Here is a 109,169-nt window from a genome sequence, read left to right as displayed (position 1 = left end):
CGGGTTCGCCTTCTAGTCGTTTCCCGGGCCGCCGGAGGGCGGCCTGGAGCATCGCCCGCCTGGCGTGGATGTAGGGCAAGCTCACGTCCCACCCGGCCACGACCGGCGCGGTCGCGCTCCGTCAAAAGTGGTCTGGGTTGGGGAGGCTGAGCCGCAAGGTGGGGCAGGGTGGCCCCTGAGGGGCCGGTTACAGCCGGTCTGTCTTTTCCGTCCTCTGGCCCGAGCGGGGTTCTGTGAGAGGGCGAGGGTTCGGCGGCACGGAGAATCGCCGAGCGGGCGCGAGATTTTACCCAACGACCTTTTACGACTTCTCTACCTGCGAAGACGGCCGCTGGGAAACTGGCATGCGGCTGGAGGTACGAGCGTTCGGGGGCGATGCGGTGCGTATTGTTCGGCGCGTGATCCCGGTGGCGGCGGCGGTGACCGTCCTGGTCTCGGCGGCAGGCGGGGGAGTCGGGCAGGCGATGCGCCTGGCCGCGTCGCCCACCCCCTGGCCGGAACGCGACGTGACCGAGCTCGCGCAGCCGCAACCCGAGGCCGCCTGGCCTGAGAAACCGGAGCAGGACACGTCCGGATCAGCCGGGTCAGCCGGATCAGCCCGGCCTGACCTAGGAACGGCCGGATCGGCAGGGCAGGAGGAGCTGGGAGCGTCGGAGCTCGGGGCGGTGGGACTGGAGGAGCGGGGTGCTGCCGGGCCGGTGCGGCCGGCGCCTGGGCGGCAGACGCTCGCCTGGTCCGAGTGCGGCGGCGGGCTGCGGTGCGCCACGTTGCCCGTCCCCGCCGACTGGGCCAGGCCGCGTGAGGCCCGAGTGGCCGTCCGGCTCGCCATGATGCCCGCCCAGGACCCGCTGCGGCGGCTCGGCGCGCTGGTGGTCAACACAGGGGCCTCGTCGGTCGTGCGAGAGGTCGCAGCGCGGCCGGACACCGTGGGCGAACTGGCCAGATGGTTCGACGTCGTGCTGGTCGAGGCGCGCGGGGCCGGGGATGGGGGGCACGCGGGGGCGTGCCCCCGACCCCGGCCGGACCCGGCCCGGCTGCAGGTGGCCGAAGGGCGGACGGCCTGGCGCGCGTTCGCCCGGGACAACGCCGCCTACGACCGGGCCTGCCGGGCCGCGCTCGGGCCGTCCTACGCCGGGCTGACGTCCTGGCAGGTCGCCCACGACCTCGACGCCGTACGCGCCGCGCTGGGGGAGTCGCGGCTGCGCTACCTCGGCAACGGCTACGGGAGCGTGTACGGGCAGGCGTACCTGGAGCTGTTCCCCGGCCGGGCCGGGCGGATGTACCTGGAGGGGCTGCCCGACCACACCGAGACCGGACTCGAACGGCGGCTGCTCGCCCACGCCCGTGCCCAGGAGCGGCAGCTCGGGCACTTCCGCGACTGGTGCCGGAACCGTGCCGGCTGCCCGCTCGGCCGTGCGGACGCCGTCCGGGTGTTCGACGGCCTGGTCAGGCGCGCACCGCTGCGGCCTGGTGGCGGCGGGCGTACCGTGAGCGGGCACGAGATCGCCGCGGCCGTCTGGGCGGGCCTCACGCCCGCACGGTGGCCGGCGCTCGCCCACGCCCTCTCCAGAGCCCGGACGGGCGACGCCACGGCCCTGACCGCCCTGCTCCCCGCCGACCCCCCGCAGCCGCCCCCTCCCGCCCCGACGGCAGCCACCCCCGGCACGGTCCAGCCGGCCCCCGCAGGTACGGCGGGAGCACGCCTGAGCGCGGGACAGGCGCCTCTCGGAACGGCCCGCGGCACCGGACAGATGCCTCCCGCAACGGCCGGGGCCCGGCCCCCTGAGGCGCTGCCGGGGTTGGCGGGGGCGATTCCTCGGGGCGGAGCGGCGGTTCCTGGAGCGGCCGCCTCTGGAGCGGTGGCTCCCGGAGCGGCGGCTCCTGGAACGGCGGTTCCTAGTACCACGGCCCCTGGAGTGGCGGTTCCTGGAGCGGTCGCCCCTGGGGTGGCAGGGGGAGGCGTCGTGTCCGATGAGGGGACGGCGGGGGTGGTGGCGCGGCCTGGGGAAGCGGTGCCCGGCGTGGTGGGGGGAGTGGCGTCCGACCTGGGGGAGGTGGGGTCGGCGAGTGCGGAGGGGGTCAGGTGGTGTCGTGACTTCGGGTTGGCCGCGCCTGGTTATCGCAGCTTTCTCCAGGTGGAGGCGCGGCTGCGGAAGGCAGCGCCGCGGGTGGGGTGGCTGAGCGGGCGGGCGGAGGTGGCCAGGTGCCTGGGGGTGGCGCGCTCGCCGGGCTGGGCGCCGCACCCGTTGGCGTCCGGGCTCAAGGTGCCCCCGGTGCTGGTCGGGGTGGGACGGCTGGACAACGAGACCCCGTCCTCAGGGGCGGCCAGGGCGGCCGGGCAGATCCCGGGGGCGAGGGTGCTGTGGCACGGGGACGGGCAGGACGCGTACCTGGCGCAGGGCGTGAGCAGGCTGCGCGCGGCCTGCCTGCGTACGAAGGTGCACGACTACCTGGTCAACGGCGTCCTGCCGAAGCGCGGCACGTTCTGCCCGGGCGAGCTCACGGCGGGCAACGCTCCCTAGCCGGCGGCGCGAGAGGACCGTCCGGGGCGGGGAGGCAGGGGGCGGGAGGGCGTGGAAGTCGGCGGTGGCGGCGGGGACGCAGCCGATAGGGTGCTGGCGTGAAGGTCGAACGGGCGGTGGCGGCGGACGCGGGCGAGATCCTCACCCTGCAGCGGGCGGCGTACGTGAGCGAGGCTCAGCTCTACGGCGACCCCTACATCCCGCCGCTCGTGGAGTCGCTGGAGCAGGTGCGCAAGGCCGTCGAGACCGGCGTCGTGCTCAAGGCCGTGGACGCCGGCCGGATCGTCGGCGCCGTGCGCGGGCAGCTGGCCGGCACCACGTGCCTGGTCGGGCGGCTCGTGGTCGCGCCCGACCGGCAGGGGCAGGGGCTCGGTACGGCCCTGCTCGCGGCGCTGCACGAGCAGGTGCCGGAGGCGGGGGCGTTCGACCTGTTCACGGGGCATCTGTCGGAGGGCAACCTGCGGCTGTACCGGCGGCTCGGCTACCGCGAGACCCGGCGGGAGCGGATGGACGACCATCTCACCCTGATCCACCTGCGCCGCACCCCGACCTGACCGCTTCCCGGGGCACGCCCGGCCTCCGGCCTGTCCGGCGCCCAAGGTCACGGGCGGGATCGCCATCCCGGGGGCGAAGAGCTCACCTCGTGGCCGCTGCGCGGCCTGTCTCGTCCAGCCAGGACGCCATGACGCCCCCTGGCGGGAAGCCGCAGGCCCGATCGGTGAGCAATCGCAGGCGGGCGCCCGCTCCGGGCAGACGATCAAGGCCCTGGACATCACCGGCGACGGCAAACTCCTGACCGGATGACCCCGGCCCGGCGCTGTCAGCCGTTCAGTGATCTCCGGACGGCGGCGTCCACGAGCTGGCGCACCTCCTGCTCGCTGAAGATGTCGGGCAGGGTGAGCCGTTCGACGATGAGCCAGTTAAGGGCGAGGTAGAGCAATACCACCGAGGTCGAGTCGCCGGGCAGGCCCGAGGCGGCGTGGTAGCCGATGTTGGCGTCGATGTCCTCGCGGATGCGCTTGGTGAGCACGGCGCGCAGCTCAGGACGCCGGGTGGACTCCAGCCGCAGTTCGAGCAGCGCCAGGTACCCGGAGTTGAAGGCGGTGACCCGGTCCACCAGCTCGTGCATGAGCTCGGCGTAGCGGGTCTCGTCCTGCACGCCCTCCTGGCCGCGGGCGAGCGTGGCCGCGTCGGGCAGCAACCGTTCATAGATGCGTCCGCCGGCCTGGGTGAACAGGTCGTCGCGGTTGGCGAAGTAGTTGGACGCCGTGCCCGGCGGCACGGCCGCCTCGGCGTCGACGGCCCGGAACGTCAGCCCGCGCGCTCCTTCCCTGGCCAGCACCTCGATCGCCGCGTCGATCAGCGCCTGCCTCCGCTCGGGGTTCTTCCGCACTTGACACCACTCCAGACGTAGTACTACATTCAAACCACTTCACTCATAGTACTACAGCAGGAGTTGCTCCGGATGCGAAAGCTTGTCTACTACATCGGCGTCTCCCTCGACGGCTACATCGCCGGGCCCGGCGCCGAGTTCGACTTCTACCCCGTGTCCGCCCAGATGGCCGACTGGATCAACGCCCGCTATCCCGAGACGCTGCCCACCCACATCCGCAGCCTGGTCGGCCTTGAGGACGTGCCCAACAAGGTGTTCGACACCCTGGTGATGGGCCGCGGCACCTACGAGCCGGCCCTGCAGGTGCCCACCACCAGCCCCTACTCCCACCTGCGCCAGTACGTCGTCTCCAGCACGCTGACGATCGACGACCCCACGGTCCACGTGGAGACGGGCGACCCGATCGAGCTCGTCCGGCGGCTGAAGGCCGAGGACACCGGCATGGACATCTACCTCTGCGGCGGCGGCAAGCTCGCCGGCTCCCTGCTCCCGGAGATCGACGAGCTCATCCTCAAGAGCTATCCCGTGGTGGCGGGGGCGGGCATCCCCATGTTCTCCGGCGGGTTCAGCCCCACCCTGTTCACCCCCACCAGGCGCGAGTCCTTCGACAACGGCGCCCAGGTCACCTGGCTCACCCGCGCCTGACGCACACCCCCAAGGAGAGAAAATATGCATGTCAAGCTTCCCGCCACGATCACCCAGGCCAGGTCCGAGCAGCAGGCCCGCTCTCCGCACCGGCACGAGCAGCCGGCGCGCGACCTCAAGCCCACGGGCCGGGCCAACCCCTCCCGCCGTCCGACCGCCGCCCCACGCCGTGGCGGGTACTGAGCGGGCTGTCGGGATGACCGGGTACGCCGGGATGGGTAGTCTTTTCCGGTGCTGAAGATTGGGCTCACCGGCGGCATCGGCTCCGGCAAGAGCGAGGTGTCCAGGCGGCTGTCGGCCAGGGGCGCCGTCGTCATCGACGCCGACAAGATCGCGCGAGAGGTGGTCGAGCCCGGCACGGTGGGGCTGTCCCGGGTGGTGGCCGCGTTCGGGGAAGAGGTGCTGCACCCCGACGGCTCGCTGAACCGGGAGCGGCTGGGCTCGGTGGTCTTCGCCGACCCCGACCGGCTGGCCGCGCTCAATGCGATCGTGCATCCGCTGGTGGGGGAGCGGGTGGCCGAGCTGCAGGGCCAGGCGGCCGACGACGCGATCGTGGTCTACGACGTGCCGCTGCTCGTGGAGAACAAGCTGGCCCCCATGTACGACGTGGTGATCGTGGTCGACGCGGCCGACGAGGTGCGCATCCGGCGCCTGGCCGACCACCGCGGCATGCCGGAGGCCGACGCCAAGGCCCGCATCGCCGCCCAGGCGAGCCGGGAGGACCGCCTGGCCGCCGCCGACCTGGTGATCCCCAACGAGGGCTCGCTCGACGACCTGGAGGCCCGGGTCGACGAGGTCTGGCACGAGCTCGTACGCCGGGCCGCCCGCGGCTAGCCACCCCCGCGGTCAGAAGGGCGAGTCGAGCGGCACCTGACTGACCTCCGGCAGGTACGGATCCAGCTCTCCCAGCTCGAACCGCGACATCCCGATGACGTGCCAGAACTGGCCGCCCGGCTCGCCGTGCACCTTGTACCGCCCGTCCGGCGCCAGGGCGGCCCAGCCCTCGGGCAGCCCCAGCAGCGTCGCCCGCCGCCGGCCGCCCTCCCAGAGGATCACCACGCCGTCGTCGCCGGCGCTGGCCAGCAGGTCGGACGTGGGGCTGTAGGCCACCGACCACACCCGGCGCGCGTGCCCGGCGAGGGTGTGCAGCAGCTGCCCGGTCGCGGTCTCCCACACCCGTACGGTCATGTCGTCGCCGCCGGTCGCCAGGTGGCGGCCCGTGGCGTCGAAGGCCAGGCTCCACAGCCGGCCGTCGTGCTGGGTGAGCGTGTGCACCAGGCGCGGCTGCCAGGGCTGGCCGGGCCGCAGCTCCCACACCAGCGCGCGGCCGTCGTTGCCGGCGCTGGCCAGGTAGCGGCCGTCGGGGGAGAAGGCCACGGAGTACACCCGGTCGGTGTGGCCCTCCAGCGTCGCCACCCGGCCGCCGGAGGAGACGTGCCACAGGCGGACGAGCTTGTCGTCGCAGCCGGTGGCCACGTAGTCGCCGAGCGGGCTGAAGGCGATCGAGCGCACCCGCCCCCGGTGGTCGACCAGGTCGACGGCCATGCGGCCGGTCGGCCGGTACCAGATCTTGACGCTGTCGTCGTCGTTGGCGGTGGCCAGCATGTTGCCGTCGGGGCTGAACGCCTCGGCCCACACGTGGTCGGTCTCGGCGTGCAGCTCGCGCTCGTAGTCGCCGGTGGTGGCGTTCCAGAAGTGCACGCCGCCGTCGTTGCTGGAGGTGGCCAGCACCGGGCCGGCGGGCGAGAACAGGGCGGAGATCAGCCGGTCGGCGGTGCCGGTGAACTCCCGCAGCCGCCGCCCGGTGCGCGGCTCCCACACCCGGACGACGCCGTCGTTGCCGCTGGTGGCCAGCATCGAGCCGTCGGCGCTGAAGCGCACCGACGAGATCCGCCGGCCGTGGCCGCGCAGCACCCGCTGGCACTGCCCGGACACCGGGTCCCACAGGCGGACGGTGCCGTCGTTGCTGCTGGTGGCCAGCTGCTGGCCGTCGGGACGGAACGCGAACGGCCAGACCGAGCTGCGATGGCCGGTCAGCTCGACGCGCTTGCCGCCGCCCACGGGCTGCAGCCGGACCGTGCCGCCGGAGTCGCCGCTGGCCAGCGTGCGGCCGTCGGGGCTGAAGGTCACCTGGTAGACGGCCGCCGTGTGGGCGGTGTGCACGCCGAGCGGCTCGCCCGACGCCTGCCACAGGCGGACGCTGCCGGCCGTGTCGCCGCTGGCCAGGATCGAGCCGTCGGGGGAGAACGTCAGGCAGTAGACGCTGCCGGCGTGCCCGGCCAGCTCGTGCCGGGGGGACCAGGTGGCGGTGTCCCAGAGGCGGATCGTGCCCGCCTCGTCGCCGGTGGCCAGCAGGGTGCCGTCGGGGCTGTGCACGGCCCGGTAGACGCTGCCGCGGTGGCCGTCGAGGGTCACGGCCGTCTCCCCGGTGGCCAGGTCCCAGACCCGGACGACGCCCGCGGAGTCGCCGGTCACCAGCTGCGAGCGGCCGAAGGAGGCGGTGTAGACCGGCGCGCGGTGGCCCGGCAGCTCGTGGACCAGCCGGCCGGTCGCGGTCTCCCACACCCGGACCACGCCGTCGCCGCCGCCGGCCGCCACCAGCTCGCCCGAGTCGTTGAGGCGTACCGGCCACACGCCGTCGGGATGGCCGGTGAGCGTGTGCAGGCGCCGGCCGGTGAGGGTGTCCCAGAGCTGGACCGTGCCGTCGCTCGCGCCGGTGGCCAGCAGGTCGCCGGCGAAGGTGACGGCGTATACGCGGCCGCGGTGGCCCTGGAGGGTGCGGACCGGGGAGCCGCCGGCGCACAGCAGCACGCCGCCGTCCTCGTTGCCGATGGCGATGGTCGAGCCGTCGGGGCTGTAGGCGATGGGCTCGGGCAGGCGGGAGGTCTGGAAGTGGTAGCCGTACGGGACGCCGATGCCGGCGGGCGCGAACTCCACCTCCACCGGCTGGCCCGGCACCACCGCCGCGCCCCGCAACGGCGGCAGCGTGCCGGTGACGTTGATCAGGGACGCCCGGTGCCAGCGGGCGCCCTCGACCGTGACGTCGCTCAGGTCGACCTGCGCCAGCCGCGCGCCCGACAGGTCGGCCCCGGTCAGGTCGGCGCCGGTCAGCCTGGCGCCGTCGAGCCGGGCGCCGGCCAGGCTGGCGTCGCGCAGGACCGCTCTGGACAGGTTCGTGCCGGCGAGGGTGGCCTCCGACAGGTCGGCGCCGGTCAGGTCGACCTCCTGCAGGTCGCGCGCCGACAGGTCCTCGCCCTTGAGGTTCGCGCCGCGCAGGTCGGCCTTGGCCGGGGTGCGCAGCCTGGCCGCGATCTTGACCGCGTTCGCCCTGGCCACGTCGTCGGGGGGCGGGTCGGCCACCCAGGCGCGCAACGCCCGTACGTCGGCCAGGTCGCACAGGAACTCGACGGTCAGCGCCGACAGCGGCCTGCGGGTCAGCGGGAGGGGGTTGTCGAGGTTCGCGGCGATGTGGCGGGCGATGAGCCATTCCATCACCGAGGCGTGGATGAACCCGAACATGCCCTCCTCGGTGCGTACGAGCAGGCTGCCCGAGCCCATCGCGTGCGCGGCGTGCGCGGGCGAGAGCTGGCCCGAGGCCAGGTCGCTCAGCGTCTCGCCGATCTCGGTCAGCTCGTCGACGCCGAGCAGCGTCTCGCCGCTGTCCCACAGGCGCAGCGCCAGCGCGGTCACCACCCGCCACAGCTCGCCGATCGACAACGCGCCGGGCGAGCCGGGGACGCGGGCCCGCCGCTCCTCGAAGGCCAGCCAGGTGCTGAGGATCTCCTCGTACAGCAGGGCCGGGCTGAGGGTGTGCTGGGCGCCGGCGACCGTGCGCAGACGGTCGGCGTCGAGGTCGGCGATGAAGCTGAGCATGCGCGGGTTCTGGGCCAGGGCCAGCAGGTCCTTGATCTCGCCCATGAGCGACATGCGGGCGCCGGCCTCGTCGCCGTCGTCGAACCGGTTGGCCAGGTAGGAGCGGATCTGGTCGTGCGTGAAGTCCTCCACGCTGAGCACCCGCCGCTGCGGCAGCACGCCCACCATCTCGCCGAGCGAGGTCAGCACCTGGCTGTGCGACTTGAAGTGCTGCGTACGGCTGGCCACCACGATCTTGGCCTTGTCCTCGGCCGCGGCGAGCAGGGTGGCCAGGTGGTCGGCCGCCCGGTCGTAGGTCAGCCGGGTGACCAGCTCGTCGAACCCGTCGAACAGCAGCACGATGCGCCCCTGCCGGAGCAGGTAGCGGAACGCCTTGAGGTCGATGAACTCCTCGCCGTGCCCGGCCAGGTGCGCGGCGACCAGGGCGTCGACCGAATGGGCCTTGTCCAGGGCGCGCAGCTCGATGAAGATCGGCGTCAGGTGCGGCAGCTCGGCCGGGATGCGCCTGGCCAGCTCGCGCAGCGCGAACGTCTTGCCGTGGCCGAAGTCGCCGAGCAGCAGCAGGAACCGGCCGTGGTCGGCGGCCAGCAGCCGCATCAGCTCGTCGGTGAGCCCCTGCCTGATCTGGCTGCCCGGCCGGTCGAGCTCGCGGTAGCGCTGGGGGACGTAGAGGCCCGGCGGGTAGCGGCGGTCGCCGGTGAGCCTCGCGGTCTGCTCGGCGACGTACCCCGACAGGTCGAGCAGGCCCTGGAACTCCAGGAAGCTGCGCACCCGCACGCCCTTGCGCATCAGGTCGTCGCGGAGCGCGCGGGAGGCCGGCGGGCCCTGGTAGATCAGCTCGGCGGCCAGGTCGGCGGCGTGGGCGCGGCGGGCGAACCCGGTCGCGGCGGCCTCGGTCAGCTCGCCGACGTGCGCGCCGATCATGAGCTGCCGGACGAAGCCGTCCTCGGGATGGGTGACCACCAGATGGTCGGGGAAGCGCCGGATCTTGGCCCGCTCGTGCCGGGCCTCGCAGACCTCGGTGATGCGGTCGAGCAGCAGCTCGACGGGGCTGGGCTCGCGCTCCTCGGGCTGGGCGGCGGGCGGCGGGGTGCCGGGGGTCTCGCCGGTGAACGTGGCCCGCACCGCCCGCCAGGCGTGCCGGGCGCGGGCGGGTTTGCCGGTGTCGGGCGTCCAGGTGCGCATGCCGTCGGGGGAGATCTCGATCACCTGGTGGCGGCCGGAGCGCGGGGCCGCGACGGCGGCGAAGCCCGGCCGTGGCTCGGCGGCCGGGACGCCCGCGCCGGACCCGTGGAAGAGCAGGTTGAGCCGGTGGGTGAGCAGCCGGTCGAACGTGGGCGCGTCCCGCAGCGCGGCGGGCGGATGGCCGATCGCGCCCAGCCGCAGCCAGGCGCTCTCCTCGTAGGGGCGCAGCCGCTCGGCGAACCACGCGGCCTGCGCCTCGCCCACCAGCGCGTACGCGTCGCGCTCCAGGTGGCTCATCGCCATCGTCGAGTTGAGCCCCGCCACGACCACCCTCAGGTCGGGCACCTCGAACAACGTCCAGGGCTGGCCGCCGTCGAACACCCGGTCGTCGAGCCCCTGGTAGACCTCGCGGAACAAGCCGGCGAAATGCCGCCACTTGGGCCAGTAGGGCGGCTGCGGGCTCACGTCGTCGGCCTCGCACGTCATGAAGTACGCGCTGGCCGCGGCCTTGGTGACGTCGCGCGGGCCGGGCAGCAGCACCAGCCGGTGGGGCTCCAGCCCGATCAGCAGCCGCAGGTCGGTGACGAACTGCGTGGCCTGCGCGAACTGCCCGAGACTCCCCGACTCGGTCAGGTCGCCGCTGACCACCATGAGGTCGGGACGCGGCATGCCCCGGTCGTACATGGCCGTCAGGTCGGCCCAGATGCGGGCCTGCATGTCCTCCGGCGTGAACGGCTCGCCGGGATCGGGCAGCGCCCGCCCGAACCGCGGCCCGCCGATGTGCAGGACGTTGACCGACTCGCGCCCGCGGTCGTCGCCGCCCGAGGGCGGGAACTTGGGGGCCGTCACCGGGGTGCGGCGGGCCCTGGCCAGATCGGTCGTCGGCGGCAGCGTCGGGACGGCCGGGGGCGGGACGACCCGGCCCGAGGGGAAGGCGGGGGCGGCCGCCGGCTTGGCCCGCCCGGCCAGCGCCTCGCCGACCCGGCCCAGCAGCAGCGCTCTGGCCTGCCCGGAGTCGGTGACGCCGAGCAGGTCGACCCAGGTGATCGTGGACAGCAGGCCCTCCAGGTGCACGTCCTCCAGCCGGATCGTGACGAGCTTGTTGGAGGGGTTGTCGGGGTCGGCGCGCATGGCCGCCTGCCATTCCATGCGCCCGTAGCGCGAGGTGAGGTAGTTGCGCGAGAGCACGGCCACGACGAGCTGCGCCTCGCTGACCCCGCGGTCCATGAAGTCGATGAAGTTGGTGCCGGGCACGAAGTCCCAGGCTTGGATCATGGTCCGGTAGCCGGCCGCCTCCAGCTCCCAGGCGATCCAGGTCGCCCAGGCGGTGTCGGCCGGGGAGTAGCTGACGAAGATCTCGGTCGGCCTGCCGTCACGTGCCATCTGCTCAGTATCCACCGTGGAATCGGTGATTTGGAGTCAGTGTGCGATCATCGTCGAGTGTGGCGGCGTCTGGCTGTGCTCGATCTGATCCGGATCGGGCTGCTTGCTCTCGGTCTGGTCTTCGTGGCGACCGGTCTGCTGCCGTGGCGCGACGCCGTCGAGAGCCTGGAGACGATCGGGCCGCTGCTGATCTTCCTGGTGGCCATCATCGTGCTGGCCGAGCTGACCAAGGAAGCGCAGGTCTTCGACGCCATCGCGGCCAGGATGGCGGTGCTCGGCCGCGGTAACTACACCGCACTTTTCTTTCTTTGTACGGCTTTCGCGTCTTTTGTCACGATATTTCTGAACCTTGACACCACGGCCGTCCTGCTCACCCCCGTCATGCTCGCCCTGGCGCCACGGGCCCGCATCGCCGCCCTGCCGCTGGCGATGACCACCATCTGGCTGGCCAACACCGCCAGCCTGCTGCTGCCGGTCTCCAACCTGACCAACCTGCTCGGCATGGAGAAGCTCGGCCTCGACGCCCAGGGTTTCGCCGCCCGCATGTGGGCCCCGCAGATCGCCTCGATCGCGGTGACGATGGTGTTCCTGTGGGTGTTCTTCTGGCGCCGCGGCGAGCGCCGCGACCTGCGCTACACGCCGCCGGTGCTGGAGCCGGTGGCCGACCGCGTGCTGTTCGGCGCGGCCTCGGCGGGCTGCCTGCTGTTCATCGTCCTGCTGCTGCTCAAGGCGCACGTCGCCGTCGCCGCCACCGCCGCGGCGGTGCTGGTGGTGGCCGCCTTCCTGGTGCGCGACCGGGCCCGGCTGACCTGGAGCCTGATCCCCTGGCAGCTCGTCGTCTTCGTGACGGGGCTGTTCCTGGTGGTGCCCACGCTCAGCGCCCACGGGCTCGACGCGCTGATGACATGGATGATCGGCACGGAGGGCGACCCGTACCGGACGGCCGCGGTGGGCGCGGGCCTGTCCAACGCGATCAACAACCTGCCCGCCTACAAGGCCGTCGAGGCGGTGATCACGGCCGCCGACCAGGACCGCCTGCTGGCCCTGCTCGTTGGCACGAACGTGGGCACGGTGATCACCCCGTGGGCCTCGCTGGCCACGCTCCTGTGGTTCGAGTCGTGCCGCCGCCACGGCGTCGCGGTGCCGCTGCGTCGTTTCCTGCTGACCGGCGCCGGCCTGGCCGTCACCGGGCTGCTGGCCACCGTCTGGGCCCTGGTCACGTTCGGCTGAGCGCCGGGCGTCTCAGCCGGGCAGCAGCGACAGCAGGCCGGGAAGGGCGCGCGGGTGGGCGGCCACGAAGCTGCGGTCGTCGGCCGTGCCGTCGATGCTCTCCTCGAACGGGCCGCCGTCGAGCGCCCTGATCTCGATCCCGGCCTCCTGGGCCAGCAGCGCGCCGGCCGGCAGGTCGACCGCCTCGGCGCGGTAGCCGACGATGCCGTCGATGTCGCCGCGGGCCAGCATCGCCCACGACAGCAGCGGCGCCCACAGTTGCAGCACCCGCCGCGCGCCCACCTCCAGCGCCGTCTTCAGCGCCAGCACGGTGGCGTCGCCCCGGCTCACGCCGTACCCCTGGGTCCAGGCCAGCAGCAGGCCGTGCGGGCTGGCCGTGTACGGCGGCGCCAGCCGCGTCCCCGTGGACGCCACGGCCCCGCGCCCCCGGATCGCCGACCAGGTCTGGGACGTCACCGGATCGTGCACCACGCCCAGCACCGGCCGCCCGGCCCGGCACAACGCCACCCCCACCACGTACGTGGGCAGCCCGATGGCCACGTTGTTGGTGCCGTCGAGCGGGTCGACCAGCCACGTCCACTCGCCGCCCGCCGCGCCGATCAGCCCCGACTCCTCGGCCACGATCGTGTGCGAGGGGAAGGCCGTCAGGATGCGCTCGACCAGCAGCTTCTCCGAGGCCAGGTCGAGATCGGTGACGACGTCGCCGGCGTCGCCCTTGGCCCGGATGCCGACGGCCCCGCGCGTGCCCGCGGCGAGCAGCGCCCCGGCGGCCTGGGCGGCCTCGACGGCCACAGAGCGAGCGTGATCCAGGTCCATCGGGCACCCCTCAGGTCAGGTGGGCGGTGATCAGCCGGACGGCCAGCGCCGTCTCCGCGGCGCTCAGCGGTTCCCGGGGAACGTGGTGGCCGCCCGCTTCGAGCGGGCCGAGCGACAGGTCGCGGCTGCCGGGCCGGCCGCGACCGAGCGCGATCGTGGCCGCCTCGCCGCCCTCCGGGACGACGCTGCTGTGGAAGCGGTCGGCCGACAGGGTGTAGGTGTCGCCGGGGCCGAACAGCTCCACCAGCCCGGTCGCGTGCCGCACGGTGCGGCGGGTGGGCGAGATGCGGTCGCCGTCGGCGCCGCTGACCACCTCGAACACCCGGTGCGTGGCGTCGGACCCCGCGTCGGTGACCACCGCGTGCACGTTGCGCACCTGGCCGTAGAGCACGTGGCTGACCAGGTCCCAGCTGTGGCAGTGGATCTGCGAGGTGGTGCTCTCGGCGTGCTGGAGCGAGTCGGACCACAGGTGGAGGCATACCCCCTCGCCGCCCTCACGCTCCAGCGGCAGGCAGACGAAGCCGAGCGGATGGCGTACGGCCCTCGGGCGCGCGGTTTCCCTCAGCACGCCGAGCGCCCACGACCTGGCCTGTCCGTCGCGGACCCGCTGGAAGACCGACCGATAGCTCATGAGTCGCACTCACGTTCCGTCTCGTCGGAGGGCCGCAGGACGCGCCTCGCCGTAGGGATCGACGGCGCGCAGGGCCTTGCGCGCGATGTCCACGACGTCGCGGCCGTCGTAGGCCTTGGGAAGAGGCACCCCGATGCGACCGAACAGGTCCTGGACCTCCTCGATCGTGGGCTCGTCGCCGAGCGGCGCCTTCTTGTACATGTCCATCGGCACCCGCCGCGCCTGCTCGAAGCTGAGCCGCAGCTCGGTGTCGCAGTTCTCGTAGTAGAACGTGCCGGCCAGCGCGGTCATGGCGCGGTTGGGGTCCTCCACCGTCATGATCAGGCGAGTGGCCGACAGGTCCCAGCGGAACGTCGTCATCGACGACGACAGGCCGACCTCGATGTCGAGCAGGCCGTAACGCTGGCGGTACCAGAAGGCGGCCAGGATCGTCGCGTACGACTCCTTCCTGACCCGGTCGGTCGTCCACGTCTCGCCGGTCGCGTCGGGGGAGTCCGACAGGGAGCGCCGGTAATGGGCGTACGTCTCGCACACCTCGACGTTGGACGGGTCGATCACCTCGACCCGCACCACGAGGTGCCGTTTCTCCCGGCGGGCGGCGGCCACGCACTCGGGCAGGGTGACCGCGCGCAGGTAGGTGCCGGTGCCGCCCTTGAAGCTCCACCGGGTGGTGTCCTTGCGCGCCTCGGCGTGCATCTGGGCGATCTCCTGCTTGCTGCCCAGCACCCTGACGAGCTGCAGCGCGTCGAGGGCCTTGCGGGTGCCGTGGACGAGCGTCTCGATCTCCTCCAGCCGCGACAGCCGGACGGGGAGCTGGGCCAGCGCGCCGGAGGTGATGGTCTCCTCGACCGGGGCCTGACGGGCGCGGTCGCGCAGCAGGGCGGTGGCCACCAGCGCCATGATCACCAGCGTCGCGGCGTTGACGAGCTGCGTCTGCACATCGGTCGGCACCACCTCGTCGGGCATGATGCCGAGCACGCCGATCACGACCGCCAGTAACAGCGCGATGGCGCCGTCGGCGTTCTGGGCCGCCCATGGGGCGACCCGCTTCAGCGCCGCCGTGAACCGTGCCATCGTTCGCCCGCCCGTCCGACGATCAGTCAATCCCTAGGTCATCGTAACGACCGGCGGCATGCGACTTCCAGCGCACGGGAAGGAGGTATCTCCTACCCGGGAATGACATGACATCTCCCCCTGGCAGCTCAGGACCGGGACCTGACCAGGCTCGATACTGGAAGCGCACGGGGGTGGGGATGAAGGGGATCAGGATGTTCGCGGCGGCCGCGCTGGCGCTGGTGCTGGTGGCCGTGCTGGCGTGCCCGGCCCCGCCCGCGGCGGCGTGGGCGGAGGTCCACCGGCCGTCGCTGGCGGAACGGTTCCTGCAGGTCGTGGCCCATCCGGACGACGACCTGCTGTTCATGAGCCCCGACCTGTACGGCGCCGTCCAGTGGCACCGCCCCACGGTGACCGTCTACCTGACCGCAGGCGAGGGCCAGGCCGGCTGGGACGACGACCGCGACCCCGTCGTCTACGCCCGCGACCGCGCGCAGGGCCTGCGGGCCGCGTACGCCTTCCTGGCCGGCACGCCCGACGTCTGGCGGGTCACGACGATCACGGCGGGCGGCTTCCCCGTCCGGCTGGAGGAGCTGGCCGGCACGCCGGCGGTCAGGCTCGCCTTCGTCGGGCTGCCCGACGGCGGCGACCCGCGCGCCGACGGCGGCCGCGACGCGCTGACCAGGCTGTGGCAGGACCGCTCCTGCGTGCGCCCGTTCGGCGCCGGCCCCGAGCCGCGCTGCGTCGGCCGGCAGGACGTGGTCGGCGTGCTGCGCGCGCTCTACGCCCGCTTCCGGCCGACGGTGCTGCGCACGCTCGACCCCGAGCCGCCCGCCCGCCGGGGGTTGTGCGACCACCCCGACCACGTGGCCTCGGCCCGCTTCGCGCTGGCCGCGGCGAGCGGGCTGGGCCTGCGGACGGTCTCCTACCGCGGCTACCCGATGACCGGCTGGGCCCCCAACGTCGCGGGGCCGCTGCGCGAGCTCAAGCGCAAGGTCTTCGGCGTCTACCTGGGCCACGACTACCGCGTCGGGCACACCTGGCGCTACCGGGCCTGGACCGAGCGCATGTACCGGGTCCCCTGAGCCGGGACGCCGCCCGGCCCCGGGGAGCGCCCGGCTAGAACCAGCCGCGGCGGCGGGCCATCTGCTCCAGGCCGTGCTGCAACGCCTGGTCGGCCGCGCCGGGGTGGTCGTCGTAGCGCACGGTGAAGCGGTTGTAGGTGTCGTGGCTGGAGGTCAGGAAGCCGCCGCGCTTGTCGGCCTCCAGGATGACGTCCATCTGCCGCGGCCCGGCGATGAACGTCAGCTCCAGCTCGTTGAAGTGCCGCCGCCACTGGCCGCCCGCGTAGTACTCGATCTCCTGGAAGAACGGCATCGTCGAGCCGTACAGCGTGCCGCGCTCCAGGTCGGCCTTCTTGAAGCCGAAGCCCAGCCGGTCGAGGGCGGCGATGACGTGCTCCTGGGCCGGCAGCGGGCTGACGAACAGCGGGTCGAGGTCGCCCTTGTCGATCGCGCCCGCCAGCGCCAGCTCCGTCTGGACGCCGAGCCGCATGCCGTGCAGCGGGTGGCCGCCGATCGCGCTGATCGGCGTCTCCCACGGCACCATGATCTCGAACGGCTGCTGGTGCTGGGCGCCCGAGGCGAGCTGGAACGTCCCGGCCACCTGCTGGCGCAGGAAGCTGTAGGTCGTCTTGTACTCGTTGTCGCCGCTCTCGACCTCCACCACTGCGGTCAGGTCGAGGTAGATGCCCTCGACCTTGTAGTCGGAGCCGCCGCCGCGGAAGTGCACGACGCCGCGCAGCGGCTCACCGGGACGCACGGTCCTGTCGGTCAGCACCGTGTCGACCTCGACGCCCGCGCCGAAGGCGGCCATCAACTTGCGGAACACCATGGGGTCTCTCCTATGCGGTGGGGGTCTGGCCGTTGGCGGCGGGGTGTCCCGTGCCCGAGATGCGGGGGAGCAGCTGGGCCAGGACGAGGGTGGACAGCGCCGAGTCGGCCTGGCCCTGCTGGGTCCGTACGACCAGCGGCTGGGGGGCGTTCTCGGCGAGCTTGGCGCCCACGTCCAGGCGCCGGCGGGCCAGCTCGTACTGCAGCACGGCCCGGTTGTCGCGGTAGGACTCGGCCAGCCTGCGCAGGGCCTTGGCCTCGTTCTCGGCGGCGGTCAGCTCGGCCCTGCCGCGCGCCTCGATCTCCCACGTCACGCGCTGGGCCTCGGTCTCCTGCTCCTCCAGCATGCGCGCCACGTTCTTGCGCGCGGTGTTGTGGGCGGCCTTGACCTCGACCACGCGGGCGTCGCGAGTCTTCTTGGAGCGCTCGATCTCCATGAGCAGCGTGTCGATGCGGCGCTTGCGGGTCAGCTCCCACTCGCGCTCGTAGGCCGACAGCTCCTTGGCGACCTTCTCCCGGGTGGCCAGGTGCTGCTGGTACTGGTCGGGGAGCTGGACGTCGGGGATGTTGGCGCCGGTGACGCGCACGCCGTACCGGCCGAGCTGGCGGTTGAGCGCCTCCTGCATGTCGCCGACGTCGGAGCCGCGCAGGTCGTAGGCGCGCTCGGTGTTGACCCGCCGGCTGCGCTGCCTGATCGCGTCCTGCACGGCGCTGGAGAGCACGAGGTCGAAGTTGCCCGCGCCGATCGTCCGGACGAACGCCACCGGGTCCACGATGCGGAACTTCAGGAAGAACTCGATCGACTTCAGCGGCACGTTCTCGGCCGTCGGGCAGGCCACGATCGGCGCCGAGTAGGGGATCTCGGTGGAGGTGTCCACGACCGCGTCCACCCGGTCCCACGGCAGCCACAGGTAGTGGCGGCCCGGCGGGAGCGTGCCGGTGATCGCCCCCCAGCGGCTGCGCACGCCGGTGGTGCCCTCCTCGATCTCGATGATCGCCTTGCGCCACATCGTGACCAGCGCCACGACCAGGAAGAACAGCGCGGCCAGCGCGGCGGGCACGGTGAGGTCGGTGAGCGCGGCCATCCCGGCGAAGTACAGGGCCAGCAGGACGAGCGCCATCCAGGCGAAGCCGCGCCGGTCCTTGGGGATCACCACCGGCACGAGCTGGCCCTGCTCGCCGCCGCGCAGCAGCTGGCGGATGTCGGACCAGGAGGCCAGCGACTCCTTGATCTTCGAGAACTCGCGGGTCATCGGACCTCACCCTCGCTCAGGTGGCCGGGCAGCAGGCGCTCGACCGTGCGTTCCAGGTCGTTGTCGGGCTCGGGCGTGGCCTGCGGCTCGCTGACGTCGGCGGCGGCCTTCTTCAGCAAGGGCCGCGATCTCGTCCTCGCGGCCGCTGACGCGGGCGGCGATCTCGTCGAGCCGGCCGCGGATGGCGGCCATGTCCTCGGCGGAGAACAGCGTCGCGCCCTTGCCGCCCACGAGCTGCTGGGCCAGGGCCAGGAAGTCGATGTCGGTCTGCTCGCCCACCTGAACCACCTGCGGCAGCCGGGTGGCCACCGACTCCAGCTTGGTCAGCAGGTCCTGCTGGAAGCGGTAGTCGAGGATCTCGGGGGCCTCGGCGGCCGACAGCGCCCGGATGTCCAGGGCCTGGGCCTCCAGGAGCGCGGCGTTGGCGTTGGCCGTGGACTCGGCCTCGACCAGGCGCTGCCTGGCCTGCGCGGTGGCCTGGTGGCTGGCGCGTTCGAGCGCGGTGTCCATGCGGGCCTGGTAGCCGGCGATCTCGGCCTGGATGGCGCTCAGCGTCTCCTGCAGCCCCGCCAGCTCCTTGACCAGGTCGCCCTCGTTCTGCTCCTTGCGGAGCTGGAGCTCGTACTCGTAGGTGTAGGCCTCCTTGGCCACCCGGACCATCTCGGGGGCGGCCAGGTCCATGCGGTACTCCTGGCTGGACGGCTCGGCGTGGGTGATGTTCACGTCGGTGAGCCGTACGGCGGGCAGGAACTGCTGGTTCAGGTTCTCCAGCATGCCGAGGGTGCTCTCGCCCACCAGGTCGTAGATGTCCTCGGCCCGCTGGGCGTAGATCAGCGAGCGGGTGACCTCGCTGATGGCGTTCTGCAGCTTGGACTGGAAGCCGCTGACCGAGCCGAGCACGAAGATGAACTCGGCCGGGTTCTCGATCCTGAACTGCAGGAACAGGTCGACGCTGGCCTTGACGCCCTGCTGGGTCGGCGCCTCCCTGATGGGGGCGTTGAACGGGTACTCGCGCGTGGTGTTGACGATGTAGCTGACCCGCTTCCACGGGTTGAACAGCGTCACCCGGCCCGGGTCGGCGATGTGCACCAGCTTGCCGAACTTGGTGATCAGCGCCTTGCAGCCCTCGGGGACCATCACCACGCTCCTGCGCCACCACAGGAACGCGGCGGCCAGCACCAGCGTCACCCAGTAGTGCGGGCCGAAGAAGATGTCCGACCCCGGCACGATGCCGCCGAGCGCGCCGATCAGGCCCAGGACGACGAGAACGGTCAGCGGGATGACCACCTTGGCCGTGCTGCCCTTGGGGATCACCACCGGCGAGATGACGTGCATGCCGTTCTCGGCGAAGCTGCGGTTGACGATCTCGCCGGCCTCGTTCAGCGAGGCGGACCTGGCCTCGATCAGCGTGCCGACGGAGGCGCCGCCGTCGCGGGCGGCGGCGAAGTCGTGCGGGTTGAGCGCGAAGCCGGGCGCCTGGCCGGTGAGCTGGCCGGCCTGGTCGGCGACCTGTCCGATCGCCTGGCTCATCGCCTGCCGTATGTCACCTCCGCCGGCGACCGCTTGGGCTATGCCCTGACCTGCCTGGATCAGTGCCTCTCGGGGTCGTGACATCGAACCTTCCTTTTCCGCTACAGGCGAATCTGACCGTATCGGGTATGACTTGCTGTTCGCTTGCAATGTGTCGTCATATGACTGTTACGTCCCATAGCAGGTGTGTTATGGATGGAGCAGGTCTGCTACCTGGAGGGTTGATGAGCGAGACCGTCCACAACCGCATCGCGCTGCTGCGCGCCGAGCGGGGGGTGAGCCGCAGGCAGCTCGCGCAGGCGCTGGGGGTGCACTACCAGACCGTGGGATACCTGGAGCGGGGCGAATACAGCCCGAGTCTTCACCTGGCGTTGCGCATGGCCGGATATTTCGGGGTGCCGGTCGAGGTGGTGTTCTCCACCACGCCGTTCCCCCGGATCGGGCAGCCCACGGCCTGACGGTTTCTGTCGGTGGCGCCGCCTACAGTGGCAGCATGCGTCCGGTCACAGATTTGCAGCGGAAGGTGGCGCCTTTCGAGGTCGTCACCGAGATGACTCCATCCGGCGACCAGCCGACGGCCATCGCCGAGCTGGAGCGCCGCGTCCGGGCCGGGGAGAAGGACAGCGTCCTGCTCGGCGCCACCGGCACCGGCAAGACGGCCACGATCGCCTGGCTGATCGAGCGCCTGCAGCGGCCCGCGCTGGTCATGCAGCCCAACAAGACGCTCGCCGCCCAGTTCGCCAACGAGCTGCGCGAGATGCTGCCCAACAACGCGGTCGAATATTTCGTCTCGTACTACGACTACTACCAGCCCGAGGCGTACGTGCCGCAGAGCGACACGTACATCGAGAAGGACTCCTCGATCAACGACGAGGTCGAGCGGCTGCGCCACTCGGCCACCAACTCGCTGCTCACCCGCCGCGACACCATCGTGGTCGCCTCCGTCTCGTGCATCTACGGCCTGGGCACCCCGCAGGAATACGTCGACCGCATGGCCAGGCTCCGCGTCGGCATGGAGGTCGACCGCGACCAGCTGCTGCGCCGCCTGGTCGACATGCAGTACACGCGCAACGACCTGGCCTTCACCCGGGGCACCTTCCGGGTGCGCGGCGACACGATCGAGATCATCCCGAAGTACGAAGAGCTGGCCGTGCGCATCGAGATGTTCGGCGACGAGATCGAGAAGCTCGCCACCATGCACCCGCTGACCGGCGAGGTCATCACCGAGGACGAAGAGCTCTACATCTTCCCCGCCTCCCACTACATCGCCGGCGAGGAGCGCATGGCGGCGGCCGTGGCCGGCATCGAGGCCGAGCTGGCCGCCCGCCTGTCGGAGCTGGAGCGGCAGGGCAAGCTGCTGGAGGCCCAGCGGCTGCGCATGCGCACCACCTACGACATCGAGATGATGCGCCAGATCGGCACCTGCTCCGGCATCGAGAACTACTCCCGCCACCTCGACGGCCGCGCCGCCGGCACCGCGCCCAACACGCTGCTCGACTACTTCCCCGAAGACTTCCTGCTGGTCCTCGACGAGTCCCACCAGACCGTGCCGCAGATCGGCGCGATGTACGAGGGCGACGCCTCGCGCAAGCGCACGCTGGTCGACCACGGGTTCCGGCTGCCGTCCGCGCTGGACAACCGGCCGCTGAAGTGGGAGGAGTTCCTGGAGCGCATCGGGCAGTCGGTCTACCTGTCGGCCACGCCCGGGCCGTACGAGCTGGGGCGGGTCAAGGGCGACGTCGTCGAGCAGGTCATCCGCCCCACCGGCCTGGTCGACCCCGAGATCGTCGTCAAGCCCACCAAGGGGCAGATCGACGACCTGGTCCACGAGATCCGCGAGCGCGCCGAGCGTGACGAGCGCGTCCTGGTCACCACGCTCACCAAGAAGATGTCCGAAGACTTGACCGACTATCTTCTGGAGCTCGGCATCCGGGTGCGCTACCTGCACAGCGAGGTCGACACGCTGCGCCGCATCGAGCTGCTGCGCGAGCTGCGCACCGGCGAGTTCGACGTGCTGGTCGGCATCAACCTGCTGCGCGAGGGCCTCGACCTGCCCGAGGTGTCGCTGGTGGCCATCCTCGACGCCGACAAGGAGGGTTTCCTGCGCTCGGAGACCTCCCTGATCCAGACCATCGGCCGCGCCGCCCGAAACGTGTCCGGCCAGGTCCACATGTACGCCGACAAGATCACGCCGTCGATGGAGCGGGCCATCGACGAGACCAACCGGCGCCGTGCCAAGCAGATGGCCTACAACGAGGCCAACGGCATCGACCCGCAGCCGCTGCGCAAGAAGATCGCCGACATCCTCGACTCCCTCCAGCGCGAGGACGCCGACACCGACAAGCTGCTCGGCGGCGGCCGCCAGCAGTCGCGCGGCAAGGCCCCGGTGCCCGGCTTCGCCGCCCGCCAGGCGGGCCAGCACGCCAAGGCCATCGCGGGCGAGATGCCGCGGGCGCAGATGGAGTCGCTGATCGAGTCGCTGACCGAGCAGATGCACCAGTCGGCCGCCGACCTTCAGTTCGAGGTGGCCGCGCGGCTGCGCGACGAGATCAAGGAGCTCAAGCGCGAGCTGCGCGACATGCGGGAGGCAGGCGTCAAGTAGGGGCCGGCGGCAGGCGCGAAGCAGGCGGCCCGTAGGGCCTGGCGGGCCGGTGGCGTGCGCCCGGGTGGCGCGTTCCGCGGGTCCCGGGCTTGGCCCGGGGGTCTGACCTGCGGGAATGAAGGCCGGATCCTGGGGCAGCGGTCCAGGTATGAACAAGTCGATCATCGGGGCTCTGGTCGGTGCGGCGCTGCTCGCAGCCGGCTGCGGCGCCGTACGGGAAGTCGGCCAGTTCGCCGTCGAGCCGACGCCGGGCCCCACCATGGGAAGCCCGTCTCCGTCGATGGAAAGCCCGCCAGAAACGGGGACCATGTCCCCCTCGCCGGGCGCCACGTCCATGAAGCCAGGAGCCGGAGAGCTCAAGGACGCCGCCAAGGTCGCGATGGCCGCGGTGCCCGGATCCAAGGTCGTCTCCGTCGAGAGCGAGGAGAACGGCATGGTCTGGGAGGTCAAGGTCGTCGGCTCCGACGGCACCGAACACCAGGTCGACGTGCAGTCCGGCAAGGTCGTCAAGGGGCCGACGGCCGAGCAGATGGACGAGCAGGAGAAGGCCAAGATGCAGACCCGCATCAACGAGGCCAAGCTCGACTACGCCCAGGCCGCCGACAAGGTCGCCGCGGACGTACCGGAGGGACGCGTCACCGAGCTGAAGCTCGACACCGAGAACGGCAAGACCGTCTGGAAGTCGGACGTGATGACCCCGGACGGGACCAAGCACGAGGTGATGGTCGACGCCGCCACCGGTGAGGTCACCAAGAAGAACGAAACCAGCTGACCCAACGGGGGAGCAGGCCACCTCCGGCCATCGGCGGAGGTGGCCGTCCCGCGGCGTCGCCGGGATGTTGCACGGCTCTGGACGCCTTCCCAGCGGGCAAGTGCTCTACGGGTTGTAGAGTAAAGTCTTGATCGCGTTTTCGGCCGCCACCCGCGGCGGTTCGCCGAGCAGCAGAGAGACCTCATCCCCCATGACCACTCCTTTCCAGTGGCTCGCCACCCGGGTCGCCTTCGAACGAGCCGCCCTGCGACGGGCCGCGGGCGCGGCGCTGGCCACCAGCCTGATGGTCATCGTGACCGGCGGGGTCGTCCGGCTGACCGGGTCCGGGCTGGGCTGTGACGGGTGGCCGCGCTGCTCGGAGGCCGGTTTCGCGGCCACGCCCGAGCTCGGCGTGCACGGCGCGATCGAGTTCACCAACCGGGTGTTGTCCGGGGTCGTGTGCGTCGCCGTCGGCTGGCTCATCGTCGTCGCCCGGCTGCAGCGCCGTCCGGTGCCCGAGCTGACCCGGTGGGGGTGGGTGCAGTTCTGGATCGTCGTGCTGAACGCGGTCGTCGGCGGCCTCACCGTGTGGGCGCGGCTGAGCCCGTACCTCGTCGCCGCGCACTTCCTGGCCGCCGTGCTGTTCCTGACCGCCACCACGGTCGTCTGGCACAAGGCCCGCCTGCTCGACCGGCCCGCGCGGCCGCTCTCGGCGCCGGTGGGCCGGCTTCCGGCCGCGCTGGTCGCGTCCGTGGCGCTGCTGGTCGCGGCGGGCACGATCGTCACCGGCGCCGGGCCGCACGCGGGTGACTCCTCCGACGTGCCGCGCATGCCGTTCAACTGGACGGCGATGGTGTGGCTGCACGGGGTCGCCGCCGCGCTCAGCCTCGGCCTGGGCGTCGCCCTGTGGCTCAGGACCCGGCGGGAGCCAGGCTCGGCGGCCCACCTGCGCACCACGCTGTTCCTCGCCGTGCTGCTCGCCCAGGGGCTCGTCGGCCTGACGCAGATCGTGACGGACCTGCCGGAGGTCGTCGTGCTCGCCCACCTGCTCGGCTCGGCGATGGTGTGGGTGGGCGCGGTACGCGTCCTCCTCGACAGCCGGCTCCCGGCAGTGGCGGGGGAGGCACGGCCCCTGCCCGCCCCCGCCCGTACGTAGCCGGTCCGCGCGGACGGGCCCCGGAGTAGGTCCGGGGCCGCGCGCGTTCCGCGCCGGTCACGTCCGGCCGGACTCCTTGCGGAGCAGGTCGGCCAGCGCGTCGGGGTCCGCGGCGGTCACGCCCTTGGCGGCGAACCAGGTGGCCACGTTGCGGGCGTCCCGGTCCAGGTAGGACGGGCCCGCGGGGTGGGCGATCACGTCGACGATCTGCGGCAGGTCGATGATCACCAGCCGCCCCTCGTGCACCAGCAGGTTGTACGGCGACAGGTCCCCGTGCGCCAGCCCTTCCGCGGCCAGCGTCACCATGGCCGCCACGAGCTGCTCCCACAGGTCGTCGAGGCCGTCGGAGACCTGGGCCAGCCGCGGGGCGGCATAGCCGTCGGGGGTGCCGACGAACTCCTCCAGGATCTCCGTCCCGACGATCTGCACCGGGTACGGCACCGGCACCCCCAGCTCCCGGAGCCGGCAGAGCGCCGTGAACTCGGCCACCGCCCACTGCGCGGCGATCACCTGCTTGCCGAAGGCGGTGCGGTTGGCCATGGCCCGGTTCATCCGGCTCTCGCGGGCCCTGCGGCCCTCCAGGTAACCGGCGTCCCGGTGGAACAGGCGGTGCTCGGAGGAGCGGTAACGCTTGGCCGCCAGCAGGCAGACCCGGTCGGTGCCGGGCACGCCCCGCGAGATCAGGTGGACGTCGGCCTCCTTGCCGGTCTTGAGCAGGCCGAGCTCGGTGTCGACGGCGGCCAGCTCGGTGACCAGCCAGCCGGGGTACGGCTTCGGCCCCTTCTCGGTGGGCGTGCTCTGGTCCCAGGTGGACCAGCGGTCGCCCTCGGGCGGCCCGTCATCGGTCTCGGGGGTGCTTTCGAGCCATTCGATGTCGTCGGCGTCGAGTGCGAACTTGCCACGGCGGCGGTGCTGCGAGTGCTTGGGCACGGTGAGATGTCTCCAGTTTCGAGGCCCCACCGGCTCGCCGGACGGATCAGGTCAGCGGACACCTGGTGGGAAGGTCTGAGGTCGCGGAAAACGGCACGCGGGCAACGGTCGTCACGGTCTCAGCCTCCCTTCGTCTCGCTGCGATCGACGCGGATGAGTATGCCGCGTCCGGCACGGCACTCGCAATCGAATAAACGGCGGCCCGATAATCGGGTGCGCCGCCATCTGCCTGGCTTGTACGGTTCCGCCATGCGGCGATGTGAGGTGTGCGGACATCGGGAACCCGCCGGCGCGCCGGACTGCGACCGCTGCGCCGGGCTGGTGGACGAACTGGTCGAGGAGGGCTGGCGGGCCTTCCTGCTCGCCGAGTTCGGCACCGTGGCCCCGCCGGACGAGCAGCTCATCGCCCGCATGGTGGTCGACGAGCCCGACAGGCACCCGTGGCGGGTCGTCGACGCCGCCTACGACCGCCTGACGTGCCCCGAGTGCGGCGGCCGGCTGAGCCGCGGCCCGGCCGGATGCGCCTCCTGCGACCTCGCGAACGGCTTCCGCTACTCGGCCGTCGAGATCGACCGTCCCGGCGTGCCGCCCGGCAACGAGCACGCGCTGCGGGTCAACGTGGCCGTGACGCGCCGCCCGTACGGCATCGCGGCCACGGAGGTGCTGGCGCGCCGGCTCTCGCTGCCCGTGCTGATCGAGGGCCGCCTGCCCACGACGGCCCAGGCCCAGGCCACCAAGGCCCTGGCCCGCAAGGGCGCCACGGAACAGGAGCTGGCCGCCGTGATCTACGCGGACTGGGACAGCTGAGTGTGACGCGCGGCCGGGCGAAGGGCTCGGCAGGGCCCGTCACTGCTGGTCGGCGGCGGGCCGGTCGGCGGAGTCGCGGGCGAGGGCGACGATCCGCTCCAGGGCCGCCGCATGCCGCTGGAAGGCCGACCGTCCCTGGGGGGTGAGCTGCACGTACGTCCGCCGCGCCCGCTTGTCCTGGTCCTTGCGCACGACCACGTATCCGGCGGCGGCCAGCGCGGAGACCTGCTTGGACAGCGCCGAGTCGCTGGTGCCGACCGAGTCCCTGAGGAAGCCGAAGTCCACCCAGTCGGCCGGCGCCAGCAGCGCCACGACCGACAGTCGCGCAGGGACGTGCAGGAACTCGTCGAAGAGCGGATCCATCAGGCGACGCCGCCGTCCTGCCGCACGATCGACCTCATGACGCGGCGGTTGACGGGCGTGGCCGCGACGTACAGCACGGCCGCCGCGACCGCGCCCGCGACCGCCTGCGACGGCAGCCCGTGCGCCGGCAGGTCGAACAGCGCGAAGGCGGCGATCCGGCCGATGCCGAAGGCCACCATGACGCAGGCCAGCAGCACGCCGTGGAACAGGGCCTCGCGGCCGGTGGCCGTCCGCCGGACCGCGGCCCGGTGCTCGCAGACGATGCCCACGCCCGCGTACACGACCACCCCGAGCGCCGCGCCGAGGTAGAACCACGGGCTCGGCAGGTCGACGGACGCGAGCATGACGAAGAGGCCGAGCGCGGAGACGACCACGCGGGGGAGCGCGAAGCTCTGGCGGACGATCTGCTGCCGGGTCCTGGCCTGGAGGCGGTGGATGTCGTCGAGCGAAGTCTGGGCGTCGTGCTGGTTCATGGGCCTTCCCCGAGGTCGACTACTGCTTTCCTGTGAGGAAAGTACCATCTGTTTTCCTCTCGGGAAAGTCGTCGCTGGCCGAACGGCCCGGCGCCGGAGGTGAGACATGCCTCTTTGATCTTCGGCGCCGGCGGAACTAGGGTCGCTGCATGGTCAAGGCCAGAGGTGACAAACCGTGATCGGCCGCGCAAAGCTCGCCCTCGGGCGGCCGCTCGGGCGTGAGGGCCAGGGAATGGTCCACGAGGAGCTCAGCGGCAGGATCAACGGCCGGCCGGGCGTCGCGTACAAGGAGATCGACTACGACGTCCGGCCCGGGCTCGACGTCGCCGTCCTCGCCGCGATGACGCAGTTGACCGGCCGTCTCTCCTCGTCGGACGCCGCCTGGCTGGAGGAGCGCGCGGCCTGGCCCGCCGAACTGGTGGAGGAGAACGGCGCCGTCGTCGGCTTCCTGATGCGGACCGTGCCTCAGCGGTTCTTCCGGGAGACGCCCGGCCCGTCCGGAGCCGTACGCCGGCTGGCGACCCTCGACCGTCTGTTCGGCCAGGAGCAGGAGGACGTCACCGACCGCGACCGCCTGCTGATCCTGGCCGATCTCGCCGACACGCTCGCCCGCCTGCACGCGACGGGCGTCGTCGCCGGCGACCTGTCCCCCAAGAACGTGCTGTTCACGACGGAGCCCCGGCCGGGGTGTTTCCTCATCGGCTGCGACGCGATGGGGCTGGGCGGCGCGCGGGCGCTGCCGCCCGTGGAGCCGCCCTCCGACCGGCGGATCCCCGCCGGGGAGCGGCCGGGGACGCCGCAGGGTGACGCCTACCAGTTCGCGCTGCTGGTCATCCGGGTCTTCGCCCGTGACCCGTCCGCCACCGACGTGTCCGCGTTGGCCGCCGTCCATCCCGGTCTGGCGGAGTTCGCCACGGCCGCGCTCGACCAGCCCCCGTTCGGCCGTCCCATGCCCGCGCAGTGGGCCGCGCGATTACGCGAGGCGGCGCAGCCGGAGCCGGTCTCGCCGCCTGCCCGGCAGGCCGCGGCGGCTCCGGGTTCCGGGCGGTCGAAACTGCTCGGCATCGGGGCCGCGGTGGGGGCCGTCGTGCTGGTGCTGCTCGCGGTGGTCGCGAAGAATGTGATCAAGAACAACGTACGCGAGGCACTGACCGGCCCTTCGACGGTCGTGACCGAGCCCGCCGAGACATCGTCGTCCCCCGCGCCTGCCGACTCTCCCACCCAGGCGGCACCCACCTCGGCCCCGACCGTTGCGCCAACCGTGGCCCCGACCTCGGCCCCGAGCGAGCCGGTGGCCGCCTTCAAAGTCGGCGACTGCCTGTCCGGCCTGCCGGACACACCTGTGGTCGACAGGTGCGAGCAGGGCGCGCCCTACCGGGTGGCCGCCGTCACCACTCCCTCCGGGCTCTGCGACGGCACGACCAACCACCGCTATCTCATCCACGACGACGTGCTGTACTGCCTGGCCTACCAGTTCGGGCGGAACTACTGCTACAAGTGGTCGCACAACGAGGCGTTCGTGGACTTCGCCCGGAAATGCCGAGCGCCGAAGACGTTCACCGTGCGGCGCGTCCTGCGCGGCAACGCCGACAAGGACGCCACCGCCTGCGACGGCGTGACCAGACATTCCTGGACGTGGCCCGTCCCCGCGCTGACCATCTGCGTCGAAAAGTACTGAGCGGCGACCGGCCGGACACCGATGATTTCCAGGCGGCTCCGGTGTCGTACCTGTCGCCGGACGACCCGCGACCACGGAGATGCGCTCATGCGGACGCTGATAGCGACAGTGTTCAACTACTCCCTCGACGGCCTGCTCGCCGATGAGGGCACCGACTTCTGGAAATTCTGCTTCGACCTGCCTGAGAACAGCCGGCCCGACTCCCCGGCCTACCTCGACTTCCTGCGCGGCGCGCACGCGCACGTCATGGGCCGCAACGCCTACGAGGGCATCGCCAAGGGCATGACGACCGCCACCGACCACCCGTTCGCCGACATCCTGACCGCCGGGCGCAAGGTCGTCTTCTCCCGGACCCTGAAGACGGCCGACTGGGCCAACACCACCATCGCCGACGGCGACACGGCGGCAGAGATCGACAAACTCCGGCTGGACGGCGACGGCCACCTCCTGGTCTGGGGCGGTGTCGGCCTCTGGCGGTCGCTCATGCGGCTCGACCTGATCGACGAGTTCCGGCTGAGCGTGTTCCCCTACGTCGCGGGCGAGGGCACCAGGCTGTTCGACGGCTTCCCCAAGTCCTACCGGCTCGACCTGGTCTCCAGCTTCGCCTCCGGCGGCGGCATCATGGAGCTGCAGTACCGCCGGCACCGCTGACCCCCGCCGGGGCCGGAGCCGCGGCTAGGCGAGCGGCCATTCCAGGCCGAGGTCGATGTCCACGTCGAACCCGGCGTCGAGGCGCAGCCGCCCGCGATGGACGCCGGCGGACACGTACGCCCCGGCGTCGCGGCCGAGGCGGAAGGCGTGCACCACCGGCTGGTCGTCCTCGCAGGCCACCCGCCAGTAGTGCTCGATGCCCGCCTCGGCGTACCGGCTGCGGCGATCCCGCTCCCGGGCCCCCGCCGGGACCACCTCGCACACGAGGTGCACCTGATCAGGACGGAAGGACGTAGTGGCCGGGCCGATCGCCGGTCTGCCGGCCACCAGGACGTCCGGCGAGAGCAGCAGGCGCGGCCCGAGGGCCACGGTCATCGACCGGATCACCGCCAGGTGCGCGGGCGGCCTGAGCGACCGCTCGAACAGCCGGGCCGCGAACATGTGGAAGGCGCTCCGGGGTGGCCGCGTCGTGAGGACGCCGTCGATCAGCTCGGCGCGCCGGGGTGCGTCCGGCGGGAGCGCGTCGAGCGGGCCGGTCGTGGTGAAGCGGCGCGACCAGGCGGGCAGGGCTGGGGACATCGGACGGGCACCTTCCAGGCGAGCGCGCGGCGCGCTCATGGTGCCACGTCAGGCGGAGCTCAGGAGTGGTCTTTGCGCTGCTCCATCGAGCGGCGGTAGAGCTCGTCGATCTGGTCCAGCGGGTCCGGGGGACGGCGGCGGGCCTCGATCTCCAGCTCCGTGCGCGAGTACAGCTCGTCGATGCCGGAGGACGCGTGGTGCATCTGGTCGCCCAGCAGGTCGGCGCGGATGCGGGCGCACATGGCGGTCAGCTTGGCCTGGTGCTCGCGCAGCCGGTCGAGGGCGGCGTGGTCGACGTACGGCGAGACGCGGCGCTGCTGGGCGTACATGCCGAGCTGGCCGTCGTGCACGTCGGCCTGGGCCGACAGGTCGGCCAGCAGCCGGGGCAGGTCGCCGAGGCCCCAGCCGCGCTGCTGGGCCTGTTCGACGGCCTGGCGGGTGAGGGCCACCTCGCGGCGCAGGTCGAGGCGGAGGCGTTCGACCTCGGCCGCGTCGCCGGTGCCCATGGCGTTGACGTGCGTGGTCAGCCGGGTGGTGGCCTGCCGGGCCTTCCTGGCCGCCTTCTTGCCCACCTTGACCAGCAGATAGACGCCCACGCCGGTCAGCAGCAGGAGGAACGCCAGGATGGCCAGCACGATGACAAGGAACTCGCTGATCTCCGCCACCTCCCGTGGGTTGTTGCCTAGAAGGATAGTTCGACCCCCAAGGAGTTCAACGCGCGACGGGGATCCGGGGTTCCGGCGACCGGGCCGAGCAAGCCCTTGATCGGGGACGTGGGCGCGTGTTTCAGTGCACATGTTCGGTCGTCTCCGATGAGGGGTGCGCGTGCTCGACGGCAAGGTAGTGATCATCACGGGCGGCGCCCGGGGCATGGGCGCGGCCACGGCGCGCCGGTGCGCGGCGGCCGGGGCGCGGGTCGTGCTCACCGACGTGCTCACCGAGGAGGGGACGGCCACCGCCAAGGACGTCGGGGGCACGTTCGTCCCGCACGACGTCACGGACCCGGAGCAGTGGGCGGCGGTCGTGGCCGCGACCGTCGAGGCGCACGGGCGGCTCGACGGGCTGGTGAACAACGCCGGGATCGTCACCGTGCGGACCATCGAGCAGCAGTCCCTGGCGGAGTTCGAGCGGGTGCTCCAGGTGAACCTGGTCGGCGTGTTCCTCGGGCTGAAGGCCGTGGCCGGGGCCATGCGGGCGGCCGGCGGTGGGGCCGTGGTGAACCTCTCGTCGGTCGCAGGGCTGACCGCGCTGCCCGGCACGGGCGGGTACGGAGCGTCGAAGTGGGGCGTACGCGGGCTGACCAAGATCGCGGCGCTGGAGTTCGGGCGGGACCGCATCAGGGTGAACTCGGTGCATCCCGGGATGATCGTCACCCCGATGACCGCCTCGCTGGGCGCGGTCTCGGGCGAGGGCACGTTCCCGCTGGCCGCCGCCGGGCGATGGGGTGAGCCCGAGGAGGTCGCCGAGGCCATCGCGTTCCTGCTGTCCGACGCGGCCTCCTACGTCACGGGCGCGGAGCTGGCGATCGACGGCGGCTGGACGGCGGGGGAGACGGCCCTGCTCGGCTCCGTCCCGCGCGCGGCCGCCGCCGCGGAGGAGGAGGCCGGAGATGGCCGTTGACGAGCCGACCCGCGCGGTCATCGACCTGATGAGCGAGTTCTTCCCCAAGGGGGAGGGGCCCTGGGACCCGGTGGCGGCGCGCCGCGTGCTGGCCTCGGTCCCGAGCCCCGAGCCGCTGCCCGTGGGCCGGGTGGAGGACCGCGACGCGGCGGGCGTCCCCGTGCGGGTCTACTGGCCGCCGGAGGGCGCCGAGGGGCGGCCGCTGGTCGTGTACTTCCACGGCGGCGGGTTCACCCTGGGGTCGCTGGACAGCCATGACGGCGTCTGCCGCCAGATCTGCGCCGGGTCCGGGGCGGTCGTGGTCGCCGCCGACTACCGGCTCGCGCCCGAGCACCCCTATCCGGCCGCCGTCGAGGACGCCTTCGCCGTCACCCGGTGGGCCCACGAGCACGCGGCCGGGCTCGGCGCCGACCCGGGGGCGCTGGCGGTGGCGGGCGACAGCGCGGGCGGCAACCTCGCCACCGTCACCTGCCTGCGGGCGCGCGAGGAGGGCGGGCCGCCGATCGTGCTGCAGGTGCTGGTCTATCCCGCGACGGACGCCGTCCGCCACTGGCCCTCGTACGACCAGAACGGCGAGGGATATTTCCTGACGACGGCGCACATGCGGTGGTTCTGGGACTGCTACCAGCCCGACCATGGGCGGCGCGGGGAGCCGTACAGCTCGCCCCTGGGCGCGGACGTGAGCGGCCTGCCGCCGGCCCTGGTGATCACGGCAGGGCACGACCCGCTGCGCGACGAGGGCGAGGCGTACGCCCGCCACCTGCGCCACTCCGGGGTCGAGGCGGAGTGCGTCCGGTACGAGGGCCTGTTCCACGGCTTCTTCGGCACGGGCCCGATCCTGCCCGCCGCCGCCGACGCCATGGACCGGGTGTGCGCCGCCATCCGCGCCCTCAAATAAGGGGATATTTCATGCCGTACGCCGAAATTTCGGCAACCATCAGCCTCTTCTACACCGACGACGGCGCCGGCGACCCGCCGCTGCTGCTCGTGCACGGCTGGGGCGCCGACTCCCACCAGTGGTCCTGGCACATCGACGCGCTGGCCGCCCGCCACCGCGTCCTCGCCGTGGACCTGCGCGGCCACGGCTACTCCTCGGTCCCGGAGACCGGCAACACCCCACAGGCGATGGCCGAGGACCTGAACACGCTGCTCGCCCGCCTGGAGGTCCCCGAGGTGGTCGCGGTCGGCCACTCCATGGGCGGCCAGGTCGCCTCGATCCTCGCGGTCGAGCATCCGGGGCGCGTACGGGCGCTGGTCACCCTCGACCCCGGCTACGGCATGGGCCAGGACCTCGCCGCGGGCTTCCCCGGCATGATCGCGGGCCTGCGCGGCGAGCACCCGCACGCCGTCGCCGAGGAGATCGACCGGTGGTGCACCACCTCCGCGACCCCCGCCGTCATCCGGCGCTGGCACAAGCGCCGCCTGTACGGCATGCCCCCGCACGTGCTGGCCGAGGCGTTCGAGGCCATGTTCACCGGCCCAGGGGCCATCGGCGTGCGGCCGGCCAGCGACGAGTACCTGGCCCGCCGGAGCTGCCCGGTGTTGTCGATCTGGGCCGACCCCGGACGCGCGGCCTGGGAGGCCGGGCTGCTCAAGAACCCGGGCTCGAAGGTCGTGTGCTGGGAGGGCTCGGGTCACCGGCTGCACGAGGAGCGCCCGGCGGAGTTCGTGCGCGTGCTGGAGGGCTGGCTCAGGGCGCGTTGACCGGCAGGGCGAGGCGTGGTGAGGCGTGGTGAGGCATGGTGAGGCATGGTGAAGGGCCCGGCAGCGCGGACGCTGCTGCCGGGCCCTCCGTGTGAGCGCGCCACGGGATTTGGGGGCCATGACGCTCACACGTCTATGCGGGCAGTTCCACCCGGACGATCTCGCCCTTGCCGGGAGTGAAGCCCTTGTTCGACACGTAGACCGAACCGTCGGCGGCGACCGCCATGCCCAGCGGCACGGTCAGCGTGCCCGGCTTGAGCAGCTCGGTGCGCGTGCCGTCGGCCTCGATCCGGTAGAGCGACGTACGGGGCTGGTGGTCGGCGGGCACCGGGCCGACCGAGCCGAGCACGAGCAGCCGGCCCGAGGCGTCGAAGGCGACGTCGACGGCGGTGGTGAAGCCCTTGACGGCGGTCGCGGCCTTCCTGCCGGCCAGCCTGAACACCCTGGCCACGCCCTCGGGCTGCGGGAACCCGGCGTGCTCGGCGACGTAGTAGGAGCCGTCGGGGGCGGCCGCGATGCCCATCGGCACGGACTGCATCGGGACCTTGCTGCCCTTGGGGAGCTTGAGCATGGCCGGGGCCGCGACCTTGCGCGCGTGGAACACCGCCCGCAGCGTCACCTTGCCCGACGCGCTGACCTGGAGCACGTCGTTGGCGCCCACGTCCGTGACCAGCGCGCCGCCCTGCGGGGTCGGCACGACCGCGAACGGGTACGAGTCGATCGCGCTGCCCTTGTCCTTCTTGTCGGGGTTGTGCTTGGCCTCGAACGCCAGCAGGTCGCCCATGACGGACGACTTCCCGTCCTTGATCTTCAGCAGCGTGCCGAGGGTGCGGCCCTTGGGGCCGAGGTCGGCCCGCAGCTTGCCGTTGCCGCCCAGGCCGACGGGCACCAGCATGGAGCCGTCCGCGGCGAAGGCGACGTCGTGCGGGCCGGTGCCGAGCCCGTCGGACCCGGCCGAGGGCAGGTCCTTGACCACGGTGGTCAGCGTGCCGTCGGCCAGCTTGGAGATCTTCCCGGTGAGGCCGAGGCACACCTTGCTCGCCTCGCCGCCCGGCTCGGCGGGCACGGTCGCGCACTTGATCTTCCCGCCGGAGCCGGACTCGGCGACGTACAGGGCGCCGTCGGGGCCGAAGGTCAGGCCGCGCGGGCCGTCGAGCTTGGCGGCGACGACGGTGACGCTCGCCTGCGCGGACGCCGACGCCGGGACGGGCGCGACCGACGCGGCCAGGCCGAGAGCAGCGACTCCCCCCGTGATGATGACTCGCTTCATGAGGGAACACCGTAGAAGCGCTGGACGGGGCGGCGGATCAACCCGCAGGGTGAGGCGTACTCAGCCTGGGGGTGGATTTCTTCTGATCCGGCGCCGGGCGCGCAGCCGGCGTACCCGCCGGAAGGTCCACCACGCGAGCAGGACGAGCAGCAGCAGCGCGACGATCACCAGCACCGGCAGGAACACCGCGATCAGGCTCATGCCGAGCGAGCCGGCGTCCTCGGCGGTGCTCACCACGGGCGCGCCCACCCCCGCCGTGCCCGCGTTGATCACCGGGCGGGCCGTCGCCTTCAGCGTGTGGACGGCCAGCGCCATCACGATGCCCAGCAGCCAGCCGGCCCACGGGTTCTCGGTCATCCAGGTCGAATGGTCGAGCTCGGCGGCGGCGTTGGTGGCGGAGAAGACCACGCCGCCCGCGGCCGGGCGCACCACGGTCTGGACGGCGTCGTTGACGGTGTCGACGGCCGGCACCTTGTCGAGGACCATCTCGGCGAGCAGCAGCACCGCGATGATCGCCAGCACGCCCCAGTTCGACAGCCAGGCGTAGCCGTCGGGCAGCTTCACCCGGTCGGTGAGGTTGGCCAGCACGCCCACGACCAGGAGCGGGATGTAGGCGTTCAGGCCGGCGGCGGTGGAGAGGCCGAGACCGGTCAGCGCGGCGAACATCCCCCTAGTCTGCCCCCGCCGCGGCCTCCATCACGCGGGCCAGGCCCGGCCGGGTGAACTCGGCCGCCGCACGCTCGTACCTCTCCATGCCCCAGGACCAGAAGTCGAAGTCGATCGTGTCGTTGGCGCCGTCCTGGATCGAGGCCCACAGGGTCCAGCCGTACTTGGACATCAGGCCGAGCAGCCGGGCGCGGGCGATCCTGTGGCGCAGGCGGCGGCCGTAGTAGGCGGTGACGAGCTCCTCCAGGTGGCCGGGCGGCAGGTCGGCCTCGCTCCAGAGGTTGCCCAGCTCGAAGCAGGGGTCGTTGTTGCCGGCGTACTCGTAGTCGATGAGGTGGAGGCGGTCGCCGCTCTCGACGATGTTGCCGGGGAGCAGATCGTTGTGGCAGGGGACGGTGGGCTCGGCGCGTACCGCCAGACATTTCCTAATTTCTGCGACGGCGGGCATGAAATCCAGATATTTCGGAGGAAGTCGGAAACCTCGCTCCTGGACGATCCGCAGATACCCCCGCTGCACCTCGAACATGTCGAAATCGCGCACGAAGCGCGGCCCCGCGTGCAGCCGCCGGCACACCTGCGCCACCCGCGCCAGGTTCGCCGGCTCCCACAGGTCGGCCTCGGTGAACGTCCGGCCCGGCAGGAACCCGATCACCAGCACGCCCGCCTCCGGCAGGTAGCCGTGCACGGGCGCCCCCACCCCGGCCCGTGCGGCGGCGAGCGAGTCGGCGTGCTCGGCGTCCTTGTCGATGCCCAGCAGGGAGCCGTCGCTGGCGGCCACGCGCACGACGTAGACCCCGGCCGGGGTGGTGACCTTGTAGTTGCGGTTGGTCATCCCGCCGGGCAGCTCCTCGACGGAGCGCGGCAGGCCGGACAGCAGCGGGATGCGGTCGAGGACCCGGGCGATCGCCATGATCGATGCTAGCTCCGCCGTCCTAAACGGTCTAGACCTTTTACGGTACGCGGGTTAGCCTCGCGACCATGAGCGACTCGGCCCGCATCGTGATCATCGGCGGCGGGGTGGGCGGCGCGTCCGTCGCCTACCACCTCACCCTGCGCGGCGAACGCGACGTCGTCCTGCTGGAGCGGGACGAGCTCACCAGCGGCTCCACCTTCCACTCGGCGGGCCTGGTCGGCCAGCTCCGCTCCGACCCCACCCTGACCCGGATGAACCAGTACTCCGTCGAGCTCTACCGCACCCTCGACGCCGGCTGGACCGAGTGCGGCGGACTCAAGCTGGCCTCCACCCCCGAGCGGATGGCCGAGATCCGCCGCCAGATCGGCTGGGCCAGGACGTTCGGGCTGCCGCTGGAGGAGATCCCGGTCGCCGCGGCGGTGGAGCTGTTCCCGCTGATGGATCCGTCGGGGGTGGTGGGGGCGGCGTACCTGCCGACCGACGGCCAGGTGGACCCCTCGATGCTGTGTTACGCCCTCGCCGCCCGCGCCCGCGAGGGCGGCGCCCGCCTGCGCACCCGTACGCGGGTGCTGGGCATCGGCGTCGAGCGCGGGCGCGTCACCGGCGTCCGCACCGACCAGGGGGACATCGCCTGCGAGATCGTGGTCAACTGCGGCGGCATGTTCGCCGCCGAGATCGGCCGCATGGCCGGGGTGCGCATCCCGATCGTGCCGATGTCCCACCAGTACGTCGTCACCGACGCCTGCCACGACCATCCCGTCCTGCCCACGCTGCGCGACCCCGACCTGCTCGTCTACTACCGGCAGGAGGTGCGCGGCCTGGTCATGGGCGGCTACGAGCGCACCTGCGCCCCCTGGACCGCCTCCGAGACCTCCTACGACGCCGTGCCGGCCGACTTCAACGGCAGGCTGCTGCCCGAGGACTGGCCGCGCCTGGAGGAGATCTCCGCCAACTCCCGGATCCGGGTGCCCGCGATGGCCGACGTCGGCATCCGCAAGCTGATCAACGGGCCGGAGGCGTTCACCCCGGACAACGAGTTCTGCCTGGGGGAGACCGAGGTGGGCGGGTTCTTCGTGGCGGCCGGGTTCTGCGCCCACGGCATCGCCGGCGCGGGCGGCATCGGCAGGGTCATGGCCGACTGGATCGTCGACGGCGAGCCCGGCATGGACGTCCACCACATGGACGTACGCCGCTTCGGCCGCCAGTACCGGTCGCCGTCGTACACGGTCAAGCGCTCGGTCGAGAACTACGAGACGTACTACGACATCCGCTACCCGGGCCACGAGCGCGCGGCCGGGCGCCCGCTGCGGGTCTCGCCCGCCTACTCCTGGCACGCCGCCCACGGGGCGGTCTTCGGCGAGAAGGCGGGCTGGGAGCGGGTCAACCACTACTCGGCCGCCCCCGGCGGCGCCGACGAGCGCCCCCGCGGCTGGGCCGGACGCCTGTGGTCGCCCGCCGTCGGGGCCGAGCACCGCGCCACCCGCACCGCGGCCGGGCTGTTCGACGAGAGCTCCTTCGCCAAGATCGAGGTCACCGGCCCGGACGCCGCCGCCCTGCTGGAATGGGTGTGCGACAACCGCGTGGCCCGCGAGGTGGGCGCCGTCACCTACACCCAGGCGCTGAACCGGCGCGGCGGCATCGAGTGCGACTTCACCGTCACCCGGCGCGGCGAGCAGGAGTTCCTGATCGTCACCGGCACCGCGTCGGGCTCCCGCGACCTCGCCTGGCTGCGCCGGCAGGCCGCGCTCACCGGCTCGACGGCCAGGATCGCCGACGTCACCGGCCAGTACGCCTGTTTCGCCCTGTGGGGCCCCAAGGCCCGCGACATCCTGGCCGGGCTGACCCCGGACCCGCCGGACCTGCCGTTCATGTCGGCCCGGGAGCTCACCGTGGGGGACGTGCCCGCGCTGGCGCTGCGGGTGACGTTCGTGGGGGAGCACGGCTGGGAGCTGTACTGCTCCAGCGAGTACGGGCTCGCGCTGTGGGAGACGCTGTGGCGGGCGGGCGAGCCGTACGGGCTGGTCGCGGGCGGCTACCGGGCCATCGACAGCCTCCGGCTGGAGAAGGGGTACCGGGTGTGGGGCGCCGACATCGGGCCCGAGACGACGCCGTACGAGGCCGGGCTCGGCTTCTGCGTCAAGCCCGGCAAGGACTTCCTCGGCCGCGACGCCCTGGACCCGCACCCGGCCCGCCGCCTGCGCTGCCTCACCCTGTCCGACCCGCGGGCGGTCGCCCTGGGCAACGAGCCCGTACGGGTGGACGGCCAGGTCGTGGCCCGGGTCACCTCCGGCGGCTACGGGTACACGGTCGAGCGGTCGATCGCCTACGCGTACCTGCCGGTCGGGCCGGGGGCCGAGCTGGAGGTCGAGGTCGAGGGGGAGTGGGTGCCCGGCGTCGTGGTCAGGGAGCCGCTGCACGACCCGGCGGGGTCGCGGGCGCGGTGACGCCGCTGCGCACCGACAGGCGCACCCGGTCGGGACGGAACAGGTCGCGGGCGTACTCGACGGGGCTGCCGTCGGCGGCGTAGGCCGTGCGCTCGATCAGCATGAGCGGCGCGCCCGCCGCGATGCCCAGCTCGGCCGCCTCCGCCGGACCGGCGATCACCGGGTCCAGATGCTCGACCGCGGTCCGCGGCTCCAGCCCGTAGCGGCCGGCCAGCAGGGCGTAGAGCGAGCCGCCGAGGTCCTCGTCGAGGAAGCCGGGCAGCGCCGGGAAGAAGGACCGTTCGAGCGCCACCGGCGAACGGCCCGCCGACCGCACCCGGGCCACCTCGTGCACCGGCTCGCCCGGCGCGACGCCGAGCGCGGCGGCCACGGCCGCCGGCGCGGGCACGGTGGCGGCCGTCAGGATCCGCGCCTCGGCCCGCAGGTGGGCGCGGCGCATCTGCTCGGTGAACCCGGCCAGGCCCGTCAGGTCGCACTCGATGCGCGGCTCGGCCACGAACGCGCCGCCCGACCTGCCGGGCAGCCTGATCAGCACGCCGTCGCGTTCGAGGGTGGCCAGGGCCTGGCGCAGGGTCATCCGGCTCACGCCGAGGCGGGCGGCCAGCTCCCGCTCGCCGGGCAGCCGGTCGCCCGGGGCCATCTCGCCGGAGGAGATCGCCGCCAGCAGCCACTGCTCGATCTGCGTGTGCGCGGGAACCCCGGTGCCACGCTCCAGCTCAGGCGGTGTCCCGACCACACGCGCATGCTACCGGGCCATCCGGGAGGAACCACTCAGGACGACGAGAGGCGGGCCACGGCGTCGGTGAACTCGCTGATCATGTCGTACACCACGTCCCGGGCCGGCCGCACGCGATCGAGCTGGCCCACCACCTGGCCCACGTAGTACGTGACGAGCTCCTGGGCGCCGGGGTCGCCGCGGTCGGCCGCCGCGCCGATGCGGGCCATCGCCCCCTCGGCCAGCAGCAGTTGCAGGGGCATGCCCAGCGGCCCGGGGCTCTCCTGCCCGGAGTCCCACTCCTCGGTCCAGGCCGACCTGAGCTGCCGCGCCGGCTTGCCCGTACGCGACCGGGACCGGACGGTGTCCAGCGACGAGGCGGCCAGCAGCTTGCGGCGCAGCGCGGGCGACGTCTCCGCCTCCTCGGTGGTCAGCCACACCGAGCCGCACCAGACCCCCTCGGCCCCGAGCGCCATGGCCGCGGCCATCTGGCGTCCCGAGGCGATGCCGCCCGCGGCCAGCACCGGGACCGGCGCGACCGCGTCCACGACCTGCGGCACGAGCACCATCGTGGAGATCTCGCCGGTGTGGCCGCCCGCCTCGGTGCCCTGGGCCACGACGATGTCGGCCCCGGCCGCCACCTGCCTGCGGGCGTGCTCCACGGTTCCGACCAGCGCGGCCACCGGCACGCCCGCCGCCCTGGCGCTCGCCACCATCTGCGGCGGCGGCGGTCCGAGCGCGCTGGCGATGAGCCCGATCGGGTGCTTGAGCGCCACGTCGATCAGCGCGGTCGCCCCCGATGCCGTCACCCGCCGGCCGAACTCGTCGGCCACCGCGCTCAGGGGCTGCGGCGGCGCGTTCACGCCGTACTTGGACAGCAGGTGGGCGACGAAGTCGCGGTGGCGGTCGGGCACGAAGTCCAGCAGGTGGGCCCGCAGGTCGAGCGCGGAGGCGTCGATCCGGCCCGGGACGAGCACGTCCACCCCGTACGGCCGCCCGCCCACCCGCTCGTCGATCCAGGTCAGCTCGGCGTCCAGCCGCTCCGGCGAGTACGCGACGGCCCCCAGCACCCCGAACCCGCCCGCGTTCGTGACCGCGGCCACCACGTCGCGGCAGTGGCTGAAGGCGAACAACGGGAACTCGACGCCCAGGCGCTCACAGATGGCGGTCCGCATGCACCGACGCTAACCTCCAGAAGCTTGTTCGGTCCATCCCCGTTCTCGGGGCCGCACGTCCCTGCTGTCAGGACGGTCCGATCTGCCCGTCGAGCGCCAGGGCGATCGCGGCGGCGGCCTCGGCGGCGCCGGGGGCGTGCCAGCCGAGCTCCGGCGTGTACCCGCGGACGCGCTTGGCGGGCACCCCGGCGACCACGCTGTGGTCGGGGAACTCGCCGCGCACCACCGCGCCTCCCGCCACCACGCACTGCCGCCCGAGGACCGTGCCCGGCAGGATGATCGCGCCGGTGCCGAGCCAGGAGCCGGCGCCGATCGAGACCGGGCTGTTGCGCGGCCACTGCCGTCCGATCGGCGTCTCGGGGTCGTCGTAGACGTGGTTCTGATCGGTGATGTAGACGTACGGGCCGGTGAAGACGTGGTCGCCGATGTCGATCGACTGGTGGGCCACGATGTGCGAGCCCCGGCCGATCGAGCACGAGCCGCCGATCCGCAGGATCGAGTCGGGGCCGAGATCGACGTCCGGCCACATGCCGCAGGAGATCGACACGCGCTCGCCGATCAGCGTGTGCTCGCCGATCTCGATCCACCGCTCGCCGAAGATCGCCCCCGGCGGGAAGGCGATGCAGACTCCCTCGCCGATCCGGCGGAAACGATAACCCGCCGTGGAGTCCGGGGAGATCGCCCCGGCGTGGCGGATCGCCGCGTACGCACGGTGAATCAGTGCGCCCATGGCCCGGCGTACTAGTGACATAGGGCCCAAAGTTACCGCTAGGTCATGCCGTTCGGGCATGTGAGGGGCGTTGTTTGATATCCTGAGAGCCCGTGGACACTTCGGCCACCATTCGAGCCACGGGAGCCCCTTTGCGCAGCGCATCGCAAACCAAGCATCTGTTCGTCACCGGCGGTGTCGCCTCCAGTCTCGGCAAGGGGCTCACGGCCTCCAGCCTCGGCCGGTTGCTCAAGGGGCGCGGTCTGCGGGTCACCATGCAGAAGCTCGACCCCTACCTCAACGTCGACCCCGGCACGATGAACCCGTTCCAGCACGGCGAGGTCTTCGTCACCGACGACGGCTCCGAGACCGACCTCGACGTCGGCCACTACGAGCGTTTCCTCGACACCGACCTGCACGGCTCGGCCAACGTCACCACCGGCCAGGTCTACTCCAACGTCATCGCCAAGGAGCGGCGCGGCGAATACCTGGGTGACACCGTCCAGGTCATCCCGCACATCACCAACGAGATCAAAGACCGCATCCGGGGCATGGCCGGCCCCGACGTCGACGTCGTCATCACCGAGGTCGGCGGCACGGTCGGCGACATCGAGTCGCTGCCGTTCCTGGAGGCCGTCCGTCAGATCAGGCACGAGGTCGGCCGCGACAACGTCTTCTTCCTGCACGTGTCGCTGCTGCCCTACATCGGCCCGTCCGGCGAGCTGAAGACCAAGCCCACCCAGCACAGCGTGGCCGCGCTGCGCAGCATCGGCATCCAGCCCGACGCGATCGTGCTGCGCTCCGACCGTCCGGTCCAGACGGCGATCAAGCGCAAGATCAGCCTCATGTGCGACGTCGACGAGGACGCCGTCGTCTCCGCCGTCGACGCCGCCTCCATCTACGACATCCCCAAGGTGCTGCACGCCGAGGGCCTCGACGCCTACGTTGTGCGCCGCCTCGGCCTGCCCTTCCGCGACGTCGACTGGAAGGAGTGGGAGCAGCTCCTGCGCCGCGTGCACCGGCCGGCCAAGGAGGTCACGATCGCGCTGGTCGGCAAGTACATCGACCTGCCCGACGCGTACCTGTCGGTCACCGAGGCGCTGCGCGCCGGCGGCTTCGCCAACGACGCGCGGGTCAACATCCGCTGGGTCAAGAGCGACGACTGCGAGACCCCCGAGGGCGCCGAGCGCGAGCTCGACGGCGTCGACGGCGTGCTGATCCCCGGCGGCTTCGGCGTGCGCGGCATCGAGGGCAAGATCGGCGCCATCCGGCACGCCCGCGAGGGCCGGATCCCGCTGCTCGGCATCTGCCTCGGCATGCAGGGCATGGTCATCGAGGCCGCCCGCAACATGGCCGGCATCGAGGACGCCAACTCCGCCGAGTTCGACCCCGACACCAAGCACGCGGTCATCTCCACCATGGCCGACCAGGAGGACGTCGTCGCCGGCGAGCGCGACATGGGCGGCACCATGCGGCTCGGCAGCTACACCGCCAAGCTCGGCGAGGGCACGCTGGCCAGGCAGCTCTACGGCGGCAAGGCCAAGGCCGACGAGCGCCACCGTCACAGGTACGAGGTCAACAACGCCTACCGCGAGCGCCTGGAGAACGTCGGCCTGGTCTTCTCCGGCCTGTCGCCCGACGGCCGCCTGGTGGAGTACACCGAGCTGCCCCTCGACGTGCACCCGTTCTTCATCGGCACGCAGGCGCACCCCGAGTTCCGCTCCCGTCCCACCCGGGCCAACCCGATGTTCAAGGGCCTCATCGGCGCCGCCCTGGCCTACGCCGACAGCCGCGTGACCACCAAGGTCGGCAAGTGAACGTCACCGCAGCGGCGAGCCTCGGCCCGGAGGCGGTAGCCTGCGTGACCACGGAGGACCGGAAGCGAGTGCGGCCATGATCAGAGACACGCCCGAGGCGTGGGACGTCGTCGCGTCCAAGGAACACTTCCAGGGGTACGTGATCAAGGTCGTCACCGACACGGTCAGGATGCCCCAGGACGAGGTCGCCGACCGCGACTACGTCGTCCACCCCGGCTCGGTCGCCGTGCTCGCGCTCGACGACCGCGACCGCGTCCTGATGATCAGGCAGTACCGCCACCCCACCCGGCAGCTCATGTGGGAACTGCCGGCCGGCATCCGCGACGTGGCGGGCGAACCGCTCGCCGACACCGCGGCCCGCGAGCTCGCCGAGGAGGCCGGCTACCGCGCCGACACCTGGCACACCCTGGTCGACCTGCGCTCCTCTCCCGGCATGACCGACGAGCGGATCAGGGTCTTCCTCGCCCGCGGCCTGAGCAGGATCCCCGACGAGGAGAACACCTTCGTCCACCGGCACGAGGAGATCGGCATGCCGGTCGAATGGGTGCCGCTGTCCGACGCGGTCGAGAAGGCGCTCATGGGAATGATCCACAATTCCCCGGCCGTGGCCGGTATCCTCGCCGCATATGCGGCTTCGGTTGAGGGATTCGCCCTGTTGCGCCCCGCCGACGCCCCGGAGGCGTGACGGAAGGACCATGTCGTGGAGGCGGTGCTCTCCAGCTACCTCGCCCATCTGGCGGTGGAGCGGGGCCTGGCTGCCAACACGCTCGCGTCCTACCGCCGTGACCTGCGGCGATACTTCGAACATCTGCAGGCGCGCGGGCGGCTGAAGCTCGACGAGGTGGGGGAGGCCGACGTCCAGGCCTTCCTCGCCGCGCTGCGCGAGGGCGACCGGGAGCATCCCGCCCTCGTGGCCAGCTCGGCCGCGCGGGCCGTCTCGGCCGTACGGGGGCTCCACCGGTTCGCCCTGCGCGAAGGCGTCACGGCCCACGACCCCGCCCACGAGGTACGCCCGCCGCGCCAGCTCCGCAGGCTGCCCAAGGCGATCGCCGTCGACGAGGTCGAACGCCTCATCGCCGCCTCCGGCCCCGACGGCGCCCCGCTCACCCTGCGCAACCGCGCCCTGCTGGAGGTCCTGTACGGCACCGGCGCCCGCATCTCCGAAGCCGTCGGCCTGGCCGTGGACGACCTCGAACCCGACCAGGTGCGGCTGCGCGGCAAGGGCGGCCGCACCCGCGTCGTCCCGCTCGGCCGCTACGCCCGCTCGGCGCTCGACGCCTACCTCGTCCGCGCCAGGCCCGGCCTGCTGGCCCACGGCCGCGGTACCCCCGCGGTCTTCCTCAACGCCCGCGGTGGCCGGCTGACCAGGCAGGGAGCCTGGGAAGTGCTCCAGGCCGCGGCCGAACGCGCCGGCCTGGCCGGCATCAGCCCGCACGTCCTGCGCCACTCCTTCGCCACCCACCTGCTCGACGGCGGCGCGGACGTCCGGGTGGTCCAGGAGCTGCTCGGTCACGCCTCCGTCACGACCACGCAGGTCTACACCCTGGTGACGGTCGACAAACTCCGTGAGGTCTACGCCGCGGCGCACCCGCGCGCCCGGCAGTGATCTATAGTCTTTTGCGCGTGCGCGGTGCCCCGGCGTGCCGCCTTGCCGCGTTTAGTGGTGACGCCATAGTGTCCGTCCGGACGGTCCGGTTCGGGATCGTCAGGGAGGTTCGAGCTGGTGACTGTGACGACCAAGGGTTCGACCCCGGGGACCCCCGACAACCCCTGGGGTGACACCAAGACCAACGCGCCTTCCAACGGCGTCAACCTGGGCCCCACCCAGCGCCCGCGGCCGGTGTTCCCTGAACCGGTCCCGCCGCAGGTGCACGGCCCGGCGCGAGTGGTCGCGATGGTCAACCAGAAGGGCGGCGTCGGCAAGACGACCACCACCATCAACCTGGGCGCGGCGCTGGTCGAGTGCGGGCTGAAGGTGCTGCTGGTCGACTTCGACCCGCAGGGCGCGCTCTCGGTCGGCCTGGGCATCAACCCGCTCCAGCTCGACCTGACCGTCTACAACCTGCTGATGGACCGCGGCGTCACCGCCGAGGACGTCCTGCTGGAGACCGGCGTCGAGGGCCTCGACCTGCTGCCCAGCAACATCGACCTGTCGGCCGCCGAAGTGCAGCTCGTCACCGAGGTCGCCCGCGAGCAGGTGCTCGGCCGGGTGATCAAGCCGCTGCTGCCGCACTACGACGTCTGCCTCATCGACTGCCAGCCGTCGCTCGGCCTGCTCACCATCAACGCGCTGACCTGCGCCCACGGCGTCATGGTGCCGCTGGAGTGCGAGTTCTTCGCGCTGCGCGGCGTCGCGCTGCTCATGGACACCATCTCCAAGGTCCAGGAGCGGCTCAACGAAGACCTCGAGATCGAGGGCCTGCTCGCCACCATGTACGACGCCCGTACCCTGCACGGCCGCGAGGTGCTGGCCCGCGTGGTGGAGGCGTTCGGCGACAAGGTGTTCCACACGGTGATCAACCGTACGGTCCGCTTCCCCGACGCCACCGTCGCCGGCGAGCCGATCACCACCTTCGACCCGTCGTCCCTGGGCGCCAACGCCTACCGCGAACTGGCCCGCGAGGTGCTCTCGCGCTGGCCGGCTCCTGCGACAATGGCCAGGTGACCGCAGAGCAGACCGAGGCCCCCCAAGGCTTCCAGGTACACCTGGACGTCTTCGAAGGCCCCTTCGACCTGCTCCTCGGCCTGATCGCCAAGCACAAGCTCGACATCACCGAGGTCTCGCTCTCCAAGGTCACCGACGAGTTCATCGCCTACATCCGGTCCAGGGGCCCGGAGTGGGACCTCGACCAGACCAGCCACTTCCTGCTGGTCGCGGCCACGCTGCTCGACCTGAAGGCGGCCCGGCTGCTGCCGTCCGGCGAGGTGGAGGACGAAGAGGACCTCGCGCTCCTGGAGGCCAGAGACCTGCTGTTCGCCCGGTTGCTGCAGTACAAGGCGTACAAGGAGGTCGCGAAGGTCTTCGCGGGGCGGATGGCCGAGGAGAGCCTGCGTTTCCCCCGCACGGTGTCGCTGGAGCCGCAGTTCGCCAACCTGCTGCCCGAGCTCATCCTCGGCATCGGGCCCGAGCAGCTCGCCCGCATCGCGGCCAAGGCGTTCACCCCGAAGCTGCCGCCCACCGTCAGCGTCGGCCACATCTACCAGCCGCTGGCCAGCGTCAAGGAGCAGGCGGCCATCCTGGTCATGCACCTGCGCAGGCTGCGCCGGGCCACCTTCCGCGCGCTGACGGCCGACTGCGAGGGCACCTTCGAGGTCATCGCCCGCTTCCTGGCCGTGCTGGAGCTGTTCCGGGAGTCCGCGGTGACGTTCGAGCAGGTCGAGGCGCTGGGAGAGCTCCATGTGACCTGGACGGGCGCCGACGACGGCGACGTCGCGGTGGGGGACGACTACGAGGAATCCGCGGAGAAACCATCGAATGACTGACAACCCCAACCCCCTGCCGGGCCCCCGCAAGGCCCCCGACTCGGGGTCGCCGCTGCCCGCCTGGATGACCCTCCCGGGCTCCCTCGTCCAGCCGGCCTCCCCGGAGGAGGCGTCCGCCCTGCCCGCCGGCCCCGACCTGCCGGTCACGCCGCCGGAGCCCTCGCCCTCGCCGTCGCCGGAGCCCTCGCCGTCGCCCGAGTCGCCGTCCGCCGGGTCTTCGTTTCCCGAGTCGCCTTCCGCGGGCCCCGAGTGGCCCTCGGACACCGCTGCCGACCCGGAGGAAGACCAGCAGGACACCCCGGAGGACGACGTCCAGGCGGAGGGGCCCGCTCTTGAGGCGGCGCTGGAGGCCATCCTGATGGTCGTCGACGAGCCCGTCGCCGAGATCACGCTGGCCCAGGTGCTGGAGCGCCCCACCCACGAGGTCGCGGCGTCGCTCAGGAGGCTGGCGGCGGAATATACGGCCGCCGGGCGGGGTTTTGATCTGCGGGAAGTCGCGGGTGGCTGGCGTTTCTACACGCGGGCCGACTGCGCGGCGCTGGTCGAGCGGTTCGTCCGCGACGGCCAGCAGACGCGGCTGACCCAGGCCGCGCTGGAGACCCTCGCGGTCGTGGCCTACCGGCAACCGGTGAGCCGCGCCCGTGTCGCCGCCGTGCGCGGCGTCAACAGCGACGGCGTCATGCGGACGCTCGTCGCCAGGGGGCTGGTCGAGGAGGCCGGCACCGACCCGGAGAGCCAGGCAGTGCTCTACCGGACAAGCTCATACTTCCTGGAACGTCTGGGACTACGGGATCTGAGCGAGCTTCCCGAGCTCGCCCCCTTCCTCCCCGACGACGTGGAGAACCTCGAGGAGACAACAAAGTGATCAACAGGCGCAGCACCCCGTCCGGTGATGGACGCGGTCGTGGACGTACCGGCGGCTCCGGCCGCGGCGGGCGTCCCGCCTTCCGCTCCGACGACAACCGCCGCGACGGCTCCGGCGGCGGCTTCGGCGGGGCCGACCCCCGCCGCGACTCCCTTCGCGCCGACCGCGGCGGCGCCCGCGCCCGCTTCGGCGACCGCGACGACCGCCCCCGCCAGGACTTCGGCTCTCGCGGCGGCGAGCGCTCCGGCCGTCCCGCCTCCGGCGGCGACCGCTTCGGGCGCTCCGGCGGCGAGCGCTCCGGCCGCCCTGACTTCGGCGGCGACCGTTCGGGTCGTCCCGGCTTCGGTGGTGACCGTTCGGGTCGCCCTGGCTTCGGTGGTGACCGTTCGGGGCGTCCCGCGTCCGGTGGCGACCGCTTCGGCCGTTCCGGCGGCGACCGCGACGGCTACCCGCGCGGCGACCGTGACGGCTACTCGCGCGGCGACCGGGCGGACCGTCCGGCGCGTGACGACCGCGACGGCCGTTACCAGCGCGCCGACCGGCCCGCCGGTGGCGACCGCTTCCGTGACGACCGTCCCCGTGACGACCGCGGTGACCGCGGCCCGCGCGGCGACCGTTTCGACCGTCCGCGCCGTGAGGGCGGGTTCGACCGTCCCCGCCGTGAGGGCGGGTTCGAGCGTCCGCGCCGTGAGGGCGGGGACCGGCCGCGTGGCGAGGGCTTCGGCGGGGCTTCCCGGTCCGGCGACCGGGGCAGGTTCGGCGACGACCGGCGCGGCGGCTACGGCGCCGACCGGCGCGGCGAGCGCGGCGGTCAGGCCGGTGGCGAGCGCGGCGGATACTCCGGCGAGCGCGGTGGCTTCTCGGGTGACCGCGGCGGCTACTCCGGCGAGCGGGGTGGCTACTCCGGCGACCGTGGCGGGTCCTCCGCGGGCCGTGGCGGCTACGGCGGCGACCGGCGCGGTGAGCGCGGCGGTCAGGCCGGTGGCGAGCGCGGCGGATACGCCGGTTCCCGCAGCGGCGGGCGTCCCGTGCGTGGCGGCGACGGCGAGCGTCAGGAGCGCGGCGGCTTCCGTGCCGACCGCGGCGGACGCAGGGACGACGCCCCCAGGTCCGGCTCCGCCGGCACCACCCGCGCCCGTTTCGGCAGGCGCGAGGACAACCCCCGTGGGCAGCAGCCGCGTACCCCGAGGCGCGACGACGTGCAGACGCTCGGCGGCGGACGGCGTCCGGCCGGCTCCGAGAGCCCCCAGGCCAGGCGCGTCAAGGCCGCCCGCCAGCCGCTGCGCGACCGTGCCTTCTACGACGACGACTACACCGACGAGCGCGACACCACCGAGGTGCCCGACGGCGTGCGGCTGCAGAAGGTGCTCGCCCAGGCGGGCGTGGCCAGCAGGCGCGCCTGCGAGGAGATGATCGGCGACGGCCGCGTCACGGTCAACGGCCAGGTCGTGCGCCGGTTCGGCGCCAAGGTCGACCCCGCCACCCAGGTCATCCACGTCGACGGCAAGCGCATCCCGACCGCCCCCGACCTCGTCTACTACGCCCTCAACAAGCCGATCGGCGTCGTGTCCACCATGGACGACCCGCAGGGCCGTCCGTGCCTGGCCGACTACGTCGAGGAGCTGGCGCCCCGCCTGTTCCACGTCGGCCGGCTCGACACCGAGACCGAGGGCCTGCTGCTGCTCACCAACGACGGCGAGCTGGCCAACCGGCTGACGCACCCGAGCTACGGGGTGCAGAAGAAGTACTGGGCCAAGGTGCCGGGGCCGATCCCGCGCGACCTGGGCCGCAGGCTCAAGCAGGGCATCGAGCTGGAGGACGGCATCGCCAAGGCCGACAGCTTCGCCATCGTGCAGGAGCACGGCCAGCAGGCGCTGGTCGAGGTGGTGCTGCACGAGGGCCGCAAGCACGTCGTGCGGCGCATGCTGGAGGAGGCCGGTCACCGGGTGATCGACCTGGCCCGGATCGAGTTCGGTCCGGTGAAGCTGGGCCGCACCAAGGCCGGCACGGTCCGCGCGCTGAGCCTGAAGGAGGTCGGCGACCTTTACGCGGCCGTGAAGCTGTAATCTGGCCGGAACGCAGGGGCCCGTGCGCATCTCCGCACGGGCTCTCCCGCTATGGAAGGGGATAAGGGCGCATGGTGCGGGCGATCCGCGGGGCGATCCAGGTGGACGCCGACGACCGCGACTCGATCATCCAAGGGACGACCGAGCTGGTCCAGGCGATCATGGAGCGCAACAGCCTGACCACCGACGATGTGATCAGCGTGCTGTTCACCGCCACCCCCGACCTGAAGTCCGAGTTCCCCGCACTCGCCGCGCGCAAGCTGGGTTTCCACGACGTGCCGCTGATCTGCTGCACCGAGATCGACGTGCCGGGGGCGCTGCCGCGCGTGGTGCGTCTGATGGCGCATGTGGAGACCGACCGTCCGCGGGCAGAGATGCAGCATGTGTATCTGCGGGGCGCGGTGGCGCTGCGGCAGGACATCGCCCAGTAGGCGACCGGCGTGAGCCGGATCGTCGTGCGGCACGTGCCTGACGGACACGGCAGGCAACACTCTCACTAGCCCGATAAATCAGGACATCGATATGGCCTCGGAACTCCGTACCGTGCTCGTCGTCGGCACCGGTCTCATCGGCACCTCGGCGGCCCTGGCGCTGCGCAAGCACGACGTGCGGGTGCTGCTCGCCGACCGTGACGCGGGCGCCGTGCGGCTGGCCAGGGAACTGGGCGCGGGCGAGGAGTGGGAGCCGGAGCGGCTGCCCGCCGGTCAGGTCGACCTGGCGGTCATCGCGGTGCCCCCGGCGCACGTGGCCGACGAGCTGCTGAAGCTGCAGAGCCGCGGCGTGGCCCGGTTCTACACCGACGTCGCCAGCGTCAAGGCCGAGCCCATCCGCATGGCCGCGCGGCTCGGCTGCGACCTGACGACCTACGTCGCCTCCCACCCGCTGGCCGGGCGGGAGAAGTCCGGGCCGGGGGCGGCCAGGGCCGACCTGTTCCTCGGCCGGCCGTGGGCGCTGTGCCCGACCGGCGAGGCCGCCGACGACGCCAGGGCGGCGGTGCTCAGGCTGGTCGAGCTGTGCGGCGCCAATCCGGTCGAGGTGGGCGCGGAGGAGCACGACCGCGCGGTCGCCGTCGTCTCGCACGCCCCCCACGTCGCCGCCTCGGCCGTGGCGGCCCGCCTGGCCGACGCCACCGAGGTCGCGCTCGGCCTGGCCGGGCAGGGGGTGCGCGACGTGACCAGGATCGCGGGCGGCGACCCCGGGCTCTGGCTCGGCATCCTGTCGGGCAACGCGACCCCGGTCGCCGAGGTGCTGGAGGCGGTCTCCCGCGACCTGGCCGAGGCCGCGACCGCGCTGCGCTCCCTGGCCGAGGGCGACGGCACCGCGAGCGGCGACCTCACCCAGCTCCTCAAGCGCGGCGTCGCCGGGCACGGGCGCATCCCGGGCAAGCACGGCGGCCCCGCCCCCGCGTACGTGGTCGTCCAGGTGGTCATCGGCGACCGTCCCGGGCAGCTCGCGCGGCTGTTCCAGGTGTGCGACGAGGTCGGCGTCAACGTCGAGGACGTGCGGCTGGAGCACGCGCCCGGGCTGCCCCTGGGCATCGCCGAGCTGTGGGTCCAGCCGGACGCGGCCGCCCCGCTCGCCGACGCCCTGCGCGAACGCGGCTGGCAGGTCCCCTGACGTCCGCTGACCGGGGGCATTGAGCACGACGTGACGGGCGGGCGCCGAGCGCGCCGCCCACGGCGTCAGCCGGCCGTGCGTTCCAGCCTGCGGCGGGCGCGTTCCACGGCGACCGGCAGGCCGCGCCGGGCGGCCAGGGCCCTGGGCAGCCGCCGTACGGCGGTGCGCAGCCCCTCCCGGCCCGCCGGACCGGCCAGCAGCGCCTCCAGGGACCGGCGCGCCACCACCGGCCAGGGACGGCGCAGCACGGCGGTCAGCACGGCGTTGCGCGCCGCCAGCGCCTGCCTGCCGCGCGGGTCGCGGGCGGGGGAGGGGTGATGGTGGGCGACGACGTCGTCCACGTAGGCCAGCCCCCAGCCGCGCGCGGCCAGGTCAACGGCCAGCCGTTCCTCCTCGCCGAAGAAGAAGATCACGTCGTCGAAGCCGCCCGCCTCCAGGAACGCCTCCCTGCGCACGACGGCCCCGCAGGCCAGGAAGCCCAGGACGCTCGGCCCCGGCAGGTCGTCCTCGACGCCGAGCGGGGAGTCGCGCATCGCCTGTGAGACCGCGTCCAGCCGCTCCTGCGGCCCGACCAGCACGCGCGCGCCCAGCACGGCCAGGCGGGGGTGGGCGTCCAGCACGTCGGCGGCCAGCTCCAGGGCGCCGGGCGCCCACCAGGAGTCGTCGTCGGCGAAGGCGACGTAGGGGGTCTCGGCCAGGCGCACGCCGACGTTGCGGCCCGGCGCGCCCAGGTTGGCCCCCGCCTCGACCACCTGGACGTCGGGGAAGTGCTTGCGGACGAACCCGGCGGTCCCGTCGGACGAGCCGTTGTCGACGAGGATCACCGGCCTCGGGTGGCGGGGGATCGTCCGGGCCAGCGTTCTGACCCGGTCCCTGGTGGCCACCACGACCGTGACCCGCGCTCGGTTCGTCTCCGTCACGCCGGACCTCCTTACCTGGGCCGACGCTCTTACTCCTCGCCGGCGGGATTGACGGCGGGACGCAGGAGGCGTACAAAAGTCGGTAACAGCGTTACCGAGAAGAAACGGTGTTACTCACATGGCGGTCACCGCGTACCGGCAAGCCCAGCAGGAAGGCCAGAGCGTGGTCAGGACGGCCATCCTCGACGCCGCCAAACACCTGCTCGTCGCCGAGGGCCCGGCGGCGCTCACCGTCCGGCGCATCTCCGGCGAGGTCGGCTGCTCCACGAAGGTGATCTACACCCTCTTCGGCGGCAAGGACGGCCTCAGCGAGGCGCTGTGGCTGGAGGGCTTCGCCCGGCTGGAGGCGCGCCTGCTGGCCGTCCCCGCCCCGGACGACCCGCTCCCGGCGCTGCACGCGGGCCTGGCGGCCTACCGCGAGTACGCGCTGGACGAACCCGACTACTACCGGGTCATGTTCCAGAACGCGATGCACGGCTTCCAGCCCGCCCCCGACGCGGTCGCGGCCGGCCGGCGCACCTTCGACATCCTGGTCGAGGCCGTGGCCGCCTGCCTGGAGTCCGGACGGCTGCGCGGGGCCGCCGCCGGCGAGATAGCCGACGTGCTGTGGATGGCGATCCACGGCGCGGTGAGCCTGGAGATCTCCGGCTTCTTCGACAGCGCCGAGGCGGAGCGGCGCTACCGGCTGCTCTACACCTCCGTGCTCACGCCGTTCCTGACCTGAGAGGAAGCGCACGATGACCAGCACCCCCTTCCGCAACGGCTTCGCACCCGCGACGGAGGAGATCACGGCCTTCGACCTGGAGGTCACCGGCCGCATCCCCGCCGAGCTCGACGGCCGCTACCTGCGCAACGGCCCCAACCCGCTCAGCCTCGACGACCCGGCCGCCACCCACCTGTTCATGGGGGAGGGCATGGTCCACGGCGTGCGGCTGCGCGGCGGGCGGGCCGAGTGGTACCGCAACCGGTGGGTGCGCAACGCCGAGGTGGCCCGCCGGCTGGGCGAGCCGCCGGCGCCGGGCCCGGTGCACGCGGGCATGGACTTCGCGGCCAACACGCACGTCATCGGCATCGCCGGGCGCACGTTCGCGACCGTCGAGGCGGGCGGGCTGCCGTACGAGCTGAGCTACGAGCTCGACACGGTCGGCGCGTGCGACTTCGTCGGCGGCCTGCCCGGCGGGTACGCCGCCCACACCCACCTCGACCCGGTCACCGGCGAGCTGCACGCGATGGCCTACTTCGCCGGCTGGGACCACCACCAGCACATCGTGATCGACCCCAAGGGCGTGGTCGCCCAGGTCAGGGACATCCCGGTCGCCGACCGCCCGATGCTGCACGACTTCGCGCTGACCCGCCGGCACGTCGTGATCTACGACCTGCCGGTCACGCTCAGCATGGCCCACGCCGAGCGCGGCGCGCCGCTGCCGTACGCGTGGGACGACGCCCGGCCCGCCCGGCTCGGCCTGCTCTCCCGCGAGACCGGCGACGTGCGGTGGGTGGAGATCGACCCGTGCTGGGTCTTCCACACCCTCAACGCCTACGACGACGGCGACCAGGTCGTGGTGGACGTCGTCCGCTACCCCAAGCGGTTCGTGGACGCCCGGCTCGACCTCGGCGGCGCCCCCACGCTCGACCGGTGGCGCATCGACCCCGTCGCGGGCCGGGTCACCACCACCCGCCTGGACGACCGTCCCCAGGAGTTCCCCCGCATCGACGAGCGCCGCACCGGCAGCCCGTACCGCTACGGCTACACCGCTGCCGCCGCCGACCTGCACGACGTGATCTACCCGGCCGCCGAGCTGGAGGACCTGCCGGACGAGGCGTTCGACAACACGCTCATCAAGCACGACCTGGAACGCGGCACGCAGGAGGCGCGGCGGTTCGGGCGCGGCGCGTACGTGGGGGAGCCGGTCTTCGTGCCCTCCGGCGCCGCCGAGGACGACGGCTACCTGCTCACCTACGTCAACGACCCGGCCAGGGGAGCGGCCGACCTGGTGATCCTGTCGGCCCAGGACTTCACCGGCGAGCCGGTCGCGGTCGTGCACCTGCCCGCCAGGGTCCCGCTCGGCTTCCACGGGAGCTGGATCGCGGACTGACCGGAGGCGGTAGCCTCTTCAGGTTGGGGAAACACACGTGAAGAGGGAGAGGCCGTGTCCGGTCTGGTCGTCGCCATGGACGGTCCTTCGGGGTCGGGCAAGTCGAGCGTGTCGCGCGGGGTCGCCCGTGCGCTGGGCCTGCGTTACCTCGACACCGGGGCCATGTACCGGGCGATGACGTGGTGGATGCTCCGGCAGGGCGTCGACCTGGCCGATCCCGAGGCGATCGCGGCCCGTTGCGGCGAGCCGTCCATCGTCTCCGGCACCGACCCCGAGGGCCCCGCGATCCTGGTCGACGGCGTCGACGTGGGCGGGCCCATCCGGGAGGCCGAGGTGACCGGCGCGGTCTCCGCCGTGGCCGCCGTCCCCGAGGTGCGCAGGCGGCTGGTCGCGCTGCAACGGGAGATCGCCGCCGCCGGTGACATCGTGGTCGAGGGCCGCGACATCGGCAAGGTCGTCTGCCCCGACGCGCCCGTCAAGGTCTACCTGACGGCCAGCGCCGAGGCCCGCGCCCGCCGCAGGAGCGCCGAGCTGGCCGGCTCCACGGTGGAGGCGCAGCAGGCCGCCATGGCCCGGCGTGACACCCTGGACTCGACACGTAAGACGGACCCACTCTCGATGGCGGATGGCGCCGTCGAGCTCGACACCACCGCGCTGAACCTCGAAGAGGTCATCGCGGAGGTGCTGAGGCTGGTCAAGGAGCGCACCTGACCTCCAGGTGCGGTACTCACCTAAGGATGAACAACCATGTCAACGGGGGATTGGGTCGAGGCTGACCTCGACGAGCTGGAAGTCACCGAGCACGGCGACACCACGCCTCTGCCGGTCGTGGCCATCGTGGGCCGCCCCAACGTGGGCAAGTCCACGCTGGTCAACCGCATCATCGGCCGCCGCGAGGCGGTCGTGGAAGACGTGCCGGGCGTCACCCGCGACCGCGTCACCTACGACGCCAACTGGCGCGGCCGCCGCTTCACCGTCGTCGACACCGGCGGCTGGGACCCCGACGCCACCGGCATGAACCTGCGCATCGCCGAGCAGGCCCAGGTCGCCGTCGAGCTGGCCGACGTGATCGTGTTCGTGGTCGACGCCACCGTGGGCGCCACCGACGCCGACGAGATCGTGGGCGCGGTGCTGCGCCAGTCGGGCAAGCCGGTGCTGCTGGCCGCCAACAAGGTCGACAACCAGCAGCTGGAGCTGGAGGCCGCCGCGCTGTGGTCGCTCGGGCTGGGCGAGCCCTACCCGGTCTCGGCACTGCACGGCCGCTCCAGCGGCGACCTGCTCGACGTGGTGCTCGACGCGCTGCCCGAGACGCCGCAGCTGACCTTCGGCGGCGAGCGCGGCCCGGCCCGCGTGGCGCTGCTCGGCAAGCCCAACGTGGGCAAGTCCTCGCTGCTCAACAAGCTGGCGGGGGAGGAGCGGGTGCTGGTCGACCCGATGGCGGGCACCACCCGCGACCCGGTCGACGAGCTGATCGAGCTGGGCGGGCGCACCTGGCGCTTCGTCGACACCGCCGGCATCCGGCGGCGCGACCGCGAGCTGCAGGGCGCCGACTTCTACGCGGCCATGCGCACCCGCGCCGCGCTGGAGCGCTCGGAGGTGGCGATCGTGCTGATCGACGCCAGCGAGCCGCTCACCGAGCAGGACCTGCGGATCATCGGCCTGGTGATCGAGTCGGGGCGGGCCATGGTGGTGGCCTTCAACAAGTGGGACCTCGTCGACGAAGACCGCCGCTACTACCTGGAGAAGGAGATCGACCGGCAGCTCGTGCGCACCCCGTGGGCGCTGCGGGTGAACATCTCCGCCAAGACCGGCCGCCACATGGACCGGCTGGTGCCGGCGCTGGAGAAGGCGCTCGACTCCTGGTCCACCCGGGTCCCGACGGCGCGGCTCAACGCGTTCCTCACCGAGCTGGTGCACGCGACGCCGCCGCCCGTCCGGGGTGGCAAGCAGCCGAAGATCCTGTTCGCCACGCAGGCGTCCGTCGAGCCGCCCAAGTTCGTGCTGTTCACCTCCGGCTGGCTGGAGGACACCTACCGGCGCTTCATCGAGCGGCGCATCCGTGAGGAGTTCGGGTTCGCCGGGTCGCCGATCGACGTCACGATGAAGATCCGCGAGAAGCGCCCCAAGAAGGACAAGTAACGGCGTTGCCGTATCATCTACGGCAACACGTGGACGGAGACGAGTAGCCAGCGGGCCGCACGGGCCCAGAGAGCCGCCGGCAGCTGTGAAGGCGGTCCCGTGTCCGCTGGTGAAGACACTCCTGAGTGCGGGGAGGAAATGCCCCGCCGGCTGACCCCCGTCACCGGGTCGTGGAGGCCGCCCCTCGCGGGGCGGCGAAAGTGCGGTGGCACCGGGAGCTCCCTTCTCCCCCGCACTCCCAAGGGGTCATGCATTTCCTGCAGAGGAGCTGTAATGATCTCTCGTGTCCTGTCGGCGTCGCTCGCTGAGCACGCCGGCCGACGAGTGACGATCGCCGGCTGGGTCCATCGCCGCCGGCACCTGAAATCCGTCTCCTTCCTGGTCGTACGCGACCGTGCCGGGCTGGCCCAGGTGGTCAGCGCGGACGGGGAGCTGCCGCCGGAGGAGAGCGTCGTCCGGGTCACCGGCACCGTGACCCCGGCCGGGCAGGCTCCCGGCGGGGTCGAGCTGACCGGGCCGGAGATCGAGGTCCTGGCCGAGCCCGCGCAGGCGCCGCCGTTCGACCTCTACCGGCCGGTCGTGGCCGCGACGCTGCCGACGGTCCTCGACCACGCGCCCGTCGCGCTGCGGCATCCGCTGCTGCGGGCGCCGCTGGAGATCTCGGCGGCGAGCGTGGCCGGGTTCCGCGAGACGCTGGACGGCCTCGGGTTCACCGAGATCCACACGCCCAAGATCGTGGCCTCGGCCACCGAGTCCGGCGCGAACGTCTTCGGCATCGACTACTTCGGCCGCCGCGCCTACCTCGCGCAGTCGCCGCAGTTCTACAAGCAGACGATGGTCGGGGTGTTCGAGCGGGTCTACGAGGTCGGGCCGGTCTTCCGCGCCGAGCCGCACGACACCGTCCGCCACCTGGCCCAGTACACCAGCCTCGACGCCGAGCTGGGGTTCGTGGCCGACCACCGGGACGTGATGGCGGTGCTGCGGGAGGTCGTCGCCGGCATGGTCGAGTCGGTGCGCCGCCGGGCCGGATCAGCCGTCGAGGCGGCCGGGGCCGTGCTGCCGGCCGTGCCCGCCGAGATCCCGGCCGTGCACTTCACCGAGGCCCAGCGGCTGACCGGCGAGGACGAGCCCGACCTGTCACCGGCCCAGGAACGGTGGTTGTCGGACTGGGCGCTGCGCGAGCACGGGTCGGAGTTCCTGTTCGTCACCGGCTACCCGATGTCCAAGCGGCCGTTCTACACCCATCCCGACCCCGCCAGACCGGGCTACTCCAACGGCTTCGACCTGCTGTTCAGGGGCCTGGAGCTGGTGACCGGCGGCCAGCGCCTGCACCGGTACGACGACTACGTCCAGGCCCTGGACGGGGACGTGGAGCCGTACGAGGGCTACCTCCAGGCGTTCCGGTACGGGATGCCGCCGCACGGCGGGTTCGCGCTCGGCCTGGAACGCTGGACGGCCCGGCTGACCGGCGCCGCCAACATCCGGCAGACCACCGCCTTCCCCCGCGACCTGCACCGCCTGTCGCCCTGACCGGCGGCGCCGCCTGATCCGCGGTCAGGATTCGGGGTCGGGGGCGGCGTCCGCGAGGGCGGGCGCCGCCTCCGGCAGAACGCGGCGGGGCATGAGCAGCGCCACCGCCGCCCCCAGCAGGCAGACGAACGCCGTGAGCAGGAACATCTCGGTGTACTCGACGTGCAGGGCGGCATCGACCTGGGCCAGGTAGTCGGCCAGCCGCCGCTGGTAGGTCTGCGCGTCCACGCCGAACGGCAGCGGCGTGTCCAGGTCGGCGGTCAGCGACTGGAACCGGTGGAAGCCCCACGCCGACACGCCCGCCACGCCGACGAGCATGCCCATCATCCTGGCCACCACGACCGCCGCCGAGGCGACGCCGTGCTGGACGGCCGGGCTCACCCGCAGGACCGCCGACGAGACCGGCGCGATCACCAGCCCGAGGCCGAGCCCCGCCACGACCAGGTCGGCGTCCACGGCCAGGCCCGCTGCGGCCAGGTCGAGCGGCCAGCGGCTCATCAGCCAGTATCCGGCCGCGGCGAGCAGCAGGCCGGGCACCGCCACCGCGCGTTCGCCGGCCCGCCGGGCCAGCACGCCGCCGAGCAGCGCGCCCACGGCCAGCGCGCCGAGGAACCGGGCCAGGACCAGCGCCGCGCCCAGGGCGTCCTTGTCCAGCAGCGTCTGGGCGGCGAACTGCACGAACACCATCGTCACCAGCAGGGCCGCGCCCGCTAGGAAGCTCACGCCCAGCGTCGCCAGCAGCGGTGACTTGCGGGCGGCCGACAGGTCGAGCAGCCGGACGGGGGAGCGGATCTCCCACCAGACGAACACGCCGCCCGCCACCGCGCCGGCCGCGATCACCGGCGGCCCCCACGGCGGCAGCACGGTCGTGGCCGGGTCGGGGTTGTACAGGCCGACGACCAGGAGGGCCAGCGCCAGCGCCAGCAGCGCACCCCCGACGACGTCGACGCGGGCCGTGCCGGACGGCGGCCCGGCCGGGACCGTACGCTGTACGGCGACGGCGGCCAGGGCGGCGAGGGGCACGTTGACCCAGAAGATGGCGTGCCAGCCGCCCAGCTCCACGCCCGCGACGGCGACCGGCGGGACCAGCGCCAGCACGCCGCCGTACAGGGGGCCGAGGGCGCTGCCCAGCTCCTGCGCCGCGCCCACCGCGCCCAGCGCGAGCGGCCGGTCGCGCGCCTCCCACAGGTCGCCGATCAGCGCCATCGTGATCGGCAGCAGCGCCCCGCCCGCCACGCCCTGGATCGTACGGCCCGACACCACCATCGCCTCACCGGCCGCCAGCGCGGTCAGCACCGAGCCGAGCGCGAACGCCGCCAGGCAGGCGTGGATCAGCGGCCGCCGGCCGTGACGGTCGGAGAGCTGGCCGAGCAGCGGCATCGCGGCGACGTAGCCGAGCAGGAACCCGGTGACGACCGGCGTGACCCGCTCCAGGTGGTTCTGCGGCACGCCGACGTCGTGGGCGATGTCCATCAGGACCGTCACGACCACGTAGGCGTCGAGCGCGGCCAGCAGCACCACCGCGCCGCCCGCGCCGAGCGCGACCCGGCGGGCGCGGTCCGCCGGGACGTTCCGGCTCACCCGGCTCACCCGGCTCATCCGGACGGGGGCGGCGTGATCGTGACCGGCGCGTCGTAGTCGCTGAACGTCACCGTCACCGTGCCGTTCTGCAGCGGCAGGCTCGCCTTGGTGAGCCGGTTGGTGGCCTTGTCGATCCAGACCTTGCCGTTGACGCCCTGCGTGACGCCCGGGACGATCTGCCCGACGACCTGCCCGGAGAACGTCGTGGCCACCCGGTACGAGCCGTCCTCGACCGCCTCCACCCTGGGGTCGGTCGCCGAGGCGAGCAGCTGCGCGATGCCCTTGGCCGGGTTGAGGATCACCGACGGGTCGTAGAACTGGGCGAGCTGCTGCCTGGTCATCGTCTGGAAGCCGCCGGTCGGCCCCTTGAAGTGCACGGTGTCGCCGATCACGGCGAAGGTGATCTCCTGCAGGGTGCCCAGCACCTCCAGCGTGATCGTGCCGTCGGCGTCGCCCGCCGAGGTGAGCCTGCCGTCGGCCTTCTTGAGCGGCACCTGGGGCTTGCCCTCCGTGGCGATCGAGAAACCGGCCGACCTGACGGCCTTCATGGCCTCCGACGACTTCTTCATCAGGTCGGGCCCGGCGGGGAGCTCGTCACCCCCGCCGCCACCCGCGGAGCAGGCCGGCATCAGCGCGAGCACGACAACGATCAGCAGCTTTCGGAGCATGAGCGGATCGTAGCGAGCGCCCGGGAACGCCGGTGAGCCGTCGCCGATATCGGTTGGGCCTCAGCGCAGCTTCTTCAGATGGTCGACGATGGGCCCGAACGCCTGCTCCAGCGCCTCCAACTGGTCGTCGGTGAGCCGGTCGACGAAATGCTCCCGCACGCTCGCGACGTGGTCGGGCGCCACCCGCTGGATCGTGGCCCAGCCCTCGTCGGTCAGGACGGCGAACGTGCCGCGCCGGTCGTCGCGGCAGTCTTCCCTGGTGACCAGCCCTTTGGCCTCCATGCGGGAGATCTGGTGCGACAGCCTGCTGCGCGACTGGATCGTGGCGTCGGCCAGGTCGCTCATCCGCATGCGCCGCTCGGGGCTCTCGGAGAGGTTGACCAGGATCTCGTAGTCGTTCAGCGAGAGCTGGTGCTCCTGCAGCTCCCGGTCGAGGCGGTGCATGAGCAGCTTGTGCAGCGCGAGATGCGTACGCCAGGCACGCTGTTCGGCGGGGGAAAGCCAGCGGGGCGCGCTCATGATCCCCAATCTATCGCACGCCCCCGACGATGCGGCTACCTGCGGGGGGCCGCCGCGCAGGGCCGCCGTACAGTGATCTGATGGAGGAGAAGTCGGGGGAGAGCCTGGCGACCGTGCTGGTCGCGGGCGCCGCGAACCTGACCATCGCCCTGGCCAAGCTCGTCGCGGGGCTGATCGGCGGTTCGGCCGCGATGTTGTCCGAGGCGGCCCACTCGGCCGCCGACACGATGACCGAGCTGCTGCTGCTGGTCTCCGTACGCCGGGCGGGCAAGCCGCCGGACGAGCGCCACCCGTTCGGCTACGGCAAGGCGGGGTTCTTCTGGGCGATGATGGCGGCGGTCGCGACGCTGGTCGGCGGGGCGGGGTTCTCCGTCACCCACGGGCTGCACGAGATCAGCCACGGCGAGGAGCTGGGCAACCTCACGCCGTCCTACGTCGTGCTGGCCGTCTCGTTCGTGATCGAGGGCATCTCGTTCACCAAGGCGTACTCGCAGTTGCGCGCCGAGGCCGGCAGGTACAAGGTGCGTCCGACGCGGCTGGTGCGCATCACGTCCGACACCGCGCTCAAGGCCGTGCTGTTCGAGGACGCCGCCGCGCTGGTCGGCCTGGTGATCGCGGCGCTCGGGCTGCTCGGCTCGCAGTGGTCCGGCTCGGCCCTGTGGGACGGCGCGGCCTCGGTCGCCATCGGCCTGCTCCTGCTGGTGGTCGCGCTCATCCTGATCCAGTCGAACCTGTCGCTGCTGATCGGCCAGGCCGCCCCCAGGCAGATCGAGGTCGGCATCCGCGCGGTGCTGCTGGCCCAGCCCGAGGTGGACGACGTGGTCGAGCTGCTGACGATGATGATCGGGCCGGGTTCCATCATGGTCGCCGCGAAAATCGACTTCCGGGACGAGGCGAGCGCGGCGGGCGTGGAGATCGCCTGCGACGAGATCGACCGGCGGCTGCGCGACCGCTTCTCCGGCGTCACCCTCGTCTTCCTGGACCCCACCCCCACCCGCCGCCGCTAGCGACGTCACCGGACGGAGGCTCACGCAGGCATTCTCAGGCGCTCGAGGGCGGCCAGGACGAGGTCGAGGCCGAAGGTGAACTCCTCCGCCGGGTCGTAGCCGGCAGCGGCGAGCACCGCTGCGGACTCGTTGAGGTAGGGGAACTCGTCAGCAGGAAGCTGGGGCAGGAAGACGTCCTCGGTCATGTCCGCGAACTCGTCGGGGGTGTCGAACGGCAGGCTGGCTTCCTGCAGGGCGAAACCGTAGACATAGCTGTCGAGCAGCCAGTTGGCGTGCGTCGCCATCAGGACCGGGAAGCCGGCCCGCCGCAGGCAGGCGGTGACCGCTTCGCGGTGGCGGAGGTTCGCGGGCCCCGGCGATGTCCGCGACTCCATCAGGCCGATCGCCCACGGGTGGCGTGCGAGAACCTGCCGGGCGGATGCCGCCCGGCGTCGCATCGCCGACTGCCAGTCGGTCTCTTCGGGCGGGAGCTCGATCTCCTCGAACACGAGGTCGATCATGGCGTCCAGCAACTCTTCCTTGCTCGCCACGTAGTAGTAGAGCGACATCGCGCCCGCGCCGAGCGCGCCGGCCAGCCGGCGCATGCTCAGCCCGTGGACCCCCTCGCGGTCGGCGAGCCGGACCGCCTCGGCCACCACCCGTTGCCTGCTCAGCGCCGCGTCCGACGTCCCCTGGCGTTGTTCCCTCGCGGACACGGGTCTCCTCTCGCGCGCTCGAGCGGCTTGACAATCGTCCGGCGCACGGTCATGGTACAGCGTACTACCTGTAGTACAGCGTACGACGTACGATGTACGAACCAGCCGGAGTCGTAGCTCGGACGTGAGGAGGCTGCTGTGGGAACCGAACAGCGATCGAGTGCCGGAGCACGCCTGATGCCGGGGACGAGTCCGGCCGCGGCGACGACGATGCGGGCCGCCGGCCGGCACCGTTACGGCCTGCCCCCAGTGCTCGAGTCGGCCGAGGCCCGGGCTACCGCTGCCCGGTCGAGGCGATGTGCTCGTCCAGGTGGGCGCGGCCTCGGTACATCCCTGCCGCCAGTCCGGCTGCGGGACCGCTTCTCCCGAAAGAAGAACCGATGACCATCCGAGCGAAAACCCCGAACCTGCTCGACAACCGGTCGGTCCCCGTGCACGCCAAGCTCGCCGCCGCATGGACCAGCTTCATGTTCCTCTACATCTACGTCGACTACTTCCACCTCCACAAGCCCGGCGTCATCGACAACCTCCGTGCCGGCGTCGTCTTCGAGTTCGACGTCAGCCCGACGTTGTTGACCATGATGCTCGCGTCCGTGGCGATCCCGGCCCTGATGGTGATGCTCTCCATGACGCTGCCCGCCCGGGTGAACCGCGCTGCGAACCTCGTCGTCGCATCGCTCTACATCCCCTACTCGGTGTTCAACGCGGTGGGGGAGTCCTGGGAGTGGGCCCCCTTCTACGGCCTCTCCATCGGAATCGAGGTGCTGCTCCTGGCCTTCGTCCTGCGCTCCGCCTGGACGTGGCCGCGAACCCCCGCCGTCCCGGCCGGTCCCGCGGCGGCCGCCCTTCGTCCCGGCGGGATGCCCACGCACCCGGCCTGACAGCGTGCCTGCCGGAGGACGGCCCCACCGCCTGGCCGCCCTGCTCGTCCGGCTCCGAACCTGATCCGAGAAACGGTCCCTAGCCGGGCCCTCGGAACGACGGGACGGGAACGCGCTCGGCCGGCGTGTCGGTGACGACGGCGACCCTGATGTCCGGGGCGGCCCGCCATTCCAGCAGGTGACCGACCGGGAGCGGGTCGACGCCGGTCGTGCGCAGCTCGTCCAGGGTGAGCTCGCCGCGTTTGACCAGGGCTTCCTTACGGGTCCAGTGGCGGATCAGGTCGTCGTTGCCGGTCACCAGGGCGCGTTCGGCGGGGGTGAGCGCGTGGTCGGCCAGGCCCTCGTTCAGCGGGCCCGGCGGCACGTGCTCGGCGTCCACGCCGACCCGGCCGGGGCCGGCCGCGGCGCACACGTAGCCGCGGGTGTGGCTGAAGCTCACGCCCAGGCCGGGGGCCTCGCGCAGGTACGGCCTGCCGTGGCCGGGGCCGTGCACCTCGCAGTGCTGCAACAGGGTCAGCCCCTCCGGCGGGAGGTCGAGCACGGCCGCGGCGCACAGGCGTACGAGCAGGTGGGCCGCGACGAAACAGGCGCGGTCGGCGGGGAAGACGAACCGGTCGGCGCGTTCGCGCTCGGCCTCGGTCAGCCACGTCTCGGGGGCGCGCACCTCTTCGGGTCGGCCGCCCATCGCCAGGGGGACGATCGTCAGTCCTTCTTCGCCGCGGGGTCGTCGAGCTTGTACTGGTCCTCCGAGGCCGCGCCGAGCACGGTCACGTCCTGGACCTTCCAGGCGCCCTTCTGCTTCACAAGCGTGATCTTAAGGTGCGAATCCTTCACCGAGCGAATCGCCTGGGCGGTGTTCACCTGCTGGTCCACGACGACGATGGCGTGCGCGGTGGCCTCGTCGGCGTCGGCCAGGTAGACCTCGCGGACCTTGGCCTGGGAGACGGCCTTGAGCTTGACGATCACCTGGGACATCGCGCCGCCGAACGCCGCGTCGTAGGTGGCCTGGAAGTCGCCCGTGGCCTGGGCGGACAGGGTCGAGCGGGTGCTCTGGAGGTCCTTGTAGTCGTAGCTGAGCAGGGCCTGGCTGAAGGCGCTCGCGGCGCCGGAGACCTCCAGGCGCAGGGCGCGTTCGCTCTCCAGGCGGGCCAGCGCGTCCCGGGCCCGGGAGGCGTCGATCCACTGCAGCACGGCCGTGGCCGCGACGGCCGCCGCCAGCATCGCCGCCAGCGCGCCGAACACCCGCGTCCGCGTGAACCGCCCACCCGCGGCCGTCCCCGACACCGGCCCGTCCCCCGCGGCCTCGGTGGGGATCTCCGTGGGGGCCTCAGCGGGAGCCTCAGCGGGGGCCTCGGTGTCGGGAACGGTGTCCGGGGCGGTGAGGTGGTGGTCGGTGGTCATGGTGACTCCTCACGGCGGCGGGCTGCCCGGCCCGCCGCGATCCAGCCCACGATGCCACCACTCACCACGACGGCGAGGAAGATCGCGACAATCAGCGGCGTGGGGCTCGGTGGGGTACGGGACGCGTCGCCGGCGGCGGCCACGCTGCTCGACGACGCCGGGGACGGCGGCTCGGGCGCGCCGGACTTCTTCTTGACGGCCTTCGGGCCCTCGGCGTCGGGCCCGCCGGTGTCCCGGTCCGTCCTCGACGCGCCGGGGTCCGGGCTGGCGGGGGTGTGCTGGGTGGCCCTGGAGGTTTCGTGCGAGGTGCCGGCGGGGGTGGGGGAGGGGCAGGTGGCGAGCCGGGGGACGTGGGGCGGGCCGACGGGGCCCGCGTACTCCTCGGCCGGGGTCGGCCCGCCGGGCACGCTGAAGATGAACGACGCCTTGCCGTACACAGTGTCCCCCTGCCGTTCGCTGATGTCGTCGGCCAGGCTCAGCGCGGTCGGCATGACGCTCAGCAGGTGGTGCACGTCCTTCTCGGTCGCGGCGGAGAAGGCCGGTCGGTGCGGCAGCCCGGCGGCGGTCAGCAGGCAGGAGAACCCGGGCCTGGACCTCCTGATCGCCGCGTCGAGCCGGGCGAACACGCCGGGGCCCTGGTCGAGGAAGGCGTTCAGGTCCGTACGTGAGGCCCGCAGCGAGCCCGTGACCGCGCTCAGGTCCGTGATGCCGGCGGCCAGCCGGTCCTTCCGGCCGGCCAGCGTGTGGGTGAGCCGGGTGAGCTGCACCGACAGGTCGTCGAGGGTCCGGGAGTCGTCGGCCAGGGTGGCGGTCAGGTCGTGGGCGTTCTCGATGACGGCCCTGATCGCGGGCGCGCGCCCGTCCAGGGCGGTGGCCAGCTCGTGGGTGATCGTCTCGGCGTCGCCGGCGGGCACCGCGTCGAGCAGCCTGCCCACGCCCTCGAACAGCTTGCGGTAGTCCAGCGGCACGGCGGTCCGCGACAGCGGGATGGTGTCGCCGGGCGCGAGGGAGGCCCCGCCCACGCCGCGGGCGGGCGGCGACAGCTCCACGTACGGCTCCCCGACCGCGGACTTGCGGCGCACCTCGGCCGTGCTGTCCTTGGGCAGCCTGATCTCCTTGTCGATGTCCAGCCCGACGACGATCTTCCCCGGCGCCAGCCGCACGTCGCCGATCCTGCCGACCCGCACCCCCAGGTACGCCACGTCGAAGCCGCGTACGAGCCCGGGGGAGGAGGCGAACTCGGCCGACACCCGGTACGGCCGCTCGATCACGTCGAGCCGGATGATCGTGCTGAACGCCCAGATCGTCATGACCACGCCGAGCAGCACGAAGAAGCCGACGTTCAGGTGCACCCGGTGCCTCATCGCGGCGGCTCCCACAGCAGGCGGAAGTCGCTCAGCCGGTCGGCGGCCTTCCTCGCGGCCTCGGCCCCCTTGTTCCGGGGCAGCAGCAGGCCCTTCAGCCAGACGTAGATCAGCACCTGGCCGTTGACCGTGATCGGCGGCGCGTCGATGAACGCCTGGATCCGCGCCACCAGCCCCTTGAGGTCGTCCTTGCCCCGCTGCATGGCCGAGGAGACGGCCTCCAGCTCGCGCAGCAGCGTGCGCAGCCGGGCGGCGTGCCGCGGGTACACGGTGAGGTTGGCCTCCCTGGCCAGCTCGGTCAGCGCCACGACGGCCCGCTTGACGTGCTTGCGGCCGTGCGCGACGCGGCTGGTGGCGGCAGCCAGGACGCCGGGCAGCCGGTCCAGCTCGTCGCTGCCCTCGGCGAGGTCGTCGCCGAGCCTGGCCAGCGCGTCGATGCCGGTCGCCAGGTCCCGCCGGGCCGCGGCGTAGGCGTCGGTGACCTCGGCGGTGCGCCGGATCAGCTGGTTGACGTCGGCGCCCTTGCCGGCGAACGCGGTGGAGGCGGCGTCCAGGATCGCGTTGACGTCCTGGGCGCCGAGCGCCTCGACGAGCGGGCCGGCCTTGGCGGTGACCTGCTCGATGTCCGGTTCGACCGAGGTGTCGGCGATCGTGGCCCCGTCCGCCAGGTACGGGCCCGTGGCCAGGTCCCGGCCCGCGGGCGGGCTGAGCAGGACGTAGTTCTCGCCCAGCACGGACGTCTTGGCCACGGTCGCGGTGCTGCCCACGGGCACCCGGTGCGCGGACTGGATCGACATCGTCACCCTGGCCCGGTATCCCTCCAGCCGGATGCCGGTCACCGTGCCCACCCGGACGTCGGCGATCTGCACGCTGTGCCCGGCCACCAGGCTCTGGACGTCGTCGAAGGTGGCGTTCAGCGTCAGGTCGCCGGTGGTCGCGCCGAGCGTGCGCAACGAGCAGGACGCGGTGAGCACCAGCGCGGTGAGCACCAGCGCGAGCAGCGGGCGGGCCCTCATCGGGCGGCCCTCTTCCGCTCGAAGGGACAGTTGCTCAGCCCGGCCGGCAGGCACGGCACCTCGCCCAGGTTCAGCGCCTGGAACAGCGGCGTCAGCCAGGTCCTGGTCATCGCGTTGAGCACGACGCGGATCTTCAGCACGTGCTGGTCCCGGTCCCAGGAGTCGATCAGCACGTCGGCCAGGTCGGCCGCGCCCTTGACCGCCCGCGCCATGGACTCGCTGTTGGCCCGGACCGTCAGCACCAGCTCGGCCAGCGTGCTCGCGGCCCGCGGCAGGCGTGCGGAGTAGGCCTCGATGATCAGGTCGCCGCGCCGGACGAAGCCCGCCATGTCCGCGACGAAGCCGCGCAGGCGCTGCCGTTCCTCGGCCAGGATCGCGCCGGCCTCGGCGAAGGAGTCGATCGCGCCGGTCACCTGGTCCTGCCGCCTGTTGAGGCCGGTGGCGAGCCGGTTCAGGCCCTTGGCCAGGGCGACGAGCTGCTCGTCCTGGCGGGCCAGGGTGTCGGTGAGGCGGGCGGTGCCGTCGATCGCGGCGTTGATCGTCCGGCCGCGCCCCCGTAGGCCGTCGGCCAGGTTGCCGGCCACGTCGCCCAGCTTCTCGCCGTCGAGGGCGTCGGTGAGCCTGGTGAAGGCGGCCAGGGCGTCGTCGATCTCCACGGGCAGTTCGGTGCGCTCCGGCGGGATGACGGCGCCGGGCGCGATCCGCCGGTCGCCCGGCTTCCACGGCGGGTACAGCACGACGTTGCGCTCGCCCAGCGTGTTCTGCGGCGCGACCACGGCCTTGACCCCGGCCGGCAGCGGCACCTCGCGGTCGACCAGCAGCTCGACCCGTACCTTGTCGCCGTCGATGCGGATCTTCTCCACGCGCCCGGCGTCCAGCCCCATGACCTTGACCCGGGCCTGCTCGTACAGGGAGGGCGTCTTGCGGAAGACCGCCACCAGCCGGTACGGCTGCTCGCCCAGCACCGAGCAGCCGCCGTTCGCCGCCAGCAGCGTCCCGGCCAGCAGGACCGGCAGGAGTCGTCTCATCGGTCGCCCTTCCTGTCCTTGGCCACGGCGGCCAGCACCTCGGGGTCGATCGGGCCGAGTCCGGTGGCCACGGCCTCCAGCCACGGCCCCTGACCGCCCATGGTGGCCAGGCCGGAGAACGTCGGGCCCGCCCAGGCCAGCAGCGAGTTGAGCCGCTCGCCGCTGCCGCTGAGGCGGCTGGTGACGGCCGAGGTGTCGTCCAGGATCCGGATCAGGGCCCGCTCGTGCTCGTCGATCAGGCGGGTGGTGCTGCGCACCAGGCCGCTGCCGTCGCCGAGCAGGGTGCGCAGCTCCTTCCTGCGGGCGCGCAGCTCGTTCAGCATGATCTGGACGGCGTCGATGAGCCGGCCGAGCTGGCGGTCCTTCCGCTCCAGCACGTCCATGATCTTCGTGCCGTTGTCGAGCAGCCGCTGGAGTTGCGGCTCGCTCCTGCTCACGGTGTCCGACAGGTCGCCGATGTTCTTCAGCAGCCTGCTCACCCGGCCGCGCCGGGAGGTGTCGATCCTGCCCAGCTCGGTGAGCAGGTCGTCCACGGCGTCGGTGTCGAGCCGCCGGACCAGCCGGGTGGCGTCGTTGACCGCGTCGTTGACGAGCGTCGGCACCCCGGTCCGGTCCACGGGGATGCGTCGCCGCGCCTCGGGGAGCTGGTCGAGGTACGGGGCGGCGACCGGGCCGGTGAGCTTGACGTAGCGGCCGCCGAGCAGGTTCGACAGGGCGATGTCGGCGCGGGTGGACCGGCCGAGCCGCACGCCGTCGTCCACCTTCCAGGTGACGACCACGTTGCCCCGGGCGTAGTCGGCGCGCACCTCGGTGACCTTGCCGACCCGCACCCCGGCCACCCGCACGTCGTTGCCGGTGCGCAGGCCGCCCGAGTCCACGAAGACGCCCGACACGTAGTAGCCGCCTTCCAGCAGCCCCAGGTTGCCGACCAGGAACGTGGCCACCAGCAGCGCGCCCAGCACGGCCACCGACACAAGGCCCACCACGACCTTGTTCCGGTCCCGGAACGACCTGACCGCCATCACCGGCCCACCAGCAGCCTGCGCAGGTCCTTCTCGTTCTGGACCCGGGTGTTGCGCAACGGCGGCGGCGACCGCATGGGGTACGGGCACGGCGAGGGGCCCAGCGCCAGGCAGGGCACGGCGGTGATGAAGTAGTGCCCGCGGTCCACGGTCGAGTACGCGCGGGCGAACAGCGGCTGGAACGTGCTGACCGTCCGGTCGATCTCGCGGACGTGCCGCCGGATGCCGCCGGTCAGCCCGGACAGGTTCTCCACCACCCGGCCCAGCTCGCCGGCGTTCTTCCCGATCACCTCGTCGGAGGTGCGGAAGGTGGCCGACAGCTCGACGAGGGCGTCGTCCACCAGCTCGCGGTTGCCGGCGAACGCCTCCGAGAGCGTCACCAGGTCGTCCACCAGCCGTTCGATCTGCCGGTCGCGCCGGGCCACCACGCCGGTGACCGTCGCGTAGTCCTTCAGCAGCTTCTCGATGGTCGCCCTGCGCTCGCTGAGCGTGCCGGTGACGGCGTCGACGTTGTCCAGCAGCCGCGGGATGTTCCGGTCGTTGCCCTTCAGTGACCTGGCCGCGGCGGTGAGGAGCCGGTTGATCTGCTCGGGGTCCAGGCTGCGGGTCAGCGGGCCGAGGTCGCCGACCAGCTCGCCGACGTCCACCACGGACGAGGTGCGCACGATGCGCGACCCCGGCGCCAGCCGGCCCGGCGCGGTGCCCGGCAGCAGGTAGACCACGCGCTGGCCGATGGCGTTGCGCCAGCGTACGGCCGCCTCGGTGTCGGTGGGCACCCGGACCTCGTCCCGCACCTCCAGGGTGACCTCCGCCCGGCCGGCCACCACCTCGATCGACCGCACCCGGCCGACCGGCGCTCCGGCGATCTTGACCTCGTCGCCCTCGGTCAGCCCCGACACGTCGTCGAACGCGGCCACCAGCCGGTAGCCGCCGCCGGTGCCGACCCGGGCGACCTGGACGGCGATCAGCACGATGAGCGACATCGTCAGGCCGACGAACAGGGCGAACCGGACGAACGTCCACCTGCGCACGACCCGCGTCCTGGAGACCGCCACCTCAGCGCCTCCCGTCGGTGCGGCCGCAGACGCCGACGACCAGCTCGCAGACGTCGGTGGCGACGAACGCCTCGACCTGGAGCATGCCGCTGCCGTCCGGCCCCGGTGTCTCGATCAGCTCGTTGAGCAGGTCCACCAGCCTGCCCAGCCCGCGTACGCCGTCACCGGCCAGGCCGAGCTGGGCGTAGACGAGGGCGGCCACGCGCTCGCCGGAGTGCACGGCCGCGCGCAGATCCTGGCGGTGCGCGCGCAGGCCGTGCGCGGCCAGCGCGGAGACGGAGGTGATCTCCTGGAGCAGGGCGCGCACCTTGTCGGCCCGCCGCAGCAGGTCGGGGGTGATGACGTCGGCGTCGGAGGCGATCGAGACCAGCTCGTCGCCCTTGTCGGACAGGGCCGTGCCGAGCGCGGCGGCGTCGTGCAGGAACCGCCGGGCCCGCTCCCGCTGCCGGTGGGCGACGCCGACGACCGTGCCGGCGTCGCCGATCAGCTCGCGCAGGTTGCGGCCCTCGCCGTCCAGGCCCTTGGCCAGGGTGTGCACGATGACCGTGACCTCGCGGGGATCGACGGCGTCCAGGCCCCGGTAGGCGTCGCCGAGCGTGCCGGACAGGTCGAGCGGCTCCTCGGTGCGGGTGATGACCGCGCCGCTGCCCAGGTAGGGCCCGGTGGCCTCGCCGGGGCCCGGCCGCAGGTCGATCATCTTCGGGCCGAACACCGACAGCGGCTCGACGGCCGCGACGGTGGTCCGCGGCACCTTCACGCCGGGCTGGAGATGCATCGTGACCACGGCCCGGCCCCTGGCGTCCAGGGTCACGTCCGTCACGTCGCCGACGGTGATGCCACGGATCTTGACCTTGGAGTTGGTGTCCATGCCCTGCCCGGCCCGGCCGAACACCGCCTCGATCCGGGTGCCGCGCGCCTCGGTGGCGCCGCGCACGACCAGGAACGTCGCCGCGGCCAGCGTCAGGACGACGCCCAGGGCGATGCCGAGGCGGACGGCGAGCGGAAGTTCGGATCGGGACACCGGCTCACCCCGTCAGCGGAATGTTGCCGCCGCCGCCCCAGAACAGGAACGACAGCAGCAGGTTCAGCAGCACGATCGTGACGATCGACTGGCGGATGGCGCGCCCGGCCGCCACGCCCACGCCCACCGGCCCGCCGGTGGCGTGGAAGCCGTGGTAGCAGTGGATCACGATGACGGCGAAGGCGAAGATCCCGACCTTGACCAGGCTGTAGACGATGTCGCTGACCGGCAGGTACAGGTAGAAGTAGTAGTCGTAGGCGCCGGGCGCCAGGCCGAACAGCGCCGTGCACATCAGGCGGGTGGCGAAGAAGCTGGCGAACAGCGCGATCAGGTAGATCGGCAGCAGTGCCAGCAGCGCCGCCACCACGCGGGTGCAGATCAGGTAGGTGAAGGCGTTGATGCCCATCACCTCCAGCGCGTCGATCTCCTCCGAGATGCGCATCGCCCCGAGCTCGGCCGTGAACGCCGAGCCCACCTGCGCGGCCAGCGCGGTCGCGGCGATGATCGGGGTGATCTCGCGGACGTTGGCGAAGCTGCCGATCAGCCCCACGAACGACTCCGCGCCGATGGCCTGCAGCCCCTGGTAGCCCTGCAGGCCCACGGTCGCGCCCACGACGAACGCCATCGTGAACACCACGAAGATCATGCCGCCGCCGACGACGGTCGCGCCCACCCCCACCACGACGTCGCTGACCTGCCTGATCACGACCTTGCGGTAACGCAGCCGCAGGACGACGTCGCGGACGGAGTAGAAGAGCACCTTCCCCACGAACAGCGGCCAGTCGGCCGGCGTCGCGAGCCGCTCGGCCAGGCGCCGCCCGCGGCGGGCGAGCCCCGGCCCGGCCGCCGGCGCCGCCGTCACATCGACCTCGGCGGGTAGGCCAGGAAGTAGACGGCCGAGATCACGTAGTTGAACGTGAACACCAGCATGAACGTCAGCACGGTCGCCTGGTTGACCGCCCGTCCCACGCCCACCGGGCTGGTCGCGCACGTCATGCCCTTGTAGCAGGCCACGGCGGCGGCGACGAAGCCGAAGATCCACGCCTTGAACAGGGTGACGTACAGGTCGGAGGCGACGACCAGGGACAGCGCGCCGTCGAAGTACGCGCCCGGCGTGACGCCCTGCACCACCACGTTGAAGAAGTAGCCGCCGCTCGCGCCGGCCAGGATGACCAGCGGGCACAGGCAGACCGCGACCGTGGAGGCGGCCCACATGCGCGGCGTGACCAGGCGGTGGACGGGGTTGACCGACATGACCTCCATGGCGCTCAGCTCGTCGCGGATGTGCCGCGCGCCGATGTCGGAGGTCATCGCGCTGCCGCCGGCCCCGGCGATCAGCAGCGCGCTGGCCAGCGGCGCCACCTCGCGGATGAGGCCGACGAACACCGCGCTGCCGGTGGCCGAGCCGGCGCCGAGCTGCCAGGCCAGCTCGCCCACCTGCAGCGCCACGGTCGCGCCCAGCGGCAGGGAGACGAGCAGCACCGGGACGCTGGTGACCTTGGCGAGGAACCAGCACTGGTCGACGAACTCCCACCACCAGTTCCGCACGTCCCAGGTGCGGCGCAAGCCCTCCAGGACGATGACGAACAGCTCGCCCACCTGGCCCAGGAGCGACCCGGCCGCGCGCCCGACGTACCCGGTCGGGGCCATCAGGCGCCCGTCCGCACGCGTGTACCCGCCATGACCACCTCCGGCTACGGATCAGTCACCTTACTGACGGGTTGTCTAGTAGTCGATGCCTTGTCGGGAATTTGCGCAAAAGCTATGAGACCCGGGTCACACCTTGTCAGCCACCTACGAAAAGTGACCGGGCCGTCACGAACGGACGACGTTCATCCAGGACTCGATCTCGTCGGGGTGGCGGGGGAGCGCCTTGGACATCAGGGTGGCGCCCTCGGCGGTGACCACCAGGTCGTCCTCGATGCGGATGCCCATGCCGCGCAGCTCGGCGGGGAGCGTCAGGTCGTCGGGCTGGAAGTACAGGCCGGGCTCGACCGTCAGCACGTTGCCCTCCTCCAGCACGCCGTCGAGGTAGACCTCGGCCCGCGACCTGGCGCAGTCGTGCACGTCGAGGCCGAGCATGTGGCCGCTGCTGCACAGCGTGTAGCGCCGGTACAGGCCCGACTCCATGAGGGCGTCGGGGGAGTCCTTCAGCAGGCCCCAGTCGTGCAGGCCCTCGCAGACGACGCGCATGGCCGCCAGGTGGAAGTCGCGGAAGCTCGCGCCGGGCTTCAGCGCCGCGATGCCGGCGTCCTGGGCGGCCAGCACCAGCTCGTACGCCTGCCGCTGCGCAGCGGTGAACCGGCCCGACAGCGGGAACGTCCGGGTGACGTCGGCGGTGTAGAGGGTGTCGGTCTCGACGCCGGCGTCCAGCAGCAGCAGGTCGCCCTCGGCCAGCGCGCCGTCGTTGCGGATCCAGTGGAGCACGCAGGCGTGGGCGCCGGAGGCCACGATGCTGTCGTAGCCGACCGCGTTCCCCTCCAGGCGCGAGCGCAGCCCGAAGACGCCCTCCAGGTAACGCTCGCCGCGCGGGTGGCCGAGGGCCGCGGGCAGGGCGCGCACGACGTCCTCGAAGCCGCGCACGGTGGCGTCCACGGCCGACTGCAGCTCGCCGACCTCCCACTCGTCCTTGACCAGCCGCATCTCCGACAGGAACACCTCCAGCTCGGCGTCGCCGCCGCCCGCCGGCACCAGCGCGTCGACGGAGGCGTCGACGCCGCGCAGCACCCGGGCCGGGCCCTGCGGCCGCAGGTCGCGGATGTGCGCGCACTCGATCTGGTACAACTCCGACGCCTCAGCCAGGTCGGGCCTGCGGCCCACCCAGAACTCGCCGTAGCGGCGGTCGCGGTAGAACTCCTCGCCCTCCTCGCGCGGCGAGCGCGGGCGCACGTACAGCACGGCCTGCCCGGACGGCTCGATGACCAGCACGTCGCCGGGCTCGCCCGCGCCCGTCAGGTAGGAGTACGCGCTGTGCGGACGGAACCGGTAGTCGCTGTCGTTGCTGCGCACCTTGAGCGTGCCCGACGGGACGACCAGCCGCTCACCGGGGAAGCGCGCGGCCAGCGCCGCCCTGCGCCGGGCCGCCCAGGGGGCGATCGGCAGCGCGGTCACGCCGGTGCGCCGGGTGTCGGCCCAGCCGGTGCGCATGAACGCGGCCAGCTCCGGGGTGATGGGCAGGTCGTGGCTTCCGGTGTTGAGCTGCTCGGTCATCGATGCCTTCCACGTCGTCGGAGATGCGGCAAGTCAGCCTACGTGACCGCTTGACGGGGTCCCCACTCGGTTGTTTGCCTGTGAGGACCGGGCATAAGCCGGCCCTCGGCCGGGGACAACGGGAGCAGAGGTGGTGCACATGCTCATCGGGACGATCCTGCGTAACAAGGGAAACGCTGTCACCACGGTGGCGCCGGCGGCGACGGTTCGGGAACTGCTCGGCAAGCTCGCCGACCACAACATCGGCGCGGTCGTCGTCTCCACCGACGGCACGACGATCCAGGGGATCGTCTCCGAGCGCGACGTGGTGCGGCGGCTGCACGACCGGGGCCCCGAGATCCTCGACGCGCCGGTCTCCTCGATCATGACGACCGAGGTCCGCACGGCCGGGCCCGGCGACAACGTCGACGAGCTGCGCCGCACGATGACCACCCACCGGCATCGCCACATGCCCGTGGTCGAGAACGGCCGCCTGGTGGGCATCGTCAGCATCGGCGACGTGGTCAAGAGCGCGATCGAGGAGCTGGAGACGGAGAAGGCGTCGCTCGTCGACTACCTCCACCGCTGACCGGGGCGTTGACAGGGGCGTCGATGGGGATGGCACCCTTGGTCCGTGACGTACGGCCCCCCTGAGCCCCCTCGGGCGACGAGCAGTCCGCCGATCATCCTGCTCGTGTCCGGGCTGGCCGCCGTGGTGGCCTTCATCCTGGGCGTCTTCGTCGGGTACGGCGCGGAGGGCTCGTCGGCCTCGCCGGCCCCCAGGGTCACGGTGACGGTCGAGGGCACCGGCCCGCCCTCGGCCTCCGGCCCCGCCACCCAGCCCGCCCAGACGGACGCCCCGCAGACCGGCCCCCTCCAGCCGGACCCCCTCCAAACCGGTCCCGCGCAAACCGGTCCCGCCCAAACCGGTCCCGCCCAAACCGGTCCCGCTCAAATCGGCCCCGCGCAGACCGGTCCCGCGCAAACCGGTCCCGCGCAAACCGGTCCCGCCCAGACCGGCCCTGCCCAGACCGGCCCCACGCAGCCCGGACCCGCGCAGACCGGATCGACGGCCGGGATGCGCACGTTCGTCGTGGGCGTGGACATGCAGCCCGGCACGTACCGCACGACCGGTCCCGTCGCGGGCTCCACGAACTGCTTCTGGGCCCGGCTGAACAGCACGTCCCCCGACCTCGGCTCGGTGATCAACGCGGGCGCGCCGACCGGCCCGGCGAGCGTCACCATCGAGCCGGGCGACAAGGCGTTCCAGACCGCCGGCTGCGCACAGTGGACAAAGGCGTGACGGCCGTGGCCGCCGAGTTCGACCTCCTGGTCGTCGGCGACGCCAACCCCGACGTCGTGCTGGCGGGCGCGCCGCGCCAGCCGGCGTACGGCCAGCGCGAACAGCTCGTCGCGGGCGGCGACCTGGTCCTCGGCGGGTCCGGGGCGATCACCGCGTGCGGGGCCGCCAGGCTCGGCCTGCGCACCGCCTTCGCCGGCCGCGTGGGCGACGACGCGGCGGGACGTTTCGTGCTCGGCGCGCTGGCCGAACGCGGGGTGGACGTCTCCCACTGCGTCACCGACCCCCGCCCCACGGCCATGACCGTCGTGCTCGCCGACGGGACCGACCGCGCCATCCTCACCTCACCCGGCTGCCTGCCGTACCTGACCGCCGCGGACGTGCCGCGCGGGCTGGCCCGGCACGTGCACGTGTCGTCGTACTTCCTGCAGCCCGGACTCGCGGACGGGCTGCCCGCGCTGCTGGCGGAGCTGCGCGCGGCGGGCGCCACGACCTCGCTGGACACCAACGACGACCCGGCCGGCCGCTGGGACGGCCTGGCGGACGTGCTCGCCGCGACCGACGTGTTCCTGCCCAACGCCGGCGAGGCCAGGGCGATCGCGGCCCGCCTGTCCGGCGTCCGTGACGGGCCGCTGGAGGCCGTCGCGGCGCGGCTGGGCGCCCTCGGGCCGGCCGTCGTCGTCAAGGACGGCGCGGACGGCGCGCTGGCCTGGGAGTCCGGCCTGGTGACGCGGGCCCCGGCCAGGCTCGTCGAACCGGTGGACACCGTCGGCGCGGGCGACAGCTTCGACGCCGGCTACCTCGCCGCCAGGCTGCGCGGCATGAGCCCGCGCGAATGCCTCGACGTGGCCGTGGCCTGCGGGTCGTTGTCCACCCGCGCGGCCGGCGGCACCGCCGCCCAACCCGCCTGGGACGACCTGTGAAGACCGCCGTCCCACGTCGTTGCGCGGGTGAGTCCCGCTGGAGGAGGATGCGCTCAGCCCAACAAGGAGGATGACATGTCGGTGTTGCAGAGCTTCCTGGACAGCGTGCGCGGCGGTGCGATCGAGGTGGTCGACCTCACCGCGCCCCTGTCCTCCGAGACGCCGATCCTCCAGTTGCCCGAGCCGTTCGGCAACACCATCCCGTTCCGGCTGGAGGAGATCAGCCGTTACGACGACCGCGGCCCCGCCTGGTACTGGAACGACATCCACACCGGCGAGCACTCCGGCACCCACTTCGACGCCCCCGTCCACTGGGTGACCGCCCGCGACGGCCAGGACGTCTCCCAGGTGCCCGTACGCAGCCTGATCGCGCCCGCGGTCGTGCTCGACTTCGCCGCCGAGGCGGCCAAGGACCCCGACTTTCTCCTCCAGATCGACCACGTCAAAGAATGGGAACGCGCCAACGGCCCGCTGCCCGACGGCGGCTGGCTGCTCTACCGCACCGGCTGGGACGCCCGCTCCGCCGACCAGGCCGCCTTCCTCAACGCCGACGAGACCGGCCCGCACTCGCCGGGCATCTCGGTGGAGTGCGCGTCCTGGCTGGCCGCCGAGACCCCGATCCTCGGGCTCGGCGTGGAGACCGTCGGCACCGACGCAGGGGCCGCCCACTCCTTCGACCCGCCCTTCCCCTGCCACTCCTTCCTGCTCGGCGCGGGCAAGTACGGCCTGACCCAGCTCCGCAACCTCGACCGCCTGCCGGTGACCGGGGCCGCCGTGGTCGCCCCGCCGCTGCCCATCGTGGGCGGCTCCGGCAGCCCCGTCCGCGTCCTGGCCCTGGTGGAACGTTGACCGTCCCGGAGACGGCGGCCGCGGCGGTCGGCCGGGCGCTGGCCGCCGGCGGCGTCCGCACGGCGTTCGGGGTGGTCGGCAGCGGCAACTTCCACGTCACCAACGCGCTGGTCGAGCACGGCGTGCGGTTCGTCGCCGCGCGGCACGAGGGCGGGGCGGCGACCATGGCCGACGCCTACGCCCGGATGAGCGGCGAGGTCGGCGTCGTCACGGTCCACCAGGGGCCGGGGCTGACCAACGCGATGACGGGGATCGCCGAGGCGGCCAAGAGCCGTACGCCGATGATCGTCCTGGCCGGTGAGGCGACGGACGCGCGCTCCAACTTCCACGTCGACCAGGACGCCCTGGCCGCGGCGGTGGGCGCGGTCCCCATGCGCCTCACGGACGCCGCGCGGGCCGAGGAGCAGGCGCTCGAAGCCTTCCGCGTGGCCTCGCGGGAACGCCGCACGGTCCTGCTGAACCTGCCGCTCGACGTGCAGTCCGCCCCCTCGCGCCCCCTCGGGCCCGCACCGGCCGTGACGGGCGCGGCCGGGCCCGTCCGGTCAGCCGCGCGGGACACGACGGCACAGTCCGGCCTGGCAACCGCGCGGGACACGACGGCAGGGTCCGGCCTGGCAGCCGCAGACGACGCGACGGCGGAGTCCGACCGGGCAGCCCCGGACGACGCGACGGCCGAGCTGCGGCGGCTGCTGGCCGGGGCGCGGCGGCCGGTGTTCGTCGCGGGCCGCGGCGCCCGGCACGCCCGCCGCGAGCTGGAGGCGCTGGCCGACCGCACCGGCGCCCTGCTGGCCACCTCCGCCGTCGCCAAGGGCCTGTTCCGCGGCAGCCCCTGGGACCTCGACGTGAGCGGCGGCTTCGCCACCCCGCTGGCGGCCGAGCTGATCCGCGGCGCGGACCTGATCGTCGGCTGGGGCTGCGCCCTGAACATGTGGACGACCCGCCACGGCACGCTGATCGCGCCGGAGGCCGAGGTGGTCCAGGTCGACCTCGATCCGGCGGCCGTCGGCGCGCACGTCCGGGCCGACCTGGGCGTGGTCGGGGACGTCCGAGCCGTGGCGGCGGCCCTGACCGGGCCGGGCGGCGCCGCGCCGGGCTACCGGTCGGCCGAGCTGGCCCGGCGGATCAGGGACGAGGGGCGCTGGCGCGCGGTGCCGTACCGGGACGAGAGCGGCGCGGGCCGCATCGACCCGAGAACGCTCACCATCGCCCTGGACGACCTGCTCCCGAGCGAGCGCGTCGTGTCCGTCGACTCCGGCAACTTCATGGGATACCCCTCGATGTTCCTGGACGTGCCGGACGCGGGCGGGTTCTGCTTCACCCAGGCGTTCCAGTCGGTCGGGCTCGGCCTGGCGACCGCGATCGGGGCCGCCCTGGCCCGTCCGGACCGGCTCCCCGTGGCCGCCCTGGGCGACGGCGGCGCGCTCATGGGCATCGCCGAGCTGGAGACCGTCGTCCGGCTGGGGCTGCCCATGGTGGTCGTGGTCTACGACGACGAGGCGTACGGGGCGGAGGTGCACCACTTCGGGCCGCACGGGCATGCGCTCGGCACGGTCCGCTTCCCGCCCGCCGACCTGGCCGCGATCGCCCGGGGCCACGGGTTCGCGGCGGTGACCGTCACGGACGCCGCCGGGCTGGCGGGCGTGGCCGAATGGCTCAAGGGGCCCAGGGACCGCCCGCTGCTGGTGCACGCCAAGATCACCGGCGAACGCGGCTCCTGGTGGCTGGAAGAGGCCTTCAAGGGCCACTGAGGAGCACGGCGAAGGCCCGCCGAACGGCCGTGCGGCACGGAAGGCCGCCGAACGACCGGTGCCATCCGCCGGGTCCGGGTCCGGGTCCGGGTCCGGGTCCGGGGTCCGGATTAGGGGTCCGAATTCGGGTCCGGGTTCGGGTTCAGGGTCCGGGTTCGGGTTCGAAGTCCGGGTTCGGGGTCCGGGGTGGTCAGAGTTTGCGGTAGGTGCGGGCCTCTTCGGCGGCGGCCAGCACCTCCGCCAGCGACCCGCCCGTGCACGCCGCCACGCACGCCGCCACCGCCCCCTCCACGAACGGCACGTCCGCGACCACCACCCGGCCGTCCTCCTCCAGCAGCCGGGCGGTCAGCACCGAGCTGCCGAGGTCGGGGATGATCAGCACGCCGTCGCCTTGGTCCACGCCGCGCACCGCCTGCTCGACGAGGTCGAAGCTGGTGCCCAGGCCGCCGTCCGCGGTGCCGCCGGCCGCCGCCACCGGCACGGGCTCCGCGGCGATCCCCAGGGCCAGCGCCGCCGTCTCGGCCGCCAGTCCGGCACTGTGCGAGACCAGCACCACGCCGACCATCAGCCCTCCGCCCGCCCCTGGCCCTCTGCGCGGTTGCGGGCCGTCGTGGCCAGGGCGCGCATGATCAGGGCCGCGGAGGCGGCGCCCGGGTCCTCGTGTCCCACGCTGCGTTCGCCCAGGTAGCTGGCCCGGCCCTTGCGGGCCTGGAGGGGGATCGTCTCGCGTGCGCCCTCGGCCGCCGCGTCCGCCGCCCGTTCGAACGCCTCCAGCGCCCCGATGCCGTCCCGTACGGCCAGGGCCAGCGACCGGGAGGCCGGGACCAGCGCGTCCACCATGGTCTTGTCGCCCACGGCCGCCTTGCCCAGCCGTTCCAGCGCGACCACCCCCTCCTCGAACGCCGCCTCGAAGCGGGCCAGCGTCACCGGGGACTCCAGCGTGCGGCCCATCTGGCGGAACATCGACCCGTACAGCGGGCCGGAGGCGCCGCCGACGCGGCGGATGAGGGCCGTGCCCGCGTCAGTCAGCACCTGCCCGGGGGAGCCCGGCGGCCGGTCGGCCAGCGCCTTGGCGACCTCGGTGAAGCCGCGGTCCAGGTTCGCGCCGTGGTCGGCGTCGCCGATGGCCGCGTCGAGCTCCGTCAGCCGCTCGCGGTCGCGGCGGACCAGCCGGGCCGCCTCGTCGAGCCAGTCCGCGAAGAAGCGGGTGTCCATCAACGCCCCCAGCGCAGCGCCGGCGTCTCGACGGGCGCGTCCCAGAGCCGGGTGAGCGTGTCGTCGACCCGGCACACGGTGACCGAGAAGCCCTGCATGTCCAGGCTCGTCACGTAGTTGCCGACGAGCGAGCGGGCCACCCGCGCGTCCTTGCCCTTCACGAACGCCGCGACCTCGGCGAACAGCACGTACAGCTCCATGAGCGGGGTGCCGCCCATGCCGTTGACCATGACCAGCAGGTCGCCGCGGAGCGGCAGGTCGCTGTGCAGGGCCTCCATCGCGACGGCGGCCAGCTCGCGGGCCGAGGCCATCGGCACCCGCGTGCGGCCGGGCTCGCCGTGGATGCCGATGCCCAGCTCCACGTCCGTCTCGGGCAGGTCGAACGTCGGCTTGCCGGCCGACGGCGTCGTGCACGAGGTCAGCGCGATGCCGAACGACCGGCTGCGCTCGTTCACCTCGGCGGCCACCCGGGCCACCTCGGCCAGCGGCGCGCCCTCCTCGGCCAGCGCGCCCGCGATCTTCTCCACGAACAGCGTCGCGCCCGTGCCGCGCCGCCCGGCCGTGTAGAGCGAGTTCTGGACGGCCACGTCGTCGTCGACCAGCACGGAGGCCACGTCGTTGTCCTCGGCCAGCTCGGCGGCCATCTCGAAGTTGAGCACGTCGCCGGTGTAGTTCTTGACGATGTGCAGCACCCCCGCGCCGCCGTCGACCGCCTTGGTGGCCTCGATGATCTGGTCGGGCACGGGCGAGGTGAAGATCTCGCCGGGACAGGCGGCGTCCAGCATGCCGTGGCCGACGAAACCGGCGTGCAGGGGCTCGTGGCCCGAGCCGCCGCCCGACACCAGCCCCACCTTGCCGGGGCGCGGCCCCGCGGCCCGGTAGACCACGCGGTCCTGGACCCTCAGCCCGGGATGGGCCGCCGCCATGCCGTTCAGCGCGTCCTCCACCACGGAGTCGGCGGTGTTGATGAGCTTCTTCATGGTCAAAACATCTGCCCGTTCTCACGGGAGGGCAAGCGCCGCCGCGTGAACAGGGGCGATGTCCTACGAACTCGTGACCCGAGCCGATCTTTTCCGGGCGAGAACGGGTCTCCTGAGTGGCCTGCCGACCGGCGTGAGTAGGCTACCTTCTGCTCATGGCTGAGATTGTGTACCCGCCGGTGATCGCCGCCGCGCGGACCCTCTTTCGCGTGCTCGACTACCGCTTCCACATGGAGGGCACCGAGCACGTGCCGCGGACCGGGGGAGCGGTGCTGGTGAGCAATCACATCAGCTATCTCGACTTCATCTTCGCGGGGTTCGCCGCGCTGCCGTCCAAGCGGCTGGTGCGCTTCATGGCCAAGCAGGACGTCTTCGACCACCGTGTCTCCGGGCCGCTGATGCGCGGCATGCACCACATCCCGGTCGACCGCGGGGCCGGGGCCGGCTCGTACGCCACCGCGCTGCGCAAGCTCAAGGCCGGCGAGGTGGTGGGCGTCTTCGCCGAGGCCACGATCAGCCGCTCCTTCACCGTCAAGGAGATCAAGAACGGCGCGATCCGCATGGCCCAGGCCACCAACGTGCCGGTCATCCCGGTCGCCCTGTGGGGCAGCCAGCGGCTGTGGACCAAGGGCCGGCCCAAGCAGCTCACCCAGCGGCACGTGCCCATCACCATCCTGGTGGGCGAGCCGTTCCACCCCAAGCGCGGGGAAGACGTCAACCAGCACACCGTCGACCTGCACACCCGCCTGTCGGAGCTGGTCGACCGGGCGCAGCGCACCTACCCCGAGGTGCCGCCGGGCGTGTGGTGGCAGCCCGCGCACCTGGGCGGCACCGCGCCCACCCCCGAGGAGGCGGCCGCCATGGACGCCGCCGAGGCCGAGGCCCGCGCCCAGAAGGACTGAGCCCGGCAGAGCCGGTCAGGGCCGGTCAGAGCAGGTCAGGGCCGGTCAGAGCCGGTCAGATGGCGGCCTGGTAGGCGCTGGCGCGCATGCCCGCCAGCAGGCCCGCCGTCTGCTCCGGCGTGTAGCGGCGCACCGGGTCGTGGTGCAGCAGCCCCTCGATGAGCGGGCGCATCACCCCGGCCCGCCGCGGCGGCGGGTACGGGCCGCTGCGGGCCATGCCGAGCACCGTCGCCGCGTCCTGCCCGGGGTAGGGCGGCTGGCCCTCGACCGCGCTGTAGAGCGTCGCGCCGAAGGACCACATGTCGGCCTCCTTGCTGGCCGGCCCGCCGTGCAGCCGCTCCGGGGCCATGAACGCGGGCGTGCCGCGCAGCCGCCGCGAGGTCGTCATGCGGATGTCGCCCTCCGCGGTGGCGATGCCGAAGTCGGTCAGCACCACGCGGTCGCCGGTCAGCATCACGTTGGCCGGCTTGACGTCGCGATGGAGCACGCCGGCCTTGTGCGCGGTGCGCAGCGCGGCGAGCAGGTGCTGCCCGATCGCCGCCACCGACTGCGCGGGCAACGTCCCCACCTGGGAGAGCAGCTGGTGGAGTGAGAGCCCGTGCAGGTACTCCATCACGATCCAGAGCTTGCCGCCCACTTCCATCAGGTCGTGGACCGTGACGATGTTGGGGTGCGTCAGGCCGGCCGCCATCCGGGCCTCACGCAGCACCCGGCGGCGAACCATCTCGGCCTCACCGGCCAGAGTCAGCTCCTTCAACGCCACCTCTCGGTGGAGGAGCCGATCGAACGCCCGCCAGACGACTCCCATACCCCCACGACCGGCCTCCTCGTTCAGGAGGTACCGTCCGCCGATCTCCCGCATACCATCCCCTCAAGCTCGGGGATAATCATGTCATCTCCGCACACGGCATAGGGTGCCTAACGTGATCTGGATATGTCGGGAAGTGTAGGTTCGCTGGTCAGCGCCGCAGAAATTCGCCCAGGCAGGGCGCGCCACACGAGCGCCACCGCCACCAGGCACAGCCCCGCGGCCCCGGCCAGGACGGCGGCCAGCCCGAACAGGTCGCCCGCCAGGCCGCCGAGCGCCGCGCCCACCGGCATGCCGCCCATGCCGACCAGCCGGTAGGCGGAGTTCACCCGTCCCAGCAGCTCGCCGGGGATCAGCCGCTGGCGGACCGAGACGACCAGCACGTTGGCCGCCGCCCCCGTCACGCCCCACACCACCGCGACCGGGTACAGCGCCCACGGCGACGGCGCCAGCACGGGGACGAGCAGCAGCAGGCTGCTGATCAGCCACGCCCCGGCCAGCGTGCCGGCCTCGCCGGCCAGCCGCGTGACCGGCCCGGTCAGCGGCGAGCCGAGCACCGCGCCGGCCGCGAACGCCGTCATCATGAGGCCGTAGCCGCTCGGGTCGAGGCCGATATGCGACCCGTCGCCGACGGCCCACAGGACGAAGACGGCGAAGTATCCGGCGTTGGCCATGTTCATCATGCCCGCGGAGATCGCCAGCCTGCGCAGCAGCCGGTGGGCCCACAGGTAGCGCAGCGCCTCGGCGATGTCGGTGCGCAGCGGGCGGCGCGGCCCGGACGCGGCGGGAGCGGCACGGAAGGAGCCGGCCATGCCGGTCAGCAGCAGGGCGGCGGCGGCGTACAGGAGGGCGGGGGCGCCGAAGAGGGCGGCCGGCAGCAGGCCGGCGAGCAGCCCGGCCAGGGGTGCGCCGACGAAGTCGTTGCCGACGGTCTGGACGCCGACGATCCGGGCGTTGGCCCTGGTGAGATCGTCCTTGGAGACGGTCATGGGCAGGACGGACTGCGCCGAGGTGTCGGCGAAGACCTCGCTCACCCCGGCCGCGAAGATCACCGCGAGCAACGTCCACAGGTTCAGCAGGCCCGCCGCGGCCAGCAGCGCCGCCACCGCCAGCACCGCCGTACGCGCGGCGTTGGCCAGCGTCATGACCCGGCGGCGGTCGACCCGGTCGGCGACCGCCCCCGCGTGCAGCGCGAGCAGCAGCCAGGGCGCGGTCGCGGCGGCCCCGGCCAGCGACACCAGCGTGGGGGAGCGGGTCATGGACACGGCCAGCAGCGGCGCGCCGACCCGCAGCACACCGTCGGCCAGGTTCGACAGCGCGGTGGACGACCAAAGGAACCAGAAGGCTCGGCCGAGACGATTCACGGCTCACTCCGATAGTGTGTAAAGAAAAGTGTGCATAGATTCCTTTGCAAAGATAGGCTTGCACAGTGACAGCAGGCAAGAGCTTTTCCGCCCGCACCCTCGACGCGAAGGCGCTGAAGTCGTTCGCGCACCCGCTGCGGCTGCGCATCTACGAGCTGCTCGACGAGCACGGCCCCGCCACGGCCACCGGCCTGGCCGGCCTGCTCGGGCAGAACACCGGGGCCACCAGCTACCACCTGCGCGAGCTGGCCCGCCACGGCATGATCGAGATCGCGCCCGAGCTGGGCCGGGGCAAGGAGAAGTACTGGCGGATCACGCCGGGCGGCTTCAGCTTCGGGCCGGCCGGGGACCATCCGGAGGAGGCCGACGCCCTGGAGTTCCTGCTGGACGACATGGTCCGGCAGCGCGGCGCGGAGCTGACCCGCTGGCGCGAGGGCTCGGCGCGGGCCCCCGAGGAATGGACGCAGGCCAGCGTGTTCGCCCGCCGCTCGCTGCGGCTCACCCCCGAGGAGACGGCCGACCTGCGCGACCGGGTGCTGGAGGTGCTGGACCGTTTCCGCCGCCTGTCCGACGGCAGGGACAGCCCCGCCGGCGGCGGCCACGTCGTCGTGCACTTCGACGTCCTGCCGCTCGGGGCCACGGGCGAGCCGCCCGCGGCCGACCGGCCCTGACCCCCGCAACGCGCGGCGCCCCCGTCCCGGGAGGGACGGGGGCGCCGCGGCCGGACGGTCAGGGGATCAGGCTCATGGCCCGCTCGACGGTGCCCTCGGGCGCCTTGGCGGGCGAGCCCGCGTCGAACGGCGGGCAGGGGTCGTACTCGATCGCGAGCTGCACCGCCTGGGCCGTCTCGACGTCGTCGGTCCGGGCCAGCAGGGTGAGGGCCATGTCGATCCCGGCCGACACCCCGGCGGCGGTCACGATCTTGCCCTCGGTGACGACGCGCTCGCTCACCGGCTCGGCGCCGACGCCCGTCAGGCCGTCCAGCACCGCCCAGTGGGTGGTCGCGCGCACGCCCTGGAGCAGCCCCGCCGCGCCCAGCACGTACGAGCCGCTGCACACCGACGTCGTCCACCGCGTGTGCTCGTGGGCCTCGCGCAGCCAGCCGAGCAGCGCCTCGTCCGACATCGCCTCCCGGGTGCCGGGCCCGCCGGGCACGATCACCACGTCGGGACGCGGCAGGTCGGCGTAGGAGGCGGTGGCGGCGATCGACAGGGTGCCCTGGTCGTCGGTCACCGGGCCCACCTCCCCGGCCACGAACGTCACCGTGACGCCGGGCGCGAACGCCAGCACCGTGTAGGGGCCGACCGCGTCGAGAGCGGTGAAACGGTGATAAAGCGGGATTGCCACATGCATGGTGTCATTTCTCCTTCGACTGGAATCTGCGGCGGTGCTCGCCCGGCGACACCCGCCAGTGGCGGCGGAAGACGCGGTAGAGGGTCTCCGGCGTGCCCAGGCCCGCCTCCCTGGCCACGGTCTCCAGGGGGTGCCCGGTGACCTCCAGGAGGCGTCTGGCGGCGTCGGCGCGGCTGCGTTCGACGTACCGGCCGGGTGGCAGGCCGGTCTGCTCGGTGAAGACCCGGGAGAAGTGCCGTTCGCTCATCCCGACGCGCCGGGCGAGCGCGGGCACGCTCAGGTCGGCGGCCGGGTTGGCGTCGATGTAGCCCTGCAGCTCCCGCAGGGGGAGGCTGCGCGGCGTCATGGCCCGCATCGGCGCGCTGAACTGGCTCTGCCCGCCCGGCCGGTGCAGGTAGACGACGAGCCCGCGGGCGACGTCACGGGCCAGCTCGTGGCCGTGGTCCCTGGCCACCAGCGCGAGCGCCAGGTCCACGCCGGACAGCACGCCCGCCGAGGTCCACACATTGCCGTCCTCGATGTAGAGGGGATCGGGGTCCACCTCGACGTCGGCGTAGCGGTGGCGCAGGTCGTCGGCGGCCAGCCAGTGGGTGGTGGCCCGGCGGCGGTCGAGCAGCCCGGCCTCGGCCAGCAGGAAGGCCCCGTTGCAGACCGACGCCACCCTCCCGGCCCGCGCGGCCAGGGCGGCGACTGCCCCGACCAGCGCGCGGTCCTCCAACTGCCGGGGGACCGCCAGTCCGCCGGCGACCATGAGCGTGTCGATCGGCCCCGCCACCTTGCCGAGCGCCACCGCCATGACGGTGACGCCGTTCGACGCGCTCACCGCCCCCGCCTCCACGGCGGCCACCTCGACCCGGTAACCCCGCCCCCGGGCGATCAGGTCGGCGGTCGCGAACACGTCCGCCGGCCCGGCCATGTCCAGCAACTGGAAGCCCGGGAAGACGACGATCACGATCCGTCGCTGCATGCCTTCATGCTGGTCGCGGCCCTGCATTGGCGTCAATGACACAAACCTTGCACATTACGCCACCCGCTCTCGCCTCCAGGTGCAGGCGGGTTACACTTATTGCAGATATCGAGTGTCGGAGGTGGTCATGCCCCGCAGCGGCGTCCTGGCCGGCGCGACGCGCGTCGAAGCCGACAGCGGTGACCGCAAGCTGCTCGAACATCTGGAGGCGACGGCTGCCGCGGGGAACGCGTCGCTGGTGCTGCGCGGCCCGGACGGCACCGACCTCGTGTTGCCGCGCCCGTTGGTCACGCTCCTGGTCGCCGCGGCGCACGACCTCGGCAAGGGGCGCGCCGTCTGGGCCCTGCCTGCCGAAGTCCTGTTGAGCCCCAACGAGGTCGCGGAGTTGCTCGGCCTGTCGCGTCCCTTCGTCGTGCGGCTGCTGGATGAGGGCGAGATCCCCGCACAACGTCTCCCAGGCAGTCGCCATCGTGTCGTTCGCCTGGAAGATGTCCTGGTGTTCCAGGATCGCCGGGAGCGTCGCGCCGAAGCCCGTCGCAGGATCATGGAGGTCGCCGAAGAGGCGGAACTGCCCTACTGATCTCCCGAGGGATATTGGCTGATGGCGCGGGTCTTCGTCGACACCAACGAGCTGTTCCCGTTCTCGCTGATGGACCTCGTGCTCGCGCTGACCGAGGACGCCGTGCACACGTGGGTCTGGAGCGATCACCTGCTGTCGGAATGGGAACGGGTCATCGTGCGCGAGCAGCACCGCTCCGCCCGTTCGGCAGCGCGTATCGGGGCGGTGATCCGTGAGTTCTTCGCCGACAGCCGGGTCTCCGAGGACGACTACAAGCATCTGATCGATCAGATGGAGGGCCCTGACCTCGACGACCGCCATCACATGGCTGCCGCGATAGCGGGTCACGCCCGGACCCTGGTCACCTGGAACGTCGCGGACTTCCCGGCGGCGTTCCTCGGCCGCCACAGGGTGAGCGTCAGCGCTCCCGATGCGTACCTGTGCTCGCTGCTGAGCCGCAGTCCGCGTGAGGTGCTGAGCGTGCTGGCCCGGATGGCGGCGGGGAAACGCCGTCCGCCCATGACCACACATGACGTCCTCGCCGCGCTGGACAGGGCCGGGGTTCCCAGCTTCGCCAGAGGCGCGAGGAGTCTGCTGACGATCGTAGAGGGCGGTTCGTGACGGAATTGGAGACGGCCGGCACCCCTGCAGGGGTGCCGGCCGTGGCTCTTGGGGGCGTCAGCCCATGTGCGGGTAGCGGTGGTCGGTCGGCGGGACGAACGTCTCCTTGATCGTGCGGGCGTTCACCCAGCGGATCAGGTTGAAGATCGAGCCGGCCTTGTCGTTGGTGCCCGAGGCCCGCGCGCCGCCGAACGGCTGCTGGCCCACGACCGCGCCCGTCGGCTTGTCGTTGACGTAGAAGTTGCCCGCCGCGAAGCGCAGCCGCTCCGAGGCCGCGGCGATGGCGTACCGGTCCTGGGCGATGATCGAGCCGGTCAGCGCGTACGGGGCGATGCCCTCCATCTGGTCGAGCACCGTGTCGAAGTCGCGGTCCTCGTAGACGTGCACGCCGAGGATCGGCCCGAAGTACTCCTTGACGAAGATCTCGTCCGTCGGGTCGGCGCACTCCAGGATGGTCGGCTTGACGAAGTAGCCGACGCCGGAGTCGTAGGAGCCGGTGAGCACGTCGATGTTCGAGGCGGCCCGCGCCCGGTCGATGGCGTCCTTGTGCTTGGCGAAGGCCCGCTCGTCGATGACCGCGCCCATGAACGTCGACAGGTCGGCCGCCACGTCGCCCACGGTCAGCGACTCGGCCACGCCCACGAAGTCGTCACGCATGCGGTTCCACACCGAACGCGGCACGTACGCCCGCGAGGCCGCCGAGCACTTCTGGCCCTGGTACTCGAAGGCGCCCCTGACCAGCGCGGTCGAGAGCACCGCGGGGTCGGCCGAGGGGTGGGCCAGCACGAAGTCCTTGCCGCCGGTCTCGCCCACCAGGCGCGGGTAGCCGTGGTAGGAGCCGATGTTGGCGCCGATCGTGCCCCACAGGTGCTGGAAGGTGGGGGTCGAGCCGGTGAAGTGCACGCCGGCCAGCGCCGGGTGCGTCATCGCGACCTCGGAGACGGCCTGCCCGTTGCCGGTGACCATGTTGATCACGCCCGGCGGCAGCCCGGCCGCCTCCAGCAGGCGCATCGTGTGGTGCGCGGCGAGCTGCTGCGTCGGCGACGGCTTCCAGACGACGACATTCCCCATCAAAGCGGCAGAAGTCGGCAAATTTCCGGCGATGGCGGTGAAGTTGAACGGCGTGATCGCCAGCACGAACCCCTCAAGGGGCCGGTACTCCATCCGGTTCCACACGCCGGGCGACGAGATCGGCTGGTCGGAATAGAGCTGACGGGCGTAGGCCACGTTGAAGCGCAGGAAGTCGATCAGCTCGCAGGCCGAGTCGATCTCCGCCTGCTGCGCCGACTTCGACTGGCCCAGCACGGTGGCCGCGTTCAGCGTCTGGCGCCACGGACCGGCCAGCAGGTCGGCGGCCTTGAGGAAGACCGCGGCCCGCTCGTCGAAGGACAGCGCCCGCCAGGCGGGCGCCGCCCGCAGGGCGCTGTCGATGGCGTCCTGCACGTCCTGAGCCGTAGCGTCGTTGGTACGGCCCAGGACGGAGGCATGGTTGTGCGGCTGCACCACGTCGATGGGCGCGCCGCCGCCGAGCCGCTGCTCGCCGTCGATGGTCATGGTCAGGTCGACGGGGGAGCCGGCCAGCTCCTTGATGCGGTCCTCCAGTGCCGAACGCTCGGCGCTGCCCGGCGCGTAGCCGAGCACGGGCTCGTTCACGGGGACGGGGACGTTGCTGATGGCATCCATTTACTTACCCCCAAGGGCACGAAGGAAGAAGGCGACGTTGGCGGGGCGCTCGGCCAGCCGGCGCATGAAGTAGCCGTACCAGTCGTCGCCGTAGGGGACGTACACGCGGACCGTGTGACCGGCTCCGGCCAGGGCCTCCTGCCGGTCGGTCCGGATCCCGTAGAGCATCTGGAACTCGTGGTCGCCGAGCGTGCGGCCGAAGCGGTCGGCGAGCAGCTCGGTGATGGAGATCAGCCGGTCGTCGTGCGTGGCCACCATGGGGTAACCCTTCCCCGCCATGAGGATGCGCAGGCATCGCACGTACGCCTTGTCCACGGCCTGCTTGTCCTGGTGCGCGACCGAGGCGGGCTCGCGGTAGGCGCCCTTGACCAGCCGGACGCGCGAGCCCTCGTGGGCCAGGTCGCGGCAGTCGTCCTCGCTGCGGAACAGGTAGGCCTGGATCGCCACGCCGGTCGACGGGTAGTCCTCGCGCAGCTTGCGCAGGATGCCCAGCGTCGAGTCGACGGTGGTGTGGTCCTCCATGTCGAGCGTCACGGTCGAGCCGTTCGCCGCGGCGGTGGCGCAGATCTCGCGGGCGTGCTCCAGGGCCATGCCGTCGTCGAGCCGCTGACCGACCGCCGACAACTTGACCGACACCTCGCCCCGGGCGCCGAGCTGCAGCGGCTTCAGCGCCTCCAGCAGCGTCACGTACGCCTGCGCCACGGTCTCGGCGGCGCGCGCGTCGCGCGTCTCCTCGCCGAGGTGGTCGACGGTCACGGCCAGGTTGGCGTCACGCAGCCGTTCGATGGCGTTCCGGGCCTCCTGGACGCTCTCGCCCGCGACGAACCGGTCCACCACCTTGCGGGTGAGCGGAAAGCCTGACACGGAGCGGCGTACGACGCCGCTCCCGGAGGCGGCAAGGAGCAGTTGACCCAACATGCCTCAAGTCTAGAAACCCCAGGTCAGAGGGGGCCATGAACGCGCGTAACGATCGATGTGGCAGGCTGTCATACAAATGCACAACACGTCCGACCTTCAGGAAATCGTCGACGAGATCGCCGCCACGCTCGGGGCGTCCGCGACGCTGGAGGACCGCTCGTTCCGGCTGCTCGCCTACGGCGCCCAGCACGGCGACATCGACACGGTCCGCCAGGAGTCGATCCTGCGCCGGCGCGCCACCGGCGAGGTGCGCGACTACTTCGAACGCTACGGCATCGCCAGGGCCGGCGGCCCGGTCAGGATCCCCGCCGACGCCGAGCTCAAGGTGCTGGCCCGGGTCTGCTGGCCGCTGCGGCACGGCGAGGTCACCTACGGCTACCTGTGGCTGCTGGACTCCGGCAGCCTCGCCGACGAGGCGCTGCGCCGCGTCGCGCCGCTGGTCGCCAGGGCCGCCGCGGCGCTCGCCCAGGAGGCCAGGAGCCGCCAGGACCTCGGCCGCGGCCTGCTCGCGCTGCTCTCGGCCGACCCCGAGGAACGCGCCGCGGCCTCCATCGAGGTCCCCGGCCCGGTCACCGCGGTCGCCGTGCGCGAGTCCAGCGAGCGCGTGGCCGCCCTCTGGACGCTCCCGCGCGGCGTGCTGGCCCGCACCGGCTCGCCCGTCGCCCTGCTGGCCCCCGCCCACCTGGCCGGAGAGGTCGCCCAGACCCTGCAGAGCGCGTACGGCACCGCCGCCGGCATCGGCGCCCCCAGGAACGACCCGGCCGAGGCGTGGCAGAGCTGGCGCGAGGCCCGCCAGGCGCTGCGCATCGCCGAGCACTTCCCCCGGCACGCCCCCATCGCCCGCTGGCAGGACCTGGGCGTGCACCGCCTGCTGGCCCGGCTCGGCCGCGCCGACCTGCGCGAGCTGGCCGCCGAGACCGCCGCCCTCGACGCCGAGCTGGCCCAGACGCTGGAGGTCTACCTCGACCTCGGCGGCCACGCCCAGAAGACGGCCGCCGAGCTGGGCGTCCACCGCCAGACCCTCTACTACCGCCTGGGCAAGGCCGAACGCCTCCTGCACCGGGACCTGTCCGACGGCGACGACCGGCTGACCGTGCACCTCGGGCTGAAGGCGGCCAGGCTGCTGCCTCAGGACGGCCGGTAGACCTTCACCCAGTCCACGTACATCGACACCGTCGCGGGGGTGGCGGAGTCGCGGCAGCGCGGCTCGCAGACCACGTCGTTCTGCAGCGCCAGGCCCATGCGGTCGCCGCTCGGCACGTACGGGCCGCGGTAGTCCCACACCTTCCTGCCGTCCAGCCAGAACGTCAGCCGGCCGGGCAGCCAGTCCACGGCGGCGGTGTGCCAGCGGGTGAAGTCGGCCCGCAGCTGCCGTTGCGCCCGCCCGTGCCCGCCGTGCACGAAGATGCCGCCGCCCTGCCGGCGCGGGTCCACGATCTCGGCGAAGTCGACCTCGGCGTAGCCGTCGCCCTCGTTCTGGGCGGTGGGCCACAGCAGCGCGACCGGCGTGTAGCCGCTGCCCGCCTCGGCCCGGAACCGCACCTCCCACCTGCCGTAGCGCTGGGTGAGCCGGGTGGCCACGCCGCCGGACAGGTCCTTGCCGCCGTACCGGCCGCCCTTGAGGCGCAGCATGCCGTCCGCGACCGTGGCGGCCCGGCCGGTACGGGGGTTACGGGCGGCGTCCGGCGAGTGGTAGACCATCCACCTGCTCGTGTCGACCGAGGAGCCGTCGAAGTTCTCGACGAGGACGGGCGCGCCCCACCTCGACGTCTCCGCCTGTGCGCTCTGGGGGAGCAGGGCGAGGGCCGTGATCAGCGCCGCCGCCGCCCGCTTCGAACCGCGAGTAAGCATGCGGACCATCGAAGCAAAGATCTCACTCTGGTAACAAGGGCCCCTTCCGGACAGGCTGGGCGCCGCCCAGCATCGCCCTGGTCAGCTCCTCGCGGTCGCGCGTCATCTCCGCCAGCGCCGCCGACAGGTGCTCCTGGCTCAGCGCCTCGGCCCGGCCGCCGGAGCGCAGCGCCTCCAGCACGGCCCTGCGCAGCAGTTCCTTGAAGAACGAGGCGGTCATCCCGTCAGCTCGGCGGGGGCTGGGACTCGTCGATCAGGGTGTGGGCGTCCTGCAGGAGCCGCCGCAGCGCATGTGCCAGCGAACGTGCCTCACTGATCTCCATGGGCGCCACCCTGGCACACCGGGCCACGCCTGGGAACGACGAGAGGCGGACGGCTTCCGCCGCCCGCCTCTCGCACGGTCTCCCACGGTCTCGCGGTCCCGCACGGTCCCGCGCGGTCTCCGTCAGGCGCAGGCCGACTCGTAGACGCGGACCAGTTCCTGGCTCACGCGCTCCCAGGAGTAGCGCGAGCGCGCCCGGTCGGCGCCGGCATACCCGAGCGCGGTGCGCAGCGTCGGGTCGCACAGGATCTCGCGGGCCAGCCGCGCGGTGCGCGCCGGCCGGTCCGGCGGGACCAGCAGGCCGGTCACGCCGTCGATCACGGAGTCGAGGTGGGCGCCCACGGCCGAGGCGATCACCGGCACGCCGCAGGCCATGGCCTCCAGCGCGACGACGCCCGTCGCGGCCTCGCGCGGCACCGACACCACGGCGTCCGCGCTGCGCATCAGCTTCGGCACCGAGGCCCGCTTGACCTGCCCCAGCAGCGTCACCCGGTCCGCGACGCCGAGCTGCTCGGCCAGGGCGCGCAACCGGCGCGCGTCCCTGTCGTCGTCCAGGTCCTCGGGCTCGGGGCCGCCGGCGATGACCAGCTCGACGTCCGTCAGCCCCTGCAGCGCCCGCACCGCCGTGTACGCCCCGCGCTCGGGGGACAGCGGGCCGACGTGCAGCAGCCGCTTGCGGGCGCCCTTGGTGGCGATCGCCCCGCGCCGCTGGAAACGCTCGGTGTCCACGCCGTGCGGCACGATCGCGATGTTCCCGCGCGGCACGCCCAGCCTGATCAACGCCGACTCCTCGTCGCCCGAGCCGGCGATGACCGCCTTGGCCCGGCGTCCGAGCGCCCGCTCCAGTTTCTGGTGCGCGGCGTCCACGGTGTGGAAGGTCTGCATGACCGGCACGTCCAAGCCCTTGGCGCCCGCCACGGCGGCGAGCCCTCCGGTCCAGGAGTGGGCGTGGATCACGTCCGGGCGCTCCTGGTTCCACCGCTTCATCAGGTGCTCGCCCACGTCGTTCAGGTACGGCACGACGTCGTCGGGCGACAGGTTCTTGGCCGGGCCCACGTCGATCTGCTCCAGAGTGACTCCCGGGGCCACCCGCGTCTTGGGCTTGCCCTCGGCGTCGTCACGGCGGGAGTAGATGGTGACGTGGTGTTCGCGGCCCAGCTCGCGCGCTACGGAGAGGATACGGTGGCGCTGGTTTCCCTTGGCGGACGCGACGATCGCAATATTCATGGCACACCTCAGCGTGAAAAAGCCTTCAAGGTGTGCCTGCGTCTTAGGCACGTTGTTCTACGGAAAGACAATACCCATGTTTAGCCGGATCGCAAACCCCCGCACATCAGACACCCTTGAGCGCCAGGACGACGATCTCGTCCCACACCTGGCCGCCCGAGAAGGCGTGCCGGTCGGCCTCCACCGCCTTGACCACGGTGGCCGGTGACTGGCCCGCGCAACGGCCCAGCACGTCGGCCAGCCGCTCCTCGCCGTACGGCTCGCCGGCGTCGTTCCTGGAGGAGATCAGGCCCTCGGAGTAGAGCACCAGCGTCTCCCCGACGGAGACGGTCAGCTCCTGCACGCCCGTCTCGGCCTCGGGGGAGATGCCCATCGGCACGCCGCCGCCCGCCGCGAAGCGCACGTTGCCGTCGGGCTGCAGCAGCGCCGCCGGATGGTGACCGGCCGAGGAGAGCTGGATCGTCCGGCCCTTGACGAACCCCACCACGGCCATCACGAACATGCCCGTGCCCTGCGCCACCAGAGCCTCGTTGACCTTGCGCATCACCAGGTCGGGATGGGACTCCCAGGTGCTGAGCACCCGCAGCCCGCCGCGCACCATGGCGCTGACCGAGGCCGCCTCCTCGCCCTTGCCCGCCGCGCCGCCCAGGGCGAACCCCCAGCCGCCCGCGACCGGGAACACGTCGTAGAACTCCGCGCCCACCGACGCGCCCGGATGGTAGACCGCCGACGCCTCGTAGCCCGGCACGTCGGGCAGGTTGCGCGGGGCCACGCTGGCCGACAGCGCGTCGGCGGCCCGCGAACGGCTCTGGAAGCTCGACTGGGCGCGTACGGCCAGGCCGAGCTGCATCCCCACGTCCTGCAGCACACCGAGGTCGGCCAGCGAGAACGGCGGCCGGTCGTGCGTGCGCACCAGCGTCAGCACCCCGTCGGACTGCCCGATCGGCACCGACAGCAGCGAGCCGGCGCCCATCGCGGTCAGCAGCGGCCCCTCGGCGGTGAAGCCGAGCAGCGACTCGTCGTCGACCATCTCGTGCACCACGCCCGAGCCGCGCTCCAGCACCTGCATCACCACCTGGCTGCCGGCCGGGTCGGCCGACTCCACCTGCCGCACCAGGTCGCCCAGCGGATGGTTCTTCGGCGCCACCACCACAGAACGCCGCGGCAGCCCGTCGCGCACCAGGTCGGCGATCACCCAGTCGGCCCACTCGGCCGCCAGCAGGCGGGTGGTGCGCGGCATCGCCACCGGGCGCAGCAGCGCCTCCTCGTCCAGCAGCAGCCCGCCGACCCTGGCCAGCAGGTCCTGCCGTTTGGATGCGGCCAGCAGCAGCGCCCCGTCGGACTGCTCGGGCCGCCGCGCCCCCGGCTCGGGGAGCTGCACCTCGGTGGGCAGCGCCACGGCCGCCACCATCTGCTGCGGCTCGCCCGGCATCGTCACCCGCGTCAGCGCCAGCTGCACGGTGTGCGTCCGCCCCTGGTGCGCCAGCCGCGTCTCGAACGCCGACGGCTGCCCGGTCTGCAGCACCGAGTTCAGGTGCGAGCGGAACGCCGCCCGCCTGGAGACGTCGACCAGCAGCGGGAACGACCGCCCGACCAGGTAGCCGTCGGGGCTGCCGAGCACCCGCGAGGTCTCCGGGTTGATCCGCCGGACCACCCCGCCGCCGTCGAGCACGATCACCGGCACCGGGAAGGCCCGGAACACCTGGCGCAGCAGCTTCAGCTCCCGCTGGGTGCCGTCCTTCTTGCTCGCGGCGCGCTTGGGCGCCTTGCGCAGCGCCTCGCGCGCCTCGGCGAGCAACTCGGCGGCGGTGTCCAGTTCGGCGAGGGCGGCGTCGAGCGTGGGCGCGAGGTCGGTAGGGTAGGCGGTCCTCGCCTCACGCAAGGACGACACGCGTCCCGCCAGTGCGTCCAGAGCGTGTTCGAGGTCCGGCATGGTCATCCTTTGACGCTACGCCACCGGGGATAACGGTAGCCATAAGGGGTAGGGGCTTCTTGCTATGGAATCGACGGCGATGATCACTCCCGGGCTCGCCCGAGACCTGGCGGCGCTGGGGCGGCTGGGTGAGGACACCTCCACGGAGAGCGTGTTGCGCGGCCTGACCACGGCGCTGGCGGCCGGAGTGCCCGGGTGCTCGGGCGGCTCGGCCGAACACTGGCGCGACCAGCGGGTGCTGGTCTCCGGCTCGCACAGCGAGCTGATCATGCTGGTCGAGGGCGAACGCGAACTCGGTGAAGGACCGTCCCTGGAGGCCCGCCAGAGCGGCGCCCGCGCGAGCGTGAGCGACGTACTGAGCGACAGCCGGTGGCCCCGCTACAACGCACTGGCGACCCGCTGGGGGGTGCGTTCGGTACTGATCGTGCCCATCGAGGTGGCGCCGGCGCAGCTCATCGTCGGACTCTACTCCGTGCGCCCGGGTGCCTTCTCCCCGCAGGCCGCCCACTCGCTGGCCGACATGCTGACCGAGCAGGTCGGAGTGGCCATGGCGAACATGTGGGAGTTCGAGGAGGTGCGCACCGACGCCGCCCAGCTGCAGGAGGCCCTGGCCGGCCGGTCGGTCATCGACCAGGCCAAGGGCATCATCATGCAGACCAGCGGATGCACGGCCGAGGCCGCCTTCGAGGAGCTGCGCAGGATCTCGCAGCACCATCAGGTCAAGGTGGCCGATCTGGCCAGGCTTCTGGTGGAGGAGCACCAGCGCAAGTCGACGCGTCGCTCATAGGGCCTCAGCCGATGGCGGCCAGGGCGTCGTCGAGCGTGTCGTACAGCGGCAGGCGCTGGGCCAGCCCGGTGATCCACATCACCTTCGACTTGGAGTACTCCACGCCCACCAGGGCGAACCGCGCACCCGACGACAGGCTGGTCTGCCAGTGATGGACGATCAGCCCGAGCGCTCGCGAGTCCATGAACGTCACCCCGGCCAGATCGAGTATCAGGTCGGCTCCGGCCAGCGACAGGTAGTCGGCGAACTGCTCACGCGTCGTGGCGTCGAGCACACCGTCGACCTTGACGACGGTGATCTCGCCGACGGGCGATGACGTCAGGCTCAGGGCGGCCACGGGCCCCTCGCCGTTTTCGGGCATTGTCACGAAGCAACCCTACTGTCACCACGCGACCGAGGAATACTTCCCGCGGCAGGGGGGAGACTGGGACCGAAGTCCAGCAGAGGGCTTCCGTCTCGAGAGTAGAGCGAGGCGTGCCTCTGCCTGGGCTTTTCTGCTGGCGGAGGCCGCCCTGCGACCCATATGAGGAGCAGCGATGGCTGTGCAGGAGTACGTCCTCGAGGAGATGACCGCGGAAGAACTCCTGGCTGAGATGGTCAGGGAAGACACACCCGACAGCCACAGGGAACGGCTGCGCGAGCGCATCGTGGAGATGCACCGGCCGCTGGCCATGGAAATCGCCAGGCGTTACCGTTACCGGGGCGAACCTCTGGAGGACCTCCTCCAGGCCGCGTACGTCGGCCTGATGAAGGCCGTCAACGGCTTCGACCCGACCCTCGGCCACGCCTTCAGGGGCTACGCGGTCGTCACGATGACCGGTGAGGTCAAGCGGCACTTCCGCGACCGCACCTGGGCCATCCGGGTGCCGCGTCTCTACCAGGAGCGACGGTCCGAGCTCAACCGGCTCGTCGCCGACCTCAGCCAGGACCTCGGCAGGTCCCCGACCGTGGCCGAGCTGGCCGCGAAGATGAACATCTCGGAGGAGGACGTCCTGCTCACCCTCGACGCCTCGGCCGCGTACAGCACGCTGTCGCTCGACGCGCCGCTCGGCACCGACGACGACGCGGCCTCGCTCGGCGACGTCATCCCCGAGGACGACGACACGCTGAGCACCATGGTCGACCGCGAGGCCGTCAAGCCGCTCATCGACGCGCTGCCCAGCCGCGAGAAGCACATCCTGCTGCTGCGCTTCTTCGGCAACATGACGCAGGCCGAGATCGCCGCCGAGTTCGGCATCTCGCAGATGCACGTCTCACGGATTCTCCGTAAGGTACTCGACCAGCTCCGCAGTGAGCTGCTGGTCGGTTAGCCGCTGGCCGGCTGCTGAGAGAAAGGCGAGTCGCCGGGTGAACGAGGACGTCGAGCCTCAGTCGGGCTACACGAGCCCGCCACCCGGCGTGCCCGTGAAGGAGCTGCGCTTCCGCCTGCCGGACCTGCCGGAGGTCCGGCAGTTCGCCGAGGACGAGGCCCGCGCCGTGGGGATGCCCGAGGAGGCGGTCGGCGACTTCGTCATCGCGGTCAACGAGGTGGCGACCAACGCGGTCACGCACGGGGCCGACCGGGCCGCCATGCGGACCTGGGTGATCAGCGGAGACCTGGTGGTCGAGGTGCACGACGAGGGCTTCTGGAAGCCGGGGCCGCTGCCGGGGGCGGTGGGGGGGATGGGGTTGTGGGTGGCGCGGCTGCTGTCCTCTGATTTCACGTTGAGGGTGGGCAGCGGGGGGAGCACGGTGATCATGAGGTTTCCCGGTAAGGGGTGACCCTCGGGAAAGCCGCTTCGGGAAAGCCTGCTTCGGCGCCTGGCCCGGTGTGGTGGGCCTGTCTTCGTCGATCTCGACGTCGACTCTTTTTCACCCCGTCCGCGCCCCGGGCTGACCCGGATTTTTCTGGAAATTAGCGCTATTTAGTTCTCTAAGGTGTTTCGGGTGGGAGGCCGGTTGGCCTCCCACCCGGACAGCGTGCTCAGCTACTGCTCAGCTGCTGGTCCGTAGCCTGCTCAGCGGCGGCTGCGGCCGCGCCAGTGGCCGGTCCCGCCGCGGATGCCCGCCGTGCCGACGCCTGCCTGGTGCAGGGCCAGCAAGGTCAGCCCCAGCAGGACGAACGTCATGCCGGAGATCCCGCCGATCTTCACGCCCACGAGGTCGAGCAGAAAGCCCAACCCGAAGATGATCGCCGCGACGACTGCGAGCATGTCGATCACCTCCTCGTTTCGGGGGTCAGGTTGTGCGTGGACAGCGCGAGCAACTGCTCCAGGACGTTGCGGTAGTCGCGGAAGGCCTGACGCAGGTCCTCGGTGTCGGGGGAGTCGACGTCCTTCCAGCGTTCGCGCAACGCGCCGGTACGGCTGGTGAGGGAGTTGGTCAGCGACTCCACCACCTCGCCGACCAGGCCGTCGGCCCGCTGGATCGCCTCGGCGGGGTCGTCCACGAAGGACGCCTGGACGTCGCGCCAGCGGGCCTGCACCTCGGCAGGGTCCTGGTCGAACAGGGCGACCTCCCGAGGGGCCGCGTGCGAGGGAACGTCATCGATCGGAGCACCCTCGACCGGAGCACCTTCGACGGGCGCTCCCTGGACGGGCGCCCCGTCAAGAGGAGCCCCCTCGACCGGCCGCCTGCCCTCGCCGAGCTCACTGTCGGTGAGATCGTTGTCGGCGCGACGGCTGCCGGTGAGACCGCCGTCGGTCGTCAGCCCGTCGCGGGCCGTTCCAGCAGGGGTTACGTCGTCGCGCGCCAGGTCGTCGTCGTCCCGCCCGCCGTGAACCAGGACGTCGTCCTGGGCTCGCCCGTCATGGGCCGTCTCGTCGTGGGGACGGTCGCCGCGCGCCGACCTGTCGTCGGACCGGTCGCCGTGGACCAGCACGTCGTCCGGCCAGTCGCCGTGGACCAACACGTCGTCGGACCGGTCGTCGTGGCGTGCCCCGGGTCCGGACAGTGCGTCCCGAGAGGTCTCGTGGCCGGGCGTCTCGTCGGTGAGGACGTCGGCGTGCGCGGGGTCGGGGGAGCGGTGGTCGGGGTCGGGGGAGTGGTGGCCGGGACCGTGTCCCAGAGGGCCCTCGCGGTGCGGCTCGGTCGGCAGGTCGCCGGGGCCGCCGGTGCTCGCGTAGGGGTCCTTGTAGGGCTGTTCGTCGTCATGGTCCCGGTGGGGGGCCGTGGGGTCGTACCCGTGGCTCGCCGGGGTGCGACCGGCGTCGTCCGGGTAGCCGCCGTCGTGCCGCCCGGTGGTGTCGTCATAACGGTCGCCGGTCCCGTCGGCGAGGTCCCGGTGCTCGTCGTCCCTGGCGGCCTCGTCCGACCGCTGCGACGGGACCTTGAGCTCGTCCTCACTTCTCCTGCTGCTGCTCATCTACGTTCACCGCCCTCGCGTGGTCTCGTGCAGCAGTTCCTCGAACAACGCGCGGTAATGAACCATGGCCTGCCGGAGCTCCTCGGTCGAGGCTTCCTTCCTGGCCGCCCGCCCGCTGATCTCGTGGGCCTTCCGGTAGTGGTCGAGAGTGGCCGCGTGCCCGACCGACAGATCGGACAGCCGCTGCTCGAAGTCGTCGGTGGGGTAGCCGCGGTCCGCCATCACCGAGGTGACGAGCTGGTCCGCCTCGGTCACCGCGAACCCGGGGGCGTCGACGAAACGCTCCTGGACCTCGGTCCACCGGTTGGCGTACGCGTCGCGCGTCTCCTCCGGCAGCGGCCGGATGTCGAGCTCGGAATGGCGCTGCTCGCGGGCGATGAGCTCCCGCTCGGCCTCACGCCGGTTTTCACTCTCGGCCACCGTACGCTCGTACTCAGGGCCGAAACGTTCGCGGAGACGGCTGCGGCGTTGCTGCTGTAGCACGACATAGCCCACTGCGGCGAGCGCCACCACCGCGACCACGACGACGGCCACCCAGATCAAGGTGGTCATTGATGTTCGCCTCCGGTCTCTGTAATGAGACCTGCGACTGCCCACGATCAAGGCCGTCGAAACTCGCGTGCTCAGTGAGCTGCAAGCCCTTTCCTGGCGGCCTCCAGCACCGTCGCGACGTGCGAGCCCGCCGGTGACGCCGGAACCTCACTGAACCCCTCAGCCGCGTCGTACCGGACGTCTAGTCCCGCGTCCACGAGCCGCTGCGCCCACCGCAGCGCCGTGTTCAACCGCTCCGCCGCCGGCGGCTTCCCCTGCGCCGCCGCCGACAGGTTCCGCAGGTTGGTGGCCGGCCCGGACTGCGCGTGCACGCGTGCCAGCTTCCACGGTACGGCGGCACTGTGGTCGAGCATCGGCTTGGCCAGCCCGGCGGCCCGCTTGGCCTGGAGCACCCCCGACTCGGACACCCCGAAATGAGCGGCCAGCTCCTGCACGCTCATCCCGTCGGCTACCAGCCGCGCCAGCTCCGCCCGATCAACGCTCGGCCTCCGCCCCACCACGCCCTCCGCTCCCGCTTTCCGTGTACGCGCCTACCTCCGATGTGCGCTAAGGTTATGACGTCCCGCCCCGCAGGGGGCGGCCGACACAACCGGGACGTAGCGCAGCTTGGTAGCGCACTTGACTGGGGGTCAAGGGGTCGCAGGTTCAAATCCTGTCGTCCCGACCAGATTTTAGCTGGTCGGAAGGGGTATCAGAGTTTCTCTGGTGCCCCTTTTCGGATCTTAGGGAGCCAAACGGGGAGCCACTGCTCTACCCGGCTCGCGACTTGAAGATCTTGTCCATGACCACGGCGCCGTCTGTCAGCGCTGGTCGGATCTCCTGCCGGTACACGGTCTCGGTCACGTGCGTTGACGAGTGACCAACGAGGCGGGCGATCTCTTCACTCGCCACTCTGTGAGCGGACAGCAGCGACACGAAGCTGTGCCGCAGTTCGCGCGGGCACCAATCCTCTCCGATGCCTGCGGCTGTTGTTATCTTCTTGAACTCACGCCGGACGTACCAGCGATCGTAGGGACGTCCGTCTTCCCGGCGGAATACCAGCGCAGTATCCGCGCCTCTTTCGCCGGATGCTAGGCGTTCGACTGCTCTGGCCTTGTGAAGCTCATTGAGGATTTGGACGCCCCACCGGGCGACCTTGAGAACTCTCCGTGATTTCTTGGTCTTGGTGTCTCCCTTCACTCGCTCGGAGCGATAAACCGCTACCGTTTGTTCTTTGAGATCCACCTCCGTCCATCGGAGGGCGCGAGCCTCTTCTGTCCTGATCCCGCAGAGCAGGCATATGATGACATACGCCATGAGCGGAGAAGACCGGGCACCGCGGATAACCGCCTCCGCCTGATCGAAGTTCAGCGCTTTGGATGGGCGCCCCGCCTGCCCTTCTGGGATATCAACGAGGTCGGCGACGTTCCGTTTGACCTTGTCTCGCTTCTGGGCGTGGCGTATGGCGCGCTGAAGGATTTGATGGATGAGGCGAAGTGACCGCGTCGCGAGTACTTCCGCCCGTTCGTCCAGCCAGTCGTCAAGATCGTCAGCAGTCAGCTTCTTGAGCTTGATCTGACCGACCTGGGGGATGATGTGATGGATGGCCATGGATCGGTAGCTGGCTACCGTGCCCTGGCTGCGAGCCTTCAGCCCTCTCGCCAGCCAGTCGTTGATGCAGTCTTCGACGGTGTAGCCCTCCTCCGTCGTCACACCTGCCTCTAGCTCTTCGACCAGCGCGATGAGCTTTTCCTTGACTTCGGCCTTGGTCCTTCCCTTCCGCTTGGGCCGTTGACGCTTACCCTGCGCGTCGAATCCGAGAGAAAGAGCTCCCGTGTAGCCCTTCCCCTCTTGGTAGATGCTGGCCTGGTACTTGCCGATGTGAATTGTTGCCATCCGCTCTCCCTTCACTCGGTTTTGGCGGGGCGCGTCCCGGTCTGCTTTCGAGGCGTACCGCCGGCTTCACGGGGACCGGGACTCTTTGTGTGGCGGTCTATGTATTCATCGATGGCCTTGCGGACGATGTAGGCCATGTCTCGATCCTGTGTGTCTGCGATCTCTTGAAGCTGCCTGCGGCGGTCACCGTCGAGTCGCAAGGTGTAGTTCTCTGTGGGCAAGGCGGTTCCTCAGGTCTCGGGCTTGACGCTGGGTTCTAGCCGAGAGTGTGAACCAGGGTGCATTGCAGCGCAATGCGGTTGCGGGAATCAGTCTTGATCGACTTGTTCGAGGGATGCGATGAAGTCCGCTAGATGCTGATCGGTGATCCTTCTCGACCGTCCGATCTTTATGCTGCGGAGTTGGCGGGTTCTGATCAGTTCGTAGATCTTGTCTCGTCCTACACCGAGTAGTTCGGCTACCTCCTCGACTTTGTACGCCTTCAGGTGTGTCACCTCCCTTCGCCGGCTTCTGTCTGCTCGTTGGGCGTCACCTTCCTTCCGGTTGTTGATTGGTCGTCGGGCAGGGCGGCCTCGCGCTGGAGTCGGCGGAGGTGGTTCCAGATGCGGCGGCCGAGTCTGAGGCGTAGGCCGGTGCCCTGGCATCGGGGGCAGAAGCGCCAGCCACGGCCGAACAGGTAAGGGATGCGACCGGTGCCGTTGCAGCGGCGGTGCTCGCGGAACGGGCGCGCGTAACAGATGTAGATGTAGCTGAGTGTGAGCAGGATGGGTACGGCGGTTGCTGCGGCAGCAGCGAGTGTGTCTAGGTTCAGGACCACCTCCTGAGCTGGTTTGCGGGATGGCGGACGGGCAGGGCGCTACCTGCTACAGACCTGTTCAGGTCATGTCTCAGGGTGCTAGCGGGGGTGCTTCCGGAAGCAGGCGCAGCCGCTTCCGGAAGCGCGCTTCATGCCTAGTCGGCAGGGCGGTTCTGGTTACGTTCCGCGACGGCGTGGGCGAGATCAGCGCGGTAAATGCCGCGTCGGGTGTGCTTCTTGCCGTCGATGCGGCGGCCGATGGGGCCGACCTTGACGCCGAGTGGTTTCAAGGCGCTGGTCAGTTGTTCTGATTGCCAGCCGCCGTAGACCTCTGGCCGCAGGGTGGTCAACCGCTCGCACAGTTGTGCGTTCCATGCGGCGTCTTCCCCGTTCGGCCAGACGGTGACGACATCAGCCAGCAGGTCATAGGCTGGCGGTTCGGGTCGGGGCCGCGTTTCGGGGGCGGGCATGGTGCCTGCCTCGGTACGCGCCTTGATCGCCCGGTCTATGACCCTCCTGGCCTGGTCGCCGTTGACCTCGAAGCCACGGCGGGCGCCGGGCTTGCCCACGCCTACGACCATGCCCCAGCCGGCATCGTCTCCGGGCTGGAACACGGTGGCGCGGTATCCCACCTTGTACATGCCGGTACCGAGGATCATGTCGTTGGCGACCTGATCGCGTACCGACAGGCACACGCGTGTGTTGACGTTGCGGGTGATGCCGGTCGGCAGGCTGTCCTTGTCAGGGATCTGGGTGTCGAGCAGCAGGATCACGCCCAGCGCACGCCCGAGCTTGATCACCTTTTCGCACAGTTCTCCGGCTTCCGTGCCGTAGTCCTTGTGCTGGAACAGCTCCTGTACTTCGTTGAGGAACACCACGAGCGGATGCAGGCCGGATCCCTTGCGTGAGGCCAGCTCGGGCGTGACCTTGTTCTCCGGGGCCAGGCCCAGTTCGTGGTAGTGGCTGATCTTCGCAGCTCGCTGCTGGCATTCGGTGTGGTACAGCCACTTGATCAGGGCGGCGGCACGGGCAATGGTCTCGTCATCCTGCCCATTGCCGTACTCGGCGCAGACGGGTTCGGCGGCCTTGAAGTCTCCGACGCCCTTGAACTCGTACCCTCTGATCTCGGCGCGAGGATCGAGGCTGGCGGCGAGCACCAGCAGGCGCAGCAGGAACGTCTTACCGGAACCCGGTTGTCCGCCGATCAGCCAGTTCCGGAAGCTCAGCATGGCGTTCACGATCTCCATGCGGGGGGTGACGAAGACCGGGAACGGCTGGAACACATCCACGGTGCCGCTCTTCAGCAGCGGCCACGGCGGTGCTTCCATGGTGCTGGCCGGTTGGTAGCCGACCCACAGCGCCAGCCGTCCGGGGTGGCCTGTGGCGACGTCCGGCCACACCTGGTCGAGCGGGAGCCGCAGGCCGGAGGCCAGTTTGCCGCGCCGCGCGACCACGTCGGCGGCCTCCACCCCGAAGGGCAGGTCCACGATGGCCAGGTGACCGGGTCCGTCGCGGTGGATCTCCTCCGGGAAACTGATCGCATGCTGATCCCTGGCCACAGCCTGGTTGATCGCCTGAATCCCGGTGCTGAGCAGGGCTCGCCGTACCAACTCGGCCGTGAGCTTGCGGTAACGCGGCCCTTGGCTGACGCGGTCGGTGATCGGCTTGTCCTCCGGGCGACCGACACGCGCCAGCATCGGCACCAGCACGGCGACCAGGACCAGGCGCGCCCAGACCGGTACGTGCACGTCCAGCACCAGGGCGAGAGTCACGGCGGCGCCTATGAGTACGGTCACCGTGAGCAGCATCGACCAGCGCCAGCGCGCTTGCCGTTCGCGTTGCTTGTCCAGCTTGAGCCAGGTCATCGGGTCGTTGCGGTCGGCGGCGGCCTGCCGCAGCGCCCAGTTGCCCTCCTCGGCGCTGGCCCAGCGCAGTACGCGGGCGATGCCGGCGAAGAACCCGATCGGCGTGTAGAGCAGCGCTTTGGCCGCGTACTTGGGTATGCGGACTGCGTGGTAGCCGAGCACGTACCCGGCATCCCTGATCCACCAGGCGAGCATCGCGCGCCGGCCGGCGCGCGTGCGTGTCCAGGGCGGGAGGATGGGGGAGCGCCCCCGACCGGTCTGGGACCGGTGGGGGAGCGCTTCCAGGTCGTCGGGTGGATCGACCGGTGGCCCGGTCACCGGTCGGTCCTCGGCTACGGATTCTTGATCGAAGAACGTTTCCGCTGCGGCGTTCTGGCCCTCCTGATCAGAGGTTCCGGCGTCTTCTGGCTCGTCCTGCCAGGTGAACCCGTTCAGCGGTGGCCGCATCAGGAACCCCCTTTCGGACGTGTGCGGGCGGCCTGGTCGTCGAGTTCATCGCGCAGGTAGGCCAGCGGGTCGGGCTCGCCGTCGATGTGCGCGCTCAGGGCGGCGTTGATGGCGGCGAGGTAGTTGGCTCGGCTGAGCCGAAGCGTGCGGACCTCGTGCCGGAGGCGACGGATCTCCTGTACGAGGATGGGGATGTCGCGCAGGGCGGCGGTGACGTGCTGCCCCAGGTCGTTCAGTGCCGGCGTGGAGCGGGTGAAGGTCGCGATGAGCTGGCGGGCGGTGCGGTGGCGGTTGGTGACCTCCTGTAGAGCGGATCCGGGGTATGGGTGGCGGTAGGGCACTGAGGCATCACCTCTTTCGGGTCGGCGGGCAGGTCAGGAGCCGGTGAGCCAGGACCACAGGGCCCTGAGCCCGCGGTCGACGTCGGGGGCGAGCGCGGTGGCGGCGAGCAGGAAACCGAACACGGTGCAGACCAGCGCCATCCACAACCGCAGCTTGAGGAACCGCACGGCGACCACAACGACGATCGCCAGCACGAGAACCAGGGGAATCGACACGTTCATCAAGGGCATCACCTCCCTTCCACAGGACGCATGTGGACTGGGGAACGTGGGTCAGATGCCGTCGTGACGGGCCTTGCGGCGGCGCCAGCGAGTGCGGGCGCGACACTTGTGGCAACGCTTGTTGCCGGGCTCCAGAACGGCACCGCAGGGGCACCCACGAGTGAGCGGGATAGTGTGCAGCGTTGATCAACTCCTTCTGACTCTGTTGGGATCAGGGGCGGGCTTTGTGTTCTCGGGACGGTCCTTGCGGCGGGCGTACATGAGCACGCTGCGTGTCATGTGCTCGACTTCCGAACGGGGAAGGCTGAAGGGGCGACGGTGCCGGTCATCGGCGCGGATGCCGATGACCGCGAACATGAACAGCGCCAGCACGATCAGCCCGGCGATCACAGCGAGCGTGATGATTAGGAGTGGGATGTCCACCCGTCACTCCTTGGGCGGATCTGGCGAGATGTTGTTGCAGTACGAGTCCTGCGCTGCACGTCGATCCATCGCTGCCTGCGTGATCAGCACGGCCTCGTATGAGACGGCACCGAAGTTCGCGCAGGCGATGTGGTGGCCGTTCTCGACCCTGAGCGGGACGCCCAGCAGGCCGGCGATCCGCTCGACTTCGGCGATCGCCTCAGCTTCGGTTGTGGCCTCGGTGTCGTAGATGGGGTGGACGGAAACCCGCACGGGCCCGTACCGAGGAATGGGCACCTCGGGGTGCCGGTCCAGGTAGTCCGCCAAGCCGTGAAGGTCGGCGATGAGTTGGCCCCGACGGGCTTCGGGGGTCATGTTGTACGCCATTCAGACCAACTCCTTCCGAGTCGCGCGGTGCAGAGAGTGAGCACGTCCGGACAGGTCTCCAGCGCATCGGCCGCCGCGTGCAGCGCGATGACCGCCAGGAGCAGCACCGTGGCGGCGAGAACATCGGAGACCAGGCCATCCGTGCAGTTGTCCAGCAGTTCGGCCACGGTGCGGATGACGGTGATCAGCCGGTCGTGGTGTGCGCTCTCGACGCCAGTCACCGAAGATCACCTCCCTCCGAACCTGTGTGGCCCGACGCTGGCCGTTTCCCTGGCCATCTGGCCGTGTAGGGGGCCCTACACGAAGAACCGTACAGTCCCCCCTACACGGTCGTCAAGGGGGGCCTGTACGGCGCGTGTCTAGTCCCCCCTGTCCGAGGGCGTTACGCTGCCCGTATGGCGAATGAAGGCGTGAGCGAGGCGGTCCTGTCCGCGCTAGCTGACCTCGAACGCGCTTTCGATGCAGCACTTATGGCGATAGATGCGGAGACTGACCACAACCGCGCGTACTACGGCGCAACGGAACTGGTCGAAACTTTGAGACGGCTCTTTGAGACCTCCGGAAATCAAAGAGCACTCTCGGCGGCCCGCATTTTCGAGCAAGAGGAGATGTCGTTGGCAAGCCTTGCCGACCGCATCGGCGTATCGAAAGCACGCGCGGCCCAGCTAATCAAGACGGCCAAGGACACCCGAGCCCGAAGCGAACGCGATGAGCGGATCACACTCGGCCTCTCCAAGGTGGCTATCTCCTCAGCGCGCGCGAAGCATCTGGCACGGCAACAGGAACAAGATGCCGGCTCCGAGGCGAGGAAAGAGGGAAACGAGGGTGAGTGAGCGGACAGAGGTAATCGTCGAAGTCTGGCCCGTATCGGCTGATGACATCGGGCTCTGGCTGATAAGTGGAAAGGACGCATGGCGTTCAGAGGCCGTTCGACAGAGCAGCGACCCTCATACCTCTGTCACGGACCTTCTAGCTGCGAACGATGCTTCAGACGGGGTCAAGCTGCTGCACTCCACGTCATGGCGCGCAGAGGATACGGCAGTCGTCCTCACCTACGTCGCCGTCATCGCTTGCAACGCGTTCGTGCGAGATAAATGGAGGAACGCTGCGCCTATTAGTCCGGCCCTCCCGGATGCCGTAGGCAAGCCGATTCCGGTGGAAGCGACGGAAGCGCCTATCCCTCGATACATAGACGTGCTTATGCACGGCCTGAGGCATCTGCAATTCCTGCTACAAACAGATTCCGCAGCTAGATCGGCTCTTTGTGGACGGTGGCCAGATCATCTAGCGGTCTTCCAGTCGGCCCTCGCAGGTATGTACGACCACGAGCACGGACAAGAGCCAATCACGCTTCCGAAGGGACAAGATGCTCGATAACTCTTCCCGCAGGGGATGAGGGAAGGCTGGTCGCTAGTTATGCCGGACAAAGAATCGCTGGACAAGCTGCACGTACAGCAACGCGCCGCAGACGAGCTCAGGGACCTGCTGGCGCGCATCGTGAACGAGGATCTGCCAGTGATTAGCTGGTCGATTCAGAGCGATCCTAGGGAGACTGCGCTCATCGGCACCTGTGATGCGGGGAACGCCGAGACCCGGCGTAGAGACTTCGAGGCGTGGCGAGAGGCGTTGAACGCAACCATGCTCTCCAGCGAGACGCACAGCGATGGGGGAGAGGGGCTGCGAGCCTCAGTCACAGACAACTACGCCGATCTAACAATCATGATCAAAGCTGACTTCTAGCGGCACAAAAAGAGGAACCCCCGCATCTCCCTCCCCCTTCTGGCCGAATTAGATGAGGAGATACGGGGGCTCTCTCTGTGTCACGGGAACAGTACAGGCCCTCCCAGGTGCAATGTTCCCGCCCCGGTAGAAATTGGGCTTCCCATTTCCGCCGAAGGCTTATGAGTTCTATTGAGCATCCTCAGCTCCGCAACTTTCTAGAGCTGACATCACTTTCTCCCATGTTCCGTCGATTGACCAGTGGCGATGCCGCTGATAGATGGCTCTCGGGTTATCCCCGAAAGTCGCCGGCAGATCGCGCCATATGCACCCGGTCTGCGCTTGGTAGAAGATGCATTGATCACAACGCGAGGGTCGATGTACTGTTCCCCTGCACTCGATGCCTTTGGAGGTATCGCGGGCTTAACTCGTCCCCACTCGTCATCTTAGATCCGGCCGGTTCAGCCTGTGGTCTCCAGTCATTCTGCCCTCCCGCTCTGCCTAACAATGTTCCTAGCGACTGGGATTCATTTCGCTGCCACGAGCGACACGAAGCAATTGACTGGCACGCGCCTTTGAGATTCCCAACTTATTCGCCAGCCCTGCCAGCGAAAGACTTTCGCTCTCGCTTATACGCGCCGCTGCCTTGGCGCGCGCCAAGGAAGCTTCCTCTGCCATTTCGCGCAGGCTCTCTGCGAGCTCCGTTGCGAGGCGAAAGGCTTCGGCGCAATCCGGGTCTGCCAGCAATCTCGCCTTGATTTGCCTGTAAGCGAGTTTCATGGTGGCCAATTCCGGATGTTGGGGTTCTCCGGCCAGCGCTCTCTCTACGTCCATAATTCACTCCTCTACGTTGGGGTCGTGTTGAGAGAGGAATTTCAGGCTTGCCTCGACGTCATCCGAAGTGGATCGCACTGGGGGCGGATTCTTGCGTAGTAGCTGCTGCCAGCGCACTCGGGCACGCTGCCGCCGTTCCTCCCATGCGAGTTCCTTCGGGTCGCGCTTGTCCCACTCGGTTTGGAGATGCTGTGGTTCGACGCGGCCTGTCGTCCCCAGCCGATCAGCGCGTTGGGACCGCTTGGTCGGACGAGGTATAGATGCCTCACGCGCTTGCCTCTCCTGGCCGCCCATGGTGACCACCGTACTACACCATGCTATAGCTCACCAGGCATGGCGTATCTCGCTTGCCACGGTATCCCTTGCCTAGGTTGTCTTCGTGGCTGATCTAGGAGCTGTTTCTTAGATCTGCTGACTGATCGTGCCTGCATCGGCACGATTGGCCTATGGGTCGAGGTGACTTAACCAACGCAGAGTGGGAGCG

At 71.7% G+C, this 109,169-nt stretch carries 112 protein-coding genes and 1 tRNA gene; 50 read left to right on the top strand and 63 right to left on the bottom strand.

Translation table 11 applies throughout. The annotated features are described in order from the left end of the window. Window positions 1-398: 398 nt before the first annotated feature. Together AB0J71_RS30415 and AB0J71_RS30410 are read left to right on the top strand one after the other, a co-directional pair. The gene (locus AB0J71_RS30415) at window positions 399-2,522 is read left to right on the top strand and encodes an alpha/beta hydrolase (RefSeq protein ID WP_364417198.1); all 2,124 of its coding nucleotides are present in this window, start codon (window positions 399-401) and stop codon (window positions 2,520-2,522) included. A gap of 98 nt (window positions 2,523-2,620) precedes the next feature. Continuing rightward, window positions 2,621-3,076 (top strand): GNAT family N-acetyltransferase, encoded by a 456-nt coding sequence (locus AB0J71_RS30410; protein ID WP_364390622.1) that lies wholly within the window; start codon window positions 2,621-2,623, stop codon window positions 3,074-3,076. A gap of 266 nt (window positions 3,077-3,342) precedes the next feature. On the opposite strand, the gene AB0J71_RS30405 is transcribed toward AB0J71_RS30410, so the two are convergent. Next, a complete protein-coding gene (locus tag AB0J71_RS30405; RefSeq protein ID WP_352323455.1) occupies window positions 3,343-3,915 on the bottom strand; it encodes a TetR family transcriptional regulator in 573 nt (190 codons plus the stop codon). Window positions 3,916-3,987: 72 nt separating this feature from the next. Here AB0J71_RS30405 and AB0J71_RS30400 point away from each other — a divergent pair, with 72 nt between their 5' ends. The 3 genes from AB0J71_RS30400 to coaE are packed head-to-tail and all read left to right on the top strand — an operon-like array spanning window position 3,988 to window position 5,394. Continuing rightward, a complete protein-coding gene (locus tag AB0J71_RS30400; RefSeq protein WP_352323456.1) occupies window positions 3,988-4,560 on the top strand; it encodes a dihydrofolate reductase family protein in 573 nt (190 codons plus the stop codon). 24 nt (window positions 4,561-4,584) lie between these two features. Beyond that, the gene (locus AB0J71_RS30395; protein ID WP_352323457.1) at window positions 4,585-4,743 is read left to right on the top strand and encodes a hypothetical protein; all 159 of its coding nucleotides are present in this window, start codon (window positions 4,585-4,587) and stop codon (window positions 4,741-4,743) included. Between the two features lie 48 nt (window positions 4,744-4,791). Continuing rightward, entirely contained in the window at window positions 4,792-5,394 is a 603-nt protein-coding gene (gene coaE, locus AB0J71_RS30390) for a dephospho-CoA kinase (RefSeq protein ID WP_364417196.1), read from the top strand. 12 nt (window positions 5,395-5,406) lie between these two features. On the opposite strand, the gene AB0J71_RS30385 is transcribed toward coaE, so the two are convergent. Further along, window positions 5,407-11,001, bottom strand: a complete 5,595-nt coding sequence (locus AB0J71_RS30385) for a TIR domain-containing protein (protein WP_364417194.1) — start codon at window positions 10,999-11,001, stop codon at window positions 5,407-5,409. Between the two features lie 75 nt (window positions 11,002-11,076). Between AB0J71_RS30385 and AB0J71_RS30380 the strand changes: the two genes are divergently transcribed. Further along, the gene (locus AB0J71_RS30380; protein ID WP_352323460.1) at window positions 11,077-12,231 is read left to right on the top strand and encodes an SLC13 family permease; all 1,155 of its coding nucleotides are present in this window, start codon (window positions 11,077-11,079) and stop codon (window positions 12,229-12,231) included. A 12-nt stretch (window positions 12,232-12,243) separates the two neighbouring features. Here AB0J71_RS30380 and AB0J71_RS30375 read toward each other — a convergent pair whose 3' ends face one another. The 3 genes from AB0J71_RS30375 to AB0J71_RS30365 are packed head-to-tail and all read right to left on the bottom strand — an operon-like array spanning window position 12,244 to window position 14,752. Then, complete coding sequence (locus AB0J71_RS30375; RefSeq protein ID WP_352323461.1) at window positions 12,244-13,047, bottom strand: inositol monophosphatase family protein; 804 nt, start codon at window positions 13,045-13,047, stop codon at window positions 12,244-12,246. A gap of 10 nt (window positions 13,048-13,057) precedes the next feature. After that, on the bottom strand, window positions 13,058-13,678 hold the full coding sequence (locus AB0J71_RS30370; RefSeq protein ID WP_364417191.1) for a hypothetical protein: 621 nt from the start codon (window positions 13,676-13,678) through the stop codon (window positions 13,058-13,060). Between the two features lie 9 nt (window positions 13,679-13,687). Beyond that, entirely contained in the window at window positions 13,688-14,752 is a 1,065-nt protein-coding gene (locus AB0J71_RS30365; protein ID WP_352323463.1) for a hypothetical protein, read from the bottom strand. A 179-nt stretch (window positions 14,753-14,931) separates the two neighbouring features. Here AB0J71_RS30365 and AB0J71_RS30360 point away from each other — a divergent pair, with 179 nt between their 5' ends. Beyond that, on the top strand, window positions 14,932-15,816 hold the full coding sequence (locus AB0J71_RS30360; RefSeq protein ID WP_364417189.1) for a PIG-L family deacetylase: 885 nt from the start codon (window positions 14,932-14,934) through the stop codon (window positions 15,814-15,816). Between the two features lie 34 nt (window positions 15,817-15,850). On the opposite strand, the gene AB0J71_RS30355 is transcribed toward AB0J71_RS30360, so the two are convergent. The 3 genes from AB0J71_RS30355 to AB0J71_RS30345 are packed head-to-tail and all read right to left on the bottom strand — an operon-like array spanning window position 15,851 to window position 19,490. Then, complete coding sequence (locus tag AB0J71_RS30355; RefSeq protein WP_364417187.1) at window positions 15,851-16,624, bottom strand: sporulation protein; 774 nt, start codon at window positions 16,622-16,624, stop codon at window positions 15,851-15,853. 10 nt (window positions 16,625-16,634) lie between these two features. Next, a complete protein-coding gene (locus AB0J71_RS30350) occupies window positions 16,635-17,876 on the bottom strand; it encodes an SPFH domain-containing protein (RefSeq protein WP_352323466.1) in 1,242 nt (413 codons plus the stop codon). 6 nt (window positions 17,877-17,882) lie between these two features. Then, window positions 17,883-19,490 carry an SPFH domain-containing protein gene (locus tag AB0J71_RS30345; protein ID WP_364417185.1) on the bottom strand — a complete coding sequence of 536 codons (1,608 nt, stop codon included), beginning with the start codon at window positions 19,488-19,490 and terminating at the stop codon, window positions 17,883-17,885. Window positions 19,491-19,630: 140 nt separating this feature from the next. Between AB0J71_RS30345 and AB0J71_RS30340 the strand changes: the two genes are divergently transcribed. The 4 genes from AB0J71_RS30340 to AB0J71_RS30325 all read left to right on the top strand — a co-directional run bounded on the left by AB0J71_RS30340 (window position 19,631) and on the right by AB0J71_RS30325 (window position 23,915). Continuing rightward, entirely contained in the window at window positions 19,631-19,864 is a 234-nt protein-coding gene (locus AB0J71_RS30340; protein ID WP_352323468.1) for a helix-turn-helix transcriptional regulator, read from the top strand. Between the two features lie 35 nt (window positions 19,865-19,899). After that, a complete protein-coding gene (gene uvrB, locus AB0J71_RS30335) occupies window positions 19,900-22,008 on the top strand; it encodes an excinuclease ABC subunit UvrB (RefSeq protein ID WP_352323469.1) in 2,109 nt (702 codons plus the stop codon). Between the two features lie 148 nt (window positions 22,009-22,156). Then, window positions 22,157-22,780, top strand: coding sequence for a PepSY domain-containing protein (locus AB0J71_RS30330; RefSeq protein WP_352323470.1), 624 nt, complete (start codon window positions 22,157-22,159; stop codon window positions 22,778-22,780). A 190-nt stretch (window positions 22,781-22,970) separates the two neighbouring features. Then, window positions 22,971-23,915 (top strand): COX15/CtaA family protein, encoded by a 945-nt coding sequence (locus tag AB0J71_RS30325; RefSeq protein WP_364417183.1) that lies wholly within the window; start codon window positions 22,971-22,973, stop codon window positions 23,913-23,915. 57 nt (window positions 23,916-23,972) lie between these two features. Here AB0J71_RS30325 and AB0J71_RS30320 read toward each other — a convergent pair whose 3' ends face one another. Further along, window positions 23,973-24,845, bottom strand: coding sequence for an RIO1 family regulatory kinase/ATPase (locus AB0J71_RS30320; protein ID WP_364417181.1), 873 nt, complete (start codon window positions 24,843-24,845; stop codon window positions 23,973-23,975). Between the two features lie 249 nt (window positions 24,846-25,094). Between AB0J71_RS30320 and AB0J71_RS30315 the strand changes: the two genes are divergently transcribed. Next, window positions 25,095-25,652: a hypothetical protein gene (locus AB0J71_RS30315; protein WP_352323473.1), complete on the top strand. Its 558-nt coding sequence runs from the start codon at window positions 25,095-25,097 to the stop codon at window positions 25,650-25,652. A 39-nt stretch (window positions 25,653-25,691) separates the two neighbouring features. Here the strand turns inward: AB0J71_RS30315 and AB0J71_RS30310 are convergent, their stop codons facing one another. After that, window positions 25,692-26,015 carry a transcriptional regulator gene (locus AB0J71_RS30310; protein WP_352323474.1) on the bottom strand — a complete coding sequence of 108 codons (324 nt, stop codon included), beginning with the start codon at window positions 26,013-26,015 and terminating at the stop codon, window positions 25,692-25,694. Continuing rightward, complete coding sequence (locus AB0J71_RS30305) at window positions 26,015-26,488, bottom strand: hypothetical protein (RefSeq protein ID WP_364417179.1); 474 nt, start codon at window positions 26,486-26,488, stop codon at window positions 26,015-26,017. Before AB0J71_RS30305 ends, AB0J71_RS30310 begins: the two co-directional genes overlap by 1 nt. A gap of 175 nt (window positions 26,489-26,663) precedes the next feature. Here AB0J71_RS30305 and AB0J71_RS30300 point away from each other — a divergent pair, with 175 nt between their 5' ends. After that, window positions 26,664-28,166 carry a hypothetical protein gene (locus AB0J71_RS30300; protein ID WP_364417177.1) on the top strand — a complete coding sequence of 501 codons (1,503 nt, stop codon included), beginning with the start codon at window positions 26,664-26,666 and terminating at the stop codon, window positions 28,164-28,166. Between the two features lie 87 nt (window positions 28,167-28,253). Continuing rightward, entirely contained in the window at window positions 28,254-28,817 is a 564-nt protein-coding gene (locus AB0J71_RS30295) for a dihydrofolate reductase family protein (protein WP_352323477.1), read from the top strand. A 24-nt stretch (window positions 28,818-28,841) separates the two neighbouring features. Here AB0J71_RS30295 and AB0J71_RS30290 read toward each other — a convergent pair whose 3' ends face one another. Together AB0J71_RS30290 and AB0J71_RS30285 are read right to left on the bottom strand one after the other, a co-directional pair. Further along, window positions 28,842-29,396, bottom strand: coding sequence for a Uma2 family endonuclease (locus AB0J71_RS30290; protein WP_364417175.1), 555 nt, complete (start codon window positions 29,394-29,396; stop codon window positions 28,842-28,844). Between the two features lie 59 nt (window positions 29,397-29,455). Continuing rightward, a complete protein-coding gene (locus AB0J71_RS30285) occupies window positions 29,456-30,061 on the bottom strand; it encodes a hypothetical protein (RefSeq protein WP_352323479.1) in 606 nt (201 codons plus the stop codon). A gap of 160 nt (window positions 30,062-30,221) precedes the next feature. On the opposite strand from AB0J71_RS30285, the gene AB0J71_RS30280 reads away from it, so the two are divergent. From AB0J71_RS30280 to AB0J71_RS30270, 3 genes are read left to right on the top strand one after another with little or no spacing between them, the layout of a single operon-like run. Next, window positions 30,222-31,016 (top strand): glucose 1-dehydrogenase, encoded by a 795-nt coding sequence (locus AB0J71_RS30280; protein ID WP_352323480.1) that lies wholly within the window; start codon window positions 30,222-30,224, stop codon window positions 31,014-31,016. Next, window positions 31,006-31,914 carry an alpha/beta hydrolase gene (locus tag AB0J71_RS30275; protein ID WP_364417173.1) on the top strand — a complete coding sequence of 303 codons (909 nt, stop codon included), beginning with the start codon at window positions 31,006-31,008 and terminating at the stop codon, window positions 31,912-31,914. The genes AB0J71_RS30280 and AB0J71_RS30275 overlap by 11 nt, the downstream gene beginning before the upstream one ends. 11 nt (window positions 31,915-31,925) lie before the next feature. Next, window positions 31,926-32,720: an alpha/beta hydrolase gene (locus AB0J71_RS30270; protein WP_364417171.1), complete on the top strand. Its 795-nt coding sequence runs from the start codon at window positions 31,926-31,928 to the stop codon at window positions 32,718-32,720. Between the two features lie 133 nt (window positions 32,721-32,853). On the opposite strand, the gene AB0J71_RS30265 is transcribed toward AB0J71_RS30270, so the two are convergent. From AB0J71_RS30265 to AB0J71_RS30255, 3 genes are read right to left on the bottom strand one after another with little or no spacing between them, the layout of a single operon-like run. Continuing rightward, window positions 32,854-33,990 (bottom strand): ScyD/ScyE family protein, encoded by a 1,137-nt coding sequence (locus AB0J71_RS30265; protein ID WP_352323483.1) that lies wholly within the window; start codon window positions 33,988-33,990, stop codon window positions 32,854-32,856. A gap of 60 nt (window positions 33,991-34,050) precedes the next feature. Continuing rightward, a complete protein-coding gene (locus AB0J71_RS30260) occupies window positions 34,051-34,656 on the bottom strand; it encodes a DUF4126 domain-containing protein (protein WP_364417169.1) in 606 nt (201 codons plus the stop codon). A gap of 4 nt (window positions 34,657-34,660) precedes the next feature. Next, complete coding sequence (locus AB0J71_RS30255) at window positions 34,661-35,566, bottom strand: phosphotransferase (protein WP_364417167.1); 906 nt, start codon at window positions 35,564-35,566, stop codon at window positions 34,661-34,663. 68 nt (window positions 35,567-35,634) lie between these two features. Between AB0J71_RS30255 and AB0J71_RS30250 the strand changes: the two genes are divergently transcribed. Beyond that, entirely contained in the window at window positions 35,635-38,013 is a 2,379-nt protein-coding gene (locus tag AB0J71_RS30250; RefSeq protein WP_364417165.1) for an FAD-dependent oxidoreductase, read from the top strand. Here AB0J71_RS30250 and AB0J71_RS30245 read toward each other — a convergent pair. The 3 genes from AB0J71_RS30245 to AB0J71_RS30235 all read right to left on the bottom strand — a co-directional run bounded on the left by AB0J71_RS30245 (window position 37,970) and on the right by AB0J71_RS30235 (window position 40,633). Continuing rightward, window positions 37,970-38,749 (bottom strand): GntR family transcriptional regulator, encoded by a 780-nt coding sequence (locus tag AB0J71_RS30245; protein WP_352321931.1) that lies wholly within the window; start codon window positions 38,747-38,749, stop codon window positions 37,970-37,972. The genes AB0J71_RS30250 and AB0J71_RS30245 overlap by 44 nt on opposite strands. A 35-nt stretch (window positions 38,750-38,784) precedes the next feature. Then, entirely contained in the window at window positions 38,785-39,903 is a 1,119-nt protein-coding gene (locus tag AB0J71_RS30240) for a nitronate monooxygenase family protein (RefSeq protein WP_352321929.1), read from the bottom strand. Window positions 39,904-39,970: 67 nt separating this feature from the next. Then, window positions 39,971-40,633, bottom strand: a complete 663-nt coding sequence (locus AB0J71_RS30235) for an acyltransferase (RefSeq protein WP_352321928.1) — start codon at window positions 40,631-40,633, stop codon at window positions 39,971-39,973. Between the two features lie 131 nt (window positions 40,634-40,764). On the opposite strand from AB0J71_RS30235, the gene AB0J71_RS30230 reads away from it, so the two are divergent. From AB0J71_RS30230 to AB0J71_RS30190, 9 genes are all read left to right on the top strand, one after another. Continuing rightward, window positions 40,765-42,429 carry a CTP synthase gene (locus AB0J71_RS30230; RefSeq protein WP_352321926.1) on the top strand — a complete coding sequence of 555 codons (1,665 nt, stop codon included), beginning with the start codon at window positions 40,765-40,767 and terminating at the stop codon, window positions 42,427-42,429. Between the two features lie 76 nt (window positions 42,430-42,505). Next, window positions 42,506-43,114 (top strand): NUDIX hydrolase, encoded by a 609-nt coding sequence (locus tag AB0J71_RS30225; protein WP_352321924.1) that lies wholly within the window; start codon window positions 42,506-42,508, stop codon window positions 43,112-43,114. 15 nt (window positions 43,115-43,129) lie between these two features. Next, window positions 43,130-44,035: a site-specific tyrosine recombinase XerD gene (locus AB0J71_RS30220; RefSeq protein WP_352321922.1), complete on the top strand. Its 906-nt coding sequence runs from the start codon at window positions 43,130-43,132 to the stop codon at window positions 44,033-44,035. Between the two features lie 117 nt (window positions 44,036-44,152). Continuing rightward, window positions 44,153-45,094 (top strand): ParA family protein, encoded by a 942-nt coding sequence (locus AB0J71_RS30215; RefSeq protein WP_352358210.1) that lies wholly within the window; start codon window positions 44,153-44,155, stop codon window positions 45,092-45,094. Further along, window positions 45,091-45,912: a segregation/condensation protein A gene (locus AB0J71_RS30210; RefSeq protein WP_352321918.1), complete on the top strand. Its 822-nt coding sequence runs from the start codon at window positions 45,091-45,093 to the stop codon at window positions 45,910-45,912. Before AB0J71_RS30215 ends, AB0J71_RS30210 begins: the two co-directional genes overlap by 4 nt. Window positions 45,913-46,255: 343 nt before the next feature. Next, window positions 46,256-46,777 (top strand): SMC-Scp complex subunit ScpB, encoded by a 522-nt coding sequence (gene scpB / locus AB0J71_RS30205; RefSeq protein ID WP_352321935.1) that lies wholly within the window; start codon window positions 46,256-46,258, stop codon window positions 46,775-46,777. Continuing rightward, the gene (locus tag AB0J71_RS30200; protein WP_364417163.1) at window positions 46,774-48,843 is read left to right on the top strand and encodes a pseudouridine synthase; all 2,070 of its coding nucleotides are present in this window, start codon (window positions 46,774-46,776) and stop codon (window positions 48,841-48,843) included. Before scpB ends, AB0J71_RS30200 begins: the two co-directional genes overlap by 4 nt. A 71-nt stretch (window positions 48,844-48,914) precedes the next feature. Then, a complete protein-coding gene (gene aroH / locus AB0J71_RS30195) occupies window positions 48,915-49,274 on the top strand; it encodes a chorismate mutase (protein WP_352321915.1) in 360 nt (119 codons plus the stop codon). Window positions 49,275-49,365: 91 nt separating this feature from the next. Then, on the top strand, window positions 49,366-50,460 hold the full coding sequence (locus AB0J71_RS30190) for a prephenate dehydrogenase (RefSeq protein WP_352321913.1): 1,095 nt from the start codon (window positions 49,366-49,368) through the stop codon (window positions 50,458-50,460). A 65-nt stretch (window positions 50,461-50,525) separates the two neighbouring features. Here the strand turns inward: AB0J71_RS30190 and AB0J71_RS30185 are convergent, their stop codons facing one another. Next, window positions 50,526-51,380: a glycosyltransferase gene (locus tag AB0J71_RS30185; RefSeq protein ID WP_352321911.1), complete on the bottom strand. Its 855-nt coding sequence runs from the start codon at window positions 51,378-51,380 to the stop codon at window positions 50,526-50,528. Between the two features lie 118 nt (window positions 51,381-51,498). Here AB0J71_RS30185 and AB0J71_RS30180 point away from each other — a divergent pair, with 118 nt between their 5' ends. The 5 genes from AB0J71_RS30180 (at window position 51,499) to aspS (ending at window position 57,145) form a co-directional block, all read left to right on the top strand. Next, on the top strand, window positions 51,499-52,104 hold the full coding sequence (locus AB0J71_RS30180) for a TetR/AcrR family transcriptional regulator (RefSeq protein WP_352321909.1): 606 nt from the start codon (window positions 51,499-51,501) through the stop codon (window positions 52,102-52,104). A 13-nt stretch (window positions 52,105-52,117) separates the two neighbouring features. Next, entirely contained in the window at window positions 52,118-53,476 is a 1,359-nt protein-coding gene (locus AB0J71_RS30175; RefSeq protein ID WP_352321907.1) for a carotenoid oxygenase family protein, read from the top strand. 54 nt (window positions 53,477-53,530) lie between these two features. Next, window positions 53,531-54,187: a (d)CMP kinase gene (gene cmk / locus AB0J71_RS30170; protein WP_352321906.1), complete on the top strand. Its 657-nt coding sequence runs from the start codon at window positions 53,531-53,533 to the stop codon at window positions 54,185-54,187. Between the two features lie 36 nt (window positions 54,188-54,223). Next, window positions 54,224-55,615, top strand: a complete 1,392-nt coding sequence (der, locus tag AB0J71_RS30165) for a ribosome biogenesis GTPase Der (RefSeq protein ID WP_352321904.1) — start codon at window positions 54,224-54,226, stop codon at window positions 55,613-55,615. A gap of 273 nt (window positions 55,616-55,888) precedes the next feature. Continuing rightward, window positions 55,889-57,145, top strand: coding sequence for an aspartate--tRNA(Asn) ligase (gene aspS, locus AB0J71_RS30160; protein ID WP_364417161.1), 1,257 nt, complete (start codon window positions 55,889-55,891; stop codon window positions 57,143-57,145). Between the two features lie 24 nt (window positions 57,146-57,169). On the opposite strand, the gene AB0J71_RS30155 is transcribed toward aspS, so the two are convergent. The 3 genes from AB0J71_RS30155 to AB0J71_RS30145 are packed head-to-tail and all read right to left on the bottom strand — an operon-like array spanning window position 57,170 to window position 59,913. Next, window positions 57,170-58,726, bottom strand: a complete 1,557-nt coding sequence (locus tag AB0J71_RS30155; protein ID WP_364417159.1) for an MFS transporter — start codon at window positions 58,724-58,726, stop codon at window positions 57,170-57,172. 14 nt (window positions 58,727-58,740) lie between these two features. Further along, window positions 58,741-59,394, bottom strand: a complete 654-nt coding sequence (locus AB0J71_RS30150) for an LppX_LprAFG lipoprotein (RefSeq protein WP_364417157.1) — start codon at window positions 59,392-59,394, stop codon at window positions 58,741-58,743. A 60-nt stretch (window positions 59,395-59,454) separates the two neighbouring features. Beyond that, entirely contained in the window at window positions 59,455-59,913 is a 459-nt protein-coding gene (locus AB0J71_RS30145) for a MarR family transcriptional regulator (RefSeq protein WP_352321897.1), read from the bottom strand. 80 nt (window positions 59,914-59,993) lie between these two features. Between AB0J71_RS30145 and AB0J71_RS30140 the strand changes: the two genes are divergently transcribed. Further along, window positions 59,994-60,920: a cation diffusion facilitator family transporter gene (locus tag AB0J71_RS30140; protein WP_352321895.1), complete on the top strand. Its 927-nt coding sequence runs from the start codon at window positions 59,994-59,996 to the stop codon at window positions 60,918-60,920. Between the two features lie 20 nt (window positions 60,921-60,940). On the opposite strand, the gene AB0J71_RS30135 is transcribed toward AB0J71_RS30140, so the two are convergent. Continuing rightward, entirely contained in the window at window positions 60,941-61,615 is a 675-nt protein-coding gene (locus tag AB0J71_RS30135) for a TetR/AcrR family transcriptional regulator (protein ID WP_352321893.1), read from the bottom strand. A gap of 380 nt (window positions 61,616-61,995) precedes the next feature. On the opposite strand from AB0J71_RS30135, the gene AB0J71_RS30130 reads away from it, so the two are divergent. Beyond that, window positions 61,996-62,496, top strand: a complete 501-nt coding sequence (locus tag AB0J71_RS30130) for a DUF6326 family protein (protein WP_352321891.1) — start codon at window positions 61,996-61,998, stop codon at window positions 62,494-62,496. 79 nt (window positions 62,497-62,575) lie between these two features. Here the strand turns inward: AB0J71_RS30130 and AB0J71_RS30125 are convergent, their stop codons facing one another. From AB0J71_RS30125 to AB0J71_RS30075, 11 genes are all read right to left on the bottom strand, one after another. Beyond that, window positions 62,576-63,181 carry a 4'-phosphopantetheinyl transferase superfamily protein gene (locus AB0J71_RS30125; RefSeq protein ID WP_364417155.1) on the bottom strand — a complete coding sequence of 202 codons (606 nt, stop codon included), beginning with the start codon at window positions 63,179-63,181 and terminating at the stop codon, window positions 62,576-62,578. Between the two features lie 17 nt (window positions 63,182-63,198). Beyond that, entirely contained in the window at window positions 63,199-63,897 is a 699-nt protein-coding gene (locus AB0J71_RS30120) for a hypothetical protein (protein WP_352321887.1), read from the bottom strand. Then, window positions 63,894-65,261, bottom strand: coding sequence for an MCE family protein (locus tag AB0J71_RS30115; protein WP_352321886.1), 1,368 nt, complete (start codon window positions 65,259-65,261; stop codon window positions 63,894-63,896). The genes AB0J71_RS30120 and AB0J71_RS30115 overlap by 4 nt, the downstream gene beginning before the upstream one ends. Further along, window positions 65,258-66,277, bottom strand: coding sequence for an MCE family protein (locus AB0J71_RS30110; protein ID WP_352321884.1), 1,020 nt, complete (start codon window positions 66,275-66,277; stop codon window positions 65,258-65,260). The genes AB0J71_RS30115 and AB0J71_RS30110 overlap by 4 nt, the downstream gene beginning before the upstream one ends. Then, complete coding sequence (locus tag AB0J71_RS30105; RefSeq protein WP_352321883.1) at window positions 66,274-67,305, bottom strand: MCE family protein; 1,032 nt, start codon at window positions 67,303-67,305, stop codon at window positions 66,274-66,276. The genes AB0J71_RS30110 and AB0J71_RS30105 overlap by 4 nt, the downstream gene beginning before the upstream one ends. Continuing rightward, window positions 67,302-68,327 (bottom strand): MlaD family protein, encoded by a 1,026-nt coding sequence (locus AB0J71_RS30100; protein ID WP_352321881.1) that lies wholly within the window; start codon window positions 68,325-68,327, stop codon window positions 67,302-67,304. The genes AB0J71_RS30105 and AB0J71_RS30100 overlap by 4 nt, the downstream gene beginning before the upstream one ends. Continuing rightward, window positions 68,327-69,382, bottom strand: a complete 1,056-nt coding sequence (locus AB0J71_RS30095; RefSeq protein ID WP_364417153.1) for an MlaD family protein — start codon at window positions 69,380-69,382, stop codon at window positions 68,327-68,329. Before AB0J71_RS30095 ends, AB0J71_RS30100 begins: the two co-directional genes overlap by 1 nt. Before the next feature lies 1 nt (window position 69,383). Next, a complete protein-coding gene (locus tag AB0J71_RS30090) occupies window positions 69,384-70,403 on the bottom strand; it encodes an MCE family protein (protein ID WP_352321877.1) in 1,020 nt (339 codons plus the stop codon). A gap of 4 nt (window positions 70,404-70,407) precedes the next feature. Then, entirely contained in the window at window positions 70,408-71,265 is an 858-nt protein-coding gene (locus tag AB0J71_RS30085; RefSeq protein WP_352321876.1) for an ABC transporter permease, read from the bottom strand. Next, window positions 71,262-72,053: an ABC transporter permease gene (locus tag AB0J71_RS30080; protein WP_352321874.1), complete on the bottom strand. Its 792-nt coding sequence runs from the start codon at window positions 72,051-72,053 to the stop codon at window positions 71,262-71,264. The genes AB0J71_RS30085 and AB0J71_RS30080 overlap by 4 nt, the downstream gene beginning before the upstream one ends. Before the next feature lie 165 nt (window positions 72,054-72,218). After that, window positions 72,219-73,613 carry an aminopeptidase P family protein gene (locus tag AB0J71_RS30075; RefSeq protein ID WP_352321872.1) on the bottom strand — a complete coding sequence of 465 codons (1,395 nt, stop codon included), beginning with the start codon at window positions 73,611-73,613 and terminating at the stop codon, window positions 72,219-72,221. 139 nt (window positions 73,614-73,752) lie between these two features. Here AB0J71_RS30075 and AB0J71_RS30070 point away from each other — a divergent pair, with 139 nt between their 5' ends. The 5 genes from AB0J71_RS30070 to AB0J71_RS30050 all read left to right on the top strand — a co-directional run bounded on the left by AB0J71_RS30070 (window position 73,753) and on the right by AB0J71_RS30050 (window position 78,412). Next, the gene (locus AB0J71_RS30070) at window positions 73,753-74,181 is read left to right on the top strand and encodes a CBS domain-containing protein (protein ID WP_352321871.1); all 429 of its coding nucleotides are present in this window, start codon (window positions 73,753-73,755) and stop codon (window positions 74,179-74,181) included. A 45-nt stretch (window positions 74,182-74,226) separates the two neighbouring features. Then, entirely contained in the window at window positions 74,227-74,895 is a 669-nt protein-coding gene (locus AB0J71_RS30065; protein ID WP_364417151.1) for a hypothetical protein, read from the top strand. Then, window positions 74,892-75,815, top strand: coding sequence for a carbohydrate kinase family protein (locus AB0J71_RS30060; protein WP_352321867.1), 924 nt, complete (start codon window positions 74,892-74,894; stop codon window positions 75,813-75,815). The genes AB0J71_RS30065 and AB0J71_RS30060 overlap by 4 nt, the downstream gene beginning before the upstream one ends. 75 nt (window positions 75,816-75,890) lie before the next feature. After that, a complete protein-coding gene (locus tag AB0J71_RS30055) occupies window positions 75,891-76,664 on the top strand; it encodes a cyclase family protein (protein WP_352321865.1) in 774 nt (257 codons plus the stop codon). After that, the gene (locus tag AB0J71_RS30050) at window positions 76,661-78,412 is read left to right on the top strand and encodes a thiamine pyrophosphate-binding protein (RefSeq protein WP_364417149.1); all 1,752 of its coding nucleotides are present in this window, start codon (window positions 76,661-76,663) and stop codon (window positions 78,410-78,412) included. The genes AB0J71_RS30055 and AB0J71_RS30050 overlap by 4 nt, the downstream gene beginning before the upstream one ends. Before the next feature lie 190 nt (window positions 78,413-78,602). Here the strand turns inward: AB0J71_RS30050 and AB0J71_RS30045 are convergent, their stop codons facing one another. From AB0J71_RS30045 to dhaK, 3 genes are read right to left on the bottom strand one after another with little or no spacing between them, the layout of a single operon-like run. Next, complete coding sequence (locus tag AB0J71_RS30045; RefSeq protein WP_364417147.1) at window positions 78,603-78,977, bottom strand: phosphoenolpyruvate--protein phosphotransferase; 375 nt, start codon at window positions 78,975-78,977, stop codon at window positions 78,603-78,605. Beyond that, window positions 78,977-79,627, bottom strand: a complete 651-nt coding sequence (gene dhaL, locus AB0J71_RS30040; RefSeq protein ID WP_352321859.1) for a dihydroxyacetone kinase subunit DhaL — start codon at window positions 79,625-79,627, stop codon at window positions 78,977-78,979. Before dhaL ends, AB0J71_RS30045 begins: the two co-directional genes overlap by 1 nt. Beyond that, entirely contained in the window at window positions 79,627-80,607 is a 981-nt protein-coding gene (gene dhaK, locus AB0J71_RS30035; protein WP_352321857.1) for a dihydroxyacetone kinase subunit DhaK, read from the bottom strand. Before dhaK ends, dhaL begins: the two co-directional genes overlap by 1 nt. A gap of 155 nt (window positions 80,608-80,762) precedes the next feature. Between dhaK and AB0J71_RS30030 the strand changes: the two genes are divergently transcribed. Beyond that, window positions 80,763-81,509, top strand: a complete 747-nt coding sequence (locus AB0J71_RS30030; RefSeq protein ID WP_352321855.1) for a lysophospholipid acyltransferase family protein — start codon at window positions 80,763-80,765, stop codon at window positions 81,507-81,509. Between the two features lie 55 nt (window positions 81,510-81,564). On the opposite strand, the gene AB0J71_RS30025 is transcribed toward AB0J71_RS30030, so the two are convergent. Then, window positions 81,565-82,371: a serine/threonine-protein kinase gene (locus tag AB0J71_RS30025; protein ID WP_189652565.1), complete on the bottom strand. Its 807-nt coding sequence runs from the start codon at window positions 82,369-82,371 to the stop codon at window positions 81,565-81,567. 56 nt (window positions 82,372-82,427) lie between these two features. Then, window positions 82,428-83,681 carry an MFS transporter gene (locus AB0J71_RS30020; RefSeq protein ID WP_364417145.1) on the bottom strand — a complete coding sequence of 418 codons (1,254 nt, stop codon included), beginning with the start codon at window positions 83,679-83,681 and terminating at the stop codon, window positions 82,428-82,430. Window positions 83,682-83,746: 65 nt separating this feature from the next. Between AB0J71_RS30020 and AB0J71_RS30015 the strand changes: the two genes are divergently transcribed. Beyond that, a complete protein-coding gene (locus tag AB0J71_RS30015) occupies window positions 83,747-84,352 on the top strand; it encodes a winged helix-turn-helix domain-containing protein (protein WP_352321851.1) in 606 nt (201 codons plus the stop codon). A 58-nt stretch (window positions 84,353-84,410) separates the two neighbouring features. On the opposite strand, the gene AB0J71_RS30010 is transcribed toward AB0J71_RS30015, so the two are convergent. Further along, window positions 84,411-85,034: a DJ-1/PfpI family protein gene (locus tag AB0J71_RS30010; RefSeq protein ID WP_364417143.1), complete on the bottom strand. Its 624-nt coding sequence runs from the start codon at window positions 85,032-85,034 to the stop codon at window positions 84,411-84,413. 4 nt (window positions 85,035-85,038) lie between these two features. Next, window positions 85,039-86,001, bottom strand: coding sequence for a GlxA family transcriptional regulator (locus tag AB0J71_RS30005; RefSeq protein WP_364417141.1), 963 nt, complete (start codon window positions 85,999-86,001; stop codon window positions 85,039-85,041). Between the two features lie 127 nt (window positions 86,002-86,128). Here AB0J71_RS30005 and AB0J71_RS30000 point away from each other — a divergent pair, with 127 nt between their 5' ends. Beyond that, window positions 86,129-86,581: a helix-turn-helix domain-containing protein gene (locus AB0J71_RS30000; protein WP_364417139.1), complete on the top strand. Its 453-nt coding sequence runs from the start codon at window positions 86,129-86,131 to the stop codon at window positions 86,579-86,581. 21 nt (window positions 86,582-86,602) lie between these two features. Beyond that, window positions 86,603-87,181 (top strand): PIN domain-containing protein, encoded by a 579-nt coding sequence (locus tag AB0J71_RS29995; RefSeq protein ID WP_364417137.1) that lies wholly within the window; start codon window positions 86,603-86,605, stop codon window positions 87,179-87,181. 57 nt (window positions 87,182-87,238) lie between these two features. Here the strand turns inward: AB0J71_RS29995 and pruA are convergent, their stop codons facing one another. Both pruA and AB0J71_RS29985 read right to left on the bottom strand, forming a co-directional pair. Beyond that, window positions 87,239-88,864 (bottom strand): L-glutamate gamma-semialdehyde dehydrogenase, encoded by a 1,626-nt coding sequence (pruA, locus tag AB0J71_RS29990; RefSeq protein ID WP_364390593.1) that lies wholly within the window; start codon window positions 88,862-88,864, stop codon window positions 87,239-87,241. Further along, the gene (locus tag AB0J71_RS29985; protein ID WP_364417135.1) at window positions 88,865-89,782 is read right to left on the bottom strand and encodes a proline dehydrogenase family protein; all 918 of its coding nucleotides are present in this window, start codon (window positions 89,780-89,782) and stop codon (window positions 88,865-88,867) included. It abuts the gene before it with no gap. Window positions 89,783-89,858: 76 nt separating this feature from the next. Between AB0J71_RS29985 and AB0J71_RS29980 the strand changes: the two genes are divergently transcribed. Next, the gene (locus AB0J71_RS29980; RefSeq protein ID WP_352358124.1) at window positions 89,859-90,926 is read left to right on the top strand and encodes a helix-turn-helix domain-containing protein; all 1,068 of its coding nucleotides are present in this window, start codon (window positions 89,859-89,861) and stop codon (window positions 90,924-90,926) included. Here AB0J71_RS29980 and AB0J71_RS29975 read toward each other — a convergent pair. The 4 genes from AB0J71_RS29975 to AB0J71_RS29960 form a co-directional block, all read right to left on the bottom strand. Then, window positions 90,911-91,633, bottom strand: a complete 723-nt coding sequence (locus AB0J71_RS29975; RefSeq protein WP_364417133.1) for a glycoside hydrolase family 16 protein — start codon at window positions 91,631-91,633, stop codon at window positions 90,911-90,913. The two genes, AB0J71_RS29980 and AB0J71_RS29975, sit on opposite strands and share 16 nt — an antisense overlap. A 22-nt stretch (window positions 91,634-91,655) precedes the next feature. Beyond that, window positions 91,656-91,853, bottom strand: coding sequence for a hypothetical protein (locus AB0J71_RS29970; RefSeq protein ID WP_352329164.1), 198 nt, complete (start codon window positions 91,851-91,853; stop codon window positions 91,656-91,658). 225 nt (window positions 91,854-92,078) lie between these two features. Next, window positions 92,079-93,182, bottom strand: a complete 1,104-nt coding sequence (locus tag AB0J71_RS29965; RefSeq protein ID WP_352329166.1) for a glycosyltransferase — start codon at window positions 93,180-93,182, stop codon at window positions 92,079-92,081. Window positions 93,183-93,288: 106 nt separating this feature from the next. Then, on the bottom strand, window positions 93,289-95,121 hold the full coding sequence (locus AB0J71_RS29960; protein ID WP_364390590.1) for a SpoIIE family protein phosphatase: 1,833 nt from the start codon (window positions 95,119-95,121) through the stop codon (window positions 93,289-93,291). Between the two features lie 73 nt (window positions 95,122-95,194). On the opposite strand from AB0J71_RS29960, the gene AB0J71_RS29955 reads away from it, so the two are divergent. Continuing rightward, window positions 95,195-95,902, top strand: a complete 708-nt coding sequence (locus tag AB0J71_RS29955; protein WP_352330969.1) for a GAF and ANTAR domain-containing protein — start codon at window positions 95,195-95,197, stop codon at window positions 95,900-95,902. A gap of 4 nt (window positions 95,903-95,906) precedes the next feature. Here AB0J71_RS29955 and AB0J71_RS29950 read toward each other — a convergent pair whose 3' ends face one another. Further along, the gene (locus tag AB0J71_RS29950; RefSeq protein WP_352330975.1) at window positions 95,907-96,263 is read right to left on the bottom strand and encodes an STAS domain-containing protein; all 357 of its coding nucleotides are present in this window, start codon (window positions 96,261-96,263) and stop codon (window positions 95,907-95,909) included. A 175-nt stretch (window positions 96,264-96,438) separates the two neighbouring features. Between AB0J71_RS29950 and AB0J71_RS29945 the strand changes: the two genes are divergently transcribed. Further along, entirely contained in the window at window positions 96,439-97,212 is a 774-nt protein-coding gene (locus AB0J71_RS29945; protein WP_352330971.1) for a SigB/SigF/SigG family RNA polymerase sigma factor, read from the top strand. A 37-nt stretch (window positions 97,213-97,249) separates the two neighbouring features. Beyond that, on the top strand, window positions 97,250-97,663 hold the full coding sequence (locus tag AB0J71_RS29940) for an ATP-binding protein (RefSeq protein WP_352330973.1): 414 nt from the start codon (window positions 97,250-97,252) through the stop codon (window positions 97,661-97,663). 236 nt (window positions 97,664-97,899) lie between these two features. On the opposite strand, the gene AB0J71_RS29935 is transcribed toward AB0J71_RS29940, so the two are convergent. From AB0J71_RS29935 to AB0J71_RS29920, 4 genes are all read right to left on the bottom strand, one after another. Continuing rightward, window positions 97,900-98,094, bottom strand: a complete 195-nt coding sequence (locus tag AB0J71_RS29935) for a hypothetical protein (protein ID WP_352327439.1) — start codon at window positions 98,092-98,094, stop codon at window positions 97,900-97,902. 5 nt (window positions 98,095-98,099) lie between these two features. After that, entirely contained in the window at window positions 98,100-99,245 is a 1,146-nt protein-coding gene (locus AB0J71_RS29930) for a hypothetical protein (RefSeq protein WP_364417131.1), read from the bottom strand. 6 nt (window positions 99,246-99,251) lie between these two features. Beyond that, on the bottom strand, window positions 99,252-99,797 hold the full coding sequence (locus AB0J71_RS29925; protein WP_352327437.1) for a hypothetical protein: 546 nt from the start codon (window positions 99,795-99,797) through the stop codon (window positions 99,252-99,254). 71 nt (window positions 99,798-99,868) lie between these two features. Then, window positions 99,869-100,297, bottom strand: coding sequence for a hypothetical protein (locus tag AB0J71_RS29920; RefSeq protein WP_352327436.1), 429 nt, complete (start codon window positions 100,295-100,297; stop codon window positions 99,869-99,871). Window positions 100,298-100,387: 90 nt separating this feature from the next. On the opposite strand from AB0J71_RS29920, the gene AB0J71_RS29915 reads away from it, so the two are divergent. Next, window positions 100,388-100,464: transfer RNA gene (locus AB0J71_RS29915), tRNA-Pro, on the top strand. An 83-nt stretch (window positions 100,465-100,547) separates the two neighbouring features. Here AB0J71_RS29915 and AB0J71_RS29910 read toward each other — a convergent pair. The 8 genes from AB0J71_RS29910 to AB0J71_RS29875 form a co-directional block, all read right to left on the bottom strand. After that, entirely contained in the window at window positions 100,548-101,672 is a 1,125-nt protein-coding gene (locus tag AB0J71_RS29910; protein ID WP_364417129.1) for a tyrosine-type recombinase/integrase, read from the bottom strand. 308 nt (window positions 101,673-101,980) lie between these two features. Next, window positions 101,981-102,316 (bottom strand): helix-turn-helix domain-containing protein, encoded by a 336-nt coding sequence (locus tag AB0J71_RS29905; RefSeq protein WP_364417127.1) that lies wholly within the window; start codon window positions 102,314-102,316, stop codon window positions 101,981-101,983. A gap of 307 nt (window positions 102,317-102,623) precedes the next feature. Beyond that, window positions 102,624-104,780, bottom strand: a complete 2,157-nt coding sequence (locus AB0J71_RS29900; protein WP_364417125.1) for a cell division protein FtsK — start codon at window positions 104,778-104,780, stop codon at window positions 102,624-102,626. Beyond that, on the bottom strand, window positions 104,780-105,121 hold the full coding sequence (locus AB0J71_RS29895) for a hypothetical protein (protein WP_364417123.1): 342 nt from the start codon (window positions 105,119-105,121) through the stop codon (window positions 104,780-104,782). The genes AB0J71_RS29900 and AB0J71_RS29895 overlap by 1 nt, the downstream gene beginning before the upstream one ends. Before the next feature lie 33 nt (window positions 105,122-105,154). Then, a complete protein-coding gene (locus AB0J71_RS29890; protein ID WP_364417121.1) occupies window positions 105,155-105,337 on the bottom strand; it encodes a hypothetical protein in 183 nt (60 codons plus the stop codon). 192 nt (window positions 105,338-105,529) lie between these two features. After that, window positions 105,530-105,766, bottom strand: a complete 237-nt coding sequence (locus tag AB0J71_RS29885) for a hypothetical protein (protein WP_364417119.1) — start codon at window positions 105,764-105,766, stop codon at window positions 105,530-105,532. 3 nt (window positions 105,767-105,769) lie between these two features. Next, a complete protein-coding gene (locus AB0J71_RS29880) occupies window positions 105,770-106,132 on the bottom strand; it encodes a hypothetical protein (protein ID WP_364417117.1) in 363 nt (120 codons plus the stop codon). Beyond that, window positions 106,117-106,353: a hypothetical protein gene (locus AB0J71_RS29875; RefSeq protein ID WP_364417115.1), complete on the bottom strand. Its 237-nt coding sequence runs from the start codon at window positions 106,351-106,353 to the stop codon at window positions 106,117-106,119. Before AB0J71_RS29875 ends, AB0J71_RS29880 begins: the two co-directional genes overlap by 16 nt. Before the next feature lie 174 nt (window positions 106,354-106,527). On the opposite strand from AB0J71_RS29875, the gene AB0J71_RS29870 reads away from it, so the two are divergent. Both AB0J71_RS29870 and AB0J71_RS29865 read left to right on the top strand, forming a co-directional pair. Then, window positions 106,528-106,965: a hypothetical protein gene (locus AB0J71_RS29870; protein WP_364417113.1), complete on the top strand. Its 438-nt coding sequence runs from the start codon at window positions 106,528-106,530 to the stop codon at window positions 106,963-106,965. A 559-nt stretch (window positions 106,966-107,524) separates the two neighbouring features. Further along, the gene (locus AB0J71_RS29865) at window positions 107,525-107,872 is read left to right on the top strand and encodes a hypothetical protein (protein WP_364417111.1); all 348 of its coding nucleotides are present in this window, start codon (window positions 107,525-107,527) and stop codon (window positions 107,870-107,872) included. A gap of 168 nt (window positions 107,873-108,040) precedes the next feature. Here AB0J71_RS29865 and AB0J71_RS29860 read toward each other — a convergent pair whose 3' ends face one another. Together AB0J71_RS29860 and AB0J71_RS29855 are read right to left on the bottom strand one after the other, a co-directional pair. Beyond that, on the bottom strand, window positions 108,041-108,205 hold the full coding sequence (locus tag AB0J71_RS29860; protein WP_364417228.1) for a transposase: 165 nt from the start codon (window positions 108,203-108,205) through the stop codon (window positions 108,041-108,043). Window positions 108,206-108,364: 159 nt separating this feature from the next. Continuing rightward, window positions 108,365-108,685, bottom strand: a complete 321-nt coding sequence (locus AB0J71_RS29855; protein WP_364417109.1) for a hypothetical protein — start codon at window positions 108,683-108,685, stop codon at window positions 108,365-108,367. Window positions 108,686-109,169: the final 484 nt, after the last annotated feature.

The sequence above is a fragment of the Nonomuraea sp. NPDC049637 genome, from assembly GCF_040675235.1.
In the GTDB taxonomy this organism is placed as follows: domain Bacteria; phylum Actinomycetota; class Actinomycetes; order Streptosporangiales; family Streptosporangiaceae; genus Nonomuraea.
This window is presented reverse-complemented; position numbering and strand designations above follow the sequence as displayed.

Excerpts from the sequence above, each read along its gene's own strand:
- AB0J71_RS30400 (WP_352323456.1), top strand. The coding sequence starts at position 3,988 with ATGCGAAAGCTTGTCTACTACATCGGCGTCTCCCTCGACGGCTACATC.
- AB0J71_RS30395 (WP_352323457.1), top strand. The coding sequence starts at position 4,585 with ATGCATGTCAAGCTTCCCGCCACGATCACCCAGGCCAGGTCCGAGCAG.
- AB0J71_RS30385 (WP_364417194.1), bottom strand. The coding sequence starts at position 11,001 with ATGGCACGTGACGGCAGGCCGACCGAGATCTTCGTCAGCTACTCCCCG.
- AB0J71_RS30375 (WP_352323461.1), bottom strand. The coding sequence starts at position 13,047 with ATGGACCTGGATCACGCTCGCTCTGTGGCCGTCGAGGCCGCCCAGGCC.
- AB0J71_RS30370 (WP_364417191.1), bottom strand. The coding sequence starts at position 13,678 with ATGAGCTATCGGTCGGTCTTCCAGCGGGTCCGCGACGGACAGGCCAGG.
- AB0J71_RS30365 (WP_352323463.1), bottom strand. The coding sequence starts at position 14,752 with ATGGCACGGTTCACGGCGGCGCTGAAGCGGGTCGCCCCATGGGCGGCC.
- AB0J71_RS30360 (WP_364417189.1), top strand. The coding sequence starts at position 14,932 with ATGAAGGGGATCAGGATGTTCGCGGCGGCCGCGCTGGCGCTGGTGCTG.
- AB0J71_RS30355 (WP_364417187.1), bottom strand. The coding sequence starts at position 16,624 with ATGGTGTTCCGCAAGTTGATGGCCGCCTTCGGCGCGGGCGTCGAGGTC.
- AB0J71_RS30350 (WP_352323466.1), bottom strand. The coding sequence starts at position 17,876 with ATGACCCGCGAGTTCTCGAAGATCAAGGAGTCGCTGGCCTCCTGGTCC.
- AB0J71_RS30345 (WP_364417185.1), bottom strand. The coding sequence starts at position 19,490 with ATGTCACGACCCCGAGAGGCACTGATCCAGGCAGGTCAGGGCATAGCC.
- AB0J71_RS30340 (WP_352323468.1), top strand. The coding sequence starts at position 19,631 with ATGAGCGAGACCGTCCACAACCGCATCGCGCTGCTGCGCGCCGAGCGG.
- uvrB (WP_352323469.1), top strand. The coding sequence starts at position 19,900 with ATGCGTCCGGTCACAGATTTGCAGCGGAAGGTGGCGCCTTTCGAGGTC.
- AB0J71_RS30330 (WP_352323470.1), top strand. The coding sequence starts at position 22,157 with ATGAACAAGTCGATCATCGGGGCTCTGGTCGGTGCGGCGCTGCTCGCA.
- AB0J71_RS30325 (WP_364417183.1), top strand. The coding sequence starts at position 22,971 with ATGACCACTCCTTTCCAGTGGCTCGCCACCCGGGTCGCCTTCGAACGA.
- AB0J71_RS30315 (WP_352323473.1), top strand. The coding sequence starts at position 25,095 with ATGCGGCGATGTGAGGTGTGCGGACATCGGGAACCCGCCGGCGCGCCG.
- AB0J71_RS30310 (WP_352323474.1), bottom strand. The coding sequence starts at position 26,015 with ATGGATCCGCTCTTCGACGAGTTCCTGCACGTCCCTGCGCGACTGTCG.
- AB0J71_RS30305 (WP_364417179.1), bottom strand. The coding sequence starts at position 26,488 with ATGAACCAGCACGACGCCCAGACTTCGCTCGACGACATCCACCGCCTC.
- AB0J71_RS30295 (WP_352323477.1), top strand. The coding sequence starts at position 28,254 with ATGCGGACGCTGATAGCGACAGTGTTCAACTACTCCCTCGACGGCCTG.
- AB0J71_RS30290 (WP_364417175.1), bottom strand. The coding sequence starts at position 29,396 with ATGTCCCCAGCCCTGCCCGCCTGGTCGCGCCGCTTCACCACGACCGGC.
- AB0J71_RS30275 (WP_364417173.1), top strand. The coding sequence starts at position 31,006 with ATGGCCGTTGACGAGCCGACCCGCGCGGTCATCGACCTGATGAGCGAG.
- AB0J71_RS30270 (WP_364417171.1), top strand. The coding sequence starts at position 31,926 with ATGCCGTACGCCGAAATTTCGGCAACCATCAGCCTCTTCTACACCGAC.
- AB0J71_RS30265 (WP_352323483.1), bottom strand. The coding sequence starts at position 33,990 with ATGAAGCGAGTCATCATCACGGGGGGAGTCGCTGCTCTCGGCCTGGCC.
- AB0J71_RS30260 (WP_364417169.1), bottom strand. The coding sequence starts at position 34,656 with ATGTTCGCCGCGCTGACCGGTCTCGGCCTCTCCACCGCCGCCGGCCTG.
- AB0J71_RS30255 (WP_364417167.1), bottom strand. The coding sequence starts at position 35,566 with ATGGCGATCGCCCGGGTCCTCGACCGCATCCCGCTGCTGTCCGGCCTG.
- AB0J71_RS30250 (WP_364417165.1), top strand. The coding sequence starts at position 35,635 with ATGAGCGACTCGGCCCGCATCGTGATCATCGGCGGCGGGGTGGGCGGC.
- AB0J71_RS30240 (WP_352321929.1), bottom strand. The coding sequence starts at position 39,903 with ATGCGGACCGCCATCTGTGAGCGCCTGGGCGTCGAGTTCCCGTTGTTC.
- AB0J71_RS30235 (WP_352321928.1), bottom strand. The coding sequence starts at position 40,633 with ATGGGCGCACTGATTCACCGTGCGTACGCGGCGATCCGCCACGCCGGG.
- AB0J71_RS30225 (WP_352321924.1), top strand. The coding sequence starts at position 42,506 with ATGATCAGAGACACGCCCGAGGCGTGGGACGTCGTCGCGTCCAAGGAA.
- aroH (WP_352321915.1), top strand. The coding sequence starts at position 48,915 with ATGGTGCGGGCGATCCGCGGGGCGATCCAGGTGGACGCCGACGACCGC.
- AB0J71_RS30190 (WP_352321913.1), top strand. The coding sequence starts at position 49,366 with ATGGCCTCGGAACTCCGTACCGTGCTCGTCGTCGGCACCGGTCTCATC.
- AB0J71_RS30180 (WP_352321909.1), top strand. The coding sequence starts at position 51,499 with ATGGCGGTCACCGCGTACCGGCAAGCCCAGCAGGAAGGCCAGAGCGTG.
- AB0J71_RS30175 (WP_352321907.1), top strand. The coding sequence starts at position 52,118 with ATGACCAGCACCCCCTTCCGCAACGGCTTCGCACCCGCGACGGAGGAG.
- der (WP_352321904.1), top strand. The coding sequence starts at position 54,224 with ATGTCAACGGGGGATTGGGTCGAGGCTGACCTCGACGAGCTGGAAGTC.
- aspS (WP_364417161.1), top strand. The coding sequence starts at position 55,889 with ATGATCTCTCGTGTCCTGTCGGCGTCGCTCGCTGAGCACGCCGGCCGA.
- AB0J71_RS30150 (WP_364417157.1), bottom strand. The coding sequence starts at position 59,394 with ATGCTCCGAAAGCTGCTGATCGTTGTCGTGCTCGCGCTGATGCCGGCC.
- AB0J71_RS30145 (WP_352321897.1), bottom strand. The coding sequence starts at position 59,913 with ATGAGCGCGCCCCGCTGGCTTTCCCCCGCCGAACAGCGTGCCTGGCGT.
- AB0J71_RS30140 (WP_352321895.1), top strand. The coding sequence starts at position 59,994 with ATGGAGGAGAAGTCGGGGGAGAGCCTGGCGACCGTGCTGGTCGCGGGC.
- AB0J71_RS30130 (WP_352321891.1), top strand. The coding sequence starts at position 61,996 with ATGACCATCCGAGCGAAAACCCCGAACCTGCTCGACAACCGGTCGGTC.
- AB0J71_RS30125 (WP_364417155.1), bottom strand. The coding sequence starts at position 63,181 with ATGGGCGGCCGACCCGAAGAGGTGCGCGCCCCCGAGACGTGGCTGACC.
- AB0J71_RS30120 (WP_352321887.1), bottom strand. The coding sequence starts at position 63,897 with ATGACCACCGACCACCACCTCACCGCCCCGGACACCGTTCCCGACACC.
- AB0J71_RS30115 (WP_352321886.1), bottom strand. The coding sequence starts at position 65,261 with ATGAGGCACCGGGTGCACCTGAACGTCGGCTTCTTCGTGCTGCTCGGC.
- AB0J71_RS30110 (WP_352321884.1), bottom strand. The coding sequence starts at position 66,277 with ATGAGGGCCCGCCCGCTGCTCGCGCTGGTGCTCACCGCGCTGGTGCTC.
- AB0J71_RS30105 (WP_352321883.1), bottom strand. The coding sequence starts at position 67,305 with ATGAGACGACTCCTGCCGGTCCTGCTGGCCGGGACGCTGCTGGCGGCG.
- AB0J71_RS30100 (WP_352321881.1), bottom strand. The coding sequence starts at position 68,327 with ATGGCGGTCAGGTCGTTCCGGGACCGGAACAAGGTCGTGGTGGGCCTT.
- AB0J71_RS30080 (WP_352321874.1), bottom strand. The coding sequence starts at position 72,053 with ATGGCCCCGACCGGGTACGTCGGGCGCGCGGCCGGGTCGCTCCTGGGC.
- AB0J71_RS30075 (WP_352321872.1), bottom strand. The coding sequence starts at position 73,613 with ATGACCGAGCAGCTCAACACCGGAAGCCACGACCTGCCCATCACCCCG.
- AB0J71_RS30070 (WP_352321871.1), top strand. The coding sequence starts at position 73,753 with ATGCTCATCGGGACGATCCTGCGTAACAAGGGAAACGCTGTCACCACG.
- AB0J71_RS30055 (WP_352321865.1), top strand. The coding sequence starts at position 75,891 with ATGTCGGTGTTGCAGAGCTTCCTGGACAGCGTGCGCGGCGGTGCGATC.
- AB0J71_RS30045 (WP_364417147.1), bottom strand. The coding sequence starts at position 78,977 with ATGGTCGGCGTGGTGCTGGTCTCGCACAGTGCCGGACTGGCGGCCGAG.
- dhaL (WP_352321859.1), bottom strand. The coding sequence starts at position 79,627 with ATGGACACCCGCTTCTTCGCGGACTGGCTCGACGAGGCGGCCCGGCTG.
- dhaK (WP_352321857.1), bottom strand. The coding sequence starts at position 80,607 with ATGAAGAAGCTCATCAACACCGCCGACTCCGTGGTGGAGGACGCGCTG.
- AB0J71_RS30030 (WP_352321855.1), top strand. The coding sequence starts at position 80,763 with ATGGCTGAGATTGTGTACCCGCCGGTGATCGCCGCCGCGCGGACCCTC.
- AB0J71_RS30025 (WP_189652565.1), bottom strand. The coding sequence starts at position 82,371 with ATGCGGGAGATCGGCGGACGGTACCTCCTGAACGAGGAGGCCGGTCGT.
- AB0J71_RS30010 (WP_364417143.1), bottom strand. The coding sequence starts at position 85,034 with ATGCATGTGGCAATCCCGCTTTATCACCGTTTCACCGCTCTCGACGCG.
- AB0J71_RS30005 (WP_364417141.1), bottom strand. The coding sequence starts at position 86,001 with ATGCAGCGACGGATCGTGATCGTCGTCTTCCCGGGCTTCCAGTTGCTG.
- AB0J71_RS30000 (WP_364417139.1), top strand. The coding sequence starts at position 86,129 with ATGCCCCGCAGCGGCGTCCTGGCCGGCGCGACGCGCGTCGAAGCCGAC.
- AB0J71_RS29995 (WP_364417137.1), top strand. The coding sequence starts at position 86,603 with ATGGCGCGGGTCTTCGTCGACACCAACGAGCTGTTCCCGTTCTCGCTG.
- pruA (WP_364390593.1), bottom strand. The coding sequence starts at position 88,864 with ATGGATGCCATCAGCAACGTCCCCGTCCCCGTGAACGAGCCCGTGCTC.
- AB0J71_RS29985 (WP_364417135.1), bottom strand. The coding sequence starts at position 89,782 with ATGTTGGGTCAACTGCTCCTTGCCGCCTCCGGGAGCGGCGTCGTACGC.
- AB0J71_RS29980 (WP_352358124.1), top strand. The coding sequence starts at position 89,859 with ATGCACAACACGTCCGACCTTCAGGAAATCGTCGACGAGATCGCCGCC.
- AB0J71_RS29975 (WP_364417133.1), bottom strand. The coding sequence starts at position 91,633 with ATGCTTACTCGCGGTTCGAAGCGGGCGGCGGCGGCGCTGATCACGGCC.
- AB0J71_RS29970 (WP_352329164.1), bottom strand. The coding sequence starts at position 91,853 with ATGACCGCCTCGTTCTTCAAGGAACTGCTGCGCAGGGCCGTGCTGGAG.
- AB0J71_RS29965 (WP_352329166.1), bottom strand. The coding sequence starts at position 93,182 with ATGAATATTGCGATCGTCGCGTCCGCCAAGGGAAACCAGCGCCACCGT.
- AB0J71_RS29960 (WP_364390590.1), bottom strand. The coding sequence starts at position 95,121 with ATGACCATGCCGGACCTCGAACACGCTCTGGACGCACTGGCGGGACGC.
- AB0J71_RS29955 (WP_352330969.1), top strand. The coding sequence starts at position 95,195 with ATGATCACTCCCGGGCTCGCCCGAGACCTGGCGGCGCTGGGGCGGCTG.
- AB0J71_RS29950 (WP_352330975.1), bottom strand. The coding sequence starts at position 96,263 with ATGCCCGAAAACGGCGAGGGGCCCGTGGCCGCCCTGAGCCTGACGTCA.
- AB0J71_RS29945 (WP_352330971.1), top strand. The coding sequence starts at position 96,439 with ATGGCTGTGCAGGAGTACGTCCTCGAGGAGATGACCGCGGAAGAACTC.
- AB0J71_RS29935 (WP_352327439.1), bottom strand. The coding sequence starts at position 98,094 with ATGCTCGCAGTCGTCGCGGCGATCATCTTCGGGTTGGGCTTTCTGCTC.
- AB0J71_RS29930 (WP_364417131.1), bottom strand. The coding sequence starts at position 99,245 with ATGAGCAGCAGCAGGAGAAGTGAGGACGAGCTCAAGGTCCCGTCGCAG.
- AB0J71_RS29925 (WP_352327437.1), bottom strand. The coding sequence starts at position 99,797 with ATGACCACCTTGATCTGGGTGGCCGTCGTCGTGGTCGCGGTGGTGGCG.
- AB0J71_RS29910 (WP_364417129.1), bottom strand. The coding sequence starts at position 101,672 with ATGGCAACAATTCACATCGGCAAGTACCAGGCCAGCATCTACCAAGAG.
- AB0J71_RS29905 (WP_364417127.1), bottom strand. The coding sequence starts at position 102,316 with ATGCCAGGGCACCGGCCTACGCCTCAGACTCGGCCGCCGCATCTGGAA.
- AB0J71_RS29900 (WP_364417125.1), bottom strand. The coding sequence starts at position 104,780 with ATGCGGCCACCGCTGAACGGGTTCACCTGGCAGGACGAGCCAGAAGAC.
- AB0J71_RS29880 (WP_364417117.1), bottom strand. The coding sequence starts at position 106,132 with ATGGCGTACAACATGACCCCCGAAGCCCGTCGGGGCCAACTCATCGCC.
- AB0J71_RS29870 (WP_364417113.1), top strand. The coding sequence starts at position 106,528 with ATGGCGAATGAAGGCGTGAGCGAGGCGGTCCTGTCCGCGCTAGCTGAC.
- AB0J71_RS29865 (WP_364417111.1), top strand. The coding sequence starts at position 107,525 with ATGAGGGAAGGCTGGTCGCTAGTTATGCCGGACAAAGAATCGCTGGAC.
- AB0J71_RS29855 (WP_364417109.1), bottom strand. The coding sequence starts at position 108,685 with ATGGACGTAGAGAGAGCGCTGGCCGGAGAACCCCAACATCCGGAATTG.